Genomic DNA, 115,343 nt, shown 5'->3' on the forward strand with positions numbered 1-115,343 from the left:
AAACTTCATATGGTGCTTCGTATATCCTTGAAAGTGAAGAGAAAACACTGGAAGATATCGCCCCGTTGCCTTATCCTTGCAGCACAGGACACCATTTATCGAGTAAATTTTCTTATAGCCGTACAAATTTTCCATTGATGTCGCCTGCTGAATATTGCCGTCAACAAAGCCATCATGAAACAAGCCATTCGTGATTTGGTAACCCTTGAGCCGCTCGAGAAATAGCAAGGCCAGCACCATATCCGTTATGAGAGGTTGATTGAATCGTACGTGTTCCTTTCTCCGCATGGTGTATTGAACGACTTGCGCGAATGCAATCGGATTGGCAAAATGAGACTTCATGAACTCACAATATAGTTCCAACTTCTGCCTATCTACGAAATTTGTCCATACGAATTCCATCGTAAAGTTTTCAAAGCGAGGATGGTTCACGTCCGTAAACAGCATGACATCCGTATCGATATAACAGCATTTCGGAATCTGATGCCTTTCCATAAACGCCAACAAAATAAACCATCTTTGAAAACAAAACAGATTGTACTCATAGGGCATAAAATGAATATGTTTATAGACTCTCGTCATTTCACTAGCAGCAGGCATGTAATCGTCTATCATCTCATGAATGATGCCGTTCACGGCATACCTTCTGTTTCCCCCGTTCCCTATCAGATAGACAGGCGAATGGGGATTACTTCTTTTCGCTTGCTGCAAGCTGTATGTGAGATAATCATCGTCCCCTCGATGGATGATCACGATGGGCAAGGGCATACTCTTTCCGCCTCCTTTTTCTCCCCATACTTTATGTATGTGACAGACAACGAGAAACGGGCATATGCCTTTTTTCCGAAAACCTCCTTGCTGCCAAGCAACTTTAGACGTGAATAGGACGAAATTAATGCATTTATATCATTTCCCCCAGCACGATCCGAACATATCGTATAGGGCAAGCACTCTGCAGTAGAGGGGGACATGTCGATGGGAAGATTTTGGACAGATCAGGAAATCCTCGATGAGATCAACAAACGACGATGGTACCATAAAATCGCGCTGCGACCCGGTATTGTCACTCCCGGGATTACACTTCTGGAAAATGTATGGAATATGACGAGACAATCCAGAGAATACATCCCATATTCGGGGAAACGCGTTCTTGATCTGGCTAGCTTTGACGGTATGTGGGCTTTTGAGGCGGAGCAGCGAGGGGCAAGTCTAGTCGTGGCTACGGATTGTATGCAGCCGCTCTATTTGAATTTTGAGTTTTGCAAGAACATCCTGCAAAGCAAAGTTTTGCCGCTGTACAATACCAGTCCTTATAAATTATGGGAAGGGCTGCAAGTTTTGCTGATGGACGATTTTATAGAACCACTGCCATTTCCTCAACAAATACGACACAATCAATTTGATGTCGTCCAGCATCTTGGACTGCTCTATCATCTGCGCGATCCGATGTGGACCTTGTCGCAATGCCGAAGCGTGATTAAACCAGGTGGGCATCTCTTGTTAGAAACAGCCTGTATTTTGGATACGAATCAGTCCATCATGGTCTACAACGGAGCTCCTGGACAAATGAATCGGATTTATAAGGACGATACGACTTGGTGGTTGCCATCCGTACTTTGCATTGAGGAGATGCTCCGAGGCACGTTGTTTGAAGTTATTCCTGAATCGGTTAGGACCATTCCCTCTGGCAAAATAAACAATTACGATGCGGGTCGCATCAGCCTCGTGGCAAGAGCCATTCCTGGTAGCGCGATCGACCAGAACTGTCACGCGGAGTTACTCCGTATCTTCCGCAATCCAGGGATCATTCCGGACTACCTGTAATATCCGGGGAATTTGAAATCGGGTGCACAAGATCGACGATGCTTGTGTACCCGATTTTCCATTCTTTCATAGTCTGATGGTAGTGCATGCATTTTTTATGATGGAAAGATGGGAGTGAATCTCGTGTCCCACTCACAGCAACCATTCGTGAGTATCATTACCCCCTCTTTTAACCAAGGCCGGTTTATTCGCGAGACGATAAATAGCATATTGACCCAGGACTATGCAAACCTTGAGCATATCGTGGTAGATGGAGGCTCGACTGACGATACGCTCTCCATCTTGCAAGAATATGCACAAAAAGATCCGCGCTTCCGTTATATTTCCGAACCGGATCGCGGACAGTCTCATGCGCTTAACAAAGGTCTGGCAATGGCAAGAGGGGAAATCATTGGCTGGCTGAATTCGGACGATACCTATGTACCCGGCGCCATCATGATGGCTGTTCACGCTTTTGCGAGCAACCCGAGCTGGGGAATGCTTCACGGCAATTGCCAAGTGATGAACGAGTACGGTCAAGTATCTAGCACCTACCCGTCCGAACAAGCCGATTCCAAGAAGCTGTATCAGAGCTGCGTGATTTGCCAGCCATCCGCTTTCATCAGGACCCACGTTTTCAGGCATATGGGGGGCGTGGATGAAAAATTGCAATTTTGCATGGATTACGACCTGTGGATGCGCATCGCCAAATTTTATCCCATCGGTTATGTGCCTCACTACTTAGGAAACGCCCGAATCCACACGACCTGCAAATCAGCTACACAATGGCATTCTGTCGGCGTACCTGAAGTATTACGATCACTTGCGAAAAATTATTCGTCCATTCCCAGCCATTGGATATCGTACGTCCCACACTACAAAGGCATGGGTGTACTCGACCTGTTGAAGATCTATAAGTCCTTTCCATCCAATACAACCAGAATCACAAGCATGAACCGGGGGATGGACTTGTGGGCGCCTCCTGTCCTGCGTGCGATTGTCGAATCAGATCCATCTGCACCGGCTCAAATGTTGTTAGTGAAGGGCAAAGTCCCTGGCTCCCCTGCAAAATTGCCAAAGCCCATTGTTTTGACTGCGCTCGTGAATGGCGTAAACGTAAAAAGCTACACCGTTGATAAACCCACCTTTGCCCTCGAAATCCCACTCGATCCGAATGCCACGACACACCGTGTGGACATCGCTTCTTCCAGTGTGGGTGTACCAAACACCCCGCAAGTCCAGCAAAGAATCGTGGGGGGATACATGGCCGAAGAGATTATTCCTCTTTCGTATGACGAAGTGATCGTGTACAGAACTTTTTCAAGGAGTTAACCATTCAACTCGTATATAGCTTCGTTTCAATGACAGCCGCCGCTCCGGCTATGGCAAGCAGGAGCAGCAACGGATAGGCGGCTGGCACATACATATACACCCCCACGATCAAAGCCCCCACCCAAATTCCCACGCACCAATGACAGCTCAACAATCTGCCTATCCATTGGCGCACCCTTCCGCCTTTAAATTGAAAGTCCCGAACCATTTGCCCCGACTCGTCGGGTACATAGAACACCTGGTAAAATGGGTTTCGCAGAAAAGACGTGATCTCATCAAAAACAATCAAATGCGTGAGACGAAAGCTTGCCAGCACGAGAATGATTAAGTCGATCCAAGAGAGGTCAAACATTCCACCTCCACCTCTTTCCAATATTTTGTGCTTTTCTCATTTGTTCCACATTTAGTACCATTGTGGTGCGACAAAACAGAGAAAGGCGTGATGAGATGAATCGCAACATAAAGAAAATGGCAACCATCCTTTCCCTGTCCGTCCTCGTTACCATGATCGGACAACCTGCGTTTGCGAAAACAAGCTTTACCTCTTTGAAAAAAGGGATGAAGAACTCGCGCGTGCTTGAAGTGGAAAAGATGCTCGATGCACTCCATTACGACTACAAGCTGGTAGTGGACAAGATCTACAACAGCAACACAGCTTATAACGTCAAAGCGTTTCAGAAAAAATACAAGCTGCCGCAAACCGGGATTGTAAACAAAACCACCTACGATAAACTGACGAGCGTGTACCAAGCTCGCAAGCAAGAGCAGCCAACACAACCGGCACAACCAAGCACACCGTCCAAGCCTAGCAATCCTGCTGAGACAAATGATTACACTACGCTAAAATTGGGGGCTAGCGGTGAACGCGTAAAGGAATTGCAAACGATGCTCGCTGGCCTCGGTTACAAAGTAACGGCATCGGGACAATTCGATGAATCTACACGTTTTGCCGTCATGCTGTTCCAGTCGCGCAATAAACAAACCTTGACTGGTGAAGCCGATGCCAAAACATATACAGCCATTCAAACGCAATACAAGAACAATCCCGTGCAGCCTAAACCAGATACGAAGCCAACCACTCCAACAAATCCATCGACTCCCGTAACACCTAGCAAGCCTGACCAGCCGCAAAACCCTGGTGCTGACGCACAAGTTCCTCTACCCGCTGGTTTGACGGCTGAGGAAAAAGAAATGGTTCAGCTCGTGAATCAAGAGCGCACCAGTCGCGGACTCGCACCCTATCAAGTGGACATGCAGTTGGAGAACGTTGCACGTGTAAAAGCTCAAGAGATGGTAAACAAAGGCTACTTTAGCCACACCTCTCCCACTTACGGCTCACCGTTTCAAATGATGGACACTTTTGGCATTCGCTATTTGGCTGCTGCTGAAAATATTGCCCAAAACTATTCTGTAAGCAGCGCCCATCAAATGTTCATGAATTCCTCTGGGCACAAAGCTAATATCATGAGTCCAACCTATGACTACGTTGCCATTGCTGTTGTAAATGGCGGTCCGTACGGGAAAACATTCGTACAAATGTTCTTAAAAAAATAAAGGCGCGGAACGGAAAAGCCATCATTTCTACTGAAATGGTGGCTTTTCTTCTCGATTAGAAAGACACGGCGATCCGGTTATTGGCGGAAAAGTGTACGGTCTGGTCGTTGCACAGCACGACACCCTCGACGACGATCCCCTTCCCCGCTTCTTGTTTCAAAAATGAAATCTGGAAATTTTGAAAGGATTCCGTCGATCCCGGTGCAATGGTTACAGGCTGGATCGGCGCTATCCAATACTCCCCTCTCTCCATCGCTTGGGCAAACCAATCGTCTTCCAAGTACCTCCATCCTTTTAAGCCCGATGTACCTTGCACGGCCATCGTCTCCACGAGCTTCGGCGGCAATACCTGGCCTCCCATTTTGATCGAATCGACAGGTGAGACACGCAGGCAAACAATTGGATTTTTCAGTTCAACGTTCCCCGTATTTTTCACCTGAAGCGTCCCAATCAACAGGTACGGCTTCTCAGGTGATTCAGAGTGAATCAACGTGTAATCAAAATACACTTCTGCCGCTGTACGCATTTCAACCTGTTCTGGCACTTCTTCGACCGGGTGAATGGTCACTACTTGATCCAGCAGTTCTTCTTCTGCCAAGATCAACAGCTCTTCCCGTTCACTGTCTGATTCACTGTTTCCTTCTATATTTGAGTCACTGTCCTCAGCACTCGACTGGTTACTTTCCTGAATCGTGCTTTGTTCCTCTGTCCATGGCTTTTCATCTTCTCCCTGCTGACTTTCCTTGTCAGAGGTAATGAGCATGGTGGAATAAAATAGCTTTAAGATAGTGGGTGGTAAAAACGCCATTGGTTGAATGTGCAATCCATTTTGGAAATACTCCAAAACCCCTGACGCTAAGTGTAGCGCAATTTTTTCCGCATAGAGTTTACGCTTGCTCACTTCCGTAAAGAGCGGCAACTGCAACTGGATGTGAACGATCGATGGTTGCTTTTGGTTTTTGGTTACTTTGTAGTGACACGAGATTCCTGACTGCTGCAATTCTGCGCGCAAACACTTGACCAGGTCTTGCCGCTTTTCATCCTCCGACTGAAAGAAGATCAGTCTTGGCTTTTCCAGAACTCTCATTTCCTTCAAGCTGAAACGTATAGCGACATCCGTATTTTTCGCCAGAGACGGATTGTTTTGGCTTATAACAACTTCCATCCCGCTATCAGAAAGAAATTTTTGTACGTTCCCCAATACCTCCCACTCATAGGCAGTTCCTCCTCCTGAAGATATGCCTGTAAAGAGAACGCAAACTTTTCCTTTCAACCCCGAATCCAGGTCAACTCTTTTATTCGTCGAATCCCACTTCAATTGAAAGCCATTTTGCTTGCAAAATAAACGAAACGCTGGCAGAGCCGCATACGGCATGGTCCCGCCACGTTGACCACTGTAATATACCTCAACATCCATTCCCATCTCTCCTCACGAAACTTTCCGTCAGTCCGCGATATTGTATGAATGCCCAGTGTCCAAAGTGAACATTTTTGGCGATGACTGTTCCGAAGAAACGCTTTGCGCATACGATGCTACAGAAAGGAGTGGTCATATGCCCACCTCACAAATGCCCCTAATCTCCATTATCATTCCTGTAAAAAATGAGGGGGACAATGTGCGTTCTACCATCACTTCCCTTTTGAATACAAGAACCACGTTTCCGTATGAAGTGATCGTAGTCGATGATGCCTCAACTGATAACGGTTGTCACTTTTTACAAGGCCAAGGGCAGAATGAAAAAATAAAATTAATCACGACAGAAGGCATTGGTGCTGCTGCAGCACGAAACTTGGGCGTGAATCATGCTCGTGGCAACTACTTTATTTTTTGCGATGCCCATCTGTCTTTTGAGAACTTTTGGATCGATCGCATGATGGAGCTCATTCTGACAAAGAAAGCAGATGGCGTTGCTCCCGGAATCGCTTCCATGACAGAGCCACATAAAATCGGATATGGGCAAAATCTGAATCAGAAGCTCGAAATCACCTGGTATCCAAAGCCAACGGGCCCTTCACCGGTTGCGATATTGCCAGGGGGTTGCTTCCTGGTCACCCGTGAAGCTTTTATGAAGGTCGGGGGTTTTGACCGTGGTTTTCGCATTTGGGGATTTGAAGATATCGAATTTTCCATTAAGATGTGGCTCTTTGGGTATACGTGTATGGTCCAGCCATCCGTAAAAATCTTGCATTTATTTAGGCAAGTTCACCCTTACACAGTTGCACATGAGCACATTTATTACAATATGCTTCGAATGGCGTACAGCCATTTTAACGAGCAACGGATTGAGGCTGCGAAAAAACTTGTGCTCTACGCAAATGCGAGTGAAATTGCGGATGATGTGCTGACTTGTGGAGCTGCCGCTCAGCGTGTTCGATACACTTCCCAAAGAAAATTCGACGACAATTGGTTCTTCCAAAAATTCCAAATTCCTTTCTGACAAGATAGTGACCTAAAAAATAGGCGCATGCTCAACATGCCAAACTCCCGTTGCCCACATAGTATGTAACTGCAAAGCAAACTCCCTAGGAAAGGAAGGATTCTTACGGTGAAACATCACGTGAAGCCCATTATGGGTCGCCAGCTCCCTACACCGACGCCTACAGCAACTCCTCCTATATCGAACAACTTGCAGGAAGAGTGCATTCGCGTCAATAAGGTGTATGACTGGGTAGTATTAGCGAACAGCTACCGAAACAAGATTGCCCTTCCCGACGATTGTCAAGCTCTGGTAGACGCTGCCATTCGTGCTGGGCAAGATATCACGCTCTCCTGCGTTGAGCCAGTTTCTCCTGGTCCTACTTGCAGAGTCGTCAGTATTCGCCGCGAGAACATTACCGTCAATGGGACCACTGTTCGGGTCGGAGTCGTTCGCTTTGTGTTCGGAGCCACTGTGCTCGTTCGCGTTTTCGCAGACGGTACGCCTCTCTGCGAATTCACAACAACAGTGCAATTCGATCAGGAAGTCGTTCTCTGCCTGCCTGAACCGCTTGACGAGGACAATATCTTGTGCCGAATTAGTGCTTTCGAGTGCTCACCGACCGGTACTGTTCTCCTCGGCGGCATGGTTCAACTCGACGTCATTGTCTGCGTAGAAATCCAAGTAGAAGCAGAAGTCAAACTGGAAGTATTGGCGAAATTCTGCTCTCCACGTCCAAACAGCATTCCAATTCCATCGCCAACGCCATCTTTCCGTTGCCCGCCGATCACATTCCCGCCACAATGCCCACCAATCTTCCCAGTACGCAATTGCGATTGCCAGGCGTCCGTCAACGCGTTGGTACCAAACGTTTCCATTTCTATTGGTATCCCACTCGCCGTTGCCGTCGGTACGATCCAGCTCATCGCAGATATCTGCCCAAGCTGCGATCCATCCAGCAGCTCGTTTACCTTTAACTTCTTTGATGCTCTCCTGCCTGATGTCCTTGGCGATCAAAGCTTCAGCTTCTCTCCAACGACTATCAGCTCTCCGACATGCATTACCGTACTGCCTATCCTGCCAATTGTGACAGGTCTGGTCGTAACAGGTACTGGTGTACGGACATTCACAGCAACAGGCGCACAAGAAACCCTGACCTACTCTCTGACACTCGCCGAAACAGGACTCGGCCTGCCAGACGTTATTATTCTGACACTCACCGACTCTTCTGGTGTTCTCGTCTTCAGCGCCACCATTACTGTCGTTCCGGACGAACAATTATTGGTTGCCGATTGCATCACGTTTGGGGATATTGTTATTACCACTCCATAAGAAAAAAATATTCGTTTCCAATCAGGCGGGAGAAGACCAGCACTTCTCCCGTTTTTTCTATAGATGAACCGTCACTACAATACAGGCACCAATTCCCACCCCGTACATATGTCTATATGGGAAAGCCAGACGGAAAAAGGAGGACAACACTGTGTATAAAAGGAGAATCTCCAATGCGAACAAGTCGAGAGAAAATGAGAAGCTCCTCCTGCTAAAAAAACAAGCACACTACTACGAAGAAAAAACAAACCAACTCATGCAAGAAGTGTGGCACCTACAAAAGCTGATCGAGGAAACATCCCAAAAAAACGAAGCATATAGAGAGCAGCTTGAACATCTGAACCAGAACCTCCACGATTTGGACAGCAAAGGGGCCGAATGGAAGCAGCGCTTAAACGATTCACAAGACATGCTTCAAGAAATGAAAGGCAAGCTCGACTACTACGAACACCTCTTGAAACAACGCGAAAATGCCATAACCGACCACCAGGAAACAGAGGCAAAACTAAAGAGTTCGATCGACAGCTTGAAAGCTGAGATCAGAGAACAACGAAAAGGCCCACGGCTTGAAGAAATCATGTCCAAACATCAAGCGCAGGAAGCACACTTGCGCGAGCACATTGAATTGCTCCAGCGGCAAGTACAAAGCTACGAACAAAAAGAGGCACAATGGGAAAAGACGTTACACGAGCAAGATCAGCAGCATTTAGACATGATCGCGCATCTGGAGCAGCAACAACTTACATGGAAACAAGCTTTGGATCATGCAAATGAAGAGTTTGAGACTGCACAGATAAAGCAGCACGAGCAGCTATCCAAAATTGAATCATTGAATCAGCAGTTGGAGGACGCACGGGCACGGGAAGAGCAAACACTCTCTGACCTACAGCAGCTTACAGCAGCAAGCGGAAATTGGGAGCAGCGGGAGCAGGAACTACAGATGCGAGAACAAGAACTACAGGTGCGCGAGCAAAACCTCCACGCATTTGAGCATAGTCTCCAGGCTCACGAGCAGGAGCTTCACGATCTTGAGCAAGAGCTGCGGGGGCAAGGGCAGGAACTGCAATCCCTATCGAGTAGCCTTGAGACGAAAGAGCAGGAACTACACTCCCAGTCGCAACACATACAAAAACGGGAGCAGAAACTGCTCGGTCTTGAACAAGAGCTTCAGACCCAATGGTTAGAACTGCATACGCAAGCGGATCACCTGCAGACCAAAGAACAAGAGCTGCTTGCTACAGATCAAAAGCTCGAGGCTAAAGAGCTGGAGCTGCATTCTCAGACACAAGAACTTCAAGCACGACAGCAGGAACTTCTCGGTTTTGAGCAAGAGTTGCACGGGCAAAACCAAGAACTGCAATCCTTAAAACATACCCTGCAGACCAAAGAACAAGAGCTGCTTGTTACTGAGCAAAAGCACGAGGCTAAGGAGCAAGATCTGCATTCTCAGACACAAGAGCTTCAAGCACGACAGCAGGAACTTCTCAGTCTTGAACAAGAGTTGCAGGGGCAAAACCAAGAACTGCAATCCTTAAAACATAACCTGCAGACCAAAGGACAAGAGCTGCTTGTTACTGAGCAAAAGCTCGAGGCTAAGGAGCTGGAGCTGCATTCTCAGACACAAGAACTTCAAGCACGACAGCAGGAACTTCTCAGTCTTGAACAAGCGTTACAAGAACAAGGACTAGAAATGCAAGCTCAGGCACAAGACCTCAACTCACGGGAACAGGAACTTCACGTTCTCAAACAAGAGCTTCAGACACAAGACCAAGAACTTCAATCCTTAAAGCATAACCTTGAGACGAAAGAACAACAGCTCCAGTCCAAAGAGCTTGAGCTACATTCCCAAACGCAAGACCTCAACTCACGTGAACAAGAACTTCAGACGCACAACCAAGAACTTCAATCCCTAGCTCAAAACCTGCAGACGAAAGAACAACAGCTCCAGTCCAAAGAGCTTGAGCTACATTCCCAAACGCAAGACCTCAACTCACGGGAACAAGAACTTCAGACGCACAACCAAGAACTTCAATCCCTAGCTCAAAACCTGCAAACGAAAGAACAACAGCTTCAGTCCAAAGAGCTTGAGCTACATTCCCAAACGCAAGACCTCAACTCACGTGAACAAGAACTTCAGACGCACAACCAAGAACTTCAATCCCTAGCGCAAAACCTGCAGACGAAAGAACAACAGCTCCAGTCCAAAGAGCTTGAGCTGCATTCCCAAACTCAAGGCCTCAACTCACGAGAGCAGGAACTTCTCGAGCTCGAACAAGAACTACAGACGCACAACCAAGAACTTCAATCCCTAGCGCAAAACCTGCAAACGAAAGAACAACAGCTTCAGTCCAAAGAGCTTGAGCTGCATTCCCAAACGCAAGACCTCAACTCACGGGAACAAGAACTTCTCGAGCTCGAACAAGAGCTTCAAACACAAAGCCAAGAGCTTCAATCCCTAGCTCAAAACCTGCAAACGAAGGAACAACAACTCCAGTCCAAAGAGCTTGAGCTGCATTCCCAGACGCAAGACCTCAACTCACGAGAGCAGGAACTTCTCGATATCGAACAAGTGCTTCAGACACAAGACCAAGAACTTCAATCCTTAAAGCATAACCTTGAGACAAAAGAACAACAGCTCCAGTCCAAAGAGCTTGAGCTGCATTCTCAAACGCAAGACCTCAACTCACGGGAGCAAGAACTTCTCGATATCGAACAAGTGCTTCAGACAAAAGGCCAAGAACTTCAAGCCCTAAAACACAACCTTGAGACAAAAGAACAACAGCTCCAGTCTAAAGAGCTTGAGCTGCATTCCCAAACGCAAGACCTCAACTCACGTGAACAAGAGCTTCAATCCCTAGCTCAAAATCTGCAAACGAAAGAACAACAGCTCCAGTCCAAAGAACTTGAACTGCATTCCCAAACGCAAGGCCTCAACTCACGGGAGCAGGAACTTCTCGAGCTCGAACAAGAGCTTCAGACGCAAAACCAAGACCTCCAATCCTTGGTTCAAAACCTGCAAACGAAAGAACAACAGCTCCAGTCCAAAGAGCTAGTGCTGCATTCTCAAACTCAAGACCTCCATGCACGAGAACAAGAACTTCTCGAGCTCGAACAAGAACTTCAGACGCACAACCAAGAACTTCAATCCCTAAAACATAACCTTGAAACGCAAGAACAACACCTCCAATCCAAAGAGCTAGAGCTGCATTCCCAGACGCAAGACCTCAACTCACGGGAACAGGATCTTCTCAATTTTGAGCAAGAGCTCCAAGTACAAGGGCAACAGCTGCAAACGCAAGCAGATCACCTACAAACAAAAGAACAAGAACTAACAATCCTCGAACAAGGACTTAAAGTTCGAGGGCAAGAACTTCTCACGCAGACGCAATACATTCAAGCTCGAGAGCAAGACCTTTACACCCTTGAGCAAGAGCTACAAACGCGCGGGCAAGAACTTCACTCTCAGAATCATAACCTCCAAACAAAAGAACAAGAGCTGCTCGCTTTCAACCAAGGGCTTCAGGCCCGAGATCAAGAAATTCTCGAGCGGACGCGAGACCTTGAAGCACGTGAAAAAGAACTAAACGATGTTGAACAAGAGCTCCAGGCCCAAGAAAAAAAACTACAAGCTCATGCACAGGCCTTGCAGGTTCAAGAACAAGAGCTCAAGACCCATGAGCAGGGGCTTCGGGATTGGGAACAAGCCAACCGCTCCCAGGAGCAAGCACTTTTAACGCAGAGTCAAGAACTACAGGTTCAAGAACAAGGACTTCAATCCCGAGAGCAAGCGCTGCAGCTTCGTGGGGAAGAGCTTCTCTCTCATGAGCAGGAAATCCACTCCCATGAGCAAGAGTTACTCACGATGAAACAAGAGCTGAACGTCCGAGATCAAGAACTGCACAACCAAGAGCAAGAGTTGCACGCTCAAGCGAATACCCTACACACTCGTGAACAGGAGTTGCTTACTCGGGAGCAAGAACTAAACACACTGGAACAGGCACTACTCTCTTTAGAGCAAGAAATCCAAGCTCAAAGGCAAGGGCTGCAAACCCGGGAGCAGGAGCTACAAGTGCAGAATCAAGATATTTACACCCGAGAACAAGAACTCGAGGCGCAAAAACAAGATTTACGTACGAAAGAGCAAGAGCTAGAAGCCACCCGCCATGAGATGTTGCAAAAAGCAATAGATCTCGAGCAAAGTTGGACAATAAAGCACGAAGAGACTTCTCAACAATTAACGGAAGCTCTGCTTGAGCTGGAAGCAGCCCGGTTAACGAAAAATCAACTCGTCGCTGATTATAAAAAGCTGGCCGAATCGCATTCCCTGCATGAGCAAGAATTGCGGCAAAGCATCCAACAACGCGACGAAGAAATCCAACAAACTCAAAACACTGTTAAGAGTCTCCAGTCGGAGTTAAAAGAAGCGCAACAGCAATTAACCGATGCACAGGATCGCATCAAAGCTTTTCAGCAACAAGCCAAGGAAACCGATGAAAAGCTCGCGAACGTCTCTCTTCAAAAAAATAAATGGAACGAAGTACTGGAGAAAACAACCCAAAAATATGACTCTCTGTTAACTGAAAAAGAAAAAACCATTGAGCAGTTTACATCCCAGGAGCAAGTGTTGAAAAAGACGATAACCGGACTCAAAAACATGGTGAAAGAACTCCAAAACAACGAAGAAAAATACAAGCAAATCATCAAAGAATTCACGCAAAAAGAAGCTCGATCCAATAAAGCCTTCAATCAATTCCAGCAAAATGCCCAATTTCAGCCAAACACGCAATTTCAACCAAGCGCCCAATTCCACCCAAACACCCAATTCATGCCAAGCTCTGATTCCTCCACTCAACAGTTATCTTCCACACCAGTAAAAATGCAGATGCCCTATCCCAAAAATGCCAACGAATTCAACCCGTTTCGTTGAAAAAGTGAAAATGTGCAAGAGCCGTTACCATGTGAATCTAACCTGAATACAACATAATACAGTCCAGAAAGGGAGGAAAAACCATGACCCCTGAACAAATGCGTGCACTGTATCATCAACGTCAACAACATCAAGTCCAACCTGCACAGCGCCCATCGAAAATGCCACGATCGCCATTGCCAAAATCCGGTCCGGTTCATAGAGTCCAACCGTCGGTCCAGACTAGAACAAGTGGAGGCTGCTGCGGCAGGCGTTGGCAGGGCTAATCTTTCAGAGCCCCCCTTTTCCATGACACGTACAGTCTGGGATGAGATCATCCGAGATTCCCTGGAGAAGCGGCCAAATGAAACATGTGGATTGCTCTCCGGTAGAAATGGAAGTGCACAGACAGTTTGGCGAATGGAAAATACGTTAAAAAGCCCGGTCGCCTTCGCCATGGACCCCAAGCAGATTCAACACGTTTTCCACCAAATGGCGTTGCGCGGGGAGCATTTGGTTGGGATCTACCACTCCCACCCTACTGCACCTCCCATTCCGTCACCTGAAGATATTGCTTACTGTCGCTACCCGGAGGCCGCGTATCTCATCGTTTCGCTCGCTTCTCCACAACCAGTTCTCGGCTGTTTTCGAATTGAGGGGTCTTTTGCTCGGATGTATCCTTATACAATCTGCAACTAGAGGTCAAATTCCTCAAAACAAAAGAACAGCGGGAATTTACTCCTGCTGTTCTTTCTGTTTTGGAAGATCGCTTTGTTCCAATGAACTGGGCAACAGCCATTCCCTTTTCTCCCAACTGACAAAATCATCTTCCCACTTTATCTGGAAGCGGTCCTCCTCAATATGGACGACGACTCCCTTTGCCCCATCCTTTACATATACGACCAGATCGCCTACTTGTATCACCGCTTATCGCCGCCCATTACCCGAGTCTGAAGATAATTCCGTGTCCACCCTTCGGATACACCCACTTGATATTTTCATACGGGCAACCAATACGGCAGCTCCCACACTCGTGACATCCTTCGTAACCGACGTGCATCCGCACTTCTTCCCATTTGTATACTTCCGCAGGACAAAAGATGGTACAGAGCTTATCAGGGCATTGCGTCGCACAAACATCAGCAGAGAGCACATGCAGATGTGACTCCGTATCCGCTTTGAAACGCACGAGATACTGTTTCTCCTCGATTGACTGGCCCTTCGGTATATCCTGCATCACTTCATCACCCTCCACGCATTCATCAAGTCACGCGCCATTTTCCATTTGTCCTTCGCAGAGCCGAGGTCGCTCCAGATTTTCTTCTGCTTGCTCCATTTTGAGCTGCCATCAACCGTGAACATCTGACTCGCCGCTTTGTTCATCATCGGAATATACTGTTCAAAATACTGCGGGAATTTTTCAAAATGATGCGTTGCGTCCTTGTATTTCTTCAAATCTTGACCGACAAAGCTATTCAACAGATTGATTCGGTAGCCGTCGAGCATTTTTTCGGAATAGTCCCCCGCCTCTTTTGCTGCCAGAATCGTTTCCGCCGCCATGACACCAGACGCCATCGCCATATTCGATCCCTCTCGATGGATCGCATTGACGAGCTGGGCAGCATCTCCTACGACAAGGACACCATTGCCGACAATTTTGGGAATGGAACGATAGCCTCCCTCGGGAATCAGGTGCGCCAAGTATTCCTGCTGCTCACACCCTTGGATATACGGACGAATCATCGGGTGATTCTTTACATAGTCCAACAACTCATACGGCTTGATCTTGTTTTTGATCAGACCAGACAGCATCGTCCCTACCCCAATGTTCAAGCTATCCTTGTTGGTGTATAACCAAGCTGTTCCCAAAATCCCTTTGGTCGAATCTCCGAAAATTTCAATCGTACAACCGTGATCGCCCTCTAGGTTAAAGCGATCCTCGATTATTTTACGATCCAGCTTCAGTACTTCCATGACAGCGAGCGCTACTTCATCTGGACGAAACTCTTTGTGGAAACCTAACGATTTCGCCAGCAAGGAGTTGACGCCGTCTGCCAGAACGACAACATCTGCGTATAGATCCCCATCCGGTCGATCTGTTTTCACACCGACTACTTTGCCATTTTCAACAATGCACTGCAAAGCGACGGTTTCATTGAGTAGAAGTGCTCCCTGTTGCACAGCCTTGTCTGCAAACCATTGGTCGAATTTCGCCCGCAGCACCGTGAAATTGTTATAGGGTTCCTGGGCCCACTCCATGCCTTTGTAACTGAAATTGATGGCTGATTCCCTATCGAGCATCATGAACCGCTGTTCGACGATTGGTCGTTCAACAGGTGCCTCCTTGTAAAATTCGGGGATGATGTCTTCCATCGTTTTACGATACAAAACACCTCCCATGACGTTTTTGGAACCCGGATATTCCCCGCGCTCCATCAACAGTACATTTACACCCGCTTTGGCAAGCGTATAAGCACAAGCTGTTCCAGCCGGACCTGCTCCGACAATGATTACATCAAATTTCTCAGCCATACGTTACCTCCTTGTCCGGCTCCTTTTGGAATGCTTCCATGAGCAATGGCACAATTTCAAAAGCATCACCGACAATACCGTAGTGACAAGCCTGAAAGATGAGTGCATTCGGGTCTTTATTGATGGCAATGATCAATCCTGAGTTACGCATGCCGACCAAATGCTGGATAGCTCCCGATATGCCGATGGCAAAATAGATTTTTGGCGTGACCGTCACTCCCGTCTGTCCGACCTGATGTTCATGACCGATCCAGCCCGCTTCCACCGCATCTCTGCTGGCCCCGACGGTTGCCCCGATTCGTTCTGCGAAGCGATGAATAAGCGCAAAGCCTTCCTTGCTTCCGAGTCCCTTACCACCAGCGACGATCACATCTGCCTCATCCAACCGCACCTTTTCCTTCGTCTCCCGGACGATTTTCAGTACTTTTGTGCGAATGTCTTCTTCACGCAGCTCCATGGTTTCCTCGATGATCTCTCCTGTACGTGACTCGTCTGGCTCAAGCGCTTTCATGACTTTTGGGCGAACGGTCGCCATTTGCGGTCGATGTTTTTTGCACAAAATCGTCGCCATGATGTTACCACCAAACGCTGGACGGCTCGCCTCCAACAATCCTGTCTCCGCGTTCACATCGAGCATGGTCGTATCAGCGGTCAGCCCCGTCTCCAAGTCCGTCGCAACAGCGCTAGCCAAATCTTTTCCCGTGGACGTCGCCCCATACAAGATAATTTCTGGTTTATGCTTTTGGACACATTCGATGACAGCTCGCATGTAGGACTCTGTACGGTACTCATGAAAAATTTTCTGATCGTATACATACACTTGATCCGCACCGAAGGGAAACGCAGTATGGGCCAACTCCTTGACTCCATCTCCGATTAACAAGCCAGCAAGCGGCACGTCTCGCTTGTCAGCCATTTGTCTTCCCGCACCCAACAGCTCGAGTGATACTGGGGCGATACGGCCGTCACTCACCTCTAAAAACACCCAGATGCCACGAAAATCATCCAGATTCATATCTGCTCCTCCTTCACCCGAAACAATCGCTGTTTATCGTGCAAAACCTCCATCAAGCGTGAGATTTGCTCGCTGACGCTTCCTTCGAGCATTTCGCCACCCTTTGGCTTCTCTGGGGGCCAAACTTTTGCAACAATGGTAGGCGAGCCCTTTAAACCTAACTGCGTCCGATCAATATCCCCCAAGTCATCGACGGACCAAACAACAGGATTATACCTAGCAGCTCGAAGCATGTTGGGCAGCGGAGAATACGGTACCTCATTAATCTCCTTCTCCACAGAAAACAAACAAGGCAAGGTCGACTGGATGACTTCATAACCATCCTCCAACTTTCGATGCACGATGGCGTATCCTTGTTCTTTGTTTATCTCCACTACTTTTTTCACACACGTAAGCGGCGGAATATCCAACCGTCTGGCGACTCCTGGTCCGACTTGTCCCGTATCACCGTCGATGGTCATCTTCCCGCAAATGACGAGGTCGACTGGTTGGCTTTCTGCAATCTTCTCAATGGCTTTGGTAATCGCATAGCTGGTTGCCAATGTGTCTGCTCCGGCAAATGCACGATCCGTTACCAGATAGCCTGCGTCTGCTCCGATCTCGATGCACTTCCGAATGGCCTTCACCGCTGGCGGCGGTCCCATGGTGACGACGGAGACCACACCCCCATATCGATTTTTCAACCGAACAGCTTCTTCTACCGCATGTGCGTCATACGGGTTAAGAATAGCTGGCGCACTGGCGCGATCCATCGTATTCGTCTTCGGATTCATCTTGATGATTTTGGTGTCCGGCACCTGCTTAATGCAAGCGACAATATGCAGCATGATTGATCCCCCCTTGCTGCCGGGCGCGAGTCCTATGCCTGTACAAAAGGTTGCCTTTCTTACGCGCAATCAGTTCGGGCAGCTTGTCGTTCATTGTTATAGCCTATTTCGATGCAGCCGAGCTTAGACCAGTAATCATAGAAACGAAAAAGACGCCAAACATCAGCTTGGCGCTGTGTGGCGTCTTTTGGCTTATTCATTACTGTTTGTCAATGGAGAACTCAACCGAAGCATCCGTGAACTTTTTGTCTACCTTTTTCAGCTTGATTTGCAAACCGATTTGCGGCAGAATTTTTCCTACTTCCGGTACTTCTGGCATCGAGTAGTCTTCCCTATCGCTAAACTCCTTAACGCCTTTCAACGGATCATATTTCATCGTTCCATAGATGTAATCCAGATCCATACCGGATGTTTTGTTCGGGCTAAACGCAGCATCGTTCACCTGATAGCGGGAGTCTGCGATTGCGTTTTTGTTATTCTCATCATTGTTCCAGTAACGCACTTCCTGATGGGCATCTACCACACCGAGCAAGCCGTAGCCTGGATGCTTGCTCGTATTGTTATCACGTGTTCTTTCGTAGCGACCATCAAAGTACCAGATCACCATACCTGGATCATACGTGAAGAAGGAGTCGTTACGGCGGAAGTATTTCAGTCCAGCGTCAATTCCTTCGTGAGAGCGCAGCTCAACCAGATAGTACGAATCGTACAGCTTGCCTTTTCCATCGAAGTGGACGAAGCCATCCAATTTGAACTTCTTCTCACCCTCCGCATCGTCCGCGAAGATGACTTGCCCATCTGCCTCTACTTCAAAGTTATCGAGATAGAAGCCGTCCATTACGAAAGCAGCGTCTGTCACATAGTTAAACTCGACTTGCACTTTTTTGCCGACAAACTCATTCAGGCTGATTTCTTCTTTGTCCCAGCCATTTGTTACATCATCGAATTTCTCGACTTCTTTTTTCTCACCTGTATCCGCATCGATTACATTAACGCTCAGGTAGTCATAGCCTTCCTCAATGCTTCTCCATGAATCGAATTTCATCGTTGCGGAGCTGACCCCTGTCAAATCGATCACATCGGAAGTCATTTTGGTGTTCAATTTGTTTCCTTCATCCGAGAAGTATGCGTAGCCACCATCTTTTGGTTCAACCGGCGGTTTCTTTTCAACTTTCGGCATATTCAACTTGACGACTTTTCCGTTTTTCTCGGTGCTGCTCGCATCAATGAGCGGAACCGTTTTCTTGCGTTTTTCTAAATCTTTGTAGTCCACAACAGTCGGAGCAATCCAGTTGCCGCCAAACATTTGTTGCAGAACCATTTTGGACCAAGGATCAAGGCCAGTAGGTTCCGTTTGGAATACTTTACCTGTATGGCTACCGGACGACATGAGGGACCAAGCACCTACTGGCGAATCTTTTCCTGCTCTTGTCGTGTCATACAAGTCTGGCAAACCGAGATTGTGTCCGTATTCGTGTGTGAATACGCCTGGTGCGCCATCTTCAGGCTGGATCATGTAATCAAATGCCTTGAGGCTTGTTCCAGGGATTTCCACTGGTTTTTTCAAGGTCCAACGGTGAGACCAGATCGCATCAGGATCTTCCCCTGTCTCTTCTCCGATCCCCGCATGAACGAGCATGAGGTTGTCCAGATTGCCATCCGGCTCCATTAGGTCTCCATCACCATCGATATCATACGGATCGCGCTGATCGTACAATTCCTCTTTTCCAGCAATGGCTTCCCCTACCGCCGCCAAGGTCTCGACTACCAGATCGCGCGGATTGGAATCGTCACCGGCCTTGGAGTTTCCTCCATAATACTTATAGCCATTCTCTGCCATTTGCCAAGGCGTTACCACACCGTCAACCGTCCAAGATCTTCCTGATTGCAGGTAGAAGTATTTCGCCATTGTTGTCATGCTGATTCCTTCAGGAGTTTTGTACCCCTTCTGATCAAACAGCATCTCTTTATAGTGCTTTTCGTTGAAGTCTTCCGTCCAAAGCGAGTCACTCACTTTTGGTAGCTGATTATGCTCCCGGTCAGGGTACTCGACAAGAGCGACAACGATATTATCGGTATGTAGACGCTTGGAAGCACGCACTTCATCGCCGTCTTCCATCTCAGCCGCTTTCTGAACAGCATCAGCCAATGCTGCCTGCTGTCCTCTGCTCGCTTCCTTACCGTAAGAAGACGACTCATCAATGCCGTGCGGTACTTTTTTGTCTTCGAAGTACTCGAGCAACGCCTCATCAATCTCTTCCTGTTCGGCGTCTTCATCAATGATTCCTTGCTCGATTAACCCTTTAATCAATCGATCCAGGTTAACAGTGGACAAGTCTACTTGCAAATCATGCTTGTCCTCTTTTGATTTGGCCAAACCCGTTGCAGGTGCAGCCACGAAAGTACTGAGCACAAGTGAGGAGGAAAATAAAACGGATAAGAGCTTTTTGCTTTTCTTCACTGCGGTTCACCCTCTTTTTCTATCTATTTGTGATACACCGGAAAATTATACCCCCAATTCCGACTGTTCTTAATTATTACGCGATACGTAATCTTTGCCAAATTTTTTCCTTCGACAAAAAAACCTTCACGTTCAAAAGAAATTGCTCAATAAGTCTATCGACCTACTTGCAACAAGTGCCGAATTTTCGGCTGATCATTTATACATAAGGTCTGTATTTGATATATGCTTGGTATGTCTACTGCCTAAAGGCCTATAAGAACGTTGTCGAATTATGTCGAAAAAACTCGATACTTTTCGATAAAATATTCCTTTCGCCCCCTCCCTCTTTCTTGCAAAACACCTCGATTATCGGTACGATCGAATAAAAATGCTCGTGTTTTCCATGGAGGATTTTGATGCTACAAACATTTGGTTTTTCTCTGTATGAGAGTAAAGTTTATGAAGCGTTGGCGTCTAGCGGCGAGCCTCTCGATGCGGCAATGGTCGTGAAGCATTCGGGGGTGCCAAAGGCCAAAATTTACGAGGTGCTCAATCGTCTGGTAGAAAAGGGGATGGTCCTTGACACCATATCGGAAAAGAAGAAGCGATATACAGCCCTTCCTCTGGACAGCCTGGTAGAAAAGCTGACTCGCCAATTTCAAACAGACGTCAAAAAATTGACCAGCTCCCTTTCTCATAAAACCGTACGTGATGACCGAGTCTGGAGCCTGAAGGTTGACGAATCGATTCGCGCAGAATGCAAACAACTGATCCAACGAGCGACTCGGTCTATTCGTATCTCCGCCTGGTCCGATGATTTTTTAGAGTATGTCCCCCTACTTGAGAAGAAAGAAAAGGAAGGCGTCGAGATCGAAGCCTTGGTGATCGGACAGATTAACACCACGCTATCCTGTGTTCATTCCTTTATCCCGGTGCAAGAGCATCAAGGCTTGGAGCGCTATCAGCTAATCGTAGCGGACCAAGATGAAATGATTTTTGCAGGTGAGGAGGACTCAGGGTGGCATGCGATCAAGACACGCGGTCAACCGTTCGTTAAATTTTTTGCCGATTCTTTTTACCATGATGTCGCACTGACAAAAATCACCCAAAAATATGTGGATCAACTGTTTGACGATGAAGAAATCCGCAGGATGATCATCCGTCTCCGATACTGACAATCCCTGGACTTTGGCTTTTGGCCGAAGTCTTTTCTATTTATATGGAGAATTTTTTAGTTGCACAAGAACAAAAAGGTTACTATTATGGTAGTAACCTTTTTGTTTGAGAGGAGCTATTGTCTTGAATCCACGTGTCTTCATCTTAGCGATTGCTACCTTTGTCGTAGGTACGGTGGAATTGATTATCGGTGGTACGCTCGATCTGATTGCTCGTGATCTTCAGGTATCGATTAGCGCTGCCGGACAATTAATCACCATTTTCTCGCTTGCCTTTGCCATTGCTGCTCCTCTGCTCCTGCATGTTACGAGGCGCGTCGAGCGCAAAAAGCTATACTTGTATGCATTAGCAGCCTTTTTCCTGAGTAATGTGCTCGCTGCACTTAGTCCGAGCTACGCTGTATTAATGACGGCGCGCGTCTTGAGCGCAGCAAGTAGCTCCATCCTGATAGTGCTGTCGATTACAATTGCAACGAATCTTGTGGAACCTGCTTATCGCGGCCGCGCCATTGGGGTTATTTTCATGGGGATTAGCGGTTCGCTTGTACTCGGCGTCCCTGTCGGACTGGCTCTGGGGAATGTCTTCGGATGGCGTGCCCCCTTTTGGCTCATTGCAGCTCTGAGTATTGTCGCGATGCTTTTTATCCTCTTGTTTTTGCCAAAAGTTCAAACCGCACCGCCGATTCCGCTGCGTGATCAAATGACTACCCTCCGTAGCGGCAAGCTATTCAGCGCCTTGTTTATCGTTTTGTTAATGCTGACAGGTCACTTGACGCTGTATGCATACTTCACCCCTTATCTGCAAACGACGATGAATGTCGATGGAACGACATTAAGCTGGATTTATCTCTTGTTTGGGCTTGCAGCCGTTGCTGGGGGTGGTATTGGCGGTTGGATCGCAGATAAATGGGGAGCAACCAAAAGCATACTGTTCATCATTCCAGTGTTTGGCTTGATCATGTGTGTCTTGCCGTTTTTTACAGGCTCGCTTTATTTGTTCTTGCCGATCATGTTCATCTGGAGTGCGCTTAGCTGGGCTATTTCGCCAGCGCAGCAAAACTATTTGATCTCCTGCTCACCTGCTACCGCAGACATTCAATTGAGCTTGAATACTTCGGCCCAGCATTTAGGTATCGCCCTTGGTTCTCTGGCTGGCGGCCTCGTCGTCGAGCGGTCTTCCGTTATCTACACGCCTTGGGTTGGAGCCGTGTTCGTCCTGATTTCATTCGGATTCGCCTTCTACTCGATCTCACGTCCATTTCAAGCACAGGAAAGCCAAGTGGTGCAGCCTGCGTCAGGACACCATGCATAGAGACTCGCAAAAGCAAAAAGCCGTCAACTGTTTGACGGCTTTTTCTTATCATCCTTGAATCATTTTCGTTATGAGCCTATTTCACTGGCAACCAGACGGTAAATCTCGTGATTCCCCGCTCAGACCAAACCTCAATTTTCCCCTTGTACTTGTGAACAACTGCATCTACGATCGTCAGACCCGTTCCACGCGAGCCACATTTTTTCTCTGTTTTCGTTTTCGTTGTATAGCCATTCTCGAATATACGTGCACGTTGTTCTGGCGTGATTTCCGGTCCTGTATTTTCAACTCGGAAAATAACGTGTTCCTCATCACAGCAAAATGAAATGCTGACTCGCTTTTCCCCATCCGCTAAATCAGCCGCTTCAATCGCATTATCAATAAGATTCGATAAAATTTTAATGAGATCAACGGAAGGAATGCTATCGATTGGATCAGAACATTCTTCAAATTGCATCACGATTTGTTTGGATTTAGCCTGCTCCCATTTGGTGTGAAGCAATACCATTAAGGCAGGATTCGCAAACCTCACCGTGAGATCCAGAAGCTTGGTTTCTTTCAGCAACGACTGCACGTAATCTCGTGCTTTTGGATAATATCCGCATTCGATCAAACCGTAGAGCACTTGCATGTGATTGACGAAATCATGGCGTATGGAGCGCATCGAACAAATGACTGAGCGCAATTCATCCTGATAGGTTTCTTCCGTCTCGTCAACTGCTGCCTTGATGGCACGTTGGTACCAGCGTTCCATACAAAGAACCAGGAAGATCAGTACGACGACAAACAAACCTTGAATCGCAAAAACAGGAATGCTGCTACGAACGACATCATCTCCAATGTCCTCGACGATGGCTACGTCCGTATCTACTCCGATGATTCCGATGATTCTTCCTTCTCTATCTCTAAGCGGCGCGCCCGCAGACAAGTAGACCCCGTAATTTGGATCCCTGATAATATCTGAGTAGTACGTTGATGATCCTTCGTAAATCATTTGAATGTGCTTAGGAGATAGAACAATCGGCATACCGATTTCAAAAGTTTGCTTCGCATTTGGAGGCCTTGCGACGATCATTGCGCGACCACTCTGCCTGTCTTCACTGATTTGAATCGTGTATAAATACAGCAGACCGAACTGCTCACGCGCTTGATTCAATTGCTGTTCGATTCGTTTATAGGCGGGGGTCCCTTTTACCGGATTTCGTAAAAACTCCTGATACGCGTCAACATCTAGACTGTCTGCTACTGTAGAGGCAGCGTTCATGCTTTGATTCGCAATGGAGAGTCGGACGGATTGAATCGTATTGAAATAAGAAATCGCGATGCTTACACAAGTCAAGATCAAAACAAGGATGCTAGAAACGAGCATAATGATTAGAACTCTGGGGTTTTTTGGGTGTGTACTCGTCATAATCTCCTCAATCCATCTGTGCAAAAAGTCGTCTTTTGTTTATTTGGTTGTACTAAAAACATGACTTTTTGAACATGTCTCTCTAATATTCTAGAGATTTCTACTGGAAATGTCTACATAATATGAATGTAGCTTCATTATACTTCTCGAAATCATACATTGAATTATGATTCGGAATATTTTTATAATAAGGCGAATACGAAATACCAATCTCTTTCCCTAGGAAAAAGGAGTGGGTTCGATGGAAGAAAAATGGTTTGCCCGGCTACAGGAGATTTATCCAGAGCTTGTTACATTCAGACGTGATTTGCATATGTATCCCGAGCTTTCCTTTCAGGAGGAAAACACAGCGAAGAAAGTAGCAGACAAGCTAGCTTCTTTTGGTATAGAGGTACAAACCGGTGTCGGCGGCATGGGTGTTGTCGGTCTCTTGAGGGGTGGAAAGCCAGGAAAAACAGTTGCGTTGCGCGCTGACTTCGATGCCCTACCCATTCATGATGAAAAAGAAGTACCGTATAAGTCCCGAATTCCAGGCGTCATGCACGCGTGCGGTCACGATATACATACCTCCGGACTTTTAGGAGTCGCACAAGTGTTGAGCGAGTTTCGCGATGAGCTCCCAGGAAATGTGGTATTCCTGCATCAATTCGCGGAAGAGCTGCCACCTGGTGGCGCCAAAGCCATGGTGGAGGCGGGGTGTCTCGAAGGAGTCGATGTTGTGTATGGCGCACACGTTGCCTCCGAACTTCCCGTAGGCACTGTCGGAATCGGTCATGGCTACATTACAGCAGCAGCAGACAGCTTCGAGATCGTTTTGTACGGAAAAGGCGGACACGGTGCTTATCCTCATACCTCCGTTGACCCAATCGTATTGGGCAGTCAGGTTGTCATGAATTTGCAGCAGATTGCCAGCCGTCAGGTAGATCCGCTGAAACAAGTCGTTCTGTCTGTTTGCTCCTTCGTGGGCGGGGGCGAAGCGTTCAACGTCATCCCTGATCAAGTGAGGCTCAAAGGGACTGTCCGCACGTATGACGAGGAAGTGAGGGCAGCGGTCGAGCAATCTCTGAAACGTATCGTGGAAGCCAGCTGCCAGGCAGTCGGAGCTACTTGCGAAATCATGTACCAACGCGGGTACCCAGCTACTTGGAACGATGAGACAGAAACTCCGCTACTTGCAGAAGAAGCCAAACGGATTTTTGGTGAGGAGCGCGTCTTGAAAATCCCACCTGGCATGGGTGGAGAGGATTTTGCTTACTTTGCCCAAGAGCGCCCGGCTACCTTCTTCATGGTCGGCGGACGCAATCCGGAGATTCAGGCGACATATCCGCATCATCATCCCAAATTCGATGTCGATGAGCGCTCCATGATTCAAACCGGTCAGTTATTCATTGCAGCGTTGCTTGCCTATCAGGCACGTCATCAATAAGCGGAAAAAGTCGAAAGGCAAGGACCTCATGCTCCTTGCCTTTTTTCTACCGCCGTATTCACACCTCGTGTCCGACAATCCAGTCCAGTCTTCTGCTCTGGATACGGGCAGGGATCGTTTTTAGCAGGAAATGACGAGCCGCGATGGCGAGCGGATTTTCCCATTGGGTGACTGCTCCCATCAAGCGGGAACCTTTCACAATCGCATTCGCTCGCTTCTTTCGTATCTCTTCATACATGCGCAAAGCGTGAGCCGAGCCCGTGTTGTTATCTGCCAGGCATCTGGCCAGCACAAGTGCGTCTTCCATTCCCTGACCCGCGCCTTGCCCCAGATTCGGCAGCATCGGATGTGCCGCATCGCCCACTAATGTAACACGGCCCTCACTCCATCTCCTGAGTGGTGTACGGTCGTAAATATCATGCCGTAAGATAGCTGCATCCTCTGTTGCCTCAATCACTGCACGCACTGGCTCATACCAGCCTTCAAGTCGGCGCAAAGTCTCTCGCTTCCGTCCCATCGGCCCATCTTGTTCTCCCTCAGGTTCATTGATGGCTGCAAACCAGTGTATTCGATTGTTCCCGATATGGGAAAACCCGAAACGAATCCCCCGTCCCCATGCTTCAAAGCCGCCACCTGATTCCAGTGGATAACGAGGGTCTTGATAAGTAGCAATTCCGCGAATCGCCGTATACCCGGAGTATCTCATCGACTCTTCACCGAATAAGCTCTTCCGTACACGAGAGTGAATCCCGTCCGCTCCGATCAGAATTGTCCCATGTGTGCGTGACCCATCTGCAAAAGCGGCATGAACCCTTTCCTCTTCTTGAGAAAATGAAACGAACTGCTTGCCTAAAATCAATTCATGCGTCGCGATTTTCGCCAAAAGAGCCTGCTGCAAATCAGCCCGATGAATCAAGTAGCTGTCAGCCCCGTACCGTTCTGCTTGTTCCGCGACGGGCAGCTCGACTAACAAATTTCCTTTCCAGTCGCGAATCCGTGCTGAACGGACAGCTGCCCCACGTTCGCGTACTTCCTGTCCAGCTCCCAGCTTATCCAATGCCTTCATGGCATTGGCAGCCAAAACAATTCCAGCGCCGATGCCTTTATGCTCCTTTGCCTGCTCATAAAGCGTCACTTGCCAGCTCTTTTGCTTCAAAGCAAGCGCAGTTGCGAGCCCACTCAAGCCTGCCCCGATGATCACCGCGTGTTTTTCGTTGCTCATCGCCTTTTCTCCTCATTAGAAAAGATTCATACTCAAATACCGCTCCCCCGTATCAGGCGCAATGCAAACGACTCGCTTCCCCACTCCCAGCCTTTTGGCAATCGTAATGGCAGCAAAGACCGAGGCACCCGATGAAGGTCCGACGAGTATTCCTTCCAACGCTGCAAGCTGCCTCATGCTTTGTAGAGCGTCTTCGTCTGCGATTTGAATGATTTCATTATAAATGCTTGTATTGAGGATTTGTGGAACAAAACCGGGGCTCGTGCCCACCAGTTTATGTGGACCAGGCTTTCCGCCTGACAGAACCGGGGAGCCTTTTGGTTCGACGACCGCGATATACAGCTCCGGGAGCTTTTCGCGCAACGCTTCGCCTGTTCCGGTAATTGTTCCTCCCGTCCCGGCTGTGGCGACAAAAGCATCCAGTCGACCATTCATTTGCGCAAAGATTTCCTTCGCTGTCGTCGTTCGATGAATGTCCGGGTTCGCCTGATTTTCGAATTGCTGGGGAATAAAGCTGCGCGGAATCTCTTTTTGCAGCTCTTGCGCTTTGGCAATCGCCCCCGGCATCCTCAGCTCGCTTGGTGTCAAGACAACCTCTGCCCCATACGCTTTCAATAGATTGATCCGTTCCTTCGACATATTGTCAGGCATGACCAAAATCGCGCGATAGCCTTTTGCTGCGGCATTCATCGCCAAGCCGATTCCGGTATTTCCGCTCGTCGGCTCTATGATCGTATCCCCCGGTTGGATCAGTCCTGCTTGCTCAGCTGTCAAAATCAGATTATAGGCAGCGCGGTCCTTCACACTCCCTGACGGATTGAATTTCTCCAGCTTCACAAAAACTTCTGCTGCTCCTTCAGGAACCATGCGCCTCAGTCGAACAATCGGCGTGTTTCCAATCAAGTCGGTAATGTTCTGGTAGACGCTCATCGTACTCCTCCTGGAAAATATGCCTTCATGTCATTATCCCTTAGTAATACTATAAGAATAATACAATTTTTCTGCCCTGAAAACGATAAGGGTGCTCAAATGAGAAAAAGCTCTCGAAGGAGAGCCTTGTTCCTGTCTAAAAACCATACTTTGCTTTTGTCTGATTCAGTACATTCACCGCTTGTTGATACAGACCGTTCGCGGTTTCTTTCACTTTTGCTTGTCCGCTTTTGTCTACCGAGCCTTGGCGCTGCTTCGCCTGCGCGATTGAATCAGTCGCCGTCTTGATGGCCGCATGGACTGCTTTTTCCCGTTTCTCGGCATCCGGCACGCTCGCTTTGATTTCCGCCCAAATTGTTTGGAGGTCCTTCATGTCGGTCTCCATGATGGCGATCATTTCCTGCATGTTTTTGTTTTTATCCTGGATCGAGCCATCCATGGTGTTCATCCCATCAACCAACACCTTCATACTGCCCAGCGTTCCTTGCATGACCTCGAATTCCATCTTGTTCAAGCCTGGCTGCGTCGAATAGGTACGAATCTCTTCCAACAGTCTTTGCAGCTCCGCTATTTGATCATTTGAAAACTGCGCTTCATCCGTAAATTGCAGCTCGTCCAAATACTTTGCCGTTTCAATCAGATCAGCCTCTAGCTTTCCTGTCTTTTCTACTTTTTTGGCGAAGTCCACACGCGCTTTTTCTTTGGCTTGTTGTTCTGCTGCTGCTTTCTTTTTTACCTCTGCTTCCTCGTTGATGCGCTTGGCTAATGTCGTCAATTTGCTTTCGTACGCGCTTTTGTTTGTGGCAACAAGACTCGTCTGTCCCTTATTTTTTTCCATGAGCAGCCCGTCAAATTGGAGCTCGTCACCCTGCACTGTGCCGATGATATCCTGACCAGTCGCCGGATTTTTTAGGGTCAGCTGCGCCCCATCCATCGTTCCCTCCAGCAAGATCGACTCGGTTTTCAGAACCGGGATGCTGTCTTCCGTTTCGACGATGGAATCTGTTATTTCTACGTTTACTTTCTCGTTATTTACCGTGACACTCGTGTATAGCATGCGTGTATCGTCTTCGTACAAATACCCTTCTGCCAGTGTCACAGGAGCAAAGAAACGATAGCCTGCGTATCCCAGCAATGCGACGATGACCAGAGCCATGACGATCATGATGCTTTTGTTTTTTCCCTTCATGCTGCGACCCCTTTACCCACAAATTCTATTACGTTTGACCTGTTTTCCCTGCCAAAACGTGCCATAGTTTAATGATACATGAATCGCGGGGGAAAACCCTATGAGTCTAAAGGCCAAAACAAGATTAATAGAACGTATTACCAAAATCGTGACTGAAATCGAGTGTTTGACCTTCTTCGATTGTAATCGTGGAGAGTTCATATTTTAAATGTAATAGACTAATCCTTACAAATGAATCCCAATTTCTGATGTAAGGTTTCAATATACTTGTGAAATATTCATCAATAGGCTCATTAATATTGCGAGTGGTTTGTGCTGATACGACCAAGATGTGATATTCTCCAGCCGGTAAGTTACCAACCTCGTAATTTCCATATCCATTTGCTTTTGCAGCAAATAATCCCACGTTTTTTTTTGGTACTGTACCTATTGCAAATATACTCTCTTCATCATCAGTGAGCGTATTCTTATCATAATCTTTGGAAATGAGTAGAATCCTTGCATTCACATCCGGCTTCGTCCCAACAAAATCGTTATACTGCCAAGTAATCGTACCCTTGAGCGATCCCTTTTGGGTAGGAATTGCTGGTTGTGCTACTTGTCCTACGACATTATTTTGTTGGCCTACCGTTTCAACCGGATAAGCTGCCGGCATCGCCACGTCCGTTGTACTTTTCCCCTCCGACGATACAGCTACAGCATTTGACTGCTGATTTGTGCCCGCTTCCTGACCTGTAGACACTGGATTTACGGGTGCAGGCTGATTTGTTTCCTTTTTTGCCACGGGTCGCGATCCTAGCAGATCATCCAGGTTTTTCCCGGATAAATAGAAAATAGCACCGCTAGCAATTCCAAGGGTGATGGCAATTACCAATAAAAAAGTAAGGAGTTCTTTGAAAAATCCGGGCTTCTTCGCTGCTTTTGCTGTTTTGGCCTCTGCCATGGTACCCCTCCGTCTGTCTCTCAATCATGCTATGTGAAGATTTTTCCAATTAATATTTTACCAATAGATAGAAATTAGGTCTAGGCTCCTATGACCCGCAATATATAGGGAACAGGAAAAAGCCGATGTCTCCCAAACATCGGCCTCTCGCACTTTCATTCCGTTATACCTCAACCATTTCACGCTCGGATGGATAATACATGCCTGCAGCACCGAGCACACCTGCTTCCGCACCAATTGTCGTCAACTGGATGCTCGCTTGGTTTGCCATCCGAGAGATTGAACGCTCGCGAATGACGTTCTTCGCTTCTGCAAGCAGCAGCTGTCCGTTCTTCATCACACCGCCACCCATGACGATCACCTGTGGATTAAACAGGTGGATCAGATTAGTCAGCCCGACCCCGAGATAATAACCTGCTTCCTTCATCAAGGTCATGCTAAGCAAATCTCCGCGAACCGCCGCCTCTCCGACCTCTCTAGCCGTTATCCTGCTCAGGTCATTCCCATTTTCAACGAGTAACGAGCTGGTAGCACCCTGTAGAAGCTGTTCCCTAGCCCTGCTTGCCAAAGCCAGCCCAGACGTGTAATTTTCCAGACATCCTCTATTCCCGCACACGCACAGCGGTCCTTCTGGATCAAGCGAAATATGCCCGAACTCCCCGGCACTATCGCCAACGCCTGTAATCAGCCGTCCTCCACTGATAATCCCAGCACCAACACCCGTACTGACCGTTACATAAATCAAGTCTTTCGTGCCTCGCGCACTTCCAAACGCCCATTCAGCTACCGCTGCTGCATTGGCATCATTGATCAATTGCACGGCTACGCCAAACCGCTCCTGAAGCATCGCGCCGATCGGCACATCGCTCCAGTTTAGATTGCTCGCAAAAATGACCATATGGCGCTGCGTATCAATAATTCCCGCAGTTGCAATCCCGATCCCGCGAATGCGAGAGAGATGGATGCCACTCTCGTCTAGAACCGTCTGCACCAAATCACCGATACGTCCGATGACTGCCTGCGCTGCCTCTTCTGTTTGGGTCGCTGCGTTCGCCTGCCTGAGGATATTACCATGCTCGTCGACGATCGCGGCCATGATCTTCGTGCCTCCCAGATCAATCCCGATGGCATATGGTTTGTCTTGATTCATCTTCCGCTTCACATCCTTGCTGTCCATTCACGATTGAAAAATGGCGTCCAACGAATGGGACGTATGCGCGATCAATTGCTCAGGCAACTGGCTATAAGGCGAGATTTCCGGGATGATGTAGCCGTCGTACCCGATCTCACGCAACGCTTCCATCACGCGGTTCCATGGAATATCGCCAGCGAGCAGCGGCACGAAACCTGTGATGTTGCCTGTCGTTGTCTTGAAATCTTTGACGTGAATAGCTTGGATTCTCTTGCCCAAAATGCGAATCCATTGCTCAGGAAAACCGAATTGCAACACGTTGCCTACATCAAAATAAGCGCCTACCCACGGACTATCTACTTCATCGATCAAGCGGGCCATCTCCAGTGGACTAAGCAAAAACTTGTTCCACACGTTTTCGACTCCGATGTATACCTGATGCTGCTCCGCCTTTTTCGCCAAGCGCTGCAATGCTTCACGTGCCCGTTCATAGGCCGTATCATACGACACCTCAGCTGTTACGAGACCTGGAACGACGAGGACGGTTCGCGAGCCAAAAATGCTTGCCGCCTCTATCATTTTCTCGACAACATGAATGCCTTGCTCGCGGGTCGCTTCCTCATTGTGTGTCAACGGATATTTCCATAAAAGAGCAGTAGAGACGCTTGGCAGCTCCAAACCGAGCTCGCGAGCCTCGTCTGCCAGCCCCTTTAATTCCTGCTCTGTCATCCCTAGATGAAAGGGAGCATCTCCCTCGTCCAAATTCAGTTCTACCCCTTGATAGCCATGCACTTTCGCCTGGCGAAACATTTCTTGCACGCTCGTTTCCTTCGGGAAGCACCAAGCATTGATTCCCTTTTGAAAAGCCATGCGCCTCACTCCCCTTTTCTCAAAATAGTGACAGGCTTTCCTTCTTGTGCCGATTGATTCGCTGCCAATGTTACTTCCAGCGTCTTTCTCGCTGATTCATACGGCGACAGAATCAAGCTGCGATCCCCTGTCACAATCGCTGTGATAAACGCCCGATCTTGCTCCACGTACATATCCACTGTGCTCTCTTTTGTACGCGCTCCCTGCTCATCGATGATCGATAATTGCTTCCCGTCAATCATGACGCGGAAATCTTTGCCCAAGATTTCTACATTCGTACGGTGATCCGGCTGGATGAAGCACGTATCCAGATGTCCTAGCGCCCCTGACTGAAACACCATACTAATGGAAGTCACGTCTGGAATATCGATGTTTGGAATGTCACGCGAGACGAGCAAGGCCATCTGCGCATAGACCTTCTCGATATCGCCAGCCAAAAACCGCATCATGTCCAGCGTATGTGTCGCCTGCTCGACAAGCTGTCCACCCGACTTGCCCATTTCCCTCCACCAAGGTGTCGTAACAAACTTGGTCAAATAATGACCCCGGACGAGTGCAATCGACTTGCCTTCCAAGTACACTTTCGCTTCCTGCACGATATCGAGATAACGCAGGCAATAGCCAGTCGCAGTGATTATCCCTGCCTTTTCAATCGCTTCTTGCTTTTTGTTCACTTTCTGTATGTCCAGCCCAATTGGCTTTTCCACAAACAGATGAATCCCTTTTGCAGCCGCCGACTCCTCAATCTCTTCATGCGCAAAAGGCGGGACGCACACAAACAAAGCATCCAGCTTTTCTACCTCTACTAGCTCACGCCAAGAGGTGTAGCCATGCGCACCAATGCGCTCAGCAGTCTCAGCAGCAGCCACTTGGTTCACGTCGCACACAGCAACGACCTTTACCCTTTCGTCCGTCAACAAGCCTTTTAGATGATGCTGCCCGATTCCACCTACGCCGATCATGCCTACACGTACACTCATGCGTCCTTCACCGTCCTAGCGTAATACGACTGGTTGCTTCTGTTCAGCGGATCGATATGCGGCGAGTGCAACTTCCACAGCCCGCAAGCCGTCTTCACCCGTAATAGACGGCGCTTTCTTTTCTCGCACGCTGGTGACGAAATCCTTGACCAATTGACTGTCCATGTCATCGCCCCAGTTGACCCACTTCAAGCCTTTTTCATTGGAATACACATCCAGCTTTTGAGAAAAAGCGTCGAGCGAAATTGTGCCCTCTGTCCCGATAATTTCCATCGTCACGTCTCCCCATGTCGGGAAGGACTTGTTGCGAGACCAGCTGCAATCGAGTGTGGCAAATACCCCATTCTCAAATTCCATGGTCAAAATGCCGCAATCATCAATCGGCGTATCGGAAAACTTGCTGTCTATCTCCGCGTAAACCTCACGCACTTCAGCGTTCATAAACCAGCGCATCAAATCAACAACGTGAACGGTGTGATCGATCACTGCACCTCCGCCGGATTTTTCCAGATCGACGAACCAACCACCGGGATTTTGTCCACGGTTCGTACCCCGGATTGCCATGATCCGTCCGACCTTGCCTTGCTCCACCAATTGCTTTGCTCGAACAACAGCTGGATGGAATCGCACTGGGAATGCTGTCTGCAAAATGACGCCCTGTTCGCGGCAAAAGTCGATCATCTCTTGAGCAGCCTCTGCTGTTGTCGCCAATGGTTTTTCACACAGGATGTGCTTGCCTGCCTTCGCTGCCGCTATCGTATGCTCTTGGTGCTTGGCGTTTTCTGAGGTGACGATGACCGCATCGATATCCGTTGCGAGCAGCTCATGATAATCGGCGAAGAACGGAACGCCAAACTTTTCAGCCGCCGCCTTTCCACGCACTTCATCCTCGTCAGCTACCCCGACTAATTGAACCCCATCTAATTTCGCAACCGCATTTGCGTAGCTGTATGCATGCATATGTGCAACACTGATGATTCCGAGTTTCATGTCCAGTCCCCTCCTACACCAAAGTTACGGGTTTGCCCGTTTCGATTGACACAAGCGCGGCACGAGCGATTTCTACCGCTTTCACGGCGTCTTCTGCCGTCACGAGTGGCTCCAGATCATGGTCGATGCACTCAATGAAATGCTTTAGTTCTCTGAAATACGGGTTTTCACGCAACGGGCTCTCCGGAACTGCGACTCCGCTCATGCCAGCTTGCTTCGAGCGATTAACCGCTACTAACGGTTTTTCCTTCGAGCTGTCGTAGGAAATGATTCCTTCCTTGCCCGCCAGCTCCATTTTCATCGCGAAGCCTTCATGTGCCCACGAGCCTTCCACATGTGCAATCATGCCGTTCTTGAAGCGAAGCGTGACCAGCGCGTAATCCATCCGGGCAAAGCCTCGACCAAGCAAGCCTTTCGCGTACACACGCTCCACATCCCCGAAGCACCAACGCAAAAAGTCAAAATCGTGAATGATCATATCTAAAACAAGGCTGCCACTGTTTTTGTAGTCGGCGTACCAGTCATTCCACGCTGTCGGGAAGATACCACCACGGAACGTCCGTGCCACACCAACGTTGCCAATCGCACCGTCATGAACCAGCTGACGGGATTTTTCGTATTCCGGGAAGAAGCGCAGGACGTGTCCGACGAACAGCTTGACGTTTTTCTCCCGGCAATAATCAACGATATAACGAGCTTCTTCCTTATCACGGGCCAACGGCTTTTCGCAAATGACATGCTTGCCTGCATCCGCAGCCTTTTTCACATAGGTCTTATGAAGGTACGTAGGCAAACACACGTCTACGATATCTACCTGTGCCAGTTTTTCAAGTGCCTCTTCATAGCTCTCAAACCATTCTGTTTTTGTCTCGGCTGCCAGCTCTTTTCCTCTCTCGCTGCGGATATCGACGATCCCGACCAGCTTAACGTTCTCCATGGCAGCATACGATTTCGCGTGAACAGTCCCCATGGTTCCTGCTCCGATTACCAGAACATGATTCATAATGGTTCCACTCCTTTTGGGAAAAAGTCTATTTGGACCCAGTTAGGGTAATTCCCTCGACAAAATGCTTCTGCAAGAAAATAAAAACGATGATCATCGGCCAAATGGCAAGAACGGAGCCCGCCATCAAAATCGGGTAGTTCGTCAAATTGGTGTGCTCGCCCGTCAAGTACGCCAAGCCTGCGGAGAGCGGCATTTTATCAGGCGTGCTGTTGACGATCAACGGCCACATCAGGTCGTTCCAAGACCACAACGCTACGAAAATAGCGAGTGCGATCAGGCCGGGCTTCGCCAACGGCAGCATAATTCTCCAGTAAATCTGAAAATGGTTGCAGCCATCGAGCTTCGCCGCTTCTTCCAGTTCTTTCGGCAGCGACATGAAAAACTGACGCAGAAGAAACGTACCGAATGCACTGAACAAGCCCGGTACAATCAATGCCGTCAACGTATTCAGCCAGCCAAGCTCCTTCATGATCATAAATTGCGGGAGCAGAAACACCTGACCTGGCACCATCAAAACGGTCAAGAACAGGATGAACAAGGCGTTTCGCCCTGGAAATTCGATTCGCGCGAATGCGTACGCCGCAAGCGAGCAAAGGAATACTTGTCCGATCACCTTCGCCACAGTTGTGATCACGGTATTCCAATAAAAGTCCAAGAAGGGCAGCATCTCAAAAATATGGGTGTAATTCTCCCATTGGTACTTGGTCGGCAAAATGACCGGAGGCACCTGTGTCGATTCGCCTAGTGACTTGAGCGAGGTGAGAACCATCCAGACGAATGGTGCAATCATCACGAGAGCACCTGCAATCAACAGCAGATGAATCAGCAACTTCTTGCCCATTTTGTTCCGACTCGTATAAACACTCATTCCATATCCCTCCCGTCTGTTCAGCGTTGATTAATCATAGTGAACCCATTTTTTCTGCAACTTCATTTGAATTGCGGTAACAATCAGGATCATTACCAGAAGCACGACAGCAACTGCGGCCGCATAGCCACCGTTTCCTGATTCAAATCCATTCGTAAAGAACAAGTACGCCATCGTCTGCGTTTGTTCAGTCGCCGGATTGCCCATTTTGCTTCCGAGCATCAGGTAAATCAGGTCAAATACTTGAAAAGCCCCAATCAAGGAAGTGATACTGACGAAAAAAATCGAAGGAGTTAACAGCGGCAGCGTAATCTTGAAAAACATCCGAACCGGCCCCGCTCCGTCAATTTCTGCTGCTTCGTAATAGCTTCTCGGGATGCCTTGCAGTCCGGCCAGGAAAATCACCATGTTGTATCCGATGGAGCTCCAAACGGCAACGATAATCACCGCATACAAAGCAATGGCGGGATCAGATATCCAGCGTGGGCCCTCAATGCCTATCGATCCCAGCAAATAATTGATCAGACCGTAATCAGCGTTGTACAACCATCTCCACACCATCGCCACCGCTGCTGCCATCGTCACAACAGGCAGGAAGTACAGGGTGCGATAAATCGCAATCCCCTTAATTTTCTGATTAAGCAGCACAGCGATAAAAATGGAGATAGCGATACTTACCGGAACTGCGATTACTGTATAAATCAGCGTGTTTTTCAGCGCGATCCACAAGTTAGGGTCCTTCAACAACAGCTCGTAATTATGTAAGCCAGCCCACTTGTACTTGCCAAAGCCTCCCCATTTGGTAAAGCTTAAATAAATGGTTTGTATGATCGGCCATAAGTAGAAGACACCCAACCCGATCAGTGTGGGAGCAATCATGAGATACGCCCAGAACCAATCACTTCTCTTCATGCGATTCAACGATTTATTCGTTTTTTGCTGGACGGCGGCGTGCATTTCAGGCTGCAACTGGCTGCTCATCGCATTCATTCCCTCCTTACATCAGCTTTTCAAAAAAGGATGGCCTCGTCCATGATGCGAAGCCATCCATCATAGACCATTTATTCTTGGCTAAGCATTTCGTTCATTTTTTGCGCGAGCTCTTTGGATGCATCCTCTACGCTCATTTGTCCAGCCCAAGCCTTGGTCATGAGCTCTGTTTCCAGCTTGGCCCATTTTGCTGTGTCCTTCGAGATTGGATACGGTTTCGCTACAGCTGCCTGATCAATAAAAATTTTCAAATGAAAGTTCGGCATGGATTGAATCCATGTATCCTGTGTTCCGTTAAATGCCGGAATCGCAGCACCCGATTTTGCCAGGATTTCTGCCCCTTCTTTCGAGCCCAAGAATTTCACGAATTCCCATGCTTCCTTCGGATGCTTGGTATTAGCCGAAATCACGTTGCCCAAGCCGTGAATGACGCTTGTGTTCTCTTTCCCTTTTGGAAGATACGTCACGTCCACCTTGTCCTTCGTATATTCATTCTTATGAAAAGCGGATGCCATCCATGAACCGTTGTACATCATCGCGATCTTGCCTGATTCAAATAGCTGTGTTGCCTCTGTTTCGGACAATTGCGCTGCTGTTGGCGATGCTTTTTCGTTGATCAGATCTGTCCAAAACTTGAGGCCCTCGATCGTTTCCGGTTTGTCATAGCCGGACGTTTTCTTGTCTTCCGAAATGATATAGCCACCGTTTTGAAGGATTGTGTTATAGAAGCCGTCCTGTCCATAAGGAGGTGCTGCAATTCCCCAAACGCCTTTTTTCTCATCCGTTAATTGCTTTGCTACTTCCTTCAGCTTGTTCCAATCCCAGGTTTCGTCTGGATACGGTACTTTTGCATCGTCAAACAGCTTCTTGTTATACCAGAGGCCAATGGTGTCGAAATCTTTCGGTAGCGCGTAGTTTTGTCCATCGTAGGTGTAAAGATCAACGAGAGCTTTCGGATAATTGTTCAGATCGATGCCATCTGCCTTGATTTGATCTGTTATCGGCAGGAGCATGTCGTTATCTGCGTATTTAATGATACGCGGACCATTAATCCAAAAAATGTCCGGCAGGGTGCCACCCGTTGCGGCTGCCTCCATCTTTGTCCAGTATTGCTTGTTAGGCGTTAGCTCGATCTTGATGTCCACGTTCGGGTTCTTTTCATTAAACTTTTTTGCCATTTCCTCTATCGCAGGCATTTGGTTTTTATCCCACAGCGCATAGGTGAGCGTTACCTTTTCGCCTGAAGCAGCACTGTCAGTTGTTCCAGCTGGTGCGGAGCTCTGCCCGCCGCCCGAACATCCTGCTACTGCTACCAAGAGAGCAGCCATTGCAATCGAAACCAACTTCTTCATCAGAAACCCCTCCTCGATTTACGTTCTCCTCTTTTACCCCCAAAATATGGCCAAACTCGACGCGCTTTCCTTTTCGACTCGCCCCCTTTCAACGATTTTTGATGGGGTAAACTTTCTTTTTCCAATGACCGAATAAAGTATATAAAAAGAGGTTACAAGCTGAAGTGAAAAACATCTTGTAACAAAACAGCAGCAGCAGCCTTGACCTCGAAATCAGCCCCCAGTACAGTCGGACGGAATTCCAGCCCTTCGACCATCGTCCCCATCGCTTGGGCCATCACTTGTTTTTGGATGCGCTCAAACAACACTTGGTTGTCCCTGATCATTTCTCCACCCAGAATGATCAGGCTCGGATTGAACAAATTCACCAGATTCACGATGCCGATTGACATGTATGAAGCGATTTCGTCAACAATGTCTTGGCATACCTGATCCCCTTGATGCAATGCTTGGCGAAAGACATCAAATGTGATTCTTGTCAGATCTCCGTCAGCCAAATCCATGACGAGCGTTTCTTTTCCTCGTGTAACGGCGGACAGCAAGCCTGAGTAAATGGCTGGCCACGCCACATAGTTTTCCAAACAGCCGACATTACCGCAGTCACAGCGCATCCCACTTCGATCAACTGTCGTATGCCCGAATTCACCTGCCCCACCTCGACTTCCGCGGAAGATGGAACCGTTTACAACGAGGCCCGAACCAACCCCTTCTCCTACAGTAACAAACAGGAGATTGTCAGCATTCAGACCACCACCGAAGTTTTTTTCCGCCAGGGCGATTGCATTGGCATCGTTGTCGAGCCATGTGTTTAGACCAAAACGCTCTTCTGCCATGTCCTTTAATGGAACATCATGCAAACGTAGCTTGGAGTTGAAGCGAATGACCCCGCTCGCTGCATCGACAATCCCTGGTGCGATGATGGAAATGCCCAGACAACGACTGACATCATCCATTGACTGGAGAAAGTCCCCGATCGAATCCAGCACATATTGGATGATCAGGTCACTCACTAGACCAGCTTTGACCGGATAGATTTTCTTTTGCTTTGTAGCCGCTTCCAAATTCATTTCGGCTATCGTAATCGCTGTATTCGTAATCGAGACGCCAATCAAAAACTTCCCGTCTGGACAAAAGCGAACCATAATCGGCTTACGACCACCCTTTGACTCACCAGTTCCATCTTCTGCAACCATGCCGTCACGGATCAGTTCGTTGACTGCCGAGGTGACTGTAGTTGGGCTGATGCCCTGCTTTTTGGCGATATCACTTCTCGAGATGGGCCCAAACTGGCGAATGGTGTCCAGTATAATAAAGCGATTGAGTTCTTGAATTAGTTTTAGATCTCCAGTTCTGCGCATCGTATTCGTTCATCCTTTATTTTTCCAATGACTTTATAAAGTGATCATACTGAAGTTTGTATTTTGTGTCAATTTCGTTTTTTCTTAGATTTCGATCAACTTTTTCTGATTGAATCCACTTCATCGATTTATACCTACTCCTTTTTGCAAAAACGGCTCCACCCACTATGAACTAACCTACCATTTTTATTATGAGGAAGATGTGATAGCCAGGCTGGTGGAGATTGCCAATACTTTTAATCAAAATAACCTCCCTTAATCCGTTGGAAAGGGAGGTTATTCTTGCTTTATTTCTTATCTGTGGACCCGTAGGAATAAAACTCGCCCGTCAACGCATCTATTTTTGCATCGAATAGCATCGGCAACGTATAGACGAGAGCAGCTTTACCTTCTTCTTGCAAGATATACTGTAGCTGCAATGGATATTTCTTGAGCAATGCGGCTGCCGCTTCTTCTTGGGAGATTGCCTTCTTCGGATCAGCCATCACGCCATCGACCTTTTCATTGAGATCGATCCCCATGACTTTCCCGTTGCTGCCGTTGATCGAGATATGCGTCAGCCCATCCTCAACAGGAATCTCTTGCTCTTGCCTCACAAAAAAGAAGTCGTATTGATTTGTACTTTCATCATATTCTCCGGGCTGAAGTAGCAGCAGCTCGCCTATACCAGCAGGAGTAATCTCTGCTAATTCATTTATGGCCAATTGCAAAGCCTGCTCTTGCGTCAATTTTTTGGTAGCGGTCTTTGACACACTTGTATCGACGACATGATAGCTCACAATTGACCCTGTCTTCGGTTCGATTAGCATGCTCCCAATCCATCCGTCGTCTGTTCTCCACGAATAATTAGTACGTCCCTCCCATTTCCTTGTTTTCCAGAAATATTGGATAATCACGGGTTTTTCACCAGTTAAATCTTCAAAAAAGACATTCCCTTTTGCAAAATCATAACCCGTACGCTGAGCCAAATACGCTTGTGCTTCTTCACGGGATTGTGCTACGGGCTGGCTGGCACCCTTTGGTTTCACATTCACTTTGCTATGATAAGGCATATTCACGCTGTCTTTGCCGGACACGGCATCCAACTTACCGGAAAAAGCAGGAACATAGAGGAGCTTGTATGTTTTTCCGTCTTGATCGAGGGAATACCGTAATTTCATATAGGTGGACAGCTGTTTCTCAGCTTTTTCTTTGGATAGGATCTGATCCAATTTCGCGAAGGAGATTTTTTCGATTGGTTTGCCAAGGGATTTTCCTGTGATTTGCCCTTCGTGATCAACTTGTATCTGAACGATGTCGTCTGTGAAAGGAACTCCGTTGACCATACGTACAAACTGAATGGTATTTGTTTGACCATCGAAAACTTTCGCAACCCCATCCCCATCAAACTGGTATCCTGCCATGTCTTCACCGTACAACTTTCTCATAAACGACATGGCTATTTCTTTCGATTTGTCGATCGGGTAAAGCGTTTGGCTCTTTTGGTTATATAGCTCGTATTTGCCAAACTCAAGCAGGTCACCAGTATTTTTGTCGAGCACCAAGGTAACGAATTCTGCATTGTTTTCTTTTGACTTGTAGTTGTTCACGAGCAGATAAGGAGTGTCTTTCACTACTACTTCTCTTACAGGATAATCTTTCAAATAAGGGATGAGACTAGTTGCTTTCTTTACCCCTTTTTCTACCAGCTTATTTATTTCAGGAGTCATTTGCTCTACTTTTAGTTTTTCCAGCGTATTCTCCCTAGCCAGTGCACCACTAGAAGATGAAATCGCAATACTTGCAGCCATCAGGAGGAACACAGCGTGCGTAACTTTTTTCATCATTTCTCTTCCTCTCGTCTGTTCATATTTGTTTTCTCACATTCATTATTCGAACCTGAATCTGTTTTGTTTCATTTTCCTAAAAAAAGTAACATATATACATACATTCCTCCCGCTCTACCTTCCTTAGTAAGAAGGCGGAATACTCCCCCTTTGCTTTTCATAAGTCTCTAACAGCCTTATGGCTTGGCTTTTTTCTTGTGTATGTTAAAATTTACAAAAAAGGGAATGGGGCGTTAGTATGAGTGAGCAGCCCTTTTGGTTTAAAGCGACCGTGACCGTTGTTATTGTCATTGGAATTCTAGCATTTCTGACAGGTGTCGCTTTCATTCAGCTATTAGCAATGGTAGGCTTAGTCGTTATGTGTGCCTCGAAAGGCGTATTGGAATGGAAAAAGAACAGAAACTGGGCTATCAAAATTTTTGGACTAGTTGCCTTACAAATCGTTATTTTTATCAAGTCATTGTATGACTTTTTCACATAAGCCACTTATTATTTCAGTATAGGTGGAAAATATTTCTTGATTTCTATTATGAACATTAATATAATAATAGTGAATTTGGAATTTTAAGGAGGGGCTTCTATGAATACTGCAATTGCGATTCTTACTTTTATTGGAGATCTTATTCCATTAGTCCTCCAACTGTTAAAAGCCTTTGCTTAATTTCCAAACGAACAAATAGGGGCTGTTCCTCCGTCATTTTCATGACTGGAGGGACAGCCCCTTCCTTACTTACTGCGCATCTGCATTCCCTTCTGTTTCCTCCAAAATCTCCTCTTCTACATAACCATCGACTTCTTCTACTGCCGCTTGCTGTTGAACCTGCCAGAGAGCTGCTACATTTGCTGGCTCCCATCCTACGAGGGAAGTGTGTGGTTGCAGACATTTGTATACCTTGCCTTGATAGCTGACCAAATCACCAGCTGCATAATTGACATTTGGCGCCCAGGCAGGAGTTCCTGGATTTGCAGCATCTGTTACGCCTACGACCTCGATGCTCTTTTGTGAAGCATTACCTACTGCATCCTTCGCTACCACAGAGAAGGTATAAGAAGTGTTAGGGGTGAGTCCTGTGACAGTTGCAGACGTAGTCGTTACATCCGCTGCTAATGCTGTCCCGTTGTAAACCTCGTAATTTGTCACCGCAATATTGTCTGTAGAAGCAGCCCAGCTCAGACTGATACTCGTGCTAGTTTTCCCTGTTATGACTAGATTGGTAGGTGTGCTAGGAGGTTGGTTGTCTGGCTGAATCGTATCCGTCGTAACCGTTACCTCATTGCTCGCTACTGAGGAATTCCCTGCTGCATCTTTCGCCTTCACAGTGAATTGGTACGTAGTGCCAGCTGACAGCCCGCTAATCGTCGTATTTGTACCCGTTACCGTTTTCGCAAGCTGAGTGCCATTGTATACCTCATAGCCAGTAACCCCTACATTGTCGGTAGCAGCCCCCCAACTCAGACTAACACTTGTCGCTGTTTTGGCGGTCGCTTGGAGATTAGCTGGTGCTGTCGGCGGAACGTTGTCGACTGGTGCTGTCCCGCCTTGAAGATCGCCATTCACTTTGTCTAGCAGAACCTTGTTACGGTCTCCGCTAAATTCCCAGAACATTGCGCCTGCCAATCCTTTGGATGTAATATAAGAAGTTTTGTGACCGATTGAAGTCACATCGTCATAGCTAATATAGGTTTTCGAAGCCGGGTTGAAGAGATAGGGCACTTTTGCAGCGTCATTCCAGTGGCGTGTGAAGCCATTTTTGTTCACATAATTATTTTGGATATCCGTGAAGTCAAGCATGCCAGGTTCCCACGTTCCTGTTGAAGCCCCTGTGCAATTTTGATATTCCCCATTGTTCGCTGTTCCGCAACCCGACCAGCCCCTGCCGTAAAACGGAAGTCCGAGAACGAGCTTGCTGGCAGGAACCCCGTCACGAAGATGACCCTCTACTGCTGTTTGGACGTTATAGGTCTCGGCATTTGGCAAACCTGCTGCTCCTGCTGCCGGATCATAGGCCAACGGTGCGTTATGTCCAGTCTGCTTTTGGAAGGCTCCATAAAAGTCGTAGGTCATAATATTGATCCAATCCACAACCCTGGCAATATTTCCAAGCTCTGTATTTGCGGCATAGCTAGGGCTGGCACCAGAGGCAATCGTCAAATAGTACTGTTTGCCATCCGTTACCTCAGCCGCATCGAGTTTGTCCCTGACAGCTTGTAGCAACAACGTATAATTTTGCTTATCTGCTGGACGTGTGCTGTTTCCAGGCAAACCTCCACCAACCGGGTACTCCCAATCGAGATCGACCCCATCCATCTGATATTTCCGGATGAAGTCGACTGAAGATTGCGCAAATACTTGGCGAGCAGCTGGATCTGCTGCTACATCCGAGAAGCGATTGGACCACGTCCAGCCCCCTATCGATATCAATGTCTTTAATTGAGGGTTTTTTTGCTTTAATTTTGCCAATTGATTCAAATTTCCGCGGATCGGCTGATCCCATGTATCCCCGGGATAGGATTTTTGCACATCAATCCACGGATCTCCAAGAACAACCGTACCATTTGGGGCATTAATATTGCCTACTTCATCCTGGCAAGCCCACGTTTGTGGATTCGGCCCCGTTGGATCTGGGTTGCCGTGTCTGCCATTCCAGCAAATATCCGCAAATGCGTAGTTAATATGTGTTACTTTATTAGGATCGATATCCGTTACATTGTAGTTTCGCCCATAAGCCCCCCATGAGGGGTAGTAGCCAATAATTTTGTAATTGGATACCGCAGTCGCCTCTGCTTGATTTTCCTCTGCTTGTGCCACCTGTGCCGCCATCGGCAAAACGGAGGTGACAAGCAGGGCCCCTACCATTAGCACATTCCTCACACATTTCTTGAATTTCATAGTATCCCTCTCGATCTTCATGGATTTTATTACAAATCCATCTTATTACGTCTTACATTACAATATGCTAATGCGCTTACATAAATGGTAATAAAAGGGTAATCCAAAGCGAATGAACATAAAAAACCCTCCCTTCCGACCAAGGGAAGAAAGGGGGCTCTAAGTAGGTTACCTTGGCCACTTTCTCATCCAATCAACTCCTAAACAGTTACATTTTTCCATCATTCTCGTATTTATTAACGAAACCAATTTATATGAAAGTAGGAAGAGATATGAAGATCAGAAATATTGTTTTATTAAATCTTTTAACTTTAGCCGTTACTTTAACACCAACGGCTTTCGCAGCGGAGGCAAGTAATTTGAGTCAGCCTGGTAAAATGAACGAAGCACCCTTTTTGTTAGAAGCCCCTATTCATGATCCCTATGTCATTTCCTCTGATTTCGGCTTGCAAATCAATCCCGAAACCAAGAAATCAAAAGGACATAACGGATTGGACTATGCAACCGCTAAAGGTACAGCTATCTTTGCAGCAAATGATGGTGTCGTTCTTTTCGCTGAAAGCACAGAAGGATTTGGAGAAACAATAATAATCAAGCACAATTCCGAATTCAGTACCCTCTATGGTCACATTCTCCTTGGTTCATTTCTTGTGAAGCCCGGAGATACTGTAAAGAAAGGTCAAAAAATAGCAGAAGTAGGATCATCCGAAACAGGAGATATGTTGCATTTTTCTGTTATGAAACAAGGAACCATGGTAAATCCGACCGATTTTTTAGCCAAAAGTACCAAATAAGAATCTAGTCACCTTCCGTAAGGAATGGTGGCTTTTTTCATTCACATACCCAGCTGACTATTCGGTAGCATTATCCTCTCTTGAATGAGATTCCGAAAAAACTCAACAAAATCTCGGTATTCACATTTTTGTAACAAATCCGCCAATACATCCAAAGGAAAACCATTGATAGACAAGAAATTCATATTGAAATGGAAATAAATTACAAATAAGGAGTGTTTTTCATGAAACGAGCCTTGTCTTTCCTTTCTGCTACATTACTTTTAACAAGTATGTTAGCTACACCATCGTATGCCGAAGCAAATAAGACGACTGCCACCTCTCAAACTTCAAAGTCAAATCGATCAATCCAAGCAATAGCAATGGATCCATCTCTATTGAATGGTTTTCGGGTGAAAGAAACGAACAGTGGAACTGTATATTTAGTTATGGATGGAAAAAAGAGAGGCATTGTTAGTGCCGATGTTTACTTTAAATTGTTTAATAGTTGGGATGGTATTCGGGAATATCCGTCTCTCAGCAGTATTCCTGATGGGCAAGTCATTGGTGAAAATGCTCAACTGATAAGGTTTCAAAGCAGTGCAACTGTCTATCTTTTAGATGAAGAAAATGGAAGAGTTGTTAAACGCGGCATCACAAGCGCATCTGTTTTTAACAAATACAATTTTGATTGGAATAAAATTATTGTACTTGCTGACTCTCTAAAGAATGCATTTCCCGATGGTTCCCTACTAGACAAATAATAAAGTTTGCGAATAGACACACCTCTTACATTGGGTAAGAGGTGTGTTGACGTTTGTGTTTTGTTCATTACCTATATTTCATGTAAAATAATGAAAGTATTAATAAAAAACACGAATCATTTGGAGGGTCCGAGATGCAGGTCAAACGAATTGTCGCCAATATAGACGCCCGGGATATCGCCGCAGCTAAATGCTTTTATCAGGACGTACTCGGCCTACATTTATTGATGGATCATGGTTGGATCGCAACTTACGGAACTGACGAAGAAATGAGCGTTCAAATTAGTTTTGCTTCACAGGGAGGTTCCCACACGCTTACTCCTGATCTATCCATTGAAGTCGATGATGTCGATACAGCGCTTGAACGGATGAAGCAAGCAGGGTTTCCAATTGAATATGGGCCAGCAGATGAGCCTTGGGGTGTTCGGCGTTTCTACGTCCGCGACCCATTTGGCAAGCTCATCAACATTCTTGGTCATCTACAGTCCAATTGAAGCCTATTCATAATTCAGTGCTGTTCGTCCACTTCTGCCTGCCATCTATTTCATGCGGTTAGCCACTCTACCCATGCAGTTGCGATCCATCGGTTTCACTCCCTACACATTGTGTCAGCCACCATAAAAACAACTTTTTTTCCACCCATTATTTTTTTCATGTACAAACGCCCTTACATAATTCGTTATATCACATACCTTAATTTGGGGGTATCCTCAATCACAATTAAGGAGTGACATTTATGAGCGCTGGCTTTTTTGATGACTTTTCTTTAATTTTGGTTCTCTTTGTCCTGTTAGTAATTGTTGCTTGCAGTTGCGAGTAATTTTTTCAATGTTTATGGGCGGCATTATAAGCTGCCCTTTTTACATAATGCCCGTTAAACTTTGTCGTTCATTTGGATATGCCTTTAATAAATAAATTTGCGCATTCATTAGCACATTTACGTTTACCATAGGCTCGTATCAGTTGCCAAGCATCCCTTATTTGCATTCTTTATACCAGGTGAGAGAAACGAGTTGAGTAATCTGACGTACGGAGGCGAAGTATACGCATCTCTCTCACAAAGACATCAAATAGAGTATGCAAGATCGTTTAAAAGGAGGTGCGAGAATTGGCGGCACAAAAAGGTGTTACAACTTCGTCGAGAAGAGTGTCCTTAGAAATACAAAGAAAGAATCGGAGAAAAGCAGTCCGATTAATCAACAGAATCGTTGTAATAAGAACCATATTCGATACATTTACTGGATGTCTTCTCAGTGTCGGACCAAATGGTTATCGTGTTCGGGTCTACACTGGTAGCAATGAGACGTTCACCATCATCACCATTCCATTAAATTTCGTTATAAACCTCTTTCCTTTCCCTTGCAATTGCTAGGTTCAAGGCCCCGGTCCAACGGGGCTTATACATATTCCCTCTCTTTTTTTCAAACCTCTATTTGAGCATTGTGATAAGTCTTGTAAACAACGGCAATAATGTTCATGAAAAAGAATTTGAGGAGAAAACAAAGCAATGCTTATAAACATTTTGCTTGGCTTCGTATTTCCATGGATTTTTGGAATCTGGTTGTATTTGCGATCACCTAAAATAGTTCTCACGATTGGTCCATTTGCATCGGTCCTGTCGTACATCGTTAATGTCTGGGGGATATATAACCATTACTGGATATTGACACCTGTCTTAGAGGTCAAGACCGCTTCCGTGCTTCCGATGAACCTCGGAATATTCCCTGTTATTGCTTGCTTTACTTACTTTCTCATTTTCCGAACGAGAACCCAGCCAGTTCTCTGGATACTATTTTTTTCTGTTGCCCAAACGCTTTTGGAATCTATCGCCTATTCTTTTGGCAAAGTACAATATTTTAATGGTTGGAATATTGGAGGAACCTTTTTATCCTACTTGATCCCAGCCATAATTACATACATATACTTCGTTCTTTTGATATCCAAAGGGGTATTGGAAAAGAATGATCCCGATTTAACATAATTGAGCTTGTCTTCTCAAGCGCGTATCCCAGACTATTACATATCCTACCTATCATAAACACCTCTCACCGGGCCACAGAGATGTGAATCCCTTTACCAGTATTTGTTATCCTGCGTATTGTTTTTAGCAACACTCTGCACTCCTCGAAATGTCCAGGAATATGATGCTGATTAGATTAGGAAGGAGTGGAAAGCAAATGGTGTATCCTGCTCAGGCTCCAACATCTCCACCCCCGGGCTTCATCCCTCCCAGACCAACTTACATCCCTCCGCAACCATCTACCTATCTTGTCGATTGTGTGTACGAAAACACTTATGTTTGGCTCGTAAATGGAGAGCAATTTTGGTTTTATCCAATTACCGTTGAGTACAACGGGGTTACGGGCTATCGGTGGAACGGCAGGTCCTGGATGTTTTATGGTATTGATCCAAGGTTTATCGATGCCGTTGTATGTTACCCGACTCCTACCCTTTATTAAGGTGTGGGAGTTTTATACATAACAAGAGCTCCTAACCCTACTCTGCGACCTAAAAGCCCGAATATGGGCAAAAAAACATTACCGCTGGTTTTACTCCAACAGATACAATTAGATCATCTATTCTCCCCATTAAGTATTGTGAAAAGTAGGAATTGTAATTTATACTAATCAAATGGATTTTTTCGAAAAATTGGAGTGAATAAAAGAGCATGAAAATCAGCCTAAGAGATGTAACGAGAGAAAATTTTTGGTCATGTATTTTACTTAAATCCATGAATTACAAAGGTCTGCACCTCTTTGAAGAGCATGTCACCTCCAATGCATTCTCCCTTGCTCAAGCAAAAGTTGAAACAGAATGGATTCCCAAAGCAATTTACGCAGACGATCAATTAGTTGGTTTCACCATGTACGGATTCGAAATGAAAAATAGTTTTTACTTTATTACCAGATTGATGATTGATTACAGACACCAAGGAAAAGGTTACGGAAAAGCAGCCATGCTTTTGGTCATTGAAGAATTAAAAAACATGGGTACACAAGAAATTTACACAAGCTTTGTTTCCACAAACGAAGGTGCCAAAAAGCTTTATTCTAGTATCGGTTTTCGTTTCACCGGACGAGAAATCGAGTTCGGTGAAGAAAAAGAACCTCTCTATTGCCTGAATCTTAATAATTGATCGCTCCCCATTTGTGGGGAGCTTTTTTCTTAATAACTACTTTGTTAATTTTCTTTTTCTCACTGTGATAAAATGCCGATATGCTCCCAGATTGCCACCTAGTTACCGCGAATGGAAGCGAAGCATCGGAGGCTTTCATTCAGCCAAATCTCACAACCGCTCTCCATTCAAAATATTGTCAATCTTAAACACCATTCGTCAGTTTCTCTTAAAGTTAGAGGATCGTCTTTGTGATAGGATGGTATATATTGGCATTTAAGAGAGGGGATGATAGACACCTACCTCTTTTTTGCAAGAAATGCTACAACAATTGACCTCTACTCGATGATCGTTTCCAAACAACTTTTATCATGAAAGGTTGATGTTCATGTTTAAAAAAGCACTTATGATCCTGTCATTAAGTTCAGTCATCGTAGTACCCTCTCTAGCCACACAAGTCCAAGCGGCAGCGCTCCCTGCACAGGAAAAGGCAACCACCTACGCTTCCAATAAAAACATCAGAAGCGCCACGTATGGAGAAGAAATCTGGGTGTCGCTTACCTCACCTATTCCAGCCGGATGGGTTATCGTTAGAACGTTAGGAACGCAGAACCTGATCAGGAATGTGAATGGTGCTTCTTATGGCACAGAGGTAGAGGTGCTGCTAGCTTCGCCTATCCCCAGCGGATGGGTCATGGTTCGAGCCTTTAGAGGATCGAATGTCATCAAGAATGTGAACGGTGCTTCTTATGGTACCGAGATAGAGGTGATGCTCGCCTCGCCTATTCCAGTCGGATGGGTCATGGTTCGAGCCTTTGGAGGATCAAATGTAATCAGAAATGTTCATGATGCTTCGTACGGCACGGAGGTAGAAGTGATGCTCGCTTCGCCTATCCCAAAAGGATGGGTCATGGTTCGAACCTATGGAGGTTCGAATGTGATCAGAAATGTCAATGGTGCTCCTAACGGAACGCAGATTGAGGTACTGCAAGCCTCGCCTGTTCCTGAAGGATGGATCATTCTCAGTTCAGGTGGAAATTCGAAAGTAATCAGGAAAATTGGCTAACACAAAGAGCACATGGCAATGTATCTAGTCCGCGAGCTGACGTCGAAATGAAATCGGCATCAGCTTGTGGGCTTGTAACAACATAAACCACCTGCAAACCTTATCCTGTCTGGGCATCGGATACTTGGGGGAAAAAAGATTTATGAAGAACCGTGTAAGCTGCGGCTCTTTTTTACTTTAATGAGACGATGCTATCTTTGTTAGGGACATTACCAAAGTACCCACCATGAACTCATAAGATACACTTAATCCTTCCAGCATAACAACCACCTAGCCACATAGTTCCCATTCCTTTTCCGAGGTAACAGTCCATATTCTTCTGTTGCTATGCTCAGCCCCACCACAAGTGTGCATCACGACCAAATGGCCTTTTTTAGCATCTTCTTTCCTCCTTTTAGTGTTTGAAACATAAATCCGGGATTCGAAAGGTACTTTATATGACTTTCTCAAGACAATTGGTACTATTAGGTTTCATCACAGGTCTATTAATCTGTATTGCTTTTCCAGTCCTTCAAAAGGAAGCGACCCTGATGGGATTATGGATGATTCTGTGGAGTCGTATAAGTTTACGAAAAGGCTCTGTTTATGGAATCTGGAAGCTTTTAACTTACATAACATTAGTGATTGGCTGGATACTCTTGCTTTTCGGGATACTTTTGACAGCCTTAGCTTTCATTTTCTAAAATACCGTTGTGTTAAGCTATTTCCCCATTCCTGCCATCATCACAGTAAGGTGATTCCTAAAAGGATATGGACATTATTTTCGAGTTATTGGATTGTCCTCGAAGCAATAAAGAAGAGCAGCGAATTGATTTTCGAATCTAGTCAAAATACCAAATTTGAAAAATTGGAGTATAGCCCTTGTCCCCTTCGTGACCTCCTGAATATTTTGGTACAAGGAGGTGATCTCTCATGGCAACAGCACCGATTACTATCGGAGCAAATAGCATTGCAAAGATCGGAAACCGATTTTTCTTAATTGTTGAAGTGGAAGCAAAGGCGCCAGGTGTTGAAATTGACCCAGTCTTTGCGGTTCGTACAACGCCCCAACAAGCGAGGGCGCTCATTAAAGCAGGTGTAATGCGTACTATTATTCAAAACACACGACCGCGAGCTTGCCCTGGATTGAAAGTTGAATTTAAAGGCGTACTTTTCGCTAATGGTCGGTTTTTCTCAGTCTTTGACGTTGAAAACTCAACAGATATTTCAGTACTTGTTAGAATCAGCCGTGAACGAGCGCAAAGACTTATCCGCAATGGAGCACGGAGAATTAAAGTTATTAGAAAACCTTTCTAACGATTTCACTTAGAAACTGTTAACCTGCACAAGATTAAACTTATCTTGCTGCAGGTTTTTTTATGGAGTTTCACCTGTGTTAAATCCTGTTAACAATTCCACTTGTGACCTTTCGGATGGTAATCCAGTCTAATATGTTAAACAAAGTACCCTCTCGTGCAGAAAGTGGTGATACAAATGAGTTTAATCATTACTGTAATTACCTTCGTTATTGTAGCTGCAATATTTTGGTGGATCTTTACATCAATTCATAAAAATCAATTACCAAAAAGAACAGATTTTACCCCTTACGACGACATGATGTCTGGGCGTGTTAAAAAAGATCCGCTTTACTCGTTTATGAATCAGGAAGAGGAAGAGAAAGAGAAAGAAAAATAAACAGTATCGATCGTTCCTTGTTGAACATAACAGCACCGCTACCGAAAAAGGGTTCTAGATAAGTTGTATGACCCGGCATATGACTGATAATCCAGGTCAGCCATGCTCCACTTGCCCGGGGTAGTGCAAAGTTATTTTACTCACCTGTCGCACCTCCTTCCGCTTCGTTTATCTCTGTGAGCAAGAGATCATATTACTATCCTGATGCTTTCTGTTTCTTACACGCGCTTAACTGAAGAGAAAATTCAGAAAATACTGTATACAAATATTCAACTCCCTGTGTTACTATTTAATAGAAAGTTAAATTCATCCATAAATAGGAGGTGAATAGGAATGTTTAAGAAACTTCTTCAAAAGTTAGGTAGTCAACCCCAGGCTAGATGTACTCCTCCCTGCCTTTGGTTTCCACCTTACACGAAATGCATGTGTCCAGACTAAGTGAGATTCTACAAAAGAGGCTATCCCAAAGACCATGAAAATGGTAGAGGGATGGTCTTTTTTTCATCCATCTTTCCTTGCTCCTTTCTTTGAGGGGTATCCGGGCAAAACAACATAAAAAAACCCTCCCTTCCGACCAAGGGAAGAAAAGGGAGGCTGGGTGGACTGGGTTCAAATCTCTAGTTCACCAAGTCGAACGAGTTCGACTACTGCCTGAGATCGACCTTTGACACCTAATTTTTGCATGACATTACTAATGTGATTGCGCACAGTCTTTTCGCTGATGAAGAGTTGTCCGGCAATCTCTTTGGTTGTCTTATCTTGGACCAAGAGTTCAAACACTTCTCTTTCGCGATTCGTTAACAACGGCTTGGTTTGGTCGCTACCCTTCAATCGTGCCACCCCTCCTTGTGGGCTCTACAGGAACAAGGTTGAGGGATTACAGAGTCACCTTATCCTATGATGGGGGGTGGGTGATGGTGCCGGAATTTCAAGGATTTTAGGCTTTTGCCTTACATCCTATTCAGAAAATGGGCAATGGGTTCCGAACACCGATGAGAAACCTCTTCGACATCCGCCGTGAATTTTTCCGTTCGAGACGACGATGGCGCCAGTTGTTCCCCGTTCAGATCGCGACGAGTTCGCCTCGCCTGATGAGATTGCCATCGGAACCCAAGGCCAACACCGCCCCCGACACTCCAGTCTATTCATCCGAGACATATACTGCTCCCTACAATTCGACTTTCATTCCACTTTTTTTAACCCGATCAACCAAAAGTGCCCTTGATTCGTAAAAATCAAGGGCACCACAACTTAAATAAATGGGGTACGACTATACGTCTGTTCGAATTTATCACGCAATCCTTTGGCCAGTAGACTAAAGGAACCGATTGCAAGCATATAAGCAGCAAGTGGGATCATGAAAATCCACGTGTAATTCGTGTAGACAAAGCTTCTGTAAGTCCCGAGCAGTCCTGCCCATTCATGTGTGATCGAGTGAAACTCAATCGGGTCATAGTACATAGTCGTGCCGCCTACATAAAGACCAAATATCCCGAGAAGCCCCATCAACGTCATGGTGGCGATCATCTCTGTCACCAGGACAATGACCAGATGCTCCTTCAAATGCGGTAGGATGTGGCGAAAGATGATCTGATCCCGTCCGGCCCCCAGCGAGGTCGCAGCTAAAACATACTGGGATTCCTTGATTTGCTCCGTTTTTTGACGGATGGACGCAGCTACTGAAGGCGTCCCTAGCACAGCCACAACCACTATGAAAAACAATACGAGCGTAAACGTTGGCAATTCGGGATTGATATTGATTCCTTTCAATAAAAAATAGATAGGAATAAATATGGGCATGTATCCCCAGGCGTTCTCAATCGCAATCCACCAACGCTGCTGCTTGTCCAATATTCCAATATACAGTCCGATCCATGCTCCCATCAATAATCGCAATAACGCAATCATGAGCGTAATAAAAATGGTATACGGTGCCCCGTGGAGCAGTTTTGTAAGCAAATCATAGCCCCATTTATCCGTACCCAACAGATGCTCGCTTGACGGTGCCAAAGGAGGCGAAATGATCACTTGCTTCCCGTTCACCATCTCATTCCGCACTTTCGCCTGGTAATCGATGTCATAAGGGGCTAAATAGGGTCCGGCTACACCGATAATGATTAAAAATAATACCAAGATACTGCCTAGCCATAAAGACCAATTGAACCGTTTCCTCATACCATACCCTCACTCATTCCAAAAGAAGTCTGGGTTATTTATATACAACCGCTCGTTCAATCACATACAAAATGAGACGAATCAATACATAGACCAAAATGGATAGCAAAATAATACCTAACAGTCCCATGACAGCAGCATTGAATTCGTAGGTGCCATCTTTGCTAAAAATAAAGCGGGTCAATCCTACGACGTTTAATAAGTACTCAACAATAAACAAGTTGGCTACCGAAATCGCAATCGTCTTCTTTAAATCAGCAATGAGAAACGGCTTGATATTTTTATAGACGTGGTGAATGAGAACATGCCAGATCCCCATCCCCTTGGCAAGAGCTGTTTTAATGTAGTCTTCGCCGCCGATTTGTGCATACTTCAGACTGACTACCTTCATGAGAAAAATCGTTGGTCCAATGGACAGTAGCGTGATCGGAAACCAAGTACTCTCAGAGTCACTTACAGGTGACAGGGTGATAATTCGAATGTTCGTCATCTTGTAAAACCCGACCGCACCCACAATCGAAACAACGATCAGGATAAAATCAGGAATCGTAGCAAGCAAATTCAAAACCTTTTGAAATTGACGTACGATCCGAAAGCGCTGCAATAGCAATCCAAAAATAATACTAGCAAGAACGGCGACAATCACACTTGAGAATAGTAGTTCAAAGGAGCTAATTGCAAATGGGAGGATATCCTCTGCGATGCTCCTTTCCGTTTGCCCGGAATAATAGGTTCCGAGGGAGCCCTCTGCAAACTGCTGAATCAGATATACCGCATGGACTACGATATTTCCTGGTTCGAACACGATTTCTTCCTTTTGCGTATATAGCATGAAAGGCCCACCGCAAACGGCGATAACCAGGAAAAACATCCCAATGAATTGTTTTACATAGGTCAAGCTCTCATACCCCCTTACTATTTCCAACAATACACTATCTATTAAAAATCATCTAGACAATAGAAAATATTTTATTTTTTGATTCTATTCAAACAGAAATAAAAAAGTGGCTGAGCAGGATAGCCTGTCAACCACTTCTCCATTCATGGGAACAGTTGATTCGAAAAAGATGATAGCTGATTGATTACTTCGTAGAAGAAGTAGCTACACGCAGCTGCTCATTTTTCATGAGAAGATTTTGAATCGAAGCAGTGAAAGGTTTTCTTACTCCGTCTTTCAAACGTGGTACCATTGGAATCATCTGATAGACCTCCCTTCTGACAATATCTTCTTAAGAATAGCATTTTTCCTTATTTAACGTCAATTGCGTCCATTCTCAGATAGGAAGCGAGCTGATTGATTTCGGATAGGTAGATGTTTTCTTGTCCATAATAGCCCTCCTGCTCCCCTGCAAGCTGTGCAAATTTCGAATAGAGTCGGTTCAGATAAACATGATTAGCATCTGCATGAAAGGTTACTTGTTTCACGTGCTCATTCTCTTCCTGGACCTGTCTGATAAGATGGCGAAAGCCTTTTAGAAATACCCTGCTCCGTCGATATTTTTCTTCAACGATAACGGAATGGATATAGCAAATTTCTCCCGTTGGGTCTGGTTGCCTTTCTGCTGTCAAGTATTGATAATGGCCCCATCCGATCAATTTACCTCGCTCGTCTTCTATAAGGATCAAATGAGAATCCGGGAGAAACGTCAAAATATGAACGAGCGTGTCACTAAGGGAAAACATACGGCTAAATTCCAATCGATTGCGCATAAAGAATAGCGTGAATTGGGCAAAATCATTGTCACTACTACATTTTCTAAAGTGGACATGCATCCTTTACACACTGCCTCTCTTTTTTCTGTTGGTTAACGTAACACTTCTACTTTTCCGCGTGCGAGGAGATAAAACTTCTCTGCTGCTTCTCCCAAAGCCTTTTGTAATAGCCCCGCTTTTGCAACAATTCAGAGTGTGTCCCTTGCTCCACTAGTTCCCCCTGCTCCAATACAAATATTTGATCCATGTCCGTTATGGTCGACAAACGATGTGTCACCATAATGATAGTCCGATCGCTGGAAAGCTTCGCAAAGGTCTTGTTTATAGAAGCCTCAGAAATGGGGTCGAGAGCAGAAGTTGCTTCATCCAGAATGAGTAGAGAAGGATTGCGAAGAATCGCTCGAGCAATGGCAAGTCGCTGCCTTTGTCCCCCCGAGAGATTGCTACCCCCATCCAAAATTAGTGACTCGTACTTGTCTGGTAGACTCATGATAAAGTCATGGATCTCCGCTTGCTGTGCAGCCATCCTCAGCTCGTCGTTGGTCGCATCGAGTTTGCCGAGCCGGATGTTTTCTGCTATTGTACCGTGAAAAAGAAAGTGATCCTGAAAGACGACCCCTACATGGTTGCGGAAGGCTTCCCGATTCCTTTCATCTAGTTTTGTGCCGTTTATCTCGATATGACCAGAACTAGGTTGATAAAAGCCTAATAGCAGCTGAATGATCGTGCTTTTTCCTGACCCGCTGGAGCCAACAATCGCAATTTTTGATCGAGCTGGAATCTGCATGCTGATTTGCTTAATCGATAACTGATTTTCTTGATAGCCAAAGGTAACGTTTTTTATGGACACTTCAGTCGTAACCAAATCAATCTGTTCGAATGAAGAATGGTCGACTTTTTCACTAGGTTCATTCAGCACCTTCTGGATTCGCTCCATACTGACTTGTGCATCTGTCATCAGTGGTAGCGTAAAGGTCAGATTAAATACTGCATTCCCCATCGACGTATACATGGTGAAAAAGGCGACAAGCGAACCGACAGAGATTCTCCCGGTGAGTGCCAGATAGGAACCGAAGCCAATGATCGTAAAGTTGATGAGTAGCAAGCATAGCGCAGGAATTCGTTCCAACCTCGCTGCCATCAAATTTTTGCGATAGTTGCTGACCAACAGCAATTCGAGTCTTTCCATGAATTTATCGATCATGACCGCTTGCAGGTTGAACCCCTTGATAACCATTTGCGCTTTCGTATTTTCCTGGACATCATTCGTCATAGCAGCGAGCTGTTCTTTATAGGCAGCATTGATTGCGTGAGCACGTCGTCCAAGCAAATAAGGGCCTGTAAAGATCAAGATTGCCCCAACCAAAATACACAGCGCCATCACCCATTCTAAATAAAACAACACCATCGTACTAATCGTCACGACCACCAATGACTGAATACCTGTCGTGAAGAGAATCGCTAACGATCTGTCAATGACAGGTAAATCCACTGAAAAGTGAGAGATCAGTTCGCCCGAACGTGTTTTATGGAAATAGCTGACTGGCAAATGCTGCATATGCGCAAACAATTTTTGCCGCAAATCATTTTGCACACGTGCATTTAGTTTTGCCAGCACATAATCACTGATCATTCCAGCACTGATACAGATGAACCCGCTAATCGCCAAGACGATCATGATAACGGAGAAAACGTGCATATCTTTGGGAACAATCGCTCTATCAATGATCATTTGGAAACTGAGAGGTGCCAAGGATAAAAAAAGTAGATCAAGTGCAAGCGTGAGGAAAAAAAGGGAACTCAGGAGCTTATAGGGGCGTAGGTAACCAAACAGTTTTTTGATGACGAACAGCATCGTAACGTCTCCTTCTTGGATTAGAAAAATGGTTCATGTTGAAACCTGGCCGCATAGGCTTGCCAAGCCCGAAATGAGGCGCGATATTCATCCAATGGACCGTTTTCCGTTTCCACAGAAGCTACTCGATCTGCAATCTTGGCAAACAATCTGCGTAAAGAGTTGTCTGCGGAAGTCCAGAATCGAAACTCCTTCACGTCCTCCTCCATATAGGCGATATACTCGGTTACATACTGAAAGGCATGCAAAAAAAGACGACTGCTGCGATACTGTTCCAAAAAATAGATGACCTGAATTTGAACGATATGCTTGTCTTCGTACTGATTCTCACCTGTCCCGTAAATGTAGGAAAAAGCACCGATCACTTCATCGTCATCGTTGAAGCAAAGAAATGCTTTCCCCTCCATTAAAACGGGACTCGCCAGAAAACTGAGCGCCACAGGAAAGGAATATGGCATGCGAAGCTGGTCGTAGTTTTCCAATAAAAAGGCCATGTATTTCTCGTAATACATCTCAGCTGAGCAGATCGAGAAGTAATGATCCATCTCTTTCCTTCCCTCCTTGAATGATGAAGCGTGGGTACATATCCTTCACAAAAAAGACGGCCATTAGCCGCCTCTATCTTATCACAATAATTTGAATATCTAGTCTGCCCATGTCATGAAGATCGAGCGGTGCAATCAATGCTGTCCCTGCCATGTCTTTCAAGTCATGCTGGTGTAAAAATAAGGGCGGGGTTATGTCTACGATAACTCCTCGATTGGACAAAAGCGTACTCGCATTCCCGGAAATCATGTTCCCTAACTCGGAAATGGCACTTTTTCCGAGCTCATCCATCTCTTGCACGGGATAGCCACCCATCATGGCCGAGACAATGCGCAAAGCCAATTCCTCTTGCAGACCGAAAAAGACCTCACCTTGTAATTGACCTGTCATTCCGATTCGAATCCATGTATGGCCTTCTACATGGCTCCATTCTCTTTCAGCTAACTCTCCACGCGAAATGTCGACATTGCATACTTGTTGAATCACGGATGAAGCTGATTCAAGAAATGGATCAAGGTACTGGACTATCATCTGCATTCTCTTCCTTTCCCGGGCAATTCACTCTCAGAGGTTGAACTCGTATAGGACTATCATAATGTCGATTTTTGGCAGATGCAATAGGATTACGAAAACTTCCTAGGTACAAGGTCACGAAAACAAGGTTTACCAGGAAAATATTCCTCTACTTTTGTCTCATGACCAATGGTATAGATGGCCGTGCACGTTCGCAAGTCTACTATTTCTACACCGATCTCATGCTTACTCAATTGCCACATCGGAAGCACGACTCGATCAAAGGCAAAAACAGTGTCTCCAAATGCCAAACATTCCTGTATACAGCGGACTTCATCGTAATCCTCGTCGGCCTCAAGCAAATGAACGGGTTCCAAACCGAATTGTTCGATCAGATGAATGCGATCCAACAATTGCTCTGCCCCACGTTTCCTTTTGGCTGTCCTTCTTGGTGAGAGCACTGGGTACTCTCTCATAACATATTCCCACATGATCCCATGGTAAAACATCGAATAGTATCCTCCCACAAAAAATTTGGCCCGGCAATAGCCGTTTATCTGCTACTGACGGGCCCGCTACCCTATTTCTTCTTTCCGACGACGTTCATCTCCGCTCGGGCTTCCCTCCCCAGCGCATCGGTGGCAACAACCGTCACTTTTTGCTTGCCTTCCTCTACCTCATGAAGCACCAAGCGAAATAGCCCTTGATCATTCGCCTTGGTCTGAAAGCTTTTTGATCCATAGTTGATTTGGAGGTTAACAGCACCAGCACCTGTCACTTTCCCTTCGATGGGCAGCGCTTCACCTTCCTGCCCTTCTAGCTGTTTGTTCGGTAGCTGGATCGTCGGTGCTGGCACTGTTCGCGCTTTGTAGGATATACGCTGCTCGCCATTGCTTATGACGACCGCCCCTGAATTGGCATCGACATATGCATACACAAGCAACATACTTTGATTGCCTGCACCGTCTTTCCCTTCGAGCAAAATGCGATTTTCTCCCTGCTTCATGTTCAAAATTTGCGTTACGTATTTTTGTGCAGGGATTTCCAATTGCTCTTCTTCAAAGTAGGACACGATTTGCCCATTGATGCTTACCTGACCTTTGTATGTTTGATCTCTGTATAGGAAACGGACCGGAACCAGCATGTTCTTGGTTGCTGGATCGAACTGTACGTCTTCGCTACCATCGTTTAGTAATTGCAATATCGGGGGACTCGTATCAACGATGACCCGCTGCGTGAATTGGCGCTTGTTTCCATACATATCCATTGCACTGTACATCACATAGTTGAGACCTTCTGTTAATCGCAGGATGGTTTCAAAGGAGCCATCCGTCGCCAGCTTTACAGGCGTTTTGTTAATCGACAAGCGCACCCTGTCCATCATATCCTCGCCTGTCACTTTGCCCCTGAAGGCCACGTCTGGCTGCTTGGATATTTTCAAATACGGAAACAAATCATCCGGGAACTCCACAAATGGCGGGGTGCTGTCGCTTTTCCCGTTTATATGTGCCACACTGATATTCCCCGCGTAATCATGCGCTACCACACTCATTTTTTTATCCGGCTGATTAATGAGTGTGCTGGACACTTTTGGAGAATAGGGGCCTCCTACCCTTTTTCCGTTTACATAAAGGAAATAGGCCTGGATATCTTTATCACGGCTACTCCATTGAACCCGGTTACCTGACACAGAAGCTGTAATCACAGGAGCTTTTGTATCCACGCGGATGGGGAGTGTCATCGATTGCCAATTTGCATTGCGGTCATCTATTTTGGCCTTAATGGAGAAGTGGTACTGTCCATCAGGTGCCTGTATGTAGGCGCCTTTTTGCGGTGAAAAGATCTTTCCGTCCCAGCTCCACGCTTCCCTTTCCGTATAATAATATGGCGTCCCCAGCTTGGATTGGTCGTACTTGCTCACCTTTTCATCGCGCACAAGAGTGCGAATCGGCTTGCCTGACTGATCGGTTACTTCGACGATAATATGACGGGCATTGCGCAAAAATGTAATCGAAGGAGCAGCGACATCGTAATGCCCATCCCCGTTTGGCGAAAAGGCGATATGATTGGGGTCGATTTTCGCGCCGCCATCGGCTTTGACACCTGTCACTCCTAGATAATCGCGATAGCGCCACTTGTCATTGCGTTTATCGTGATACCAGCTCGTCTTGACACCTGTTCGTTTTTCCTGACTTTCTGCCTCCCATACGGGCTGATCCATAATCCTTGGCTCATCCCAATCGCCGTAAAAGCCATAAAACGGCGTGCGCAACGTAGGCAGCTCCTTATCATCTGGTTGAAAGGAAATAAATCCTTCTGCAAATTGATTGCGTGCGGAGCCTGGCGGAATCGTAAGCGTTACCTTCACTTCCTCTAGCTTCCCTGGCGCAACGGTAATCTTCGGGGCGGAAAATTGCAGTTCTGCCCCCTCGAAAAGAGTATCCGTTAGCATGTTGAGCCCATTCTTGCGCAAGTCAGTCAAGACACCAAACTCATTTTGTAGCTGATACGTAATCGGCTTTTTGCCAAACTTGTTATTAATAAACAGAGAAAAGGTCGTTGAATTCCCGATCTCGCCTAACGAGACGCCTGCTTTTCCTTTTGCAGTCACAACGATGGCTGGAGTCTTGATCGCTTTTGCGGTTTGCATCAACCCTGCCCCTTGAACCCGTGGACTGTAAGGTACTTTTTTTGCTTTCTCTTTATCCGCTGCTGGTACACTGATTTGCGGATCGATTATCGGTTCTGCTGTATTCATAGCCGCAGCCTTTAACGTATCGACAAGCGATCTGCCTTGCAGGTTCCGCCCTTGCTTGAGATAGCCTTGCTTCAGCAACGCCATCCCGCCTGCCACATGTGGCGTTGCCATTGAGGTGCCACTTTTCACGGCATATTCAGACTCTCGCGTGAGTGACAAGATGCCCCCGCCTGGAGCTGCAATCTCCGGCTTGAACTGCAAATCGGGCGTTGGTCCCCATGATGAAAAAGCTGAGATTGTTCCTCCGTCGGGATATGGCATTGGGTTTTGTCCATATTCACCGTTAAAGGAGACCGTCACTTTCTTACCTTTTTTAATCGCTTGTGCCATTTGCTCGCCCATGTGCTTCAAAATAGAAACAGCCGGGATTTGTTTGGCATGCTCCGCACTGATAATCAGTGGTCCCATTTCATTGTTGTAGATGACGGCACCAACAGCCCCTGCTTCTTTGGCGAGACGTAGCTTTTCGTCGAATGAAATGTCGCCTCGCTCGAGCAATACGACTTTATCTTTTACGGAAACATTGTAGTCTTCCTTCTTCCCTTTCCCCATATAGACGAGCGGATACGGCTTCATCAGCGTCATGACTGGGTTTATTGCACCCCCGCCTTCCACATAGCCCGATAAATACACCACTTTCTCCATACCGGGTATCCCTTGCACCGTGAAGCTATAGCCAGCCAGTGCTGTTGCGTTAATAGAAGCAACTGAAAACGCATCAGGACTCAAACCTGGAGAACCGATCATGGCGATATCCGGATTCTGTGCTCGTACCTTATCACTGCCGAAATACGCATCATTGCCGGCGGCTGCCACTACTACGATCCCATTATCGACTGCTCGCTTCACTGCCATTTGCTCCACATTTGTTTCATCCACATAACCCGCTGAGGAACCGAGACTCAAGTTGATGACATCTGCTTTTTTCGTAATGGAATCATTAATCGCAAATAAAATCGATTCACCTAACCCAGGAACCTCGCTTTGATAATTGGAAAATACTTTTTGGCTGATGAGCTGGGCTTCAGGTGCAACCCCTTTTACTTTTCCGTTCGCACCAATAATTCCCGCTACATGGATACCATGCTGAGATTCCGATACGTCTTCCGTTGTTTGTGTACGGTCAGCCCAGTTAAAGCCAGGAATCACCTTCTGGGAAGAGCCTGACTTTTGCATGGCTGAACGCTTATCATGCGGGGCAGGTAAATCGGGGTGGCGCGGATTGATTCCCGTATCGATCACCGAAACGAGCATCCCTTCCCCTTTTACCCCCGCTTCCTCCCAAGCCTTAGTCGCCTCAATCATTTCCAGCGAATCGACTGGCGCAGATTTTAATTGCTCACCTCGCAGTAGCAGTTCTTGTCGTTGCCATTCATCTGCCGTCGTTTTATATTCCTTGTCCGCCTTGCCTGTATGTAATGGCTCGTGCATTTCCGCGAGATCCTGCAAAATCTGCGTACGAATGGTCGCCGTTCCTTCAAACGCTGTTGTGCTGACAGTCGTTGCGGGAAGCAAAGCCAATATCAATCCAATGCTGCATACCTTTTTCTTCATCGTTTGCCCCCTTGCTGGAAGTCATTCCATTATGTTTTCAGTTTTCACTAGGAATGGCTTGGGTATTCCCTTCTTTTCGCGAAGGTTGACAAACGCAGTAATTTCCGCCAATATTTAATTGCGTTAAATATTGTATATCAAATATTCCCTTTTACGAAGAAATAGATCAAATAAGGAGATGATACGAGCATGCCCTCCCCCTCTACAGATACGCTTGAGCGCTTGCAGGAGGCGTTTCGTACCATAATGCGCACGATGGGAACACAATTAGCCGAACCTGTCTCTGGTTTAACCGGCCCCCAATTCTATATTCTTCATCAGTTGGAACAGAAGGAAAAATGCACGGTTGGAGAGTTGGCTGAATCAATGGGGGTCAAACCAAGCGCAATCACAGCAATGGTCGACCGTTTGGATAAACACGGCTTCGTCGCCCGTGATCGTGATGAGGAAGATCGCCGAGTTGTTTACATTAGCTTGCGTGGTTCTGGCAAAAAAATTCTGCAAGTAGCCAAGCAGAATCGGAGAGAAAAGCTAAATAAAATGTTTTCTCACCTTAGTGAGGATGAACTCCAGCACTTCGTCAGCATCTTTGAAAAGCTGGCGATGGCGGCGGTTATCGAGGCGGATTGAATAAACTCCTTGTACGTTGCTGTTTGTGGTGGGGAGGAAACAGGAGAAAACGCTCAGATTCTTGTCCCACCCGCTGGCGGATTCACTGCCCGACTCCATGTAAAAAGCGAAACCGCGTCCAAAGTGGTCCTTTCAGGATGCTTCTCAGAGGTGGACGCTTAAGAGCGTGTTTCGCTTTTTACATTGCGTCTCGGTCGGTGTACCAAAGATCTTCGCTTTTTTCTCCTGTTTCCTCTACGAACTTTCCGTGTTAAACGGGTTTTAAAATCCTTTAAAGAGTGAAGAACCTAATCAGTTACGACAGAGAAGAATATTTCCAGGCGTAGCGACTTGTGGAGTCCTACCGAGCGGAGAAGGGATTCGCAGGCAAAAGAAACGCAACCGTGCCCACGCGACGTAGCGGCTACCACTTTTGCGTTTCCCCGCGAATCTCTTCGGAGCGGACAGTCTCATCCCCCAGAGGGACGGAGCCTGGAGCCTAGCCTGGAAATATTCTTCTCTCCACTACAGCCACATGTACTTTCCTAAACTGAAAAAAGGCGTGCATTCCGGATCACCGGTGCACGCCTTTTCTATTGCAAACAATTAGGAGAAGAAGAACTTCTTCACTGCATGTTTGGTTGTTTCTTTGTTCATGTGAGCGATCGAGGTTGTCAGCGGAATGCCTTTTGGACATGCTTGTACGCAGTTTTGCGAGTTACCGCAATCACCGATACCGCCATCTTCCATCAACGCTTCCAGACGCTCATGCTTGTTCATCATACCTGTTGGGTGCTGGTTGAACAGACGAACCTGCGAAATTGCGAACGGACCGATGAAGTCAGACTTCGCATTCACGTTCGGGCAAGCTTCCAAGCAAACACCGCACGTCATGCACTTCGAAAGCTCGTACGCCCATTGACGCTCCACTTCCGGCATGCGAGGACCTGGTCCCAGATCATGCGTACCATCGATTGGAACCCACGCTTTTACGCGCTTCAGCGCATCGAACATGCGGCTGCGGTCAATCGACAAGTCACGCTGTACAGGGAAGGTGCTCATTGGCTCAAGACGAATCGGCTGTTCCAGTTTATCTACCAGTGCCGAGCACGCTTGACGCGGTCTTCCGTTAATAACCATCGAGCACGCACCGCATACTTCTTCCAAGCAGTTCGATTCCCAGTTTACTGGAGACGTTTTTTGACCTTGTGCGTTGAGTGGATTACGTTGGATCTCCATCAAAGCACTGATCACGTTCATACCAGGACGGTAAGGGATTTTGAACTCTTCCTTGTACGGAGTGCTGTCAGGGCTATCTTGACGAGTGATAATCAAATGAATCAATTTTTCTGCCATGATCAGTTTCCTCCTCTCTTATTTCTTGTCAGACGTATAGTCACGTTTACGTGGTGCGATCAGGGATACGTCGATGTCTTCATAGTAGATTTCAGGCGCAGTCGTTTCAGCATTAAACTTCGCCATTGTCGTCTTCATGAAGTTTTCGTCATCACGCTCTGGGAAGTCAGGCTTGTAGTGAGCACCGCGGCTCTCGTCGCGCTTGAGCGCACCGATTGTGATCGCGCGGGACAGTGCGAGCATGTTCCACAGATGACGGGTAAACGCCGCACCAGAGTTGCTCCATTTATTTGTATCGTTGATGTTGATTTTCTTGTAGCGTTCCATCAGTTCAACGATCTTATCATCCGTTTTTTGCAGACGGTCGTTGTAACGTACTACCGTTACGTTGTCAGTCATCCACTCACCCAGTTCCTTGTGGATCAGGTAAGCATTTTCTGTTCCGTCCATTTTCAGGATGCTGTCGTATTTCGCTTGCTCTTTGCTTGTGAAACCGTCGAAGAGCGTAGAAGACAGGTCATCAGAGGATTTGTTCAAACCTTTGATGTACTCGATCGCTTTTGGACCTGCTACCATACCACCATAGATCGCGGACAAGAGGGAGTTTGCACCCAAACGGTTTGCACCGTGCTGAGAGTAATCGCACTCACCTGCTGCAAACAAACCAGGGATATTGGTCATTTGGTTGTAGTCTACCCACATACCGCCCATGGAGTAGTGAACCGCAGGGAAAATCTTCATTGGAACTTTACGTGGGTCATCCCCAACGAATTTTTCGTAAATCTCGATAATACCGCCCAATTTTACATCCAGTTCTTTTGGATCTTTGTGGGACAGGTCGAGGTATACCATGTTTTCGCCGTTGATACCCAGCTTCATATCTACGCAAACAGAGAAGATTTCGCGAGTCGCGATGTCACGCGGAACCAGGTTTCCGTAAGCAGGGTATTTATCTTCCAGGAAGTACCAAGGCTTACCGTCTCTGTACGTCCATACACGACCACCCTCACCACGAGCAGACTCGGACATCAAACGCAGCTTGTCGTCGCCCGGGATTGCCGTTGGGTGAATTTGGATCATCTCACCATTGGAGTAGATAACCCCTTGTTGATACGCCGCAGATGCTGCTGTACCAGTATTGATAATCGAGTTCGTCGATTTACCGAAGATGATACCAGGTCCGCCTGTTGCCAAAATAACGGCATCCGCACGGAAGGATTGAATTTCACCGGAACGCATGTTCTGTGCAGTAATCCCGCGACAGGTTCCTGTATCGTCCAAAACGGCTCCGAGGAAATCCCAATATTCGTACTTGGTTACCAGACCTTCAGCTTCATAACGGCGTACTTGTTCGTCCAATGCGTACAAAAGCTGTTGTCCAGTTGTCGCACCCGCAAAAGCGGTACGGTGATGCTTGGTTCCCCCGAAACGACGGAAGTCCAACAGACCTTCTGGCGTACGGTTAAACATAACGCCCATACGGTCCAACATATAGATGATGCCAGGTGCTGCATCGCACATTGCTTTAACTGGCGGTTGGTTTGCCAAGAAGTCTCCGCCATATACTGTATCGTCGAAGTGCTCCCATGTGGAGTCGCCTTCCCCTTTGGTATTTACCGCTCCGTTAATACCGCCCTGCGCACAGACAGAGTGGGAACGTTTTACCGGAACCAGGGAGAACAGCTGAACAGGAACGCCTTTTTCTGCTGCTTTGATGGTAGCCATCAAGCCGGCCAAACCTCCACCGACAATGATCAGTTTACCTTTTGCCATGTGTTTTGTCCCCCTATCCCTACAAAATGAAAGCCGACATCGCACGCAAGCCGATGAAGGTTACAATTACGAATACGCCCAAAGTCAGGAATGTTGCAATGCGCTGGGAACGCGGCCCAACTGTAATTCCCCAGTGAACCAGGAACGACCACAGTCCGTTGGAGAAGTGGAAAGTCGTGCTAATAATCCCGATAGTGTAGAATACGATCATTGCAGGACTGCTCAAAATGTTTGCCATCATGTCAAAATCCACGTGTGCACCCATTGCTTTTTGGATACGGGTTTCCCAAACATGCCAAACGATAAAAATGAGGGTAATGACTCCTGTAACACGTTGCCACAAGAACATTTGGTTTCGGAAGTAGCCGAAGTTCCCTACGTTTTGCTTTGCTTGGAACGCAATGTAGATACCGTAAACAGCGTGAAACAGGATCGGGAGGTAGATAAAAACAAATTCAAGCACCAATACGAATGGAACATTTTCAATCAAACCAACTGTTTGATTAAAAGCTTCGGCTCCACGGGTCGCTTGGTAGTTGGCTGTCAAGTGAAACAGCAGGAAGAGCCCGATCGGAAACAAACCAAGAAGTGAGTGGAGCTTGTGACTGAGAAAGCTATGGCCTTTCGCCATACAATGGTCCCCCTTTCAATGTATGTAACTCTCAATTTTGTGAAAAACGTCAAGCATTACCGCAAGCGGTCCAAAACGGCTTCGACCGTTTTGATAGACCTTTCCCCAATATCCTAACCCATTGCCTCACCCATTAGACATAGCAAAACCACCACGATCATTTTATGAACGGGATCTTGACGCTGTTCACAAAATGACTGCGTTCACTAGATCAAATGAATTTGTCGGAATGTGTCAAAATACGAGAAAAAGTTGGGCAAAACTATGACCAAATCCAATTGTACTCTTGTCGACACAGAGCGTCAAGATAATCAATGTACTAAATACATTGATAGAATAACTTTGTTTAGTCCAGCTATTTTTTCTATTCCGATGTCATGAATGCGTGTCCCTCCTCATAATCTAGTAAAGACAGGAGGGAAGCACATATGAAAGAGAAGGATCAGCTTGCAGCACTATTGCCGCCAGAGACCATTCCCTATGCAGAGAGAATGAATATGCCCTATCTTGGCTATCATCTTCTACGCGAAACGCTTACTAGCACCCTGCTAGGCGATAGTGAAAACCATATCCTCTATTGGATAGGAAAAAATATGGGCCGCCAAATCCCCATTCAATCTGCAACAGGCCCGATTATGCCTTTTATTCGGCTTGGATTAGGCCAGCTAGACGTCCTGGAGGAGAACGGGCAAACGATCGTCTATTCACTCAATCATTCCATTTTTAGCTATCAGTCTATAGAAAGACTAGGATGCAGTCTTTCCTTTGAAGCCGGGATCATCGCAGGTATGATTGAGCAGTGGAAAGAAAAAGAAGCGTTCAGCAAAATCGAAATGGAAAGCCCTTCTGACATCCGCATCTCTGTACAAGTGGCGTCATGAACAAAATGCCCCCTCTACCTATAAGAAGGGAGAGGGAGCATCTATCTTTTTATACTCCGTGCACAACCGCGGTTTCCTCAACATCCAGACCATAGGCCGAATGAAGACTGCGAACAGCCAGCTCTGTCAAAGCTGCTGGAATGACGCAAGAAACCTTGATATCAGAAGTTGATACCATTTTAATAGAAATTTCTTTTTCTGCCAGAACGCGGAACATTTCGGCAGCTACCCCTGGATTGTTGATCATTCCAGAGCCAACAATGGATACTTTGGTCAAGCTTTCCTCGAAATCGACTTTTTCAAAGCCAAGCTCATTTTTGTTTCTGTCCAGTGTATCCAGTGCTTTTTTTAGGTCATCTGCTGCAACTGTGAAAGAAATATTTGTAACAGTAGCATCATAAGAGCTTTGGATAATAATATCGACGTTCACCTGATTGTCCGCCAGCGTATTGAACAGACGGGAGAGTGTCCCGACCTTGGCAGGCATGCCGACAACCGTGATTTTGGCTACATCTTCATCGTGTGCAACTCCACTTACTACTCTTCCTGTTTCCATGTTGGCAACCTCCTCAACGTACGTACCATCTTCGGCAGTAAAGCTAGAGCGGACGACCAGCCTTACCTTGTATTTTTTCGCAGCCTCAACTGACCTCGGATGAAGAACCCCTGCACCGAGGTTCGCCAGCTCCAGCATCTCATCATACGAGATCGTATCCAGCTTGCTCGCAGCTGGAACCATTCGCGGATCAGCTGTATACACCCCGGACACGTCCGTAAAGATTTCGCATTTCTCAGCGTTCAAGCTCGCTGCGAGTGTAACCGCAGATGTATCCGATCCACCGCGGCCGAGCGTCGTAATTTCCCCTTCGTCACTGATCCCTTGGAATCCTGCCACGATTACCACACGACCACGACCGAGCTCAGATTGAATCCGCTCTGGATCAATCTGCTTGATCCGTGCTCTTCCGTGAATCGCCTCTGTGGTGATTCCAGCTTGCCAGCCCGTAAGAGAAATGGCATCGTAGCCCTTTGTATGCAAGGCCATCGACAAAAGCGCGATCGATACCTGCTCCCCCGTGGTCAGCAGCATATCCATTTCACGCTCGGATGGGTATGCGCTAATCTGCTTGGCCATGTCTACCAACACGTCAGTAGATTTCCCCATTGCAGAAACAACAACTACCACATCATGCCCTTCCTCTTTATAGCTGATAATTCGATCCGCAACTCGTAAAATTCGCTCAATGGTACCTACGGAAGTGCCTCCGTATTTCTGCACGATCAACCCCATGCGGCTTCTCTCCCTTTTTCTCATATCCAATATTGGTATTTATCTCATATCGTATGGTTTTTCACTATTCTCTCTATAAGGAAAAGTCTTGCATTTTTATTTTACAAAAAAGGCACCGACAAGGAATAAGACCTGCCGCTGCCTACTATTTCGACATACCGGTTCCTCCCTCCCAATACACGCGGACAACGAAGATTGACAGTTATCACCATCAAAACTCACATTGACACACCGTGAGATAGCTCTCCATCTGACAATTGGTCATTGTGCAGATGACAGTCCTGCATTTGTTCAACGCAGACCCAGCATGGAGAAAAGCGGGTTTCCCCCCACACTTCGGCGAATTCCCCTTTCCCGTCCCCTTCACAGATACCCGATCTCAGGGTGGTACTCTTGGTTTTCGCGCCTCTACCTCACTCCATAATGGAAGTGAGGCTAACTATTCTGTTTGAATCGGATTATAACATGAGTCTAAAAATGGATCAATTCCTTTTTAGAGGTTGTTCAAAAAGTCACACTGGCTATGTGTCCAGCTTGCGCAGATGCCCGATGATTTCTTTTGCCAGCTTGTCGCCGATCCCCAATTGGCGGAAGTCTTCAACGGTGGCCTCGCGCATTTTTTTCAACGAGCCAAAATGGGAGAACAACAGCTTGCGTCGCTTTTCACCAATACCCGGGATCTCATCCAACTGCGAGGAAAGCATTGTTTTTGTCCGAGATTGTCTGTGGAACGTAATAACAAAACGGTGGACTTCATCCTGGATGCGCTGCAACAAATAAAACTCATAGCTGTCCCGTCTAAGATTGATAGGCTCTGGCGGATCTCCGTACATGAGCTGAGCAGTGCGGTGCTTCTCATCCTTCGCCAGACCACAAACGGGAATATAGAGACCCAGCTCATTTTCCAGCACGTCCATAGCCGCACTGATTTGGCCTTTACCACCATCGATCACAATCAGGTCGGGCATTGGCTGGTTTTCTTTCAGCAGACGAGAGTAACGACGGCGAACGACTTCGCGCATGGAGCCGTAATCATCTGGTCCCTCTACGGTTTTGATCTTGAATTTGCGGTATTCCTTTTTGTCAGGGCGACCGTCTGTAAACACAATCATCGCAGACACTGGCTCTGTTCCCTGAATGTTGGAGTTGTCAAACGCTTCAATTCGATGAGGAACCGGAATCCCTAAAATGTGACCGAGATTGTGTACTGCTTGGACCGTACGAGCATCGTCCTTGGACATCAGCGCGAACTTCTCCTGCAAAGCAATACGGGCGTTCTCGGTAGCCATCTTCACGAGCTCATGCTTTTTGCCTCTTTTCGGAGCATGGACTTTGATGCCAAGCCACTCAGCCAAAAGCTCTGGTTCACTCTCTTGCGGGAGCAGTATTTCTTTTGGCAGCGCATTTTGCTTGTCGTAGTAGAACTGGCTCACATAAGACATGAAGTCCTCGGTTTCGCTTCCATAGTATGGAAAGGAAGTCGTCTGACGCTCGATCATCTTCCCTTTTCGCATATAAAACACCTGGATGCACATCCAGCCTTTTTCCACGGCAAACCCGATAATGTCACGGTCTAGCGTATCGGTGAACGTGATCTTCTGCTTCTCCATTACGGCTTCGATGCTCTTGATCTGATCGCGATATTCCTTGGCTCGTTCGAACTCCATGTTTTCTGCGGCTTGTAGCATTTTTTCCGTGAGGGTTTGCTTCATCTCCTCATGGCCACCATCGAGGAACCGGCTGATTTCATCCACCAAGCGCTGGTTTTCCTCTGCCGATATCTCGTACACACAAGGCGCAAGACATTGTCCCAAATGGTAGTATAGACAAACCTGCTTGGGCATATTGCGGCATTTTCGCAACGGATAGAGGCGATCCAGCAGCTTCTTCACCTCGGAGGCATCTCCGGCATTCGGATAGGGCCCAAAATACTTAGCTTTATCTTTTAATACCTTACGGGTAATCTCCAGGCGTGGCTGCGCCTCATTCGTAATCTTGATGTACGGATACGTCTTGTCATCGCGGAGCATGACATTGTATCGCGGGTCGTGCTCCTTGATCAGGTTGCACTCGAGGATAAGCGCCTCAATCGCTGAGGATACCACAATGTACTCAAAGTCCACGATCTCACTGACCAACAGCTGCGTCTTCCCGTTATGACTGCCTGTAAAATACGAGCGGACGCGGTTTTTCAGCACCTTGGCTTTTCCGACGTAAATGATTTCCCCGCTCGCATTTTTCATCAGGTAGCAGCCTGGTTTATCTGGCAGGACGGCCAGTTTATCTTTTAAGGAGCTGTTCATGGCTGCTGCCTCCTCTTTGCTCTATATCTGAATGGCATCTATTTGTTCTTGTGCATTGGCTTTTCCAATACATACAGTTCATCTTCCAAGGAACTCATCCGTTCCATCAGCAGCTTGCGGCTGTCTTGCACCCCTTGATTGTAATAGATGGGGCCGAGCTCTTTTGAAAAGAAGGCAATCAACTCTTCCGTCTCCAAATTGCCGAGTGTCTCCGACCGTTCTTCTTTAAAATAGCGTTGTACTTGATGAACAAGATATTCCATTTGCTCTCTCGTCAATTTGGTTGGCATCGTATCCGGCTTCCTTCCCATTTCGCATCATAAGAGAATATACGTTCTACCCTTCATAGTACCATGGAATCCATACGAAAAAAACTGCCGCCTCATTCCATGGCGACAGTTTTTATAGGCAGACCTAATGCTTGCGACCGCCCAAATATGCTTCTTTTACACGCTCGTCGTTTAACAGCGCTACTCCTGTGCCGTCCAATACGATTTGCCCAGCTTCCAGCACATACCCGTAATCAGCGATTTTGAGGGCCTGCTTGACATTTTGCTCCACGATCAGGACGGTCGTACCTTCTGCATTGATTTCTTTGATCACCTTGAAAATGTCTGCCACCACAATGGGAGCCAAGCCCATCGACGGCTCGTCCAAAAGCAACAGCTTCGGTCGGGACATCAACGCGCGGGCAATGGCTAGCATTTGCTGCTGACCGCCAGACATCGTCCCTCCCAATTGAGAAAGACGCTCCTTGAGGATAGGGAACCAGGCCATCATCTTCTCCATGTCGTCCTTGATGCCTTGTGCATCGTTGCGCTGGAATGCGCCCATCTCCAGGTTTTCCAGTACGGTCATCTTCCCAAGAATTGCACGCCCTTCTGGAACCAAAGCCAGCCCGGCTTTCACGATCTGATGAGGTCTCGAACCCTCTATGCTTTGACCACAAAACGTAATCGTCCCTGCTTCGGGCTTCAGTTGACCTGCGATCGTACGCATCGTTGTGGTTTTGCCCGCTCCATTCGCCCCGATTAGTGAGACGATTTTTCCCTCTGGAACTTCCAGCGTTATCCCGCGAATCGCCTTGATTTGACCGTAGGAGGTCGTCAAGTTTTGTATGTTCAGCATCTTATTCGTCCTCCTTGCCGAGGTAGGCTTCTATCACATCTGGATTGTTTTGTACCTCTGCCGGTGTGCCGTCAGCAATTTTGACCCCAAAGTTGATACATACGACCTTTTCACATAGATTCATGACCAATCCCATATCGTGTTCGACCAACAGGACAGTCGTTCCGTCATCGCGAATTTTTTTGACCAGCTCCATGAGTGCTTTCGTCTCGGTCTCGATCATCCCGGCAGCTGGTTCGTCCAATAGCAAGAGTTTTGGTTCCGTAGCTAGTGCCCGTGCAATCTCCAGACGCCGCTGTTGACCGTACGCCAATGTATCCGAGCGGACGTCAGCAATGTCAGACAAGCCTACGAATTCGAGGAGCTCCTCTGCTTTTTTGGTCACCGCCTTTTCTTCCGCACGTTGTCCCGATGTTTTCAAAAGGGAAGCCCAGAAGCCGGCCTTCATGCGCGAATGACATCCTACCTTCACGTTGTCCAACGCACTCATGTGACCGAATAAGCGAATATTTTGGAACGTCCTTGCAATCCCCATTTCGGTAATTTTGTTAGGCGCCATTCCATTCAGCTTCTGTCCGGCAAAAGTAAAAGTTCCCGTCGTTGGTTCGAATATGCCCGTTGCCATATTGAAAATGGTCGTTTTCCCCGCACCATTTGGACCAATCAAACCGACAATCTCACCCTCTCCGACAGTAAAAGAAACGTCACGAAGAGCGGTGATGCCGCCAAAGCTTTTTCCTACGTTTGCAAGTTCCAGCAACATCTTATACTCCCCCCTTCGCTTCCTTGTCCGATGACTTGCCCCTACGACGCTTGAACAGCTTTTGGAACGTGTCGGCACCAATCAAGCCATGCGGGCGGAACGCCATTACACCGACCATGATCAAACCGTACATGAGCATTTTGTACTCGGCCAAACCACGCAGCACCTCCGGCAGTGCTGTCAAAACAAAGGCACCGAATAGCGGCCCCCAAACCACTTCACTGCCGCCAATAACGGCATAGGACAAAATTTCGACTACTTTATGATAGTTAAAATCATCAGGCGTAATCGTCGTCGTAATGTGGGCGAACAATCCTCCACATACACCAGCCAAAATGGAACCGATCACAAATGCAAGCATTTTATAATAGTTGACTTGCAATCCCATTGCTCGTGCTGCCGTTTCATCCGCTTTGATCGCTTCAAAAGCTCGCCCCAGACGCGAACGGTTCAGACGCAGCGTCAGAAAAAGAACGAAGGCAAACAGGAGCAGCATAAACACAAAGGTCGATAATGACTTCATTTGCATGACCGAAATGCCAAAGGTTTGTGCTTTTACCCCCAGTGCTTTTTCAAAATCGTACAAGTAATTGCCAATCGATTGAAGTCCGGTCAACCCGAGAGCGCCATTTGTCATCTCCATATTGAGGAAAATAACGCGAATCACTTCACCAAAGCCAAGCGTAGCAATTGCCAGGTACAGGCCGTGGAGCTTCAATGTCGGAGCACCGATCAACAGTGCAATCAGCCCTGCCACCAGTCCTCCGATGATGATGGCGATAAACAGCGGCATGTCCGCTTGCTTCGTCAAAATACTCGCCGTAAAAGCACCAATGCTCATAAAACCCGCATGTCCCAAGGAAAGCTGTCCCGTCGAGAGCGTAATGTAAATACTGATCGCCAAAATGCTGTTTAACAAGATAAAAGTCAGTACCTGTAAGTTATATGGATTGAGAATGTCCAATGTCTGCACCTCCCTTACGCTTTGCGTCCAAATAGTCCTTCCGGCTTCAAGAGCAAAATGAGAATGATCAAGCCAAAAGCAACCGCATCCCGATACGACGAGTCTCCGTACGCGACCGTAAATACCTCGATAATCCCGAGCAATACGCCACACACCATGGCTCCAGGAATACTCCCCACACCGCCTAAAATCAAGACCGCCAAACCTTTGAAGCCAAGCGTCATTCCCATCGTCGGAATAAGAGCAGAGTACGCCATCCCGATCAATATGCCGGCGACGCCTCCCAGCGCCGAAGCAAGCATGACGGTCACGACGATGACCATATTCGTGTTAATCCCCAAAATATTTGCTGTATCCGTATTTTCAGCCGTCGCGCGAATGGCTTTTCCCATTTTCGTTTTTTGAATCCAGAAATGCAGAACGAACATCAGCAACACAGAAATCCCCAAAATAACGAGATCGACGCTTCGAATTTGAATGAGCCCCAAGTCAAAGGTGGTGTCCCCAAAAGATTGCGGGAACGCACGGGAGTCAGCACCGAAAAACTTGTGCATGGCCTCCTCCATTAAAATGGCAAATCCAATCGTACTGATCAAGGATGCCAGATGGGGTACATTTTTTTTACGAAGGGGGCGAAGCGCTATATACTCCAGCATGAGACCCAAAATGGCAGATATGCCGATTGCTACGATCAGCGCTACCCCTAAAGGCATATTCAGGCTGGTCATCAATACCAAGCCAACTAGTGATCCAAAAATAAAAATTTGGCCGTGTGCCATATTAATGATTCCCAAGACACCAAAAATGAGCGTATAGCCCAATGCAATCAATGAATAAGTGCTACCAACTGTCAAACCGTTGACTAATTGCTGCCAAAACAAATGCCTCACCTCACTGTTAAGTGGTTACCATCTAACGATGCTTGAGTTATTCTCGCTGGATCAGCAAGCGAAAATATCATCTGATACTTTCTGATCCAGCGAGATAACCGATAGAAAAAGAAGCCCGGAGCGACCCCGGGCACGACCCTATTCAAACGGGACAAATTTGCCTTCTTTTGCGACAACGACCACCGCATCACCAATCGGATTGCGCTTCTCGTCAAAAGACAGTTTGCCGGATACACCTGTGAAGTCTTTCAGCTGAGCCAATTTTCCGCGCAGCTCTTCGCGATCTGCTTTTCCTGCGGCAAGCAGTGACTGCGACATGATGTACAATGAGTCGTATGCTTGGGCAGCGAACTGGTCAGGCTTTTTGTTGTATTTGGCTTCGAATGCTTTTACGAAGGCTTGTACTTTATCATCCTTCTTTTCAGGGCTGAATGGAGTGGCAACGATCAAGCCCTCTGCTGCTGGACCCGCAATTTCAAAAACTTTCGGATTATTGAAACCATTCCCGCCAAGAATGGTCCCTGTAAAGCCCAACTCACGTGCTTTTTTCACAACCATGGAGCCTTCTTTGTACAAAGCGGACACAAGCAAAGCATCAGGGTTTGCTTGCTTCAGCTTGGTCAACTGCGCCGAGAAGTCCACATCGCCATTTGCGAAAGTCGCTTCACCCGTAATCTCCAAGCCCAGCTTTTCAGCGGTTGCTTTCATCACCTTGTAACCATTCACGGAGAAGTCATCGTTGGATGCATGGATGAGTGCTACTTTTTTCAAGCCATTTTTCTCCACGGCTGCTTTCATAGCTGTCGGGATTGCAATGGACTCAGGCAAAGAATTTCGGAACACGTACTCCCCGATATCATTGATTCCTTCTGAAGTGTTGGAGATACCGAAAATCGGAGTTTCCGCCTCGTTTGCAACTGGTCCCGCTGCAAACATTTCACCGGAAAGTGTCGGTCCGATGATCGCCACAACATTATCCTGATTAATCAGTTTATTTACCGCATTAATCGCGCCTTCTTTTTCTCCGGCGGAGTCTTCAAACTTCAGTTCGATCTTGAGCTTTCCTTTGTTGGCTTCATTTAGCTCCCCCAACGCCAGCTCCAATCCTGCTTTTTGTGCTTCTCCATAGGCTGCACCAGATCCTGAAAGGAAACCAACTACACCGATTTTTGCTTGAATCTCTTGTCCGTCGGCACTAGCTGCTTGTCCTGAGCCACCTTCTCCTGCTGCAGGAGCAGTTGTATTTCCTCCGCTCGAACATCCGACCATCAATACCGCCCCTAGCGAGATCGCCGCCAGCGCGCGCATCAAATGAAATCCCTTCATTAAAAACGCCCCCTTTATTTTCTAAATAAATTGAATATATGAAGTTTAATCAAAGTATTCTAAAAACGCAATTATTTTCGTTCAAGTAAACTTAATTTTTTGACAAACGATCGCTCAGAATTCAGTATTCAAACATAATAAAAAAGCGGCACATAGCTATGCCGCTTCAATCGTTGGATTGCTCTTACAGATGTTTGCCTACAGTTGCCATGAGCGCTTCTTTTGGTTGGAAGCCGATCACTTTGTCAACTGGTTGACCGTCTTTGAATACGATCAGGGTTGGGATGGACATTACGCCATAACGACCAGCAGAATCCGGGTTGTCATCCACGTTTACTTTGACGATTTTGAGCTGGGAGCCCACTTCACCGTCGATTTGCTCCAGTACAGGAGCGATCATTTTGCAAGGGCCGCACCATGGAGCCCAGAAGTCAACCAGGACTGTACCGCCTTGCTCTACTTCCTGGGAAAAGTTTTGGTCGGTAGCATTTACAATTGCCATAGAAGTTACCTCCTTGAATTTCAATTACTAAATAAAGGTTCCTAACGGTTATCAGTATATCATTCAAACAACAAATTGACTACGCCGCTCCACACTTTGCCCTGCACTTCTCGCTATAGTCTGTCCAGTCTGGCCGCACCTTATTGCCCGACTTGTTTGAGCCGGTTGATCTCCCGTTCGTGGTCACTAACTTTTCGATGCATCAGGTCAAGGTCTGTATCGATATGTTTATTTTGGCGTTCTAATCTGTCTAAGCGCGTAGCATCGTCCCGAGAACCGAACATCTCAATGCGAAATGCGTACATCTCTTCTTTAAATTCTCGAAGTTCTTGCTTAATTTCTTTTGTGATTCGATTATTCTCAGCAACCATGTGTATCAGTTGTTGCAAAATCTCTTCATTCAACCCGATCACCTCTCCTTATCGGCTATTATACAAAAAAATGCGCCCCTAAAAGGAGCGCCTTGTTACCGTCTTTCTGTTAAACCAATACTTTTTTAAACTCAGCCGTCAGCAAAGGCAGCACTTCGAACAAATCCCCTACGATACCATAATCAGCCACTTGGAAGATTGGCGCTTCCGGATCTTTGTTGATGGCAACAATGACTTTCGAGCTGGACATACCAGCCAAGTGCTGAATCGCTCCGGAAATTCCGCATGCGATATACAAATCAGGTGTAACAACCTTACCTGTCTGTCCAATCTGCATGGAGTAGTCGCAATAGTCTGCGTCGCAAGCGCCACGAGATGCACCAACAGCTGCACCGAGCACTTCCGCCAGATCGTATAACGGCTGGAAGCCATCTGCACTCTTCACACCACGTCCACCAGAAATCACGACTTTCGCTTCAGAAAGGTCTACTTTGCCGCTTGTTTTTCGTACAACTTCTTTTACGATGGTGCGCAAATCCTTGATTTCCAATTCAACCGGTACCACTACTGCCGTTTTCGAAGGGTCAGCGGCGCCGATGGCAATGTTGTTTGGACGAATCGTAATAAATGTAGTTCCATCAACGAATTTGCGTGTTTGCGTCGCTTTTCCGGCATAGATCGGGCGAATAAATACGGGGCCTGCTTCAACACCGGTTACGTCTGAAACCAGACCAAAACCGAGTCTCGCTGCTACGCGAGGAGCGATGTCACGACCGATCGCGGTGTGACCCAAAACAACTGCATCTGGAGAAGCCAGCTCAATCAACTGCGTAAGTGCCTGCACATACGCATCTGGCGTGTATTGTGCCAACGCTGTATGATCAGCCGTATACACCGTGCTCGCACCATGTTGACCCAATGTCACTGCATGCGTTGCTGCATCTGCTCCGAATACACCTGCTACAATTTCGCCGCCCTCAGCCAATGCTTGTGCTGCAGTCAATGCTTCCAGCGACACGTTGCGAAGTTGTCCGTCACGTACTTCTGCCAATACAAGTACTTTTTTCATGGATATCCTCTCCCTCTCGCTTAGATCACTTTCGCTTCATTGCGCAACAGTTGCACCAATTCCGACGTTTGAGCTGCCAATTCGCCAGAGAGAATGCGGCCCGCCTGCTTTTTCGGAGGCAATGTCTGATCGACGATTTCAGTCTTTGCTTTTACCTCGTCCGCAGTCATTCCCAAATCGTCTGCGCCGAGTCTATCCAAAGGTTTTTTCTTCGCTTTCATGATACCAGGGAGAGAAGGATAGCGCGGCTCGTTGAGTCCTTGCTGAGCCGTAATCAAAACAGGAAGGCTCGTCTCCACGACTTCCAGGTCCCCTTCTACATCGCGCTCTACACGTACGTTCGTCCCGTCCACCTCTAACTTCACAGCAGTCGATACATGGTTAATTCCCAGCTCTTCTGCCAGACGAGGACCGCCTTGGCCAGCCCCGGAGTCTACAGCCATTTGTCCACCAATGATGATATCGAAGCCAACCTTTTTCGCTACTGCAGCCAATACTTTGGCGATTGTGAATTCGTCTCCGAACAGAGACTCGTCATCCACCAGAACAGCCTTGTCTGCGCCCATAGCCAAAGCAGTGCGCAGGGCACTTTCCGCACGATCTGGACCGACGCTGATCACGGTTACTTCGCCGCCGTACTCTTCCTTGAGCTTGATTGCCTCTTCCACCGCGTACTCATCGTAGGGATTGATGATGAATTCAACGCCATCTTCGGAAATTTGTCCGTTTTGGATGACGATTTTTTCTTCTGTGTCAAACGTCTGTTTCAACACAACCACGATATTCATCAGGATGCCTCCTCCTTAGTGGTACCTCATACTTGTGAAGCTATATGCTTAACTACCGATCTGCGAATTGCGGCTTGCGCTTTTCGAGAAATGCAGTCACGCCTTCTTTTACGTCCTCCGTCGCGAAAGCATCGCCAAAGAGCTTTGCTTCCTGCTCCAAGCCTTGTGATAACGAAAGCTCCGTTGTGTTATGGATGGACGCTAGGGCAAGCTTCAGGGTTATCGCGCTCTTACTCGCGAAAACAGCCGCCAGCTTTTGTGCTTCTGCAAGCAACTGCTCTACGGGATAAATCGCTTCCACAAGACCGATACGCAAAGCTTCCTCGCCACCGATCATCTCAGAAGTGAGAATCATCTGTGTCGCTTTGCCACGACCAACCAGACGTGGTAGACGTTGCGTACCACCGTAGCCAGGAATGAGTCCGAGATTCAGCTCTGGCAGCCCAAGCTTGGCTTCAGGTGCTGCCAAGCGAATATGGCATGCCAATGCAAGCTCCAATCCTCCGCCAAGACAAGCGCCGTTAATTGCCGCAATGATTGGCTTCGGGAACGTTTCCAAGCGATTGAACAACGCTTGACCCTTCTTCGCCATTTCTTCTGCATTTTCCCGATTCAGTTGGGTAAATTCTTTGATGTCCGCTCCTGCAATGAAAAACCGACCTTCGCCAGTCAAAACGATCGCTTTGATTTCATCGTTATTTTCCCACTGGTCCAAAAGTTCACTCAATTGACCGAGCACTGCTTGACTGAGTGCATTAGCAGGCGGGTTGCTAATCGTAACCGTAGCAACGCGATCAACGATTTCTACATTCCAATGCGACGCCATTCCTCTCCCCCCAAACTCTCCCCATATATAAAAAACAGCTACTTTTCATTCCGAGCGAACGCTCAGTCTTGCTGTTTCCATTGTAACAAACGTTTTCATGCAAAAAAAGCTTTTCTTTTCATTCTTTTCCCTTCATACCAAGCAGGAAGAGGTTATGAATGGAATCAACGTAAGAGACAAGGTCGTACTTGCACTCTTTCATCACCCAAGATGTCGTCACTTCGTCCAGCGTTCCAAAAATCATTTTGCGCGTAATCCGCACCTCAAGATCAGATCGGAATACGCCCTGCTCCATACCCTCTACGATCACTTCGTCAATAAGGTTGAAATACTGCTTCATCACGTTGCCGATTCCTTCACTAATGAACGGACTGGATTGACGGAGCTCGATTTGCGTCACTTTTGCCAGATCGTGGTCCTTGGATAGCTGGCTCAAGTGTGCATGGATGAGTACATACAGCTTTTGCTCAATGGTCGTCGCTTCCGAAATGCGTTTGCGGTTTGTCTCCACAAACTGGCCCATCTTTTCGTTAAACAGTGATATCAAGATATCATCCTTGTTTTCAAAATAGAGGTATATGGTGCCGTCTGCTACCTTCGCCTCTTTCGCAATTTTCGATACCTGGGCACTGTAATAGCCCTGCTTGGCGATTACTCGAACAGCAGCATCAATAATGGCTTGATACTTTTCCCCCGTTTTCTTTGCCATAACTACCTCCATGTTTACTAACATTGATGATGAAATGAATGATCACTCATTCATAATTAGTGTAATACAGGGCCACTCCTCTGTCAATCGCAAGAGGTCAGCAAAAAAGGCCGCTTTCCGCCTGGGATCGCAAGCCTCAAAACATCAGCTACTAGCTTGTTTTGATTTCTTCCTGGGCTTCCCTTTTCTTCTTGTCTTCTTCTTGTAATTGGCGACGCAATACTTTTCCGACCATGGTTTTGGGCAAATCTGTACGAATCTCGTATTGTCTCGGAATCTTATAGGCGGCGAGTCTCTGCCTGCAATGCGATTCCAGCTCCTCTTCACTCACGAGCTGTCCATCCTTGAAAACGACGTATGCTTTGACTGTTTCGCCCCGGTACGGATCTGGGACTCCGATGACTGCTGCCTCCTGGATGGCGGGATGCTCAAAGAGCACTTCTTCTACTTCGCGCGGATAAATATTGAAGCCACCGGCTATAATCATGTCTTTTTTGCGATCTACGATATAGAAATAGCCGTTTTCGTCCATATAGCCCATATCTCCTGTCAAAAACCAGCCATCCCTTAATACGGCAGCGGTATCCTCTGGGCGATTCCAATAGCCAAGCATGACTTGGGGTCCCTTTACGGCCAACTCCCCGACCTCGCCTTGGGGCATCTCTTCTCCTGTTGCCGGATCCACAATTCGGCAATCCGTATCTGGCCACGGCATCCCGATGCTTCCCGTAATACCTTTTTCCCAAATCGGGTTGGAATGTGTTACCGGGGAAGCCTCTGTCATCCCATAGCCCTCGACCAGCTTGCCGCCCGTCAACTCCTCAAATTTGAGCTTCACTTCGATCGGCAACGGAGCTGATCCACTGACACATGCGTCGATCGATGAAAGATCATGCTTTTTCAAGTCCGGGTGGTTGATGAGGCCGATATACATGGTGGGTGCCCCTGGGAAAAGAGTGGGCTTACGCTTGTCGATCATTTCAAATATTTGCTTCACGTCAAATTTGGGAACGAGAATAATTTCTGCTGCGATACAAATCCCTTTGTTCATCACGGTAGTCATCCCATACACGTGGAACAGCGGGAGCACACACAAAATCCGTTCTTTTCCCTTTTTCAGCTTGTAAAGGACCGCTTGGCATTGAACTGCATTCGCAATGAGATTGGCGTGCGTCAGCATGACGCCTTTGGAAACACCTGTTGTCCCCCCTGTATATTGGAGGAGCGCGATGTCCTGAGTCGGATCGACTGGTACTTCAATTGGCTTGGTAGCGCTTTCTTTTAATACGGAAAGAAAAGGCTCAATATCTGCGCTGTATGTAACCTGCGGATTTTGTCCTTGTTTCTTCTGCACGAACGGATAGAGCCATTTTTTCAGTAAGGGAAGGAAATCGCCAATGCTTGTGATGATGATTCGTTGAAGTGAGGTAGATGCACGGACTTGGGTAACACGTTTGTACAACAAATCCAGTGTGATGATGGTCTCTGCGCCTGAATCGTTCATTTGGTGAATCAATTCTCGCTCGGTATATAGCGGGTTGGTCATGACCACGATCGCGCCTGCAAAAAGCGCCCCGTAGTAGCTGATGACGGCTTGTGGAGTATTTGGCAGCATAATCGCCACGCGGTCACCTTTCTTTACACCGCGCTTGATCAATGCATTGGCAAATTGGTATGACAACTGCAAAAGCTCTCGATACGTAATGCTTTTTCCCATGAAATAGATCGCGTTACTGTCTGGATACATAGCTGCAGATTGCTCCAGAAAATGCGTCAAAGGAACACGGGGGTAATCCAATGACGGCGCAGTTTCGGGCGGGTAATTGGCAATCCAAGGCTTGGCATTTGACATGGTCATTCCCTCCATCCCTTAAATGGCCTTGCCTCTCCCTATGATCTACATTCATAATCTCTTCCTAATGACTATTGTATTCGAAACATATTCAATTTTCCAATTAAAATCATGTACGTTCTATCGGGACAAGAGCATTCGACAAAAAAGGACACGACCTATGATGAAGCCGTGTCCTTTATCCTTATGCTCTTTGTGTCTTACGGTGTTATTTCCTTGATCATTTGCTGGCGTGCTCTTTCCCGTTCAGTTGTGGGGACGAGATGATACCAGCCGACGATTCCATTATGCCAAATGCGCTCATCCTGCCCGACCAATGTATCGACTTGAATGGCGTTCGGAGTGCCATCGCCATAGGACAATAACAAAGAGGCGATTTCCTGCTCAGTGAGGTCCGTTTTCACATGCTGACCCAGTATCTCCATGAGTGAAAATGCCTTGGTATACCCTTGGAGCGAGGTGCCTTTAGAAGCCAACGCTTTGAGAATTTCCTGCTGCCGGCCAATCCGCATGTAATCACTGTCTTCCTTGCCTAGATCACTTTTGCGATAACGGGCATAATCCAATGCCTGCTCACCTGATAAAGTCTGCAGCCCTGGTTGTATATCGATGTACGTGTCGTCGCTCGGATCGCTGTACTTCATACGTTTCTTCACATCGACAGTGACACCGCCCAGCTCGTCCACAATTTGACGGAAGCCATCGAAATCTACGGAGATATACCGATCAATTTTTATTTGTAAAAACTTTTCCAGTGACTCCTTCACCATCTTCGGACCACCAAAAGCCATCGCATGGTTCACTTTGTCGTATCCTTTTCCCGGGAGCTCCATGTAGCTGTCACGCGGAATCGCCAAAAGGTAGACGGATTGCTTCCCGGGATGAATCGCCGCAAGCATCATCGTATCTGAACGAGCACTTTCCCCGTCTCGACTATCCACGCCAAGAAGCAGGGCGACGAAAGGCTTCAATGGTTCAGTTCCTGTCAAAAGATCACGAGGAGGAAGGGATGCAGTCGCCTGTTTTGCGCTCCCTTTGGCTCCATCAATCGGAGCATACCACTGATTGGTCATTTGCTTGTATTGATAGGCACTGTAGGCAACCAGCAGCAACGCCCCGATCGCCAAACAGGATAAGGTATGAAACGCAATCTGTTTTCCATGTCGCTTGAAAAATGACCCTATAAACATGACAAAAGCCTCCCCCTTTGCTTCCATTTTTAACAGGGGAGACTTCATTTAAACCTATGTGCGTTCGACAACCATCGCCATACCCATCCCGCCGCCAACACAAAGGGCAGCCAAGCCTCGCTTCAGGTCTCGACGCTTCATTTCGTGCAGCAAGGTTATGACAATTCGGCAGCCAGTAGAACCGACAGGATGCCCCAGCGCGATGCCACTTCCGTTCACATTCGTTATTTCCCGAGGCAGCTCCAGCAGTTTTTCCACGGCGAGATATTGTGCGGCGAAGGCTTCGTTTACTTCGATCAGTTCGATATCCGCGAGCGTCAAACCGGCTTTTGCCAATGCTCGCTTCACCGCTGGAACGGGTCCATACCCCATCAGATCGGGTTCTACCCCCGCTACCGCCCACGAGACAATTTTGCCGAGTGGTTCGATCCCAAGCTCTCTCGCTTTTCCTTCTTTCATCAAAACAGCTGCGGACGCTCCATCGTTGAGCCCGGAGGCATTGCCTGGCGTTACTGTACCATTGTCACGAAAACTGGGTCTAAGCTTCGCAAGACTCTCCAGAGTCACTCCCCTGCGAGGGAATTCGTCTTCCGTAACCATGATTTCTTCGGTGCGTTTTTTAATAGGAACCCCGATGATTTCCTCGGCAAACAAACCGCTGTCTATGGCGCGGATCGCATTCTGCTGACTGCGCAAGGCAATTTCATCCGACTCCTCACGTGTGATCCCGTAACGGTCGACCAGACGTTCTGCCGTTTCGCCCATCAGGATTTGATGGTGCGGATCTGTTAACAACTCCCACATCGCATCGGTCATTTCTCCATGCGTCAAGCGTTTGCCCCAACGCGCATTTTTCAGGACATAAGGGGCGTTACTCATGCTCTCTACGCCGCCCGCCAAAACAATTTCACTGTCGCCTAAAAGGATTTGGGAAGCGCCGCTTACAATCGCTTGCATGCCGGACGCACATTGACGTTGTATCGTGAAGCCCGTCACTTCTTTTCCCAATCCTGCATCCAACGCTGCCACTCGCGCTATGTTTGGCTCGTCTGTGCGCTGAATGCAATTGCCTAAAATGACTTCATTGATCTGAGAAGCTTCCAGGCCAGATCGATCCACGACACCACGAATGACGGTTTCTGCCAACTTGCGAGCGCTTACATCTTTCAAGACGCCACCAAACGTACCGATTGGCGTACGTCCAGCAGCAGCAATGACAACCTGCTCCATTTGTTTTCCCCTCCATTGAGTACCTTATTTTCTTTATTGTCTCACACGGAAGTTACAGGGCGGTTCTAAGCGATGTTTTTCAATACAACGGTAACCCATTCGTCATGTTGACTTTCTTTTTCTACTTGGAAGCCTGCTTGTTCAAATATAGCGATGACAGCATCCCGATTCCATTCGACAATTCCCGAGAGAATCAAAGTTCCTTTCGGTGCCATTCGCTCTGTAATCATCGGAAGCATCGCGACATTTTCATCGCCCCCGATGTTGACCAGTATGACATCAGCTTGGTCAGGCAATTGGGACTTCACTGCGTCCTCGCTCGCATCCCCAATGACGACTTGTACAGCGTGGTCAGGAAGGTGGTTATTGGTCGCATTGACGAGAACCTGATACTCGCTTTGTGGATTAATGTCCACTGCCCATACAGGATGCTTCGCTCCATTCAAGGCACAGTACAAAGAGAGAATTCCTGAGCCGGCTCCTACATCAATGACTTGCTTACCCTCCAGATCCATTTCTTGCAAAAACAAAAGAATGTCCTGCGTCGTTCCATGATAGCCGGTTCCGAAGGCTGCACCCGGATCGATCCATAGGATATGCCGAGCCGACTCCAACGCTGCGGGGTCCGTCCACGTTGGTGCCACCCACCAGGCGCCTATTTTGACTTCACGGAACTCCTCTTTCCACGAATCATTTTCCTCAGCGACGAGGTCTACTTCTTTTATCGTGACTTGTCCATTCCACCGCTGAATGTAGGTCTTCAGGCGAGCTACATGCTCCTCTTCACGATCGTGCTGGGGTTCAAATAAATAGCCAACAAGTGGACCTTCCGTATTTTCTGCGTAATCATATCCGTTTTCCGTTGTCAGTACTTCGATTTGCGGTTCGATCCAGCCAAGCGTGTAGGAGCTGGTCAAAACCTCTGCCACAAACAAATCCTCAATTTCCGGTTCCACTAGTAATGTGTATTTGAGCCACATGTTTTCCATGATGAAAAATGCTCCTTCCCTTTTGCTGTTATTCGCCCCTATTCTTGCGGACATCTATTCACTCATATGTGGATGGCAAGGATGATAGAGAACATGGTATGATAGTAGAATGGACTATCACAACCGCAGGGAGGCTTACCATGTTTGACGAATTTTTTTACCGTCGCCGCAAAAACAAGGGACTTTTTATCGTCATGATTGCCCTCATCGTTCTTGGCATCGGCATGTTCGGTATGGGTTTCCTCTATATGTTCTCGTAAGTCGGAACAACATCATTATACCCTACGAACCGTGCTGCACCCACTGTATCTGTCCAAAGATTTGGAGCGGGAAGTTTTCTACTGTGGTTGCTTTACTTCCCCTTGTTTACTCGATTATACTTGAGAATGTATTTTTCCTGTACGTTTGATATAGAAAGAAGGTTCACTCCATGTCGCGAATTCTCATCTCCGGGTACTACGGCTTTAATAATGCCGGAGACGATGTGGTCCTGTACGGCATCATCAGCTCTCTTAAGCGGGAACAACCAAATATCTCTCTCGCCGTCTTGTCCAATCAGCCTGATCGGACTGCGGAACTGTTCGGGATTGAAGCCTATAACCGCTGGAGCTTTGGAACCATCGTCCGCGAGCTTTCGCGAAGTGACATGCTGGTGATGGGCGGCGGTACACTGATGCAGGATGTAACCAGTCCGCGCAGTGTCCTCTACTATTTGGGCATCGTCACCATTGCCAAGCTTTTAGGTAAACCCGTGGTCTTTTACGCGCAAGGGTTTGGACCCATCCTTAAATCGCTCAGTCGCACGATGATTAAACGCGTGGTGAATCACGTCAACATCATCACAGTTCGCGACTACGAATCAGGGGAGGACTTCAAAGCCTGCGGCGTAAAAAAAGCCCCTATCTATATAACAGCTGACCCTGCTCTGACGATATCCCCTGACGATATTGCAGATCAACGGGGAAAAGAGCTGCTCCATGGTATGTTTGATGATCCTTCCAAGCCTTTGGTCGCCATCTCTGTCCGGGACTGGAAGCAGGAACAGCAATTCAAACAGAAGATAGCCAGGGCAGCAGATTGGTTTATCATGCGTGGATGGAATGTTCTCTTCCTGCCGATGCATGTCCCTAGTGATCTGGCACCGTCTCAGGAAATCATGGACCAGATGAGCCAACCAGGAGCACGTCTTCTCGATGCACCCGTGACTTTTCATGACATTATGTCGGTACTGAAGCAATGCAACTACGTCGTTGGAATGCGGCTTCATTCACTTATTCTTGCGTGCATGCTGCGAATCCCTTTTATCGGTATCTCCTACGATCCGAAAATCGATCGATTCGTTGAACGCGCTGGAATGCCCAATGCTGGTCATATTACTAAACTCGATGAAACTACACTTTTGACCTTGCTCGCTGAAAAACTGGACAACCTCGATGATGAAATTGATGTGGTAACGAAGCATTCCCATCTGTTAGCGATCGAAGCTTCCAAAAGCAGTGAACTTGTTTTGCAGGCGCTGCGTAAATAAGGCTGACCTGGAAAGGAGGACATCATGTCCTTTTCTTCACAAGTGTTACTTCGTTTAAATCGATTATTTCCTCTCCCCGTTCACCCATTTAATCTGGCAAACAACGGGGAAATGAGCTATACAGAATGGCAATTTCAAAAAGGGGATCAAACGATTCAGTTTTTCCTCCCCTTCCATTCACAGGAGGAAATGTTCCGTGACAAAATGGTTTTGGACATCGGTTGTGGCGGCGGTGGAAAAACCTGTTATTACGCCACCTATGGACCGAAAAAAATGATCGGCATCGACATCGTCCCTCATTACGCGGACGAAGGAAATGAATTCGCGAAGAAAAAAGGACTGGATCATCTCGTCTCCTTCATGACTGGTGATGCCGCGAGAATGGACTTCCCGGATAACACGTTCGATACGATCATCATGAACGACGCGATGGAGCACGTAGGCGAACCGGAAAAGACGTTGGAGGAATGCTTTCGGGTCTTGAAGCCCGGGGGGCATCTCTACATCAATTTCCCGCCGTATTATCATCCATACGGTGCTCATTTGTCAGATGCGATCGGCATTCCTTGGGTGCATGCTCTCTTCTCGGAGCAAGCCTTGATTGACGCCTATAAACAGCTAGTCCGTGACTTGCCAGATGGTTCTGACCGGATTGCGTTTCGCTTCGACAAGCTTCCTGATGGCAGAGATACGATCTCGTACATCAATCGCATGACGATCAAGCGGTTTCGAAAAATTCAACAAGGCGTGGTGCAGCCTGCGGTTTACCAGCGAGAGATTCCGTTGCGCAATCAGTTGCAGACCTTGGCAAAATTGGCCGCTACCCGTGAATTTTTCGTAAAAATGGTCGTCTGTGTTTATCAAAAAGCGAAATAAGAAGGACCACATAAAACCCCTTCCTCCGTTTGTGGAGAAAGGGGTTTTGCAATTGGTTTAATCGTTATTCGTATTGGACTTTAATGAAGAAGCCTGTTTCCTCCGAATGAATTGGATAAAGGTGCGCAGCTTGTTTCCGCCAGGCAGCCAATCCAACTCCTTGTCCTCAATGAGTGGAATAAGGATGAGCAGTCCCAAGTACACAATGAGTCCTACACCGACTCCAGCAACGGTCTCTATCGCTCCCAACATGCGTACTGGTTCTCTTCCCCTGAACAGGAAATCTACGGCCTCTGTCGCTCCCCAAGCCAGAATCAGCATGAGGTTAGCCACCAGCAACGGATAAATGGTATCGAAGCGCCAGTTAATCGGAATCGATACGTAACGGTTGATGACTCGCATATTCAGTACGCAGACAAATGCAGTCGCAACCAGCCAAGACAGGGACAAGCCGTCCATACCGAACATCGAGGTAAACACGAGTGTCGCCAGTACCTTCACAATAACCCCATACAGCAGATGACGCGCAGGGATTTTTTCTTTACCAATCCCTTGCAAAATACCGTTTGTAGCCAGTAACAAGGAAAGCGGGATTGCGGTGATGCCTAAAATCGCCATGGCACGTGTGCCTTCCATATCACCATACAACGCCAGATTTGCCCCTTCAGCTACAGCTGTCAGTCCCAAACCGGCTGGTAGACCGATTAGCCAAGCAAAACGCAGGGAGAGCTTGGTCAAGGTCGTAATCCGCTCCTGATCCTTTTGTCTGATCGCTTCGGCAATGGCAGGGACGATCGAGAGGGCAATCGACGATCCGAACAAGCTCGCCATTTGCAGAAGTGGACCTCCCCTGCTGTAAATGCCAAACCACGTATCCGCCGTCAAGCCGTCCACATTCCATATATAGCGGAAGATGTTAATCGCCAGAAAGGAATCCGTCAGGCTGAAAATCGGGATAACTAAGGCGCTGATACAAATCGGCCAGGCAATTCGCCACATCGAGGCGAAGAAGGCACGATCATACCACCAAGTAAGGCTCCGCCACTCAGCCTCGCCAAAGACGGAATTTTTCCGGTTGTGGAGCCACATGAGTAACGCTAGAAACCCGAGACTCAAAAACGTACTGATCATCGTACCGAAGTTGACTCCGGTAATCACGGTATCCGTATCTTCACCGAGTGACACGAGATACAGAGAAGCTACCAAAATAAATACGACACGCAAGGTCTGCTCTACGATTTGCGAGAGCCCAACAAACAACATTTTTTGATGGCCGTAGAAAAAGCCGCGAATAACCGCAATCAAGGGAACGAACAGCAGCGACATGGAAATCGCTCGGATCGGCTCAATCAAATGCGGATTCCCCATGAGCTTTGCAATGAGTGGAGAGCTGACGTACAGGAGCCCAAACAAGACAAGCCCGATGGCGCCCATCATGACCATGCTACGGGCCAAAATCTGTCCAATAGAGCCTTGTTTTCCTTCAGCCAACGCCTCAGCAATCACTCTCGACAATGCTACTGGCACACCTGCTGTCGCCAATATGAGAAAGGTCAGGTAGAGAGGATATACTTCCTGATAGAGTCCGAGACCTCTGTCGCCGACTATCTCTTGAAGCGGAATTCGATAAAACATCCCGATAACTTTTGACAAAATCCCCGCTATGGCTAAGATCAACGCTCCCGCGAGAAAATGACTTTTTTTCAACATGGGTAACTCCTTTATTCGTCTCTTTGACTGGATACCCGTGGGGCAGCACCAATCGACATGAACCCACTCTCTATCCTACTATCATTTCCCTCTTCCAGCAAACAGGTATATCGATGGAATTTCGCAGGAATACTGGTGAAAAACAGATTCCATTGATTTTTTTTAATCATCTGCCTGTGTGATCTATGAGTAGGAGGGGATATTATGCCCACAACCGGATTTTTGATCCGCCATGTACAGTGGCCGCTAATGGAGGCTTTGAAAGGAAATCGCATCCGTCCTTACATGAAAGAATTGCAAGCAACACAGCGTCTATCTGCCGAAGCGCTTACCGTGCAGCAGCGAGAAAAGCTGGTGAAACTACTCGATCATGCGATACAAAATGTACCAGCTTACACTGCCTTCGCCCCAGATTGGAGTAAAATGCGTGAGATGCCTGAACGTTTTTTGCAGCGGATTCCTGTTCTGACCAAAATACACTTTCGGCAAAACGCTGATCAATATTTGAGCCAGGGCCGACAAACAAGCAGGCTCATTGGAAATCGAACGGGAGGCTCCACGGGTGAACCCACTCATTTTTACCTCGATCGTCCAACTGTCGAGCGATATGAAGCTGCACGGTGGTTTGGGCTATCCTGGTACGGCATTCGCATTGGTGACCCATGTGTGATGATTTGGGGCTCTCCACTCGAATTAAACGCCCAGCAAGCTGGCCGCTACCGCTGGAAAGAACGCTGGTTGAAAAACCGCATGATGATTTCTGCCTATGAATTGGACGAAAGACATTTGGAAGCAAACCTGCGCCTCATCCGGAAATTCCGCCCAGCCTATTTATATGGGTACGCCTCCGCGCTGCATACCCTCGCCATGATGATGCTACGACGCGGCATAACACTGGGAATCCCGCTCAAAGCCGTGGTCTCTACAGCAGAAAGCCTGCACGAGCACCAGCGGCAAGCGATTACCCAAGCTTTTGATGCGCCTGTTGTGAATGAATACGGCGCCCGTGACGGCGGAATGATCGCCTATCAATGTAAAGCAGGGAGCATGCACGCCTTTTCCGGGAACTGTTATTTGGAGGTAGTCGATCCAATTACGCATATGCCCCTCAACAATGGGCATCCAGGAGCACTGCTTGTCACTGACCTGCACAATACCGTCATGCCTCGCCTGCGCTACCAAATAGGAGATGTCGTCGCTCTTTCTGATTCAGCCTGCTCATGCAATCTCCCTTTTCCACTTCTTGCTTCGATTGACGGCAGAGAAGACGACATGTTCCTATCACGAAACGGACAGTACGTGCACGGACATTATTTTAATCACATCGTTCGCAATATGGACAGCTTTCGCACCTTCCAGATCGTCCAGCACGAGCCGGAGCGACTGAGCCTGCGACTGGTGAAGGAGCCCGAACGTTTTTTGCCTGCCGATGAAGCCAAGCTTTTGGCAGGAATTCGCGCGGCGTTAGGTCAAGTGAGTATCCACGTTTCTTATGTGGAGACTATTCCCCCCGCTAGCTCAGGTAAGACTCGTTATGCAATCCGGGAATTCCCGCTTACGAGCGCCCCCCCGCTGGAGTAGACCGCTTGCGTACTTTTTGCAGCAGCTCTGACACAAGTGGCTCGCGAACCAAAATGAGCACAACAAGATAGAAAAGAGCTGCACCCATAATTCCCAGCGATAAGTACAACCAGACAGGCAAAACGGATAACCATGGATCGACGAACAAAATAGCACCAGCCATGACTGCGCAGCCCAGAATGGTTTTCCCTGTAGTCATGAGGAAATTCGCTCGTACAGGGCTGCCTACTGCCCTCCACAGCAAAATAAACAGCAGAAGCGCTTGACTGATGGCTGAGACCGCATTGGCGAGAGCAATTCCGCCATGACCAAGCAGCGGAATGAGCAACCAGTTGGCTAGGGCATACACACCGATCCCAATCGCCCCGATTATAACGGGTGTCTTCGTGTTTTCCAGTGCATAAAAGGCGCGAGTCAGCAAGTCTCTCGACGCTAAGAAGAAAAGTCCCACACCGTAAAACGGTAGTGCCCACGCTGTTAAAGCGACAGAATGCTCATCGAACGCACCGCGCTCAAAAGCTAGACGGATGATGGGCTCTGCGTATAGCGCAAGTCCAACTGTCACGGGCAGCAGCAAAATGAGAAGATAGGCAAGTCCCTTTTGCAGGATTTGCTTCATCTCCGCCATTTCCCCCCGCTTGACATGACTAGCCAACAATGGGAATAACGGCAACGTAAACGCCCCGACAAAAATAGCCAGAGGCAATTGCATGATCTGGTTTGCATTGGCGAGAGCGGAAACGACACCCGTTCCGAGCCCTTCCGCGAAGCCTCGCTCTAAAAAGGTAGTCGCCTGAGCAACCACCGCACCAATTAAAATCGGAATGACGCGCTCGCCCATGCCTTTGAGAGCAGCGTCCTCACGCCAAGCGAAGGAGAAGCGCTGCTGATAACCGAATCCGCGCAAAGTCGGGAGAATCGGCAACAGTGCAGCCAAGTAACCGATTGTCGTAGCCATCGCCAAACCAATCGGACCATACATCGGAACGAGCACATACATGCTGACAATTACCAAAGCACCATTGGCTACCGTACCGAGCGTTGGTGTAAAGAAATGTTGGTGAGCATTACAAATACTCGACCACAGCCCTGTTAACCCGATGAAAATAGCTGATGGCCACATCCATTGCAGCATGCTAGCCGTGAGTTCCAGCTTCTCACCTGTCAGTCCAAACATTGCAGCAAGCTGATAAGAAAAGACAACTCCTAAGACAGACAAAGCAACGAATATACCCAAAATGATCGTGAGCATCTTCTGATAGAGGTCAGTCGTCCGCTCCCCTTTTTCCATCATGCCGCGCATTGTCGGAATCAGTACAGCATTGACCGCTCCTGGTATGACCAAGAACAGCGTCAGCGGGATCGTTGCCGCGATATTAAACGCATCTGCCTCCATGCCAGTACCGTACAAGTTGGATACATACACACTGCGAAAAAAGCCCAAAAGCCTTCCAACGAGAGTCAGCACGACAATCATGGAAGCAATTTTTAACAAACTCATGTCCACTTTTCTCCTATCCCTATTTGAAACCCTACGTTCCAGGCTTGGTTCTAACCCCTCAAACTACCTAGTTATCATATCTTATTTCTACCGTTCCTACCAACCTCTTTCCCCCCGGCTTGCTACCGGGTTGCCAGATTCATTATAATAGGTAGGTTAATCCCTACCTGTAGGAGGACTACAATAAAAATGAGAGAAACCGTGTTGAAGTGGGGAAGCCAATCAACTACATGGTTGTATTTGCTGTTGGCCTATCCAGTAATTGATTACGTCTTGCGACAGATTCTACCGATTCCAGTCATATCTTCTTTGTGGGATGAAGCACTGCTCATCGTTCTGATGCTGTTTACGTTTGGAGCCTTTTTGCAATCAAACAGAACGATGCCTGGAATCAAACATTGGCTGGGAGCCTTTTTCGTCCTGGGTGTTGCCATCATGGTGACAGACATGGCGAACTGGGAAGCGACTGTGGAAGGATTCCGCTCTGTCTACCAGTACATCCTCGCCTTTTTCATGGGCTTCTATTTACTGAAGTCGATGGAAGACCTGAACAAGTTCATGAAGGTACTTGTGCTGGTTGGTTTCGTAGCGGCACTGTATGGTGTCTTGCAAGTCATCGTGGGCGTCAAAACACCTGAATCATGGGTGCAGGAAGGGGAAGCAGTTACAACGCGTGCATTCTCCTTCGTAACGAGCCCGAACGTATTGGGCAGCTATATGGCGTTGGTTACACCGATTGCCGCTGGTCTGTTCATGACAGCTACTACTCTCAAGCAAAAATTGATTTGGGCCATTGTTGCACTGACCACCGTGCTAGCTTTGCTCTTAACCGGGTCCCGCGGTGCCTGGTTCGCTCTTGCCTTTGCCGTGTTCGTTTGCTTCTACATCTGGAACAAACGAGTAGCAGGATATCTGGTGATCGCAGGGATTATCGGGGTTGTAGCCCTGTTCTTCGTTCCTGATTCAGTTCCGCTTGTCGGAAAAGTAAAAGATCGCATTTTCACGCTGTTTACACCTGAATACTTCGAATCTAGCAGCCAAGGCGGACGTATTGGCCGTTGGGGCGAAGCCTATGACAAGATGCGCATCGAGCCATTGTTCGGCGTCGGTCTCGGTCATCACGGCGGAGCAGTTGCTACGCGCCATTTCGGAACGATTTATTCCGATAGTTATTTCTTCAAAAGCTTGGCGGAATACGGTCTGATCGGGATCATCTTGTTAATCGGTACCGTGATCACCATGTTTAAGTATGGCGCCGGACTTATCCGCAACCTCCAAGGCTCGCCGCACTTTTTTGCGATTCTCGGGCTGCTGGGCGGACTAATCGCGGTAGCAACACATAACCTCGTGGAAAACATTTTCGAGGTGCCGTTCGTGGCCCTCTATTTCTGGCTGTTTGGCGGCTTCCTCTGCGCATTATTCGTCGACCAGACACAAAACAAAAGGTGGTGAGGGCATGCGCCGGAATCCTATTCTCGATACGATAAGCTGGGCGCTGTACGCCATTGCCCTGTTTCTGATTTATCATTTGCTCGTGAAACCAGCGTTCCTTGATTTAACGTGGATTGCTTTACTCATTTTCCTGCCACTGCTAGCATTTTGCTACTTTGTGGTACATCCGTCGGAACGTCGACAAGTGCTTGTGTTTACTATCGGCTTCTTGCTCTTGGATCGGGCACTAACACGCGTCGATGTGAAAACGACCGCTGCTCTGTTGATCGGTGGTGCAATCGCAGTCATCGTGATTGCGCTTCTCGTGAAATGGTATGGGCGCCTCAACTGGCGTGCAGTCGGCTCGTTGGTTCTGATCGCACTTTTGGCGAACGTGACGTTCAACAGAGATACTCTGACTGCACTGAGCCACTTTACCGTGACATACGAATCTGACCGTTTGTACAACGGCGATTGGGTAGATTATTTCCCGATCACGCTGCAAGACGTCAATGGCGATGGCAAGATGGAAATCATCACGTACGGCAATGCTGAGGAGCTTCCACTGCCGGAAAAAATTGAAAAGCCAGAGACGGAAGAAGAGAAAAAAGCAATGGCGGAGAAGCTGCGCCATTTGCAGGCGGAGCCTGTTTCTCTTTACGTCCTGACCTGGAAAGATGGTCAAATGGTGCGGATGCCGAATGATCAGATTCCGGCAGAAACCATGAAGATCATCAAGGAAAAACTGCCGACCGATTACCCAGGCTTCCCGTATTACACGATGAAAGATGGTCAATTGGTACCGAATGTCCAACGCCAACCATATGCGGAAGGCATGCTGCAAATCGGAACGGCACCCTATCGTGCGTTTATGCTTGATATGGAGAACATCGCAAATCAACTGGCAGATAATGCAGGCAGTATAGATGTCCGGCACACACTGGGTTCCAAGTACACGGATCTACACATCAAGGATGGTATGCTGACAGGTAACTACGACGGCAAGCTTTTTGGCGGCACGACAAAAGCAACCAAGCTGATGACCACCATGATGCTGCCAGATGGCCGCGAGGGAATCGTTGTCATGGGCGAGCACCTGAGTGTACTGTCTGTAGAGCCAGATGGCACACTGACAGAATCGTACACACTGACACGCAAACAGGCTGAATTGGCAACTGGCGAGTTCATTCCTGCTGATATCGATAACGACAAGGTTGATGAGCTGCTCGTGGCTGGCAAACCTTCGTACATCTTGAAACCAAAAGCAGACGGTACGTGGGAAATTTTGTGGGCAAGCGGAGACTACGACAAGAGCTTCCGCTTCTCCAACTTTGCTACGATTGGTAACAACGCCAAGCCTGAGATCGTAGCCAAAGCGAAAAGCTGGGTAAGTACCACAGATACTCGCTATTTGGCTGGCTATGACTACACGCCAGAGGGCTTGAAACAAAACTGGCGCATTTACATGCCGCTGATCAATGTTCAAATCGGCGACATCGATGGAGACAAGGAAAACGAAATCGTGGCTAATATGTACAATACGCATCGTATTCTCGTGTTTAAGCAGCACAACATTCCGGTACTCGGACTCACAATCGCGTTGTTCGTGGGACTCTTGGGATACGGAGTCGTAAGGAGGTTTCGCCATGCGTAAAGCGACGAAAGCATGGGCATTGCTCGCTGCCATCTGCACAGCCTCCCTGCTCGGTGGCTGCACGTATGAATCAGGGACGAAGGCTTTTGCCACTACCAATTTTGACCAGAAGCCGGATCAAACGACAACGGTCCAAACCGAGTCAGGGGCCGAGTGGCTGAAAACAGCCCTGGAAAAGGGCAAAACAAATGAAGAGGCACAGACCTACTGGTATAAAGGGTATGTAAAAAACACAATCCTGTCTCGTACCACGACGAGTATGTTCAATGGAGCTGTCATCAACGGGAAAGGCTACAATGTGGATGCTCGCATCGCGGCCCAGCCGTATTCGTACTATCGAATTAACGACAAGCGCTATATCAAGGCGAATGAGCAGTTCGTGACCGCTCCAGAGGAGCCACTCGCCTTCGACGTATTGAAGGGCTTCGAGGACTGGCTACCTTTCATGGACAAGGCTGTCCAATTGCCTGAGGAAAAAGTTATCGGTGTAGTCAGCGTTCCGTTCCAATTGAAAATGACAGGAGCAGAATGGCTGAAAAATAGCCAAAGCCCACTGTTTGAACCACTGAAAAAGCAATTGGGAGAACGCCCTGATCTGGATTACATCTTGAAGGAATCCACGATCAAGACAACGATTTGGTTCGGTAAGGAAGACCGTCTGATCCACCAGTACGAGACCTGGATCATTCTCCCACTTCCTGAAGCCGGAACGATGGACCAGCAAGTGATGTTCAACCTGTTTAAATACGGTGATACTGGTGGCATTCACATCAAGGAACCGGAAGAAGTAGAGAAATATTTGCTGTACTAAAAAAGCCTGCTACCTTAGCTTGGCAGCAGACAAATCGGTACGAATCAGGACCTGGCGAACATCGTCAGGTCCTTTTATTTTGAAGTAAACGAAGTATTCCTGCCACACGAAGAAAACCCCGAAGCCTTCATTGGCTCCGGGGCGATGCTGTCCTATTTTTTCACCAGTTCATCCATCAATTGCGCCAATTGCTTCGCCTGTTCACGGCGCTCATACGGTTTCACACGCTCTGCAAAATCTGCTCCGCGTTCCTCGCTACCGGTTTGTCCTTGCGCTTTCCACTCCTGATACAGCTTCAGGTATGCTTGCTTGATCTCGTCTTTTTGCTCTGGATCGGCTACCTGACCGAGACGGAAATCTTCAATAATCTCTGTCGCTTCGCCTCTTTTGTTCAGAGCAAGGATCGGGTTGCCAATCCCCATGTATTCGTAGAGCTTGCCCGGAATATACGCGCCGGCGTCAGCGGACACATCCCCGATCAGCAAGAGAGCATTCGCACCTTTCATCAATCCGAGCGCTTCTTTATGCGGCAGGTTCCCTAACACGCGAACGATGTCACTCAGCCCCAACGCTTCTACACAGTCGCGATTTTCGGAATACCCCGGGTAATCGAACACCCCGGCAAAGCTGAGCAAGAGATCATTTCGGTCTACTGCTTTTTCATCGATGAGCTCCCGGATGGCTTGCAGGAGAAGGCGCGGGTTGCGCTTTTGGTACAAAATACCTGCGTACACCGCATGAAACTTGTCCGAAGCATCATGGCTGGGAGCCAGCCCTTGAAAATCAGCCTGATCAAACCCATTGTAGATCAGCTCCATCCGCTTGATGCGGTTCTGATGCTTCTCGCGAAAATTATAGGCGAAGGTCGCAGTAACGGTCGTGATCGCATCCGCTTGGGACATCACCGCCTCCTCCATTCGCTCTTCCATGCGCTCTCGCCATTCGATGCCAGAGGTGTGCATATTTTGCGTCCATGGATCACGGAAATCCGCTACCCATTTGCAGCCAAACTCACCGGAAAGCTTTTTCGCAATCAAATGGTTTGTTACTGGTCCCGATGTGGAAAAAATCACGTCGATCTTTTCACGTCGCATGATTTCTCGTCCTAGCTTGAGCGCATTCGGCATCCACAGGATTTGGTCGTCTGGAATCAACAAGTAGGGCTTAACTTTTTTCAGCACATTGACGACCTGTTTTTTTACCTTCGCCTTAAATGATGGCTGTGATGGTGTAGACGTTGTATTGGCACTTGCTGATGGGGCTTGTCCCCCTCGATTCGGCAGCAGCTGCCACTCCTTCGCACGGTGAATGGTGACATCACTCGGTAGCTGTGCCAAAAGGGATGGATCGAGCGTCGCATGATAAGCAGGATCTACTGTCAGTACATGGACATTCCAGCCAAACTCCCCCAAATATTTGGCCATTTTCAACGGTCTTGGCACGCCGCCTCCCCCAATAGGAGGAAATATGTAGCATATGATCAACACATTGTGCGTATTCATTTACGTAACCGTCCTTCTCCATTTCAATTTTCCATCATCAACGATACCATAAGTGCTGTCTTATTGCGAATCTAGCAGGCATCTGCTATAGTGAAAATGGCTTTGTTTACAAATGATCGTTTATTTTTTCGGTACACCGCCTCTATTCGGTCGTGCCTCCATGTACATACCTCAGTAGAGGTTTTTAATTACGATTCGGGTGAATTCAGATGAGCAAATTACGAGTCCTCCACGTGATTGGCGGGGGGGAATTTGGCGGTGCTGAACAACATATTCTCAATTTGGTCACTACTTTTCCAGTCGACGAAGTAGAAGTGGCAGTCGTATGCTTCTATGATTCTCTTTTTGCGAGTAAATTGCGGGAATCAGGCATCCAGGTCATTACACTGAATCAGTTCGGACGTTTTGACTTACGATTGCTACAGGCTCTGCGGAATGCCTTTACCACATTCCAGCCAGCAATCATTCATACGCATGGGATTAAAGCCAATTTCTTTTCCCGACTGGCCGCTCGTGGTATGAAGGTGCCTTTGCTGACCACTGTTCACAGCTCACTCCGTTATGATTATACAAGCTCCTTGGCCTATGCCATTGTCAGCATGATGGAAATGAGCACGAGACATTGGAACCGTCATTACATCGCGATCAGTGGTGCGATTGCCGATATTTTGCGGGGGCAGGGTGTTCGCTCGTCTGACATTAGCGTGATTTATAACGGAATGGATATGAAGCCTTATCGGCAAAACCATTTACGGGAGAATGACCGCAATCGACTGCGTGCAGAATGGAACATACCAGAGGACGCCTTTTTGTTCGGGACAGCAGCTCGCTTTGTTCCCGTAAAAGGGCTCCCGATTCTGCTCGATGCTTTTCATAAGCTTGTGGCGGACACGAAAAGGGCGACTCCTTATCTCGTGTTGATCGGAGACGGTTCTGAACGTGCCATGCTTGAAGCGAAGGTAAAAGAATTGGGGCTGGAATCGCGTGTTCGCTTTGCTGGATTTCGGCAAGACATTCCTGCGTGCTTGCATGCCTTAGATGGCTTTGTCCACTCTTCCTTGTACGAAGGGCTTGGCTATACCATCATCGAGGCAATGGCTTCGGAGGTTCCTGTCGTAGCAAGCAATGTCGGCGGTGTGAAAGAGTTTGTGTTCGATGGCGAGACGGGGCTGATCGTCGAACCGGGAAATCCTGCTTTGTTGGCGCAAGCAATGGAACGACTTTGGACTTCACCACAATTGCGTGAGATCTTGGTGCAAAACGCTTTGAACAAAGTAGAATCGACCTTTACCATTGAACTCATGACCGAACAAATTGTTGCTCTTTATCGTACGTTACTGAAATGACGAAAGGCACGGTGAAACGCGAACAGCGGCATCGTGCTTTTTTTATATGATTTATTTGAAGAATCTGTTTTTATGGTTGCCTACTCATGATCAATCTGGTTACATATGAATTGGAACTATTTTGTATAGCATGCTGCACCAGACAGAAAGGGTGAAAATGAGATGAAACTATTTCTATCAGTAGACATGGAAGGTATTTCAGGCATTGTAGATACGAGCTATATTAACCCGGCTTCGGGGGTTAACTATCAGCGTGGACGCCAATTTATGACAGATGATGCCAATGCGGTTATTGAAGCTGCACTTGAGTCTGGCGTAACGGAAATTGTCGTAGCAGACAGCCACAACACGATGAACAACATTCTCTGGGAAAAGCTCAATCCAAAAGCGAGACTGTTGGCAGGTTCTCCACGCGATTCATCCATGATGCAGGGTATCGATGAGAGCTTCGATGCAGCGATGTTTATCGGCTATCATACTCGCCAAGGGATTCCTGGTGTGCTCAGCCATACGATGTCCGGTGTGGTTCACAATATGTATATCAACGGACAAGTCGTGGGTGAGTTCGGCTTTAACGCAGCGATTGCGGGCATGCACAACGTTCCTGTTGTCATGGTGTCTGGTGATAATCTCATCGCCGTCGAAGCACAGGAACTGATTCCAGGCATCCAAACAGCGATCGTGAAGGAAGCGGTATCCCGCACAGCTGCTATCTGTCTCTCGCGCGAAGAAGCGACCGCTGAACTGAAACGCAAGACAGCCAATGCCTTGCGCAACCGGAACAACATCCAGCCATTCCGTACAGCTGTACCTGTAGAGCTGGCGATGGAATTCTCGCACACAGGACAAGCCGAGATGGCCGCAATTGTCCCGGGCACGCGCTATGAAACAGCAACAAACACAGTTTATTACAATGCAGCCAATCCGCAGGATATGTACAAAACAATGCGCGCTATGCTGAACCTGGCATCCGGTGCTGAATTTTTTTAAAAAGAATAAAGAAGGAACGGAAGGGCTGAAATCAGTTCTTCCGTTCTCCACTTTGGCGGTAGATTATTCAAGCTCGCCCATTCTTCCGTTTCCGCGCTACTTGTGGCCGGAAGCCTCTTTTTCCCTTTCTTGCTTTTGCCTTCGCTTTCTCCTTCTGTCTGTTGTTCATTCCTCGATTGGATGCCCGAGAGCCTGGCCCGCCTCCAACAGCGTGCTGTTGCTTCGTGTTGGAGCTTTCAATCGCAGCATTCGTACCACCTGTACTGTACGTGCCACCCCCCACCTGCAACTTGTGTGGCCGAAGCATTTGCAAGGCGTCTTGCCAGCTTGACTACTTGGTCGTTTATCACCACAATGGCTTCTTTTCCATTTTTCTTTTTGCCCTTATGATGACCATGATACTCCGTTTGCTTGCCGGCCATTCCCCGATTTCGCGCAATTCCACCAGCTCCCACGCTCTGTTGTTGCAGTGTGTTTGATGAATCGATGGCGGCATCATTACCGGCAGCACCGCTTCGTCCTGCTCCGCTGGCAATTTGGGTGGTGTTTGGGGCATTCGTAAACTGCGTATTTAGTACGACAACCACTCTACTGGTTTCACGCAAAAATGTCTTTACGACCATTCGCTTTTTTACCCTTTTGGTAAATGACTGTCAGTTTATCCTTCCGACGGGACATATGCAGTTCATTCCTTTACATGAGACTACTACATGTAAATGCGAAAGACGGACAAAGCGTGTTGGACAAATGATGTGGATTTGCAAAAAATATACTTTTGTTCGTATTCCGAAGCGTAGACTGGAAATTCACTTCTTTCCTCCACTGTAGCTACTTAAACCCAAATAAAAAAGCAGACCCATCACGTGAGTCTGCTTGTCGTTTCAGCTTTTATAGTTTCCGAACGTTCGTCGCTTGAGGACCGCGTTGACCGTTTTCTACGTCAAACTCCACCTCTTGCCCTTCGTCCAAGGATTTGTACCCTTCGCCCTGAATAGCGGAGAAGTGAACGAATACGTCATCTCCACCATCACGCTCGATAAAACCGAAACCTTTTTCACTGTTAAACCACTTTACTCTTCCACGTTCCATTTTTGCCTCCTAGCATGTAACCCTTACATGACATTTGAAATATTGTCTTACCTCGGTTACTATTGCCATTTACGAGGCTTATTATACATGACCGAATTTTTTTCTCCTACTTCGCAGCCTCTGTTGCTTCTTTGGCTTTGCTCTGGTCCACAATAAATTGTCCCTTCCAGTTACCCTTTGTTTTACCGATCCGGTTCACATCGATATTTAAAGTGAGTGGTTGTGGTAGCTTGAATTCACGCGAGGTGAAGGCAAGAACGCCCTCTGGCTTGTTATGATCGGCTATTCCCACCTCTACTTCCTTACCGGACTCGTCTGTTAAGTAGAAAGGCATAGTATCCTCTTTGGTCCCAAAAAAGTTTAGGACACTTGTACCTTCCAAGCCTTTATCCTGGTACACGGGATTGCCATTTGCTTCGCCTACCACATCTAAACCTGTCGTATCGAATTCGAAAGGCACCAGTTCTCCATTTTGTTGTTCAATGCGATAGTGCAGCAGAACCTTGCTATCTTCCGCATACACTTCCGTAAAATGAATCGTAATCCCCTGATCGGTAATTTTTTGATCGATCGGAATGGACAACCCTTTTGCCGCTGCTTGCTTAACCTCTTCACCCACCAAACCGTTCAAGTCTTTTGGATTGTCTGCAAAATAAGAGGTTCCATTTAAAGCCGCATATACGCCAGTCGGCAGTATAATAGCAGCAACTAATCCCATCATAAGTAATTTTTTCTTCATCGTTACAGGCTCCTTTTTTTCGTGATAGCGATGAAAGGACTGCCTGACACGCTGGTCGAGTTCATCAGGGATCGTGGTTTCGTCCATTTGTTTGGTGAGTGACTGTTTTATGATTTTTTCGATAGACATGTTTGGAGTTCCTCCTCATTCCATTCGACGTCAATCCACTCGCGGATACGCTTTAATGCCAAATGATTTCTCGATTTTGCTGTCCCCACAGGTATTTGCAGCAGTTCGGCTATCTGGTCGTACGTATAATCGTAGTAATACCGATAAATGACGACGATGCGCAGCTTGAACGGCAGCTTTTGGATTGCTTGCTGCATCTCTGTGGCAGACTCCATCGCAAGCATTGGCTCATCCGGTGTTTCGACATGTTGCTCTTCTTCCAAGCTCTGTTTTCGTTCTAACAGACGGAATCTTCTCCAAATCTGTCTACGCCAGTTTTTCACCTGTCTAATGACAATCCCATTCACCCAGAAAAGAAACGGACGCTTGCGATCATAGGCAGGCAGTGATCTCCATAGCTGATAGTAAATTTCGCTTACAATATCATGAACATCTTCTTTATTCATGACCATGGCTGCTACGGTACCGTAAATTTTTGTCCGCGTCATGCTGTAGATCACCTCAAAAGCTTCTTGATCTCCATCAAGCAAACGGTCCAGCCACAGTTCTAACATTTGATCATTCATCGGAGGGCCCCCTGAAATTGTATACACCTTGTATTGGCTCTCTCGTTCAATATGGTTCACTACTTTATAAAAAAACCTCTCCAAACGCTTCTACGTGCGTTTAGAGAGGTTTTCTCGTACGAATCAGTGGAATTTATTTAAGAATTAAATGCGCACCACAGTCGCCTTGCTGACAAGGTCACGCGGGATGCGGTTCTTTGTATCGAAGAGGATCGGTGCGTCAGCCATCTTTTCAGCAACCTGTGCCCAATCTGCCTCAGCAAATTCCTTTTGCACAGCAGTCAGGATCAACGCATCTGCTCCATTCACTGCTTTGTCCAGGCTGTCAACCTTGTGATCATACACAGTCGGAACAGCCGGATCGTAGGAACGAACGTCTACTCCTTTTGCCATGAGCACCTTGATCAGGTCGTGGACAGGGCTTACACGGTCGTCATTGGAAAAGTCTTTCATCGCCATTCCCAACACAGCTACACGGCTTTCTGCCAATGTCTTGCCATTCTTCTTCAAGGCTTGCTCGAGCATGCCGATCAACACTTCAGGTACCGCATCATTCGTGTTGCGAGCCAGTTGCAGAATCGGCAGGTTTACTTCTAATTCACGTGCTTTAGGCTGCAAGTAGTACAACGCATTCGGCAAGCAGAAGCCACCTACACCCGGTCCTGGCGATAACAGGTTTACACGTGTGTGCGTATTAGCAACCTTGATCAGCTCGAACGTATCGATGCCAAATGCCTCAGAGAATCGAGCGAATTCCTGCACCATCGCAATGTTCACATCACGCTGGATGTTCTCGATTACTTTTGCTGTCTCAACTACGCGGATATCCGTAATCGTAATGTCGGTCTCGCTGATGAAGGACAACAACTCTTTCCCTTTTTCAGCGCTTTGTTCATTAATGCCACCCAAAACGAGCGGCATATGGATGAACTCTTCAAAAGCACGCCCCTCTGCAATTCGCTCCGAGCAGTATGTCAGGTAGAAATCAACACCCGCAACCAGACCGCTTGTTTCCTCCAAGATCGGCAGAATCACATCTTCTGTCGTTCCAGGTACGACGGTACTGCGGATCATGATCGTATCGCCTTTTTTCAGTACACGACCGAGCGATTGTGCACAGCTTTTCAACGGACCGAGATCAGGATCGCCGTTATGAACAGGCAATCCAACTGTTACAATATAGTTATGGACTTCCGCAGCAGCTTCCTCGTAGGAGGACGTTGCACGGAAACGTTTTGCTTCAATCTGCTCTTTGAGGATCTCTGGCAACGTTTTTCCCTGATAGGACTCCAGGTGATGGGAATGTGCCGCATTGATCTCATCGACGACATGCGGTAAGACGTCAATACCGATGACGTTTGCTCCTTTCATGGCATAGGTAAGCGCCAACGGCAAGCCTACAAACCCCAATCCCACAACAGCTACGCGTACAGGTTGAGTCATTGCGTATCTCCTCTTTCACATTCTCCAAGTAAGGTCCGTATGACTGTGGAAGTCACGCGGCCAACTTGCGTATATTTTTAGAACAGGTAGTAAACACCTGCAGCGATAAAAAGCACACACAATCCGATGAGGACCTTGTACAACGTTTCCAAGGCTGTTCCTCCCCCATACAATCTTGGCTTGTCCTCTTTTTCGTAAAAAGGACGTTGATTGGGCAGAATAGTTTGGTACTCTTTCGCCAAATCAAATTATACTCTCGTTTGAAATATCGTTCAACCCGTCTAACGAGGCAAGGATGCCCCTATGATATACGAAAAACCGATGGACAGGACCATCGCAATAAAGCCAATGGCCCTGTTATCCTTCGCAATTTCCTGATCAACATTAAACGTTGGGGTCATGAATTCAAAAATGAAGTACGCAGACAGCAACAGGAAAAATCCGAATGTCGCCCAAATCAACGCTTCGCCCAAAGACAAATGCGCCTGAATGGAATAACGAAAAATGTTCGCGATCCCAAAAATTTTCCCGCCTGTTGCCATTGCTACTGCCATGTTCCCACGCTTCAATTCTTCCCAAACACGATATCGCGTCACCAGTTCAAAAATGGCTAAGAATAAAACCATCGCCAGTCCAGACACTGTAAAATAAGCTGCAGTTGCAAAATATGGATTGTGTAGAAGGCTTTCCATATGTCCCTCCCGACCTCTTATTTCAATTCGGCAATGGTAGCACCTACGCCGCCTTCTCCTTGACCGCCCAAGCGGAAGGATTTCACATTACGATGACTCCGCAAATACTCGTGCACACCTTTGCGCAGTACCCCTGTCCCGTGTCCGTGAATAATGGACACCGAGTGCAAGCCTGCCAGCAGTGCATCATCTAAAAACTGATCGATTTCCCGAATGCTGTCCTCGACGTTGTAGCCGCGCAAGTCGAGATCCATCTTGATATTGTCACTGCGACGCTTCACAGAGGTGTATGGAGCCGCTTGCGGTTTTTGCTGGATGGAGTTTTGTACATGCATATCATCGCGCTTTACTTTCATTTTCATGATCCCGATCTGCACGAGGAACTCTTCATTGTTTACCTTTTCCAGCACGGTTCCTTTTTGTCCGAAGCTCGTCACCATTACCTCGTCGCCCACCTTGATCTGCGTGGCGCGAACTGCTTTTGCCGGCTTCTTGACTTTTTCCTTCTCCAGCTCAAGCACGGCATTACCCAAGCGCTTCTTCGCATCGATGAGACGATGCTCCTTGATTTCCATGCCTTCTGCCATCATTTCGCGCAGCTCGCGAATGATCGTTTCCGCTTCTTCTTTTGCGAGTTGGACGGCAATTCGCGCTTCGTCTTCTGCTCGCTCCATTCGTTTGTTTTTCTCTTCAGCAAATTGAGCGCGCTCTTCCTCGAGCTGTGTACGCAGTTCTTCCGCTTCTTGGCGTGCCGCTTTCGCTGCCAACCTGTCTGCTTCCGCCGACTTGCGATTACGCTCCAATGAAGCAATCATGCTCTCGACCTGATTGTCTTCCTCACTGATCGAGCCACGGGCTACATCAATGATGTGTTCCGGCAATCCTAAGCGTCTTGCGATGGCAAACGCGTTGGACCTGCCAGGCACCCCGATGAGCAAGCGATAAGTAGGGCGCAACGTCTGTACGTCAAATTCTACGCTGGCGTTGATGACTTCGGGTCTATCGTAGGCATACGCCTTCAGTTCACTGTAGTGAGTCGTTGCAACCAATCTCGCACCGGAATCAATCACATGGTCGATAATGGACATGGCCAAAGCAGCACCCTCTGTCGGGTCTGTTCCTGCGCCTAGCTCGTCAAACAACACCAAGCTCTTATCATCCATTTTCGCTAAGATTTGAATAATATTGGTCATATGGCTCGAGAATGTGGACAGGCTCTGCTCGATGGATTGCTCATCCCCGATATCGGCAAAAATGGAGGAGAATACAGTCATCTCGCTCTCTTCCTCTGCCGGAATGTGCAAGCCCGCCATCGTCATCAAGGACAGCAGTCCGATTGTTTTGAGGGAAACGGTTTTCCCCCCCGTATTCGGACCCGTCACAACAATCGCCTGATACTCTCCACCTAGCTCCACATCTACTGGAACGACAACTTCACGTGGAATGAGTGGATGACGCGCTTTTCGCATGTTGACGTATCCGCGATCATTGATGCGTGGACATATCGCCTTCATGCTCCAGGCAAGCTGCGCCTTTGCAAACATAAAATCGAGCTCTGTCAGTGCTTCTGTATTCTCGACCAAAGCCTCTACCGCAAAGGATACTTGCTCCGTCAACACATACAGAATGCGCTCCACTTCACGCTCCTCGCGCAGGCGAAGCTCGCGAAGCTTGTTGTTCATCTCGACGATCACTTCCGGCTCAATAAAGAGTGTCGCCCCGGATGCCGACTGATCGTGAATAATTCCACCAAATACCGAACGATACTCCTGCTTCACCGGAATGACGAAACGATCCCCACGAATCGTAACGATGTTTTCCATCAGCATTTTTTGGTACGTAGACGAGCGTGTCATTTGATCGAGCTTTTCGCGAATACGCGACTCGAGCTGTCTAATCTCCTGACGTACTTGTCGCAATTCAAGACTCGCGCTGTCCAAAATATCGCCGTTTTCATCAACACAGCGGCGAATTTCGGTCTCCAACTCGCGCAGGCCCTCAATACGCTCTGCCTGCTGTTGCAATAATGGCAGCTCGTGATCGTCACACATATCGAGCAAAAACGTTTTGAGCCTGCGTCCGGCCATAACGGTGCTGGCGATATCCAGCAATTCCATCGGGGCGAGCATGGCGTTCAATCTGGCCCGCTGTACGGGGCCGCGGATATCACGAATGCCACCGAGCGGTACGCTACCTTTTAAGCGTAACACGGTTGCTGCTTGTTCAGTCCCTTGCTGAGCGGTAATGACTTCATCCAAGCGTAAAAAAGGAATTAGCTCTGATGCTTTTTCTTTTCCATATGTGCAAGATGCCTTGTCAATCAACAGGGCGACTATTTTATCGTATTCTAACGTCTTTAAAACCCGTTGTTCCACTGTGCTCCTCCTTCTTTATCCAGCGGCGACCGTTGTACCGTGCGGGCGGGAGCGACGGTCTATACCGGCAATCATTACGATATCTCCCCATTATAGCATGGCAGCGGAGCTTAGAAAACTTGGGCAACGGATAGCTTCGGACAGGCACCACCGGCGAAGGATAATTTTACACGTTTTCGTTTGGCATAGTTCAGCTCCTTGCGTGAGAGAATGAAAGGTGAAACAACCCTAAAGGAGGAGTACACTTGACGATCATGCGCCATATCGTCCGCTTTATCGTCGCTGCCGTAGTCCTGATGTTTGTCGGCTTTCTGGTCCCCGGCTTTTCAGTTAGCAGTTTTTGGACAGCTCTGCTCGCGGCCGTTGTCATCGCACTGATTGGCTGGGCCGTAGAAGCCATTTTCGGAGAGCGAATTTCGCCGTACAACCGGGGTATTATCGGCTTCTTGGTCAGTGCCGTCGTGATTTATCTCACTCAGTTCATCGTCTCTGGTTTCCGCGTAACGATTCTTGGAGCGCTCCTGGCTTCCTTGGTGATTGGGATCATCGACTTGTTTATCCCGATCAAAACCCATATGGATTTGCGCAATGGAGATGCCGGGAACAAGCAGGAGACTTAGGCAAAATGCAACAAAGAGCCATCCCATCAAAGACGGGGTGGCTCTTCTCCTTTTACCCACAACGTGAAAAGAGAGGCATTTCGCCCCTCTTTTCCTTAATCTATCGGTTTAGCCTTTGCCTCTTCCTGAATGATTTTCAGCAGTTCTTCGTACTCCTGGCGTAAGCGGAAGTATTCATCCGCGATATTGACTGCAGAAAGTACGGCAATTTTGGCAGTATCCAGTCGATGGTTGCCGTTTGCGATTTCGTTCATCTTGTCATCAACGAAACCGGCCACCATGCGTATGTGATTGACACTTGCCTTGCCGCTGAGCCGGTATTGTTGGCCAAAGATGTCCACCGTCAAACGATTTTTCCCATCACCTTGCACGAGAGGTACCTCCCTACTGCGACCTTTGCTCTACATTATCCTTTTTTAGGTTACTGAAAATGTCAGATTTCGTCAAGCTGTGTTACACGCGCAATTCAGCACCTGTGTTGTTTTTCAAGGCTTCGATGACAGCAGTAGTCACTTGTTGAATCTCTTCGTCCTGCAAGGTACGCTCTGCGTGACGGAATACGAGGGCAAATGCCATGCTCTTCTTATCCTGGGCAATACGTTCACCCATGTATACATCGAACAGGGTTACGGACTCAAGCAGCTCTCCTGCCGCTTCACGAATCGTTGCTTCCAATGCACCAGCAGCTACATTGCGATCGACAACGAGAGCCAAGTCACGTGTTACCGCCGGGGACTTCGGAAGCTGATTGTAATGTCCAACCTCGGCAGCTACATCAATCAAAACAGCTACATCAAGCTGGAAAACGTACGTTTCGGACAGATCATACGTTTTTTCTGTGCCCGGATGAACTTGCCCCAGATAGCCCAGACGTTTTTCTCCTACCCATACCTCTGCGGTACGTCCTGGATGCATACCTGCGATGTCCTGGACTGCTTTGTACTCGGTAGCTTGGATGCCCAAACGAGCGAAAAGTGATTCCACAATCCCTTTGGTTTGGAAGAAATCAACAGGCTGCTTGGCGCCCATCCAGTTTTGTGTGAGCAGTTGTCCAGTCAATGCACCCGCTACATACAGACGCTCTTCCGGAAGCTGAGTGAGTGTTTCTTCTTTTGTCAAGAACACACGGCCCAATTCGAAAATCGCAACATCGTGGTTTTGGCGGTTTTTATTGTAAGCGACTGTTTCCAAGAGGCTAGGAATCAAGCTCGTGCGCAGAACGCTATGGTCTTCACTCATTGGCATCATGAGCGCAACAGGGTTTACTTTTTCCTGATGAAGACCCGCTACTGCCTCAACACGATCTGGATGAACCAGTGCATAGGAAATCGCTTCATTCATACCAGTACCGATCAGGTGATGACGGATCGTACGGCGCAATTGCTGTTCTTTTGTCAACTGTCCCTGTGTGGTCGAACCAGAAGGCAAGCTGGTCGGAATGTTGTCGTAGCCGTACAGACGTGCAACCTCTTCCACCAAATCCTCTGGCAGGGTAATGTCGCCACGTCTCGTTGGAACGGTTACCGTCCATTTCTCTCCCGCTACTTCATACGGGAATTGCAGACGCTCGAAAATCGGCGATACATCAGAAGCCGACATGTCGGTTCCGAGATGCTGATTGATTTTTGCAAGCGTAACGGAAACAACAGCAGGCGCAGCTTCGCTTACAACAGCAGAGCTGATTCCTTTGGATACTGTTGCCCCAGACAATTGCTGAATCAGCGCAGCGGCGCGCTCACCAGCTTCTTGTACACGTGCTTGGTCAACACCTTTTTCCCAACGTACGCAGCCTTCTGTACGCATACCGAGCATACGAGCTGTGCGGCGCACTGTTTTTGGCGTGAACCAAGCTGCTTCGAGAATGATTTCACTCGTCTCACCAGTGATTTCGGAGTTCGCTCCGCCCATTACCCCAGCGATCGCCAAGCCTTTGGTCTGGTCGGCAATCAGCAAGGTTTGTGCATCCAGCGCGCGCTCTTGATCGTCCAACGTCACGAGCTTTTCGCCCTCGCTTGCCAGTCGAACGACAATAGAGCGATCAGCTACCTGTGTCGCATCGAAAGCATGCAGCGGCTGACCGTACTCGAGCAGGACGTAGTTCGTTACATCTACCACGTTATTGATTGGACGAATTCCCGCTGCCATCAGGCGATTTTTCATCCATTGCGGAGATGTCGCGATTTTGGCGTTGGTGAAGTGACGGCCGTGGTATTGATAGCATTCATTTGTCGCATCGATCTTAACTTGGACCGGGTTGTCGCCACCGTTTTCGGTCAGCTCGATTTGCGGGAATACCACTTCTTTGCCCAAGATAGCAGCAACCTCGTAAGCAACCCCCAACATGCTCAAGCAATCCGAACGGTTCGGTGTCAATCCCAATTCCAGCACATAGTCGTCCAAGCCGAGGTACGAAACAGCATCCATTCCGATCTCCGCATCCGCTGGCAGAACCATAATGCCTTCTTGCTGATCTTTTGCCAAAAGCTTGTCGTTTAAGCCCAATTCTTTTGCAGAGCAGATCATTCCTTGGGATTCTACACCGCGTAGCTTGGAACGCTTGATGTTCAAACCACCTGGGAGCTTCGCACCGATCAGGGCAACGAGAACTTTTTGTCCCTTGTCTACGTTCGCTGCTCCACAAACGATTTGCAGGTCTTCTCCTTGTCCTGCATCAACCACACATACGTTGAGACGGTCTGCATCCGGGTGCTTGCTGCGTTCTTTTACATAACCGATCACAACACCGGATACACCTTCGTTGCGCGATTCAACTGCGTCTACTTCAATTCCGCTGCGAGTCAGCTTTTCAGCCAGCTCCTGGGGCGTCGTTCCACTCAGATCGACGTATTCAGATAACCATTGGTACGATACCTTCATCTTTACCTCTCCTCTCTAGCCTCGATTGAACTGACGCAGGAAACGAACGTCGTTGGTATAAAAATGGCGGATATCCTCTACCGCGTATTTGAGCATCGCAATTCGTTCCACACCCATACCGAATGCAAAGCCGCTGACTTCCTCAGGGTTGTAGCCGGCCATTTCCAGTACGCGCGGGTGTACCATACCAGCACCCAGAATCTCGATCCAGCCTGTTTGCTTACATACACGGCAACCGTGACCGCCGCAATTGAAGCATTGCAGGTCTACTTCTACGGAAGGCTCCGTGAACGGGAAAAAGCTTGGGCGGAGACGAATTTGCTGGTTTTCCCCGAACATTTGGCGGGCAAACGTCAAGAGAGTACCTTTCAAGTCACTCATCCCGATTTTTTTATCAATTACAAGACCTTCGATCTGCGTGAATTGGTGGGAATGTGTCGCATCGTCATCATCACGGCGATACACTTTACCCGGACAGATCATTTTGAGCGGGGTCTTGCCTTCTTTTTTCAACATTGTACGTGCTTGCACAGGGGATGTCTGCGTACGGAGCAGCAGTTCTTCTGTGACGTAAAACGTATCTTGCATATCACGTGCCGGGTGATCCTTCGGCAGGTTCAGCATCTCGAAGTTGAAGTGGTCCATTTCAACCTCAGGACCTTCTGCCACCTCGAAGCCCAGGCCAATGAAGATGTCTTCGATCTCTTCAATGATCCGAGAAAGCGGGTGCATGGTGCCTGCTGGTACTGGACGTCCTGGCAGTGTCACGTCGATCGTTTGAGAAGAAAGCTTGGCAAAGAGAGCCGCTTCTTCAAATGCTTTTTGTTTACCGGAGAACGCTGCCTCCAGCGCTTCCCTTACTTCATTCACCAGTTGACCGACAACTGGACGCTCTTCTGGGGACAGGCTGCCCATGCCGCGCAGCAGTTCTGTCAACTCGCCCTTTTTCCCCAGGTATTTGACGCGCAAATCCTGAAGTTGTGCGGCTTCTGTCACTTGGCTGATTTGGCCCAGTGCGGACTCTTTCATTTCTTGCAACCGAGTTTGCACTTCGAATCGCTCCTTTATTTCTGTTTTGGAAAAAGAAAAACCCGCCCCCAAAAAAGGGACGAGTTACTTTTTTCTCGCGGTACCACCCTTGTTAGACAATTCGCTTCCACCCTGTGACAAATGCATGACAATATCACTAGTGGAAAGAGACATTTGTCTCACTTCAGATCATTGGTAACGGGTATGACCCGGCTGCTCCTACTGCGCGAAAAGCGGTTCAGAGTGCGGCTTTGGAGTGAATTCGGCAGCTATCATGTTAAAGATGCTCGCAGTCTGTGGCATCTTCTCCCTGAAAAAACAGATAGGTCCTGCGTACTAGTCTCCGTCATCGCTTTACGTTATAATTGTGACGTAAGGAAAATTATAGCGTAACAAGAGAGAACTTTCAATTCTACAAATGTTACATATCCAGATTGTGTTTTCATGTGTATGTTACCCATTCGAAAGGGGATTTTGACATGATAGATAATGTTTCCGCCCTTTACGATAAGACAAGCAACTGCCGCCATTGCCAAGCGACCTTTTCGACCAAAAGGATCAGAAGCGGCACGTTGACGATGGTCAACCGCGACAGCGATTTTTATACCACTTTTAAAGAACAATCTTTAAATCCCATTTTATATACCGTCAATGTCTGCCCTGAATGCGGCTTTGCTTTTACGGATCAATTCCGGGACAAGCTCGCCCCCTGGCAAAAGCAGATTGTGGATGAACAAATCTCCTCGAAATGGAAGCCAAAAGACTTTGGCAAGGTTCGACACGTACCAGAAGCCATTGTCAGCTACAAGCTGGCTATTTATGCAGCTGAAATCACGGATCAGCCCCATTCCGTAAAAGCGGGTCTGTATTTGCGCCTTGCCTGGCTTTATCGATACCAAAAAAATGTCACGGAAGAAATGCGCTTTATCGATATGGCCGTGGAAGAATATGAACAATCGTATATTCATTCCGATTATACACGCGGTGACAAAGAAATGACCGAAGTCCGCTTGCTGTACTTGATTGGTGAACTCTATCGCAGACTCGAAAAGTTTGACTTAGCCATTAAATATTTTGGTAAGGCACTCGCCTTTCGCAACCACACCATTGAGAGCGGGATTATCCGGATGGCGCAGGATCAATGGCAACTCGCTCGTGAAGAGTACAAAGAGAAAAAGAACGAGCAAAAGATCGGCTAGACATGCCGATCTTTTTTATATGTCATTAATTGCAAAAATATGGTAAAAATAGTATATTTTATCTATCTAATGCAAAGGAGTGATTCTTGTGAAAAAGTGGAATCTTATCACGTCAAGTCTGCTGGCAATTCCATTGCTTTTGACTGGACAAGCTGGTGCAAGTGCTGCGGAGGTTTCGAACAAGCCATCACAGGCAGTGGATGCCATGTCAAGCGTTACAGAAGTCACAATAAACCTGGACATTCACCGAAATGCTATTTATGACAGACTCCCAGACGGCAACCATACGAATCTTATCTCATACGAGTCGACACCGGGTGGGATCAGCATCGATTCCCGAAACCGAGTGATTGCAACGTCTCCAGGCTACTATAGGGTTGATGTCTATTACGCTGGGATGCATGTGTATATCTTCCACTTTAATGTAGGTCCCATGTAATCATTTCGGTGGATCACACAAACAAAGCCGATCATCCTTATTCTTCTCGAGGATGTCGGCTTTCCCTATTATCTTCTTTTGCGCTGTGCCTCATAGACAAATATTCCTGCCGCAACCGCTGCATTCAGTGACTCCGCTCCGCCATAAAGCGGAATGTGGACAAATTGATCAGCTTTGGCAAACATCTCTTTGGAGACACCTCTTCCTTCATTGCCGATAACCAGTGCCGTCAGACCAGCATAATCAGCCTCGTCATAGGAAACACTGTTTTGCTCCAACGAAGAGATGAGAACTCTCCCTCCCTTTGTCTTCCATTCATCAGCCGTGTCAACTAACGATTGCGTAAAGACCGGGATGCGGAACAGTGCCCCCATTGTTGCCCGTACCACTTTTCCATTGTAAATATCGACACTGCCACTCCCCAGTACGACACCATCGATTGCAGCCGCTTCTGCTGTGCGCAAAATCGTGCCGAGGTTGCCCGGGTCTTGTATTTCGTCCAAAAAGAGGAGCAGTAAGCTTCCTTGTTCCTCTCTCTTCTGATCCACCCATTTTGCCCAATCTGCTGCTGTTTTTTTCACTTCGGCCACAATTCCTTGCGGTGACTTCGTTTCGGACAGCTTCGCCAGCACTGTCTCTGACGCAGCAATGACTTGAACAGCTTCTGGATGATTAGCCAGAGCACGCTGACAAGCAGGATCCATGTCACGCTGCTGATCGTAAATCACCGTGACTACCTCCGCCCCACTTTTTAACGCCTCTTCTACCAGATGCGCCCCTTCCACGAGAAAACGCTGCTGCTCTTCCCGTCCTTTCCGTGATAGCAACTGGTGCAATCGCTTTACCAGAGGGTTTTGTACTGAAGTAATGATTTCATTTGTCATAAACCTATGCCCGCTCCTCAAATTCGCGTAAGTCTTTGTTGTTCCCGATCACCACAAGCACGTCTCCGTATTGGATGACTTCATCCGGGCTAGGAGCGATATTGAATTTATCTCCGCTTTTGATGGCAATCACGTTGACTTCGTATTTTTTCCGAATATCCAGTTGGCGCAAGTTTTGACCGACCAGCTTGGACGAAACGACTACCTCCGCTACGCTGTAGTCCTCTGCCAGCTCAATAAAGTCAAGTACATTAGAAGAGATCAGATTGTGGGCGACCCGAACTCCCATGTCCCGCTCAGGGAATACGACACGGTCAGCTCCCACCTTGTATAATACTTGTCCATGACGCTCAT

Annotated in this window: 102 protein-coding genes, 1 pseudogene and 1 riboswitch (2 of these 104 cut by a window edge); of the genes and pseudogenes, 32 read left to right on the forward strand and 71 right to left on the reverse strand. The window is 47.5% G+C overall.

Annotation, left to right across the window (positions count from 1 at the left end):
* Positions 1–768, reverse strand: partial view of a hypothetical protein gene (locus HPY31_RS10760; protein ID WP_172140702.1) — the 5' portion only. 78 nt of this gene lie to the left of the window's left edge; only the first 768 of its 846 coding nucleotides appear in the window; it begins with the start codon at positions 766–768; the stop codon falls past the left edge of the window.
* Between the two features lie 207 nt (positions 769–975).
* Between HPY31_RS10760 and HPY31_RS10765 the strand changes: the two genes are divergently transcribed.
* Both HPY31_RS10765 and HPY31_RS10770 read left to right on the forward strand, forming a co-directional pair.
* Complete coding sequence (locus tag HPY31_RS10765; protein ID WP_172140703.1) at positions 976–1,824, forward strand: DUF1698 domain-containing protein; 849 nt, start codon at positions 976–978, stop codon at positions 1,822–1,824.
* Positions 1,825–1,971: 147 nt separating this feature from the next.
* Positions 1,972–3,135 carry a glycosyltransferase family 2 protein gene (locus HPY31_RS10770; RefSeq protein WP_371811701.1) on the forward strand — a complete coding sequence of 388 codons (1,164 nt, stop codon included), beginning with the start codon at positions 1,972–1,974 and terminating at the stop codon, positions 3,133–3,135.
* 4 nt (positions 3,136–3,139) lie between these two features.
* Here HPY31_RS10770 and HPY31_RS10775 read toward each other — a convergent pair whose 3' ends face one another.
* Positions 3,140–3,487 carry a DUF1360 domain-containing protein gene (locus HPY31_RS10775; RefSeq protein WP_172140705.1) on the reverse strand — a complete coding sequence of 116 codons (348 nt, stop codon included), beginning with the start codon at positions 3,485–3,487 and terminating at the stop codon, positions 3,140–3,142.
* A gap of 95 nt (positions 3,488–3,582) precedes the next feature.
* Here HPY31_RS10775 and HPY31_RS10780 point away from each other — a divergent pair, with 95 nt between their 5' ends.
* Entirely contained in the window at positions 3,583–4,689 is a 1,107-nt protein-coding gene (locus HPY31_RS10780; RefSeq protein ID WP_172140706.1) for a peptidoglycan-binding protein, read from the forward strand.
* A gap of 55 nt (positions 4,690–4,744) precedes the next feature.
* On the opposite strand, the gene HPY31_RS10785 is transcribed toward HPY31_RS10780, so the two are convergent.
* Positions 4,745–6,106, reverse strand: a complete 1,362-nt coding sequence (locus HPY31_RS10785) for a hypothetical protein (RefSeq protein WP_172140707.1) — start codon at positions 6,104–6,106, stop codon at positions 4,745–4,747.
* A gap of 136 nt (positions 6,107–6,242) precedes the next feature.
* On the opposite strand from HPY31_RS10785, the gene HPY31_RS10790 reads away from it, so the two are divergent.
* The 4 genes from HPY31_RS10790 to HPY31_RS10805 all read left to right on the forward strand — a co-directional run bounded on the left by HPY31_RS10790 (position 6,243) and on the right by HPY31_RS10805 (position 14,043).
* Positions 6,243–7,127 (forward strand): glycosyltransferase family 2 protein, encoded by an 885-nt coding sequence (locus HPY31_RS10790; RefSeq protein ID WP_172140708.1) that lies wholly within the window; start codon positions 6,243–6,245, stop codon positions 7,125–7,127.
* 120 nt (positions 7,128–7,247) lie between these two features.
* Positions 7,248–8,438, forward strand: coding sequence for a BMQ_0737 family morphogenetic spore coat protein (locus HPY31_RS10795; RefSeq protein ID WP_371811702.1), 1,191 nt, complete (start codon positions 7,248–7,250; stop codon positions 8,436–8,438).
* 151 nt (positions 8,439–8,589) lie between these two features.
* On the forward strand, positions 8,590–13,365 hold the full coding sequence (locus HPY31_RS10800; RefSeq protein WP_172140709.1) for a hypothetical protein: 4,776 nt from the start codon (positions 8,590–8,592) through the stop codon (positions 13,363–13,365).
* 288 nt (positions 13,366–13,653) lie between these two features.
* Complete coding sequence (locus HPY31_RS10805; RefSeq protein ID WP_216675592.1) at positions 13,654–14,043, forward strand: M67 family metallopeptidase; 390 nt, start codon at positions 13,654–13,656, stop codon at positions 14,041–14,043.
* Positions 14,044–14,079: 36 nt separating this feature from the next.
* Here HPY31_RS10805 and HPY31_RS10810 read toward each other — a convergent pair whose 3' ends face one another.
* The 6 genes from HPY31_RS10810 to HPY31_RS10835 all read right to left on the reverse strand — a co-directional run bounded on the left by HPY31_RS10810 (position 14,080) and on the right by HPY31_RS10835 (position 20,179).
* A complete protein-coding gene (locus tag HPY31_RS10810; RefSeq protein WP_016739330.1) occupies positions 14,080–14,268 on the reverse strand; it encodes a hypothetical protein in 189 nt (62 codons plus the stop codon).
* A 16-nt stretch (positions 14,269–14,284) separates the two neighbouring features.
* Positions 14,285–14,581: a ferredoxin family protein gene (locus HPY31_RS10815; RefSeq protein ID WP_012685452.1), complete on the reverse strand. Its 297-nt coding sequence runs from the start codon at positions 14,579–14,581 to the stop codon at positions 14,285–14,287.
* Positions 14,581–15,876 (reverse strand): FAD-dependent oxidoreductase, encoded by a 1,296-nt coding sequence (locus HPY31_RS10820; protein ID WP_012685451.1) that lies wholly within the window; start codon positions 15,874–15,876, stop codon positions 14,581–14,583. The genes HPY31_RS10815 and HPY31_RS10820 overlap by 1 nt, the downstream gene beginning before the upstream one ends.
* Positions 15,869–16,891 carry an electron transfer flavoprotein subunit alpha/FixB family protein gene (locus HPY31_RS10825; RefSeq protein ID WP_012685450.1) on the reverse strand — a complete coding sequence of 341 codons (1,023 nt, stop codon included), beginning with the start codon at positions 16,889–16,891 and terminating at the stop codon, positions 15,869–15,871. Before HPY31_RS10825 ends, HPY31_RS10820 begins: the two co-directional genes overlap by 8 nt.
* On the reverse strand, positions 16,888–17,718 hold the full coding sequence (locus tag HPY31_RS10830) for an electron transfer flavoprotein subunit beta/FixA family protein (RefSeq protein ID WP_172140711.1): 831 nt from the start codon (positions 17,716–17,718) through the stop codon (positions 16,888–16,890). The genes HPY31_RS10825 and HPY31_RS10830 overlap by 4 nt, the downstream gene beginning before the upstream one ends.
* A 199-nt stretch (positions 17,719–17,917) precedes the next feature.
* Complete coding sequence (locus HPY31_RS10835) at positions 17,918–20,179, reverse strand: immune inhibitor A domain-containing protein (RefSeq protein WP_172140712.1); 2,262 nt, start codon at positions 20,177–20,179, stop codon at positions 17,918–17,920.
* Positions 20,180–20,577: 398 nt separating this feature from the next.
* Between HPY31_RS10835 and HPY31_RS10840 the strand changes: the two genes are divergently transcribed.
* Complete coding sequence (locus tag HPY31_RS10840; protein ID WP_172140713.1) at positions 20,578–21,336, forward strand: TrmB family transcriptional regulator; 759 nt, start codon at positions 20,578–20,580, stop codon at positions 21,334–21,336.
* A gap of 124 nt (positions 21,337–21,460) precedes the next feature.
* The gene (locus HPY31_RS10845; RefSeq protein WP_172140714.1) at positions 21,461–22,648 is read left to right on the forward strand and encodes an MFS transporter; all 1,188 of its coding nucleotides are present in this window, start codon (positions 21,461–21,463) and stop codon (positions 22,646–22,648) included.
* A gap of 76 nt (positions 22,649–22,724) precedes the next feature.
* Here HPY31_RS10845 and HPY31_RS10850 read toward each other — a convergent pair whose 3' ends face one another.
* Positions 22,725–24,059 carry a sensor histidine kinase gene (locus tag HPY31_RS10850; RefSeq protein WP_026133912.1) on the reverse strand — a complete coding sequence of 445 codons (1,335 nt, stop codon included), beginning with the start codon at positions 24,057–24,059 and terminating at the stop codon, positions 22,725–22,727.
* Between the two features lie 241 nt (positions 24,060–24,300).
* Between HPY31_RS10850 and HPY31_RS10855 the strand changes: the two genes are divergently transcribed.
* The gene (locus HPY31_RS10855; RefSeq protein WP_172140715.1) at positions 24,301–25,485 is read left to right on the forward strand and encodes an amidohydrolase; all 1,185 of its coding nucleotides are present in this window, start codon (positions 24,301–24,303) and stop codon (positions 25,483–25,485) included.
* 58 nt (positions 25,486–25,543) lie between these two features.
* On the opposite strand, the gene HPY31_RS10860 is transcribed toward HPY31_RS10855, so the two are convergent.
* The 14 genes from HPY31_RS10860 to HPY31_RS10925 form a co-directional block, all read right to left on the reverse strand.
* Positions 25,544–26,707 (reverse strand): FAD-dependent monooxygenase, encoded by a 1,164-nt coding sequence (locus HPY31_RS10860; RefSeq protein WP_172140716.1) that lies wholly within the window; start codon positions 26,705–26,707, stop codon positions 25,544–25,546.
* A 15-nt stretch (positions 26,708–26,722) separates the two neighbouring features.
* Positions 26,723–27,637, reverse strand: coding sequence for a cysteine synthase A (cysK, locus tag HPY31_RS10865; RefSeq protein WP_172140717.1), 915 nt, complete (start codon positions 27,635–27,637; stop codon positions 26,723–26,725).
* A 136-nt stretch (positions 27,638–27,773) separates the two neighbouring features.
* Positions 27,774–28,826 carry a hypothetical protein gene (locus HPY31_RS10870; RefSeq protein ID WP_172140718.1) on the reverse strand — a complete coding sequence of 351 codons (1,053 nt, stop codon included), beginning with the start codon at positions 28,824–28,826 and terminating at the stop codon, positions 27,774–27,776.
* Between the two features lie 124 nt (positions 28,827–28,950).
* Complete coding sequence (locus tag HPY31_RS10875) at positions 28,951–29,769, reverse strand: hypothetical protein (RefSeq protein ID WP_172140719.1); 819 nt, start codon at positions 29,767–29,769, stop codon at positions 28,951–28,953.
* Positions 29,770–29,932: 163 nt separating this feature from the next.
* On the reverse strand, positions 29,933–30,919 hold the full coding sequence (locus tag HPY31_RS10880) for an ROK family protein (protein ID WP_172140720.1): 987 nt from the start codon (positions 30,917–30,919) through the stop codon (positions 29,933–29,935).
* A 27-nt stretch (positions 30,920–30,946) separates the two neighbouring features.
* Positions 30,947–31,771, reverse strand: a complete 825-nt coding sequence (locus HPY31_RS10885; protein ID WP_172140721.1) for a sugar phosphate isomerase/epimerase family protein — start codon at positions 31,769–31,771, stop codon at positions 30,947–30,949.
* A 5-nt stretch (positions 31,772–31,776) separates the two neighbouring features.
* A complete protein-coding gene (locus HPY31_RS10890) occupies positions 31,777–32,751 on the reverse strand; it encodes a Gfo/Idh/MocA family protein (protein ID WP_172140722.1) in 975 nt (324 codons plus the stop codon).
* A 15-nt stretch (positions 32,752–32,766) separates the two neighbouring features.
* Positions 32,767–33,741 carry a Gfo/Idh/MocA family protein gene (locus tag HPY31_RS10895; RefSeq protein WP_172140723.1) on the reverse strand — a complete coding sequence of 325 codons (975 nt, stop codon included), beginning with the start codon at positions 33,739–33,741 and terminating at the stop codon, positions 32,767–32,769.
* Positions 33,742–33,754: 13 nt separating this feature from the next.
* Entirely contained in the window at positions 33,755–34,744 is a 990-nt protein-coding gene (locus HPY31_RS10900) for a Gfo/Idh/MocA family protein (protein ID WP_172140724.1), read from the reverse strand.
* 28 nt (positions 34,745–34,772) lie between these two features.
* Positions 34,773–35,615, reverse strand: a complete 843-nt coding sequence (locus tag HPY31_RS10905; protein ID WP_016739348.1) for a carbohydrate ABC transporter permease — start codon at positions 35,613–35,615, stop codon at positions 34,773–34,775.
* 30 nt (positions 35,616–35,645) lie between these two features.
* A complete protein-coding gene (locus HPY31_RS10910) occupies positions 35,646–36,605 on the reverse strand; it encodes a carbohydrate ABC transporter permease (RefSeq protein WP_172140725.1) in 960 nt (319 codons plus the stop codon).
* Positions 36,606–36,676: 71 nt separating this feature from the next.
* Entirely contained in the window at positions 36,677–37,957 is a 1,281-nt protein-coding gene (locus HPY31_RS10915; RefSeq protein WP_172140726.1) for an ABC transporter substrate-binding protein, read from the reverse strand.
* 152 nt (positions 37,958–38,109) lie between these two features.
* Positions 38,110–39,315, reverse strand: coding sequence for an ROK family transcriptional regulator (locus HPY31_RS10920; protein WP_172140727.1), 1,206 nt, complete (start codon positions 39,313–39,315; stop codon positions 38,110–38,112).
* A gap of 287 nt (positions 39,316–39,602) precedes the next feature.
* A complete protein-coding gene (locus HPY31_RS10925) occupies positions 39,603–41,141 on the reverse strand; it encodes a YcdB/YcdC domain-containing protein (protein WP_172140728.1) in 1,539 nt (512 codons plus the stop codon).
* A gap of 238 nt (positions 41,142–41,379) precedes the next feature.
* Between HPY31_RS10925 and HPY31_RS10930 the strand changes: the two genes are divergently transcribed.
* Entirely contained in the window at positions 41,380–41,622 is a 243-nt protein-coding gene (locus HPY31_RS10930; protein WP_172140729.1) for a hypothetical protein, read from the forward strand.
* Between the two features lie 249 nt (positions 41,623–41,871).
* Here the strand turns inward: HPY31_RS10930 and HPY31_RS10935 are convergent, their stop codons facing one another.
* Positions 41,872–44,031 carry a glycosyl hydrolase family 18 protein gene (locus HPY31_RS10935; protein WP_483297062.1) on the reverse strand — a complete coding sequence of 720 codons (2,160 nt, stop codon included), beginning with the start codon at positions 44,029–44,031 and terminating at the stop codon, positions 41,872–41,874.
* Positions 44,032–44,303: 272 nt separating this feature from the next.
* Between HPY31_RS10935 and HPY31_RS10940 the strand changes: the two genes are divergently transcribed.
* The 8 genes from HPY31_RS10940 (at position 44,304) to HPY31_RS10975 (ending at position 51,423) form a co-directional block, all read left to right on the forward strand.
* Positions 44,304–44,825: a M23 family metallopeptidase gene (locus HPY31_RS10940; protein WP_172140731.1), complete on the forward strand. Its 522-nt coding sequence runs from the start codon at positions 44,304–44,306 to the stop codon at positions 44,823–44,825.
* Between the two features lie 224 nt (positions 44,826–45,049).
* Positions 45,050–45,568, forward strand: coding sequence for a hypothetical protein (locus HPY31_RS10945; protein WP_172140732.1), 519 nt, complete (start codon positions 45,050–45,052; stop codon positions 45,566–45,568).
* 134 nt (positions 45,569–45,702) lie between these two features.
* On the forward strand, positions 45,703–46,062 hold the full coding sequence (locus tag HPY31_RS10950) for a VOC family protein (RefSeq protein ID WP_172140733.1): 360 nt from the start codon (positions 45,703–45,705) through the stop codon (positions 46,060–46,062).
* A gap of 242 nt (positions 46,063–46,304) precedes the next feature.
* Positions 46,305–46,388, forward strand: coding sequence for a YjcZ family sporulation protein (locus tag HPY31_RS10955; protein ID WP_012685423.1), 84 nt, complete (start codon positions 46,305–46,307; stop codon positions 46,386–46,388).
* 1,848 nt (positions 46,389–48,236) lie between these two features.
* Positions 48,237–48,704, forward strand: a complete 468-nt coding sequence (locus HPY31_RS10960) for a GNAT family N-acetyltransferase (RefSeq protein ID WP_172140734.1) — start codon at positions 48,237–48,239, stop codon at positions 48,702–48,704.
* Positions 48,705–49,071: 367 nt separating this feature from the next.
* On the forward strand, positions 49,072–49,749 hold the full coding sequence (locus HPY31_RS10965) for a hypothetical protein (RefSeq protein ID WP_172140735.1): 678 nt from the start codon (positions 49,072–49,074) through the stop codon (positions 49,747–49,749).
* 912 nt (positions 49,750–50,661) lie between these two features.
* A complete protein-coding gene (locus tag HPY31_RS10970; protein WP_172140736.1) occupies positions 50,662–51,045 on the forward strand; it encodes a hypothetical protein in 384 nt (127 codons plus the stop codon).
* A gap of 177 nt (positions 51,046–51,222) precedes the next feature.
* Entirely contained in the window at positions 51,223–51,423 is a 201-nt protein-coding gene (locus HPY31_RS10975; RefSeq protein WP_172140672.1) for a hypothetical protein, read from the forward strand.
* 1 nt (position 51,424) lies between these two features.
* Here HPY31_RS10975 and HPY31_RS10980 read toward each other — a convergent pair.
* The 10 genes and pseudogenes from HPY31_RS10980 to HPY31_RS29100 all read right to left on the reverse strand — a co-directional run.
* Positions 51,425–51,567 (reverse strand): annotated as a pseudogene (locus HPY31_RS10980) (DNA adenine methylase); the annotation flags it as partial.
* A gap of 465 nt (positions 51,568–52,032) precedes the next feature.
* The gene (locus HPY31_RS10985) at positions 52,033–52,254 is read right to left on the reverse strand and encodes a helix-turn-helix domain-containing protein (RefSeq protein ID WP_003387736.1); all 222 of its coding nucleotides are present in this window, start codon (positions 52,252–52,254) and stop codon (positions 52,033–52,035) included.
* Between the two features lie 420 nt (positions 52,255–52,674).
* A complete protein-coding gene (locus HPY31_RS10990) occupies positions 52,675–53,598 on the reverse strand; it encodes an ABC transporter permease (protein ID WP_172140737.1) in 924 nt (307 codons plus the stop codon).
* A 34-nt stretch (positions 53,599–53,632) separates the two neighbouring features.
* On the reverse strand, positions 53,633–54,496 hold the full coding sequence (locus HPY31_RS10995; RefSeq protein WP_172140738.1) for an ABC transporter permease subunit: 864 nt from the start codon (positions 54,494–54,496) through the stop codon (positions 53,633–53,635).
* Positions 54,497–54,846: 350 nt separating this feature from the next.
* A complete protein-coding gene (locus HPY31_RS11000; protein ID WP_253901768.1) occupies positions 54,847–55,308 on the reverse strand; it encodes a GNAT family N-acetyltransferase in 462 nt (153 codons plus the stop codon).
* A 109-nt stretch (positions 55,309–55,417) separates the two neighbouring features.
* A complete protein-coding gene (locus HPY31_RS11005) occupies positions 55,418–57,166 on the reverse strand; it encodes an ABC transporter ATP-binding protein (RefSeq protein WP_172140740.1) in 1,749 nt (582 codons plus the stop codon).
* A 20-nt stretch (positions 57,167–57,186) separates the two neighbouring features.
* On the reverse strand, positions 57,187–57,711 hold the full coding sequence (locus HPY31_RS11010) for a hypothetical protein (RefSeq protein ID WP_172140741.1): 525 nt from the start codon (positions 57,709–57,711) through the stop codon (positions 57,187–57,189).
* A 73-nt stretch (positions 57,712–57,784) separates the two neighbouring features.
* Positions 57,785–58,243, reverse strand: coding sequence for a chemotaxis protein CheX (locus HPY31_RS11015; protein ID WP_012685410.1), 459 nt, complete (start codon positions 58,241–58,243; stop codon positions 57,785–57,787).
* A gap of 92 nt (positions 58,244–58,335) precedes the next feature.
* The gene (locus HPY31_RS11020) at positions 58,336–58,734 is read right to left on the reverse strand and encodes a hypothetical protein (RefSeq protein WP_172140742.1); all 399 of its coding nucleotides are present in this window, start codon (positions 58,732–58,734) and stop codon (positions 58,336–58,338) included.
* 71 nt (positions 58,735–58,805) lie between these two features.
* The gene (locus HPY31_RS29100; RefSeq protein ID WP_172140743.1) at positions 58,806–62,537 is read right to left on the reverse strand and encodes a S8 family serine peptidase; all 3,732 of its coding nucleotides are present in this window, start codon (positions 62,535–62,537) and stop codon (positions 58,806–58,808) included.
* A gap of 189 nt (positions 62,538–62,726) precedes the next feature.
* Here HPY31_RS29100 and HPY31_RS11030 point away from each other — a divergent pair, with 189 nt between their 5' ends.
* On the forward strand, positions 62,727–63,167 hold the full coding sequence (locus HPY31_RS11030) for a MarR family winged helix-turn-helix transcriptional regulator (protein ID WP_172140744.1): 441 nt from the start codon (positions 62,727–62,729) through the stop codon (positions 63,165–63,167).
* 585 nt (positions 63,168–63,752) lie between these two features.
* Here the strand turns inward: HPY31_RS11030 and sdhB are convergent.
* The 3 genes from sdhB to HPY31_RS11045 are packed head-to-tail and all read right to left on the reverse strand — an operon-like array spanning position 63,753 to position 66,906.
* On the reverse strand, positions 63,753–64,502 hold the full coding sequence (sdhB, locus tag HPY31_RS11035) for a succinate dehydrogenase iron-sulfur subunit (RefSeq protein WP_012685406.1): 750 nt from the start codon (positions 64,500–64,502) through the stop codon (positions 63,753–63,755).
* 18 nt (positions 64,503–64,520) lie between these two features.
* Entirely contained in the window at positions 64,521–66,275 is a 1,755-nt protein-coding gene (gene sdhA, locus HPY31_RS11040) for a succinate dehydrogenase flavoprotein subunit (protein ID WP_142495574.1), read from the reverse strand.
* 19 nt (positions 66,276–66,294) lie between these two features.
* Positions 66,295–66,906, reverse strand: coding sequence for a succinate dehydrogenase cytochrome b558 subunit (locus tag HPY31_RS11045; protein ID WP_087345430.1), 612 nt, complete (start codon positions 66,904–66,906; stop codon positions 66,295–66,297).
* Between the two features lie 428 nt (positions 66,907–67,334).
* Between HPY31_RS11045 and HPY31_RS11050 the strand changes: the two genes are divergently transcribed.
* On the forward strand, positions 67,335–67,787 hold the full coding sequence (locus HPY31_RS11050) for a YslB family protein (protein WP_016739000.1): 453 nt from the start codon (positions 67,335–67,337) through the stop codon (positions 67,785–67,787).
* Positions 67,788–67,836: 49 nt separating this feature from the next.
* Here the strand turns inward: HPY31_RS11050 and HPY31_RS11055 are convergent, their stop codons facing one another.
* The 18 genes from HPY31_RS11055 to HPY31_RS11140 form a co-directional block, all read right to left on the reverse strand.
* Positions 67,837–69,078, reverse strand: coding sequence for an aspartate kinase (locus HPY31_RS11055; RefSeq protein WP_172140745.1), 1,242 nt, complete (start codon positions 69,076–69,078; stop codon positions 67,837–67,839).
* A 231-nt stretch (positions 69,079–69,309) separates the two neighbouring features.
* A riboswitch (Lysine riboswitch) is annotated at positions 69,310–69,497 on the reverse strand.
* Between the two features lie 102 nt (positions 69,498–69,599).
* Positions 69,600–71,381: an excinuclease ABC subunit UvrC gene (gene uvrC / locus HPY31_RS11060; protein WP_172140746.1), complete on the reverse strand. Its 1,782-nt coding sequence runs from the start codon at positions 71,379–71,381 to the stop codon at positions 69,600–69,602.
* A 38-nt stretch (positions 71,382–71,419) separates the two neighbouring features.
* On the reverse strand, positions 71,420–71,671 hold the full coding sequence (locus HPY31_RS11065) for a DUF2164 domain-containing protein (RefSeq protein ID WP_016739003.1): 252 nt from the start codon (positions 71,669–71,671) through the stop codon (positions 71,420–71,422).
* Positions 71,672–71,795: 124 nt separating this feature from the next.
* On the reverse strand, positions 71,796–72,509 hold the full coding sequence (locus HPY31_RS11070) for an ABC transporter ATP-binding protein (RefSeq protein WP_172140747.1): 714 nt from the start codon (positions 72,507–72,509) through the stop codon (positions 71,796–71,798).
* A 1-nt stretch (position 72,510) separates the two neighbouring features.
* Entirely contained in the window at positions 72,511–73,272 is a 762-nt protein-coding gene (locus HPY31_RS11075; RefSeq protein WP_012685398.1) for an ABC transporter ATP-binding protein, read from the reverse strand.
* A 1-nt stretch (position 73,273) separates the two neighbouring features.
* On the reverse strand, positions 73,274–74,245 hold the full coding sequence (locus HPY31_RS11080) for a branched-chain amino acid ABC transporter permease (RefSeq protein WP_172140748.1): 972 nt from the start codon (positions 74,243–74,245) through the stop codon (positions 73,274–73,276).
* 5 nt (positions 74,246–74,250) lie between these two features.
* A complete protein-coding gene (locus tag HPY31_RS11085; protein WP_172140749.1) occupies positions 74,251–75,117 on the reverse strand; it encodes a branched-chain amino acid ABC transporter permease in 867 nt (288 codons plus the stop codon).
* Between the two features lie 147 nt (positions 75,118–75,264).
* Positions 75,265–76,452: an ABC transporter substrate-binding protein gene (locus tag HPY31_RS11090; protein ID WP_172140750.1), complete on the reverse strand. Its 1,188-nt coding sequence runs from the start codon at positions 76,450–76,452 to the stop codon at positions 75,265–75,267.
* Between the two features lie 184 nt (positions 76,453–76,636).
* Positions 76,637–76,954: a thioredoxin gene (gene trxA, locus HPY31_RS11095; protein ID WP_172140751.1), complete on the reverse strand. Its 318-nt coding sequence runs from the start codon at positions 76,952–76,954 to the stop codon at positions 76,637–76,639.
* A 140-nt stretch (positions 76,955–77,094) separates the two neighbouring features.
* Positions 77,095–77,358: a hypothetical protein gene (locus HPY31_RS11100; RefSeq protein WP_172141019.1), complete on the reverse strand. Its 264-nt coding sequence runs from the start codon at positions 77,356–77,358 to the stop codon at positions 77,095–77,097.
* 76 nt (positions 77,359–77,434) lie between these two features.
* On the reverse strand, positions 77,435–78,394 hold the full coding sequence (locus tag HPY31_RS11105) for an electron transfer flavoprotein subunit alpha/FixB family protein (RefSeq protein ID WP_012685393.1): 960 nt from the start codon (positions 78,392–78,394) through the stop codon (positions 77,435–77,437).
* Positions 78,395–78,414: 20 nt separating this feature from the next.
* A complete protein-coding gene (locus tag HPY31_RS11110) occupies positions 78,415–79,182 on the reverse strand; it encodes an electron transfer flavoprotein subunit beta/FixA family protein (protein WP_172140752.1) in 768 nt (255 codons plus the stop codon).
* Positions 79,183–79,234: 52 nt separating this feature from the next.
* On the reverse strand, positions 79,235–80,008 hold the full coding sequence (locus HPY31_RS11115; RefSeq protein ID WP_172140753.1) for an enoyl-CoA hydratase: 774 nt from the start codon (positions 80,006–80,008) through the stop codon (positions 79,235–79,237).
* 118 nt (positions 80,009–80,126) lie between these two features.
* A complete protein-coding gene (locus HPY31_RS11120; RefSeq protein WP_012685390.1) occupies positions 80,127–80,717 on the reverse strand; it encodes a fatty acid metabolism transcriptional regulator FadR in 591 nt (196 codons plus the stop codon).
* Between the two features lie 151 nt (positions 80,718–80,868).
* Positions 80,869–82,569 carry an AMP-binding protein gene (locus tag HPY31_RS11125; protein WP_172140754.1) on the reverse strand — a complete coding sequence of 567 codons (1,701 nt, stop codon included), beginning with the start codon at positions 82,567–82,569 and terminating at the stop codon, positions 80,869–80,871.
* A 200-nt stretch (positions 82,570–82,769) separates the two neighbouring features.
* A complete protein-coding gene (locus HPY31_RS11130; RefSeq protein WP_172140755.1) occupies positions 82,770–83,759 on the reverse strand; it encodes an LCP family protein in 990 nt (329 codons plus the stop codon).
* Positions 83,760–83,813: 54 nt separating this feature from the next.
* Positions 83,814–84,989 carry an acetyl-CoA C-acetyltransferase gene (locus HPY31_RS11135; RefSeq protein WP_172140756.1) on the reverse strand — a complete coding sequence of 392 codons (1,176 nt, stop codon included), beginning with the start codon at positions 84,987–84,989 and terminating at the stop codon, positions 83,814–83,816.
* Between the two features lie 65 nt (positions 84,990–85,054).
* A complete protein-coding gene (locus HPY31_RS11140) occupies positions 85,055–85,978 on the reverse strand; it encodes a 50S ribosomal protein L11 methyltransferase (RefSeq protein WP_172140757.1) in 924 nt (307 codons plus the stop codon).
* Between the two features lie 430 nt (positions 85,979–86,408).
* Here HPY31_RS11140 and csaB point away from each other — a divergent pair, with 430 nt between their 5' ends.
* Both csaB and HPY31_RS11150 read left to right on the forward strand, forming a co-directional pair.
* Positions 86,409–87,506 (forward strand): polysaccharide pyruvyl transferase CsaB, encoded by a 1,098-nt coding sequence (gene csaB, locus HPY31_RS11145; RefSeq protein WP_172140758.1) that lies wholly within the window; start codon positions 86,409–86,411, stop codon positions 87,504–87,506.
* Positions 87,507–87,530: 24 nt separating this feature from the next.
* Positions 87,531–88,382 carry a class I SAM-dependent methyltransferase gene (locus HPY31_RS11150; RefSeq protein WP_172140759.1) on the forward strand — a complete coding sequence of 284 codons (852 nt, stop codon included), beginning with the start codon at positions 87,531–87,533 and terminating at the stop codon, positions 88,380–88,382.
* Between the two features lie 57 nt (positions 88,383–88,439).
* On the opposite strand, the gene HPY31_RS11155 is transcribed toward HPY31_RS11150, so the two are convergent.
* Positions 88,440–90,092 (reverse strand): putative polysaccharide biosynthesis protein, encoded by a 1,653-nt coding sequence (locus tag HPY31_RS11155; RefSeq protein ID WP_172140760.1) that lies wholly within the window; start codon positions 90,090–90,092, stop codon positions 88,440–88,442.
* A 204-nt stretch (positions 90,093–90,296) separates the two neighbouring features.
* Here HPY31_RS11155 and HPY31_RS11160 point away from each other — a divergent pair, with 204 nt between their 5' ends.
* Positions 90,297–91,673: a phenylacetate--CoA ligase family protein gene (locus tag HPY31_RS11160; RefSeq protein ID WP_172140761.1), complete on the forward strand. Its 1,377-nt coding sequence runs from the start codon at positions 90,297–90,299 to the stop codon at positions 91,671–91,673.
* On the opposite strand, the gene murJ is transcribed toward HPY31_RS11160, so the two are convergent.
* Entirely contained in the window at positions 91,648–93,174 is a 1,527-nt protein-coding gene (murJ, locus tag HPY31_RS11165) for a murein biosynthesis integral membrane protein MurJ (protein WP_172140762.1), read from the reverse strand. The genes HPY31_RS11160 and murJ overlap by 26 nt on opposite strands.
* A 189-nt stretch (positions 93,175–93,363) precedes the next feature.
* On the opposite strand from murJ, the gene HPY31_RS11170 reads away from it, so the two are divergent.
* From HPY31_RS11170 to HPY31_RS11180, 3 genes are read left to right on the forward strand one after another with little or no spacing between them, the layout of a single operon-like run.
* Positions 93,364–94,626: an O-antigen ligase family protein gene (locus HPY31_RS11170; RefSeq protein WP_172140763.1), complete on the forward strand. Its 1,263-nt coding sequence runs from the start codon at positions 93,364–93,366 to the stop codon at positions 94,624–94,626.
* A 4-nt stretch (positions 94,627–94,630) separates the two neighbouring features.
* Positions 94,631–96,259, forward strand: a complete 1,629-nt coding sequence (locus HPY31_RS11175) for a hypothetical protein (protein ID WP_172140764.1) — start codon at positions 94,631–94,633, stop codon at positions 96,257–96,259.
* The gene (locus HPY31_RS11180; RefSeq protein WP_172140765.1) at positions 96,252–97,070 is read left to right on the forward strand and encodes a hypothetical protein; all 819 of its coding nucleotides are present in this window, start codon (positions 96,252–96,254) and stop codon (positions 97,068–97,070) included. Before HPY31_RS11175 ends, HPY31_RS11180 begins: the two co-directional genes overlap by 8 nt.
* A 152-nt stretch (positions 97,071–97,222) precedes the next feature.
* Here HPY31_RS11180 and HPY31_RS11185 read toward each other — a convergent pair whose 3' ends face one another.
* A complete protein-coding gene (locus HPY31_RS11185) occupies positions 97,223–98,572 on the reverse strand; it encodes a glycosyltransferase family 4 protein (RefSeq protein ID WP_172140766.1) in 1,350 nt (449 codons plus the stop codon).
* A 209-nt stretch (positions 98,573–98,781) separates the two neighbouring features.
* On the opposite strand from HPY31_RS11185, the gene HPY31_RS11190 reads away from it, so the two are divergent.
* Both HPY31_RS11190 and HPY31_RS11195 read left to right on the forward strand, forming a co-directional pair.
* A complete protein-coding gene (locus HPY31_RS11190) occupies positions 98,782–99,918 on the forward strand; it encodes a glycosyltransferase (protein ID WP_172140767.1) in 1,137 nt (378 codons plus the stop codon).
* A gap of 162 nt (positions 99,919–100,080) precedes the next feature.
* Entirely contained in the window at positions 100,081–100,908 is an 828-nt protein-coding gene (locus HPY31_RS11195; protein WP_172140768.1) for a M55 family metallopeptidase, read from the forward strand.
* 236 nt (positions 100,909–101,144) lie between these two features.
* On the opposite strand, the gene HPY31_RS28830 is transcribed toward HPY31_RS11195, so the two are convergent.
* From HPY31_RS28830 to HPY31_RS11230, 7 genes are all read right to left on the reverse strand, one after another.
* Entirely contained in the window at positions 101,145–101,531 is a 387-nt protein-coding gene (locus HPY31_RS28830; protein ID WP_253901769.1) for a hypothetical protein, read from the reverse strand.
* A gap of 265 nt (positions 101,532–101,796) precedes the next feature.
* Positions 101,797–101,997 (reverse strand): cold-shock protein, encoded by a 201-nt coding sequence (locus tag HPY31_RS11205; protein WP_012685372.1) that lies wholly within the window; start codon positions 101,995–101,997, stop codon positions 101,797–101,799.
* Between the two features lie 106 nt (positions 101,998–102,103).
* Positions 102,104–102,865 (reverse strand): DUF4179 domain-containing protein, encoded by a 762-nt coding sequence (locus HPY31_RS11210; RefSeq protein ID WP_172140769.1) that lies wholly within the window; start codon positions 102,863–102,865, stop codon positions 102,104–102,106.
* A complete protein-coding gene (locus tag HPY31_RS11215; RefSeq protein ID WP_172140770.1) occupies positions 102,844–103,431 on the reverse strand; it encodes a sigma-70 family RNA polymerase sigma factor in 588 nt (195 codons plus the stop codon). Before HPY31_RS11215 ends, HPY31_RS11210 begins: the two co-directional genes overlap by 22 nt.
* A 144-nt stretch (positions 103,432–103,575) precedes the next feature.
* Positions 103,576–104,874, reverse strand: a complete 1,299-nt coding sequence (locus HPY31_RS11220; RefSeq protein ID WP_064200968.1) for a nucleotide sugar dehydrogenase — start codon at positions 104,872–104,874, stop codon at positions 103,576–103,578.
* 281 nt (positions 104,875–105,155) lie between these two features.
* Positions 105,156–105,566 (reverse strand): DUF350 domain-containing protein, encoded by a 411-nt coding sequence (locus tag HPY31_RS11225; protein ID WP_007728502.1) that lies wholly within the window; start codon positions 105,564–105,566, stop codon positions 105,156–105,158.
* Positions 105,567–105,583: 17 nt separating this feature from the next.
* Positions 105,584–107,941, reverse strand: a complete 2,358-nt coding sequence (locus HPY31_RS11230) for an endonuclease MutS2 (RefSeq protein WP_172140771.1) — start codon at positions 107,939–107,941, stop codon at positions 105,584–105,586.
* A 245-nt stretch (positions 107,942–108,186) separates the two neighbouring features.
* Between HPY31_RS11230 and HPY31_RS11235 the strand changes: the two genes are divergently transcribed.
* Positions 108,187–108,561, forward strand: a complete 375-nt coding sequence (locus tag HPY31_RS11235) for a phage holin family protein (RefSeq protein WP_041749319.1) — start codon at positions 108,187–108,189, stop codon at positions 108,559–108,561.
* 95 nt (positions 108,562–108,656) lie between these two features.
* Here HPY31_RS11235 and zapA read toward each other — a convergent pair whose 3' ends face one another.
* The 3 genes from zapA to pheS all read right to left on the reverse strand — a co-directional run bounded on the left by zapA (position 108,657) and on the right by pheS (position 112,488).
* A complete protein-coding gene (gene zapA / locus HPY31_RS11240; RefSeq protein ID WP_007728510.1) occupies positions 108,657–108,932 on the reverse strand; it encodes a cell division protein ZapA in 276 nt (91 codons plus the stop codon).
* Positions 108,933–109,014: 82 nt separating this feature from the next.
* Positions 109,015–111,438 (reverse strand): phenylalanine--tRNA ligase subunit beta, encoded by a 2,424-nt coding sequence (gene pheT / locus HPY31_RS11245; protein ID WP_172140772.1) that lies wholly within the window; start codon positions 111,436–111,438, stop codon positions 109,015–109,017.
* A 15-nt stretch (positions 111,439–111,453) separates the two neighbouring features.
* Positions 111,454–112,488, reverse strand: coding sequence for a phenylalanine--tRNA ligase subunit alpha (pheS, locus tag HPY31_RS11250; protein WP_087345341.1), 1,035 nt, complete (start codon positions 112,486–112,488; stop codon positions 111,454–111,456).
* A gap of 458 nt (positions 112,489–112,946) precedes the next feature.
* Here pheS and HPY31_RS11255 point away from each other — a divergent pair, with 458 nt between their 5' ends.
* Together HPY31_RS11255 and HPY31_RS11260 are read left to right on the forward strand one after the other, a co-directional pair.
* Entirely contained in the window at positions 112,947–113,666 is a 720-nt protein-coding gene (locus HPY31_RS11255) for a DUF2225 domain-containing protein (RefSeq protein WP_172140773.1), read from the forward strand.
* Positions 113,667–113,754: 88 nt separating this feature from the next.
* Positions 113,755–114,105 carry a hypothetical protein gene (locus HPY31_RS11260; protein ID WP_172140774.1) on the forward strand — a complete coding sequence of 117 codons (351 nt, stop codon included), beginning with the start codon at positions 113,755–113,757 and terminating at the stop codon, positions 114,103–114,105.
* A 68-nt stretch (positions 114,106–114,173) separates the two neighbouring features.
* Here HPY31_RS11260 and HPY31_RS11265 read toward each other — a convergent pair whose 3' ends face one another.
* Positions 114,174–114,989 carry a TrmH family RNA methyltransferase gene (locus HPY31_RS11265; protein ID WP_172140775.1) on the reverse strand — a complete coding sequence of 272 codons (816 nt, stop codon included), beginning with the start codon at positions 114,987–114,989 and terminating at the stop codon, positions 114,174–114,176.
* Between the two features lie 4 nt (positions 114,990–114,993).
* Positions 114,994–115,343, reverse strand: partial view of a potassium channel family protein gene (locus HPY31_RS11270; protein ID WP_007728524.1) — the 3' portion only. 304 nt of this gene lie beyond the right edge of the window; the window shows 350 of its 654 coding nt (coding positions 305–654); the start codon falls outside the window, past its right edge — the gene reads right to left on this strand; it ends in the stop codon at positions 114,994–114,996.

This window comes from Brevibacillus sp. HB1.3 (assembly GCF_013186635.1).
Taxonomy (GTDB): domain Bacteria; phylum Bacillota; class Bacilli; order Brevibacillales; family Brevibacillaceae; genus Brevibacillus; species Brevibacillus brevis_D.

Coding starts and splice junctions, on each gene's coding strand:
- HPY31_RS11105 (WP_012685393.1), bottom strand. CDS start 78,394: ATGAAAAAAGTACTTGTATTGGCAGAAGTACGTGACGGACAACTTCGC.
- HPY31_RS11135 (WP_172140756.1), bottom strand. CDS start 84,989: ATGGAGCAGGTTGTCATTGCTGCTGCTGGACGTACGCCAATCGGTACG.
- HPY31_RS11070 (WP_172140747.1), bottom strand. CDS start 72,509: ATGCTGAACATACAAAACTTGACGACCTCCTACGGTCAAATCAAGGCG.
- HPY31_RS11130 (WP_172140755.1), bottom strand. CDS start 83,759: ATGTTTATAGGGTCATTTTTCAAGCGACATGGAAAACAGATTGCGTTT.
- HPY31_RS11265 (WP_172140775.1), bottom strand. CDS start 114,989: ATGACAAATGAAATCATTACTTCAGTACAAAACCCTCTGGTAAAGCGA.
- HPY31_RS11225 (WP_007728502.1), bottom strand. CDS start 105,566: ATGGAAAGCCTTCTACACAATCCATATTTTGCAACTGCAGCTTATTTT.
- HPY31_RS10765 (WP_172140703.1), top strand. CDS start 976: ATGGGAAGATTTTGGACAGATCAGGAAATCCTCGATGAGATCAACAAA.
- HPY31_RS11090 (WP_172140750.1), bottom strand. CDS start 76,452: ATGAAGGGATTTCATTTGATGCGCGCGCTGGCGGCGATCTCGCTAGGG.
- HPY31_RS10925 (WP_172140728.1), bottom strand. CDS start 41,141: ATGATGAAAAAAGTTACGCACGCTGTGTTCCTCCTGATGGCTGCAAGT.
- HPY31_RS10970 (WP_172140736.1), top strand. CDS start 50,662: ATGGCAACAGCACCGATTACTATCGGAGCAAATAGCATTGCAAAGATC.
- HPY31_RS11110 (WP_172140752.1), bottom strand. CDS start 79,182: ATGAATATCGTGGTTGTGTTGAAACAGACGTTTGACACAGAAGAAAAA.
- HPY31_RS10990 (WP_172140737.1), bottom strand. CDS start 53,598: ATGAGGAAACGGTTCAATTGGTCTTTATGGCTAGGCAGTATCTTGGTA.
- HPY31_RS11075 (WP_012685398.1), bottom strand. CDS start 73,272: ATGTTGCTGGAACTTGCAAACGTAGGAAAAAGCTTTGGCGGCATCACC.
- HPY31_RS10780 (WP_172140706.1), top strand. CDS start 3,583: ATGAATCGCAACATAAAGAAAATGGCAACCATCCTTTCCCTGTCCGTC.
- HPY31_RS11030 (WP_172140744.1), top strand. CDS start 62,727: ATGCCCTCCCCCTCTACAGATACGCTTGAGCGCTTGCAGGAGGCGTTT.
- HPY31_RS10905 (WP_016739348.1), bottom strand. CDS start 35,615: ATGAGTGTTTATACGAGTCGGAACAAAATGGGCAAGAAGTTGCTGATT.
- HPY31_RS11050 (WP_016739000.1), top strand. CDS start 67,335: ATGAAAGAGAAGGATCAGCTTGCAGCACTATTGCCGCCAGAGACCATT.
- HPY31_RS28830 (WP_253901769.1), bottom strand. CDS start 101,531: ATGGTCGTAAAGACATTTTTGCGTGAAACCAGTAGAGTGGTTGTCGTA.
- HPY31_RS11120 (WP_012685390.1), bottom strand. CDS start 80,717: ATGGCAAAGAAAACGGGGGAAAAGTATCAAGCCATTATTGATGCTGCT.
- uvrC (WP_172140746.1), bottom strand. CDS start 71,381: ATGAACAGCTCCTTAAAAGATAAACTGGCCGTCCTGCCAGATAAACCA.
- HPY31_RS11175 (WP_172140764.1), top strand. CDS start 94,631: ATGCGCCGGAATCCTATTCTCGATACGATAAGCTGGGCGCTGTACGCC.
- HPY31_RS10805 (WP_216675592.1), top strand. CDS start 13,654: ATGACACGTACAGTCTGGGATGAGATCATCCGAGATTCCCTGGAGAAG.
- HPY31_RS10895 (WP_172140723.1), bottom strand. CDS start 33,741: ATGAAACTCGGAATCATCAGTGTTGCACATATGCATGCATACAGCTAC.
- HPY31_RS10940 (WP_172140731.1), top strand. CDS start 44,304: ATGAAGATCAGAAATATTGTTTTATTAAATCTTTTAACTTTAGCCGTT.
- trxA (WP_172140751.1), bottom strand. CDS start 76,954: ATGGCAATTGTAAATGCTACCGACCAAAACTTTTCCCAGGAAGTAGAG.
- HPY31_RS11045 (WP_087345430.1), bottom strand. CDS start 66,906: ATGGCGAAAGGCCATAGCTTTCTCAGTCACAAGCTCCACTCACTTCTT.
- HPY31_RS11125 (WP_172140754.1), bottom strand. CDS start 82,569: ATGTCAAATGCCAAGCCTTGGATTGCCAATTACCCGCCCGAAACTGCG.
- HPY31_RS10880 (WP_172140720.1), bottom strand. CDS start 30,919: ATGAATCAAGACAAACCATATGCCATCGGGATTGATCTGGGAGGCACG.
- HPY31_RS11170 (WP_172140763.1), top strand. CDS start 93,364: ATGAGAGAAACCGTGTTGAAGTGGGGAAGCCAATCAACTACATGGTTG.
- cysK (WP_172140717.1), bottom strand. CDS start 27,637: ATGAGCGTCTACCAGAACATTACCGACTTGATTGGAAACACGCCGATT.
- HPY31_RS10975 (WP_172140672.1), top strand. CDS start 51,223: ATGAGTTTAATCATTACTGTAATTACCTTCGTTATTGTAGCTGCAATA.
- sdhA (WP_142495574.1), bottom strand. CDS start 66,275: ATGGCAAAAGGTAAACTGATCATTGTCGGTGGAGGTTTGGCCGGCTTG.
- HPY31_RS10885 (WP_172140721.1), bottom strand. CDS start 31,771: ATGGCTTTTCAAAAGGGAATCAATGCTTGGTGCTTCCCGAAGGAAACG.
- HPY31_RS10935 (WP_483297062.1), bottom strand. CDS start 44,031: ATGAAATTCAAGAAATGTGTGAGGAATGTGCTAATGGTAGGGGCCCTG.
- HPY31_RS10915 (WP_172140726.1), bottom strand. CDS start 37,957: ATGAAGAAGTTGGTTTCGATTGCAATGGCTGCTCTCTTGGTAGCAGTA.
- HPY31_RS11205 (WP_012685372.1), bottom strand. CDS start 101,997: ATGGAACGTGGAAGAGTAAAGTGGTTTAACAGTGAAAAAGGTTTCGGT.
- HPY31_RS11185 (WP_172140766.1), bottom strand. CDS start 98,572: ATGAATACGCACAATGTGTTGATCATATGCTACATATTTCCTCCTATT.
- HPY31_RS10830 (WP_172140711.1), bottom strand. CDS start 17,718: ATGCTGCATATTGTCGCTTGCATTAAGCAGGTGCCGGACACCAAAATC.
- HPY31_RS11160 (WP_172140761.1), top strand. CDS start 90,297: ATGCCCACAACCGGATTTTTGATCCGCCATGTACAGTGGCCGCTAATG.
- murJ (WP_172140762.1), bottom strand. CDS start 93,174: ATGAGTTTGTTAAAAATTGCTTCCATGATTGTCGTGCTGACTCTCGTT.
- HPY31_RS10960 (WP_172140734.1), top strand. CDS start 48,237: ATGAAAATCAGCCTAAGAGATGTAACGAGAGAAAATTTTTGGTCATGT.
- HPY31_RS11220 (WP_064200968.1), bottom strand. CDS start 104,874: ATGACTCAACCTGTACGCGTAGCTGTTGTGGGATTGGGGTTTGTAGGC.
- HPY31_RS29100 (WP_172140743.1), bottom strand. CDS start 62,537: ATGAAGAAAAAGGTATGCAGCATTGGATTGATATTGGCTTTGCTTCCC.
- HPY31_RS10840 (WP_172140713.1), top strand. CDS start 20,578: ATGCTACAAACATTTGGTTTTTCTCTGTATGAGAGTAAAGTTTATGAA.
- HPY31_RS11210 (WP_172140769.1), bottom strand. CDS start 102,865: ATGTCTATCGAAAAAATCATAAAACAGTCACTCACCAAACAAATGGAC.
- HPY31_RS10815 (WP_012685452.1), bottom strand. CDS start 14,581: ATGCAGGATATACCGAAGGGCCAGTCAATCGAGGAGAAACAGTATCTC.
- HPY31_RS10955 (WP_012685423.1), top strand. CDS start 46,305: ATGAGCGCTGGCTTTTTTGATGACTTTTCTTTAATTTTGGTTCTCTTT.
- HPY31_RS10910 (WP_172140725.1), bottom strand. CDS start 36,605: ATGAATGCGATGAGCAGCCAGTTGCAGCCTGAAATGCACGCCGCCGTC.
- HPY31_RS10900 (WP_172140724.1), bottom strand. CDS start 34,744: ATGAATCATGTTCTGGTAATCGGAGCAGGAACCATGGGGACTGTTCAC.
- HPY31_RS11140 (WP_172140757.1), bottom strand. CDS start 85,978: ATGGAAAACATGTGGCTCAAATACACATTACTAGTGGAACCGGAAATT.
- HPY31_RS11215 (WP_172140770.1), bottom strand. CDS start 103,431: ATGAATGATCAAATGTTAGAACTGTGGCTGGACCGTTTGCTTGATGGA.
- HPY31_RS11190 (WP_172140767.1), top strand. CDS start 98,782: ATGAGCAAATTACGAGTCCTCCACGTGATTGGCGGGGGGGAATTTGGC.
- HPY31_RS11150 (WP_172140759.1), top strand. CDS start 87,531: ATGTCCTTTTCTTCACAAGTGTTACTTCGTTTAAATCGATTATTTCCT.
- HPY31_RS10790 (WP_172140708.1), top strand. CDS start 6,243: ATGCCCACCTCACAAATGCCCCTAATCTCCATTATCATTCCTGTAAAA.
- HPY31_RS11195 (WP_172140768.1), top strand. CDS start 100,081: ATGAAACTATTTCTATCAGTAGACATGGAAGGTATTTCAGGCATTGTA.
- HPY31_RS11000 (WP_253901768.1), bottom strand. CDS start 55,308: ATGCGCAATCGATTGGAATTTAGCCGTATGTTTTCCCTTAGTGACACG.
- HPY31_RS11180 (WP_172140765.1), top strand. CDS start 96,252: ATGCGTAAAGCGACGAAAGCATGGGCATTGCTCGCTGCCATCTGCACA.
- HPY31_RS10920 (WP_172140727.1), bottom strand. CDS start 39,315: ATGCGCAGAACTGGAGATCTAAAACTAATTCAAGAACTCAATCGCTTT.
- HPY31_RS11065 (WP_016739003.1), bottom strand. CDS start 71,671: ATGCCAACCAAATTGACGAGAGAGCAAATGGAATATCTTGTTCATCAA.
- HPY31_RS10950 (WP_172140733.1), top strand. CDS start 45,703: ATGCAGGTCAAACGAATTGTCGCCAATATAGACGCCCGGGATATCGCC.
- HPY31_RS10965 (WP_172140735.1), top strand. CDS start 49,072: ATGTTTAAAAAAGCACTTATGATCCTGTCATTAAGTTCAGTCATCGTA.
- HPY31_RS11005 (WP_172140740.1), bottom strand. CDS start 57,166: ATGCTGTTCGTCATCAAAAAACTGTTTGGTTACCTACGCCCCTATAAG.
- sdhB (WP_012685406.1), bottom strand. CDS start 64,502: ATGGCAGAAAAATTGATTCATTTGATTATCACTCGTCAAGATAGCCCT.
- HPY31_RS10945 (WP_172140732.1), top strand. CDS start 45,050: ATGAAACGAGCCTTGTCTTTCCTTTCTGCTACATTACTTTTAACAAGT.
- csaB (WP_172140758.1), top strand. CDS start 86,409: ATGTCGCGAATTCTCATCTCCGGGTACTACGGCTTTAATAATGCCGGA.
- HPY31_RS10890 (WP_172140722.1), bottom strand. CDS start 32,751: ATGAGTGTACGTGTAGGCATGATCGGCGTAGGTGGAATCGGGCAGCAT.
- HPY31_RS11055 (WP_172140745.1), bottom strand. CDS start 69,078: ATGGGGTTGATCGTGCAGAAATACGGAGGCACTTCCGTAGGTACCATT.
- HPY31_RS11115 (WP_172140753.1), bottom strand. CDS start 80,008: ATGGCGTCGCATTGGAATGTAGAAATCGTTGATCGCGTTGCTACGGTT.
- HPY31_RS11015 (WP_012685410.1), bottom strand. CDS start 58,243: ATGATAGTCCAGTACCTTGATCCATTTCTTGAATCAGCTTCATCCGTG.
- HPY31_RS10775 (WP_172140705.1), bottom strand. CDS start 3,487: ATGTTTGACCTCTCTTGGATCGACTTAATCATTCTCGTGCTGGCAAGC.
- HPY31_RS10860 (WP_172140716.1), bottom strand. CDS start 26,707: ATGAGCAACGAAAAACACGCGGTGATCATCGGGGCAGGCTTGAGTGGG.
- HPY31_RS10785 (WP_172140707.1), bottom strand. CDS start 6,106: ATGGATGTTGAGGTATATTACAGTGGTCAACGTGGCGGGACCATGCCG.
- HPY31_RS11155 (WP_172140760.1), bottom strand. CDS start 90,092: ATGTTGAAAAAAAGTCATTTTCTCGCGGGAGCGTTGATCTTAGCCATA.
- HPY31_RS10855 (WP_172140715.1), top strand. CDS start 24,301: ATGGAAGAAAAATGGTTTGCCCGGCTACAGGAGATTTATCCAGAGCTT.
- HPY31_RS10850 (WP_026133912.1), bottom strand. CDS start 24,059: ATGACGAGTACACACCCAAAAAACCCCAGAGTTCTAATCATTATGCTC.
- HPY31_RS10930 (WP_172140729.1), top strand. CDS start 41,380: ATGAGTGAGCAGCCCTTTTGGTTTAAAGCGACCGTGACCGTTGTTATT.
- HPY31_RS11020 (WP_172140742.1), bottom strand. CDS start 58,734: ATGTTTTACCATGGGATCATGTGGGAATATGTTATGAGAGAGTACCCA.
- HPY31_RS10875 (WP_172140719.1), bottom strand. CDS start 29,769: ATGGCAGAGGCCAAAACAGCAAAAGCAGCGAAGAAGCCCGGATTTTTC.
- HPY31_RS11010 (WP_172140741.1), bottom strand. CDS start 57,711: ATGGATCATTACTTCTCGATCTGCTCAGCTGAGATGTATTACGAGAAA.
- HPY31_RS10820 (WP_012685451.1), bottom strand. CDS start 15,876: ATGGCTGAGAAATTTGATGTAATCATTGTCGGAGCAGGTCCGGCTGGA.
- HPY31_RS10870 (WP_172140718.1), bottom strand. CDS start 28,826: ATGAAGGGAAAAAACAAAAGCATCATGATCGTCATGGCTCTGGTCATC.
- pheT (WP_172140772.1), bottom strand. CDS start 111,438: ATGAAGGTATCGTACCAATGGTTATCTGAATACGTCGATCTGAGTGGA.
- HPY31_RS11255 (WP_172140773.1), top strand. CDS start 112,947: ATGATAGATAATGTTTCCGCCCTTTACGATAAGACAAGCAACTGCCGC.
- HPY31_RS10825 (WP_012685450.1), bottom strand. CDS start 16,891: ATGAATCTGGATGATTTTCGTGGCATCTGGGTGTTTTTAGAGGTGAGT.